This is a genomic window from Rhizobium sp. 05N430 (genome assembly GCF_056396985.1).
This window is the reverse complement of the sequence record NZ_JBFTMO010000012.1, coordinates 1-112,403: the sequence shown is the minus strand read 5'-3', so window position 1 is coordinate 112,403 and position 112,403 is coordinate 1. Positions and strand designations below refer to the sequence as shown.

The 112,403-nt window shown below is 61.3% G+C and carries 110 protein-coding genes, 1 tRNA gene, 3 pseudogenes and 1 riboswitch (1 of these 115 running past the window's edge); of the genes and pseudogenes, 63 read left to right on the top strand and 51 right to left on the bottom strand.

What is annotated here, in order from left to right:
* From AC1DJO_RS22155 to AC1DJO_RS22135, 5 genes are all read left to right on the top strand, one after another.
* Positions 1–562: the 3' end of a VWA domain-containing protein gene (locus AC1DJO_RS22155; protein WP_112389981.1), read on the top strand. The gene continues 992 nt to the left of window position 1, outside the view; 562 of the gene's 1,554 nt are visible here — the last part of the coding sequence; its start codon lies off the left edge, out of view; the stop codon is at positions 560–562.
* A complete protein-coding gene (locus tag AC1DJO_RS22150; RefSeq protein ID WP_112389982.1) occupies positions 559–1,884 on the top strand; it encodes a BatD family protein in 1,326 nt (441 codons plus the stop codon). Before AC1DJO_RS22155 ends, AC1DJO_RS22150 begins: the two co-directional genes overlap by 4 nt.
* Positions 1,885–1,964: 80 nt before the next feature.
* A complete protein-coding gene (locus tag AC1DJO_RS22145; protein ID WP_112390084.1) occupies positions 1,965–2,918 on the top strand; it encodes a formylglycine-generating enzyme family protein in 954 nt (317 codons plus the stop codon).
* A gap of 11 nt (positions 2,919–2,929) precedes the next feature.
* A complete protein-coding gene (locus tag AC1DJO_RS22140) occupies positions 2,930–3,940 on the top strand; it encodes an HAD family hydrolase (RefSeq protein WP_112389983.1) in 1,011 nt (336 codons plus the stop codon).
* Positions 3,941–4,053: 113 nt separating this feature from the next.
* Positions 4,054–4,317 (top strand): DUF982 domain-containing protein, encoded by a 264-nt coding sequence (locus AC1DJO_RS22135; RefSeq protein ID WP_162698768.1) that lies wholly within the window; start codon positions 4,054–4,056, stop codon positions 4,315–4,317.
* Positions 4,318–4,342: 25 nt separating this feature from the next.
* Here the strand turns inward: AC1DJO_RS22135 and AC1DJO_RS22130 are convergent, their stop codons facing one another.
* Entirely contained in the window at positions 4,343–6,082 is a 1,740-nt protein-coding gene (locus tag AC1DJO_RS22130) for a tetratricopeptide repeat protein (protein ID WP_112389985.1), read from the bottom strand.
* A gap of 127 nt (positions 6,083–6,209) precedes the next feature.
* On the bottom strand, positions 6,210–6,509 hold the full coding sequence (locus tag AC1DJO_RS22125; protein ID WP_112389986.1) for a hypothetical protein: 300 nt from the start codon (positions 6,507–6,509) through the stop codon (positions 6,210–6,212).
* A gap of 305 nt (positions 6,510–6,814) precedes the next feature.
* Between AC1DJO_RS22125 and AC1DJO_RS22120 the strand changes: the two genes are divergently transcribed.
* The 4 genes from AC1DJO_RS22120 to AC1DJO_RS22105 all read left to right on the top strand — a co-directional run bounded on the left by AC1DJO_RS22120 (position 6,815) and on the right by AC1DJO_RS22105 (position 10,992).
* Positions 6,815–8,743 (top strand): mechanosensitive ion channel family protein, encoded by a 1,929-nt coding sequence (locus AC1DJO_RS22120; protein WP_405049672.1) that lies wholly within the window; start codon positions 6,815–6,817, stop codon positions 8,741–8,743.
* 27 nt (positions 8,744–8,770) lie between these two features.
* Entirely contained in the window at positions 8,771–9,559 is a 789-nt protein-coding gene (locus tag AC1DJO_RS22115) for a hypothetical protein (protein WP_112389987.1), read from the top strand.
* 40 nt (positions 9,560–9,599) lie between these two features.
* On the top strand, positions 9,600–10,394 hold the full coding sequence (locus tag AC1DJO_RS22110) for a transporter (RefSeq protein ID WP_112389988.1): 795 nt from the start codon (positions 9,600–9,602) through the stop codon (positions 10,392–10,394).
* Positions 10,395–10,500: 106 nt separating this feature from the next.
* Positions 10,501–10,992: a hypothetical protein gene (locus tag AC1DJO_RS22105; protein ID WP_112389989.1), complete on the top strand. Its 492-nt coding sequence runs from the start codon at positions 10,501–10,503 to the stop codon at positions 10,990–10,992.
* Positions 10,993–11,050: 58 nt separating this feature from the next.
* On the opposite strand, the gene AC1DJO_RS22100 is transcribed toward AC1DJO_RS22105, so the two are convergent.
* The 5 genes from AC1DJO_RS22100 to AC1DJO_RS22080 all read right to left on the bottom strand — a co-directional run bounded on the left by AC1DJO_RS22100 (position 11,051) and on the right by AC1DJO_RS22080 (position 17,428).
* The gene (locus tag AC1DJO_RS22100) at positions 11,051–13,117 is read right to left on the bottom strand and encodes a carboxy terminal-processing peptidase (protein WP_112389990.1); all 2,067 of its coding nucleotides are present in this window, start codon (positions 13,115–13,117) and stop codon (positions 11,051–11,053) included.
* A gap of 132 nt (positions 13,118–13,249) precedes the next feature.
* Positions 13,250–14,527, bottom strand: a complete 1,278-nt coding sequence (locus AC1DJO_RS22095; RefSeq protein ID WP_310301312.1) for an MFS transporter — start codon at positions 14,525–14,527, stop codon at positions 13,250–13,252.
* The gene (locus AC1DJO_RS22090) at positions 14,505–15,017 is read right to left on the bottom strand and encodes a flavin reductase (RefSeq protein ID WP_112389991.1); all 513 of its coding nucleotides are present in this window, start codon (positions 15,015–15,017) and stop codon (positions 14,505–14,507) included. Before AC1DJO_RS22090 ends, AC1DJO_RS22095 begins: the two co-directional genes overlap by 23 nt.
* 31 nt (positions 15,018–15,048) lie before the next feature.
* Entirely contained in the window at positions 15,049–16,419 is a 1,371-nt protein-coding gene (locus AC1DJO_RS22085; RefSeq protein ID WP_112389992.1) for an LLM class flavin-dependent oxidoreductase, read from the bottom strand.
* Between the two features lie 205 nt (positions 16,420–16,624).
* The gene (locus AC1DJO_RS22080) at positions 16,625–17,428 is read right to left on the bottom strand and encodes a helix-turn-helix domain-containing protein (protein WP_477972847.1); all 804 of its coding nucleotides are present in this window, start codon (positions 17,426–17,428) and stop codon (positions 16,625–16,627) included.
* On the opposite strand from AC1DJO_RS22080, the gene bioB reads away from it, so the two are divergent.
* Genes bioB through AC1DJO_RS22055 form a run of 5 tightly spaced genes read left to right on the top strand, consistent with a single transcriptional unit; the run spans position 17,378 to position 22,410 of the window.
* Positions 17,378–18,379: a biotin synthase BioB gene (gene bioB / locus AC1DJO_RS22075; protein ID WP_112389994.1), complete on the top strand. Its 1,002-nt coding sequence runs from the start codon at positions 17,378–17,380 to the stop codon at positions 18,377–18,379. The genes AC1DJO_RS22080 and bioB overlap by 51 nt on opposite strands.
* A complete protein-coding gene (locus AC1DJO_RS22070) occupies positions 18,376–19,521 on the top strand; it encodes an 8-amino-7-oxononanoate synthase (protein WP_112389995.1) in 1,146 nt (381 codons plus the stop codon). Before bioB ends, AC1DJO_RS22070 begins: the two co-directional genes overlap by 4 nt.
* Positions 19,518–20,156: a dethiobiotin synthase gene (gene bioD, locus AC1DJO_RS22065; RefSeq protein WP_112389996.1), complete on the top strand. Its 639-nt coding sequence runs from the start codon at positions 19,518–19,520 to the stop codon at positions 20,154–20,156. Before AC1DJO_RS22070 ends, bioD begins: the two co-directional genes overlap by 4 nt.
* Positions 20,153–21,424, top strand: a complete 1,272-nt coding sequence (locus tag AC1DJO_RS22060; RefSeq protein WP_112389997.1) for an adenosylmethionine--8-amino-7-oxononanoate transaminase — start codon at positions 20,153–20,155, stop codon at positions 21,422–21,424. The genes bioD and AC1DJO_RS22060 overlap by 4 nt, the downstream gene beginning before the upstream one ends.
* Complete coding sequence (locus tag AC1DJO_RS22055; protein WP_112389998.1) at positions 21,421–22,410, top strand: beta-ketoacyl-ACP synthase III; 990 nt, start codon at positions 21,421–21,423, stop codon at positions 22,408–22,410. The genes AC1DJO_RS22060 and AC1DJO_RS22055 overlap by 4 nt, the downstream gene beginning before the upstream one ends.
* Before the next feature lie 21 nt (positions 22,411–22,431).
* Here AC1DJO_RS22055 and AC1DJO_RS22050 read toward each other — a convergent pair whose 3' ends face one another.
* Positions 22,432–22,644 carry a hypothetical protein gene (locus AC1DJO_RS22050; protein ID WP_112389999.1) on the bottom strand — a complete coding sequence of 71 codons (213 nt, stop codon included), beginning with the start codon at positions 22,642–22,644 and terminating at the stop codon, positions 22,432–22,434.
* Between the two features lie 177 nt (positions 22,645–22,821).
* Between AC1DJO_RS22050 and AC1DJO_RS22045 the strand changes: the two genes are divergently transcribed.
* The 4 genes from AC1DJO_RS22045 to AC1DJO_RS22030 all read left to right on the top strand — a co-directional run bounded on the left by AC1DJO_RS22045 (position 22,822) and on the right by AC1DJO_RS22030 (position 25,337).
* On the top strand, positions 22,822–23,481 hold the full coding sequence (locus AC1DJO_RS22045; RefSeq protein ID WP_112390000.1) for a DUF1007 family protein: 660 nt from the start codon (positions 22,822–22,824) through the stop codon (positions 23,479–23,481).
* Between the two features lie 134 nt (positions 23,482–23,615).
* Positions 23,616–24,566, top strand: a complete 951-nt coding sequence (locus AC1DJO_RS22040) for a hypothetical protein (RefSeq protein ID WP_112390001.1) — start codon at positions 23,616–23,618, stop codon at positions 24,564–24,566.
* A gap of 124 nt (positions 24,567–24,690) precedes the next feature.
* Complete coding sequence (locus tag AC1DJO_RS22035) at positions 24,691–24,867, top strand: hypothetical protein (RefSeq protein ID WP_162706067.1); 177 nt, start codon at positions 24,691–24,693, stop codon at positions 24,865–24,867.
* A gap of 200 nt (positions 24,868–25,067) precedes the next feature.
* Positions 25,068–25,337: a hypothetical protein gene (locus AC1DJO_RS22030; RefSeq protein ID WP_112390002.1), complete on the top strand. Its 270-nt coding sequence runs from the start codon at positions 25,068–25,070 to the stop codon at positions 25,335–25,337.
* A gap of 25 nt (positions 25,338–25,362) precedes the next feature.
* Here the strand turns inward: AC1DJO_RS22030 and AC1DJO_RS22025 are convergent, their stop codons facing one another.
* Both AC1DJO_RS22025 and AC1DJO_RS22020 read right to left on the bottom strand, forming a co-directional pair.
* Complete coding sequence (locus tag AC1DJO_RS22025; RefSeq protein ID WP_112539102.1) at positions 25,363–25,713, bottom strand: hypothetical protein; 351 nt, start codon at positions 25,711–25,713, stop codon at positions 25,363–25,365.
* Entirely contained in the window at positions 25,703–25,915 is a 213-nt protein-coding gene (locus tag AC1DJO_RS22020; protein WP_112390004.1) for a hypothetical protein, read from the bottom strand. The genes AC1DJO_RS22025 and AC1DJO_RS22020 overlap by 11 nt, the downstream gene beginning before the upstream one ends.
* A gap of 271 nt (positions 25,916–26,186) precedes the next feature.
* On the opposite strand from AC1DJO_RS22020, the gene AC1DJO_RS22015 reads away from it, so the two are divergent.
* From AC1DJO_RS22015 to AC1DJO_RS22000, 4 genes are all read left to right on the top strand, one after another.
* A complete protein-coding gene (locus tag AC1DJO_RS22015; protein ID WP_112390087.1) occupies positions 26,187–26,801 on the top strand; it encodes an HAD-IA family hydrolase in 615 nt (204 codons plus the stop codon).
* Between the two features lie 96 nt (positions 26,802–26,897).
* Positions 26,898–27,206 carry a BA14K family protein gene (locus AC1DJO_RS22010; RefSeq protein ID WP_162698767.1) on the top strand — a complete coding sequence of 103 codons (309 nt, stop codon included), beginning with the start codon at positions 26,898–26,900 and terminating at the stop codon, positions 27,204–27,206.
* A 181-nt stretch (positions 27,207–27,387) separates the two neighbouring features.
* Positions 27,388–28,236: a serine O-acetyltransferase gene (gene cysE / locus AC1DJO_RS22005; RefSeq protein WP_112390006.1), complete on the top strand. Its 849-nt coding sequence runs from the start codon at positions 27,388–27,390 to the stop codon at positions 28,234–28,236.
* A gap of 342 nt (positions 28,237–28,578) precedes the next feature.
* Complete coding sequence (locus AC1DJO_RS22000) at positions 28,579–29,793, top strand: SfnB family sulfur acquisition oxidoreductase (protein ID WP_112390007.1); 1,215 nt, start codon at positions 28,579–28,581, stop codon at positions 29,791–29,793.
* Positions 29,794–29,855: 62 nt separating this feature from the next.
* Here AC1DJO_RS22000 and AC1DJO_RS21995 read toward each other — a convergent pair whose 3' ends face one another.
* Positions 29,856–31,064, bottom strand: a complete 1,209-nt coding sequence (locus AC1DJO_RS21995) for an acyl-CoA dehydrogenase family protein (RefSeq protein WP_112390008.1) — start codon at positions 31,062–31,064, stop codon at positions 29,856–29,858.
* A gap of 75 nt (positions 31,065–31,139) precedes the next feature.
* The gene (locus AC1DJO_RS21990) at positions 31,140–32,186 is read right to left on the bottom strand and encodes a substrate-binding domain-containing protein (RefSeq protein WP_112539101.1); all 1,047 of its coding nucleotides are present in this window, start codon (positions 32,184–32,186) and stop codon (positions 31,140–31,142) included.
* Between the two features lie 231 nt (positions 32,187–32,417).
* On the opposite strand from AC1DJO_RS21990, the gene AC1DJO_RS21985 reads away from it, so the two are divergent.
* The 7 genes from AC1DJO_RS21985 to AC1DJO_RS21955 all read left to right on the top strand — a co-directional run bounded on the left by AC1DJO_RS21985 (position 32,418) and on the right by AC1DJO_RS21955 (position 41,088).
* Positions 32,418–33,890: a sugar ABC transporter ATP-binding protein gene (locus AC1DJO_RS21985; RefSeq protein ID WP_112390010.1), complete on the top strand. Its 1,473-nt coding sequence runs from the start codon at positions 32,418–32,420 to the stop codon at positions 33,888–33,890.
* The gene (locus AC1DJO_RS21980; protein WP_112390011.1) at positions 33,887–34,945 is read left to right on the top strand and encodes an ABC transporter permease; all 1,059 of its coding nucleotides are present in this window, start codon (positions 33,887–33,889) and stop codon (positions 34,943–34,945) included. Before AC1DJO_RS21985 ends, AC1DJO_RS21980 begins: the two co-directional genes overlap by 4 nt.
* Before the next feature lie 116 nt (positions 34,946–35,061).
* Positions 35,062–36,072 carry a sugar ABC transporter substrate-binding protein gene (locus AC1DJO_RS21975; RefSeq protein ID WP_477831555.1) on the top strand — a complete coding sequence of 337 codons (1,011 nt, stop codon included), beginning with the start codon at positions 35,062–35,064 and terminating at the stop codon, positions 36,070–36,072.
* A gap of 62 nt (positions 36,073–36,134) precedes the next feature.
* Entirely contained in the window at positions 36,135–37,685 is a 1,551-nt protein-coding gene (locus AC1DJO_RS21970) for a sugar ABC transporter ATP-binding protein (RefSeq protein WP_112390013.1), read from the top strand.
* Positions 37,675–38,691: an ABC transporter permease gene (locus AC1DJO_RS21965; protein ID WP_112390014.1), complete on the top strand. Its 1,017-nt coding sequence runs from the start codon at positions 37,675–37,677 to the stop codon at positions 38,689–38,691. Before AC1DJO_RS21970 ends, AC1DJO_RS21965 begins: the two co-directional genes overlap by 11 nt.
* A gap of 1 nt (position 38,692) precedes the next feature.
* Positions 38,693–39,670, top strand: a complete 978-nt coding sequence (locus AC1DJO_RS21960; protein WP_112390015.1) for an ABC transporter permease — start codon at positions 38,693–38,695, stop codon at positions 39,668–39,670.
* A 32-nt stretch (positions 39,671–39,702) separates the two neighbouring features.
* Entirely contained in the window at positions 39,703–41,088 is a 1,386-nt protein-coding gene (locus AC1DJO_RS21955; RefSeq protein ID WP_112446062.1) for an LLM class flavin-dependent oxidoreductase, read from the top strand.
* 93 nt (positions 41,089–41,181) lie between these two features.
* Here AC1DJO_RS21955 and AC1DJO_RS21950 read toward each other — a convergent pair whose 3' ends face one another.
* The gene (locus tag AC1DJO_RS21950; RefSeq protein ID WP_112390017.1) at positions 41,182–41,610 is read right to left on the bottom strand and encodes a MarR family winged helix-turn-helix transcriptional regulator; all 429 of its coding nucleotides are present in this window, start codon (positions 41,608–41,610) and stop codon (positions 41,182–41,184) included.
* Between the two features lie 279 nt (positions 41,611–41,889).
* Between AC1DJO_RS21950 and AC1DJO_RS21945 the strand changes: the two genes are divergently transcribed.
* The 4 genes from AC1DJO_RS21945 to AC1DJO_RS21930 all read left to right on the top strand — a co-directional run bounded on the left by AC1DJO_RS21945 (position 41,890) and on the right by AC1DJO_RS21930 (position 47,598).
* Complete coding sequence (locus AC1DJO_RS21945) at positions 41,890–42,723, top strand: alpha/beta fold hydrolase (protein WP_310301395.1); 834 nt, start codon at positions 41,890–41,892, stop codon at positions 42,721–42,723.
* A gap of 236 nt (positions 42,724–42,959) precedes the next feature.
* Complete coding sequence (yghU, locus tag AC1DJO_RS21940) at positions 42,960–43,853, top strand: glutathione-dependent disulfide-bond oxidoreductase (RefSeq protein ID WP_112390018.1); 894 nt, start codon at positions 42,960–42,962, stop codon at positions 43,851–43,853.
* Positions 43,854–44,045: 192 nt separating this feature from the next.
* Positions 44,046–45,554: an ATPase domain-containing protein gene (locus AC1DJO_RS21935; protein ID WP_112390019.1), complete on the top strand. Its 1,509-nt coding sequence runs from the start codon at positions 44,046–44,048 to the stop codon at positions 45,552–45,554.
* Positions 45,532–47,598 carry a hybrid sensor histidine kinase/response regulator gene (locus AC1DJO_RS21930; protein WP_112390020.1) on the top strand — a complete coding sequence of 689 codons (2,067 nt, stop codon included), beginning with the start codon at positions 45,532–45,534 and terminating at the stop codon, positions 47,596–47,598. The genes AC1DJO_RS21935 and AC1DJO_RS21930 overlap by 23 nt, the downstream gene beginning before the upstream one ends.
* 33 nt (positions 47,599–47,631) lie before the next feature.
* Here the strand turns inward: AC1DJO_RS21930 and AC1DJO_RS21925 are convergent, their stop codons facing one another.
* Positions 47,632–47,979: a RidA family protein gene (locus AC1DJO_RS21925; RefSeq protein ID WP_112390021.1), complete on the bottom strand. Its 348-nt coding sequence runs from the start codon at positions 47,977–47,979 to the stop codon at positions 47,632–47,634.
* 197 nt (positions 47,980–48,176) lie between these two features.
* Here AC1DJO_RS21925 and AC1DJO_RS21920 point away from each other — a divergent pair, with 197 nt between their 5' ends.
* Positions 48,177–48,482 carry a hypothetical protein gene (locus AC1DJO_RS21920; RefSeq protein WP_477972845.1) on the top strand — a complete coding sequence of 102 codons (306 nt, stop codon included), beginning with the start codon at positions 48,177–48,179 and terminating at the stop codon, positions 48,480–48,482.
* Between the two features lie 36 nt (positions 48,483–48,518).
* Here the strand turns inward: AC1DJO_RS21920 and AC1DJO_RS21915 are convergent, their stop codons facing one another.
* The 5 genes and pseudogenes from AC1DJO_RS21915 to AC1DJO_RS21895 all read right to left on the bottom strand — a co-directional run bounded on the left by AC1DJO_RS21915 (position 48,519) and on the right by AC1DJO_RS21895 (position 53,260).
* Positions 48,519–49,559, bottom strand: a complete 1,041-nt coding sequence (locus AC1DJO_RS21915) for an isopenicillin N synthase family dioxygenase (RefSeq protein WP_112390023.1) — start codon at positions 49,557–49,559, stop codon at positions 48,519–48,521.
* Positions 49,560–49,746: 187 nt separating this feature from the next.
* A pseudogene (locus AC1DJO_RS21910) lies at positions 49,747–50,310 on the bottom strand (hypothetical protein).
* A 135-nt stretch (positions 50,311–50,445) separates the two neighbouring features.
* Positions 50,446–51,210 carry an ABC transporter ATP-binding protein gene (locus AC1DJO_RS21905; protein ID WP_112390026.1) on the bottom strand — a complete coding sequence of 255 codons (765 nt, stop codon included), beginning with the start codon at positions 51,208–51,210 and terminating at the stop codon, positions 50,446–50,448.
* Positions 51,207–52,247, bottom strand: coding sequence for a FecCD family ABC transporter permease (locus AC1DJO_RS21900; RefSeq protein WP_310301273.1), 1,041 nt, complete (start codon positions 52,245–52,247; stop codon positions 51,207–51,209). The genes AC1DJO_RS21905 and AC1DJO_RS21900 overlap by 4 nt, the downstream gene beginning before the upstream one ends.
* Complete coding sequence (locus AC1DJO_RS21895) at positions 52,244–53,260, bottom strand: ABC transporter substrate-binding protein (RefSeq protein WP_112390027.1); 1,017 nt, start codon at positions 53,258–53,260, stop codon at positions 52,244–52,246. The genes AC1DJO_RS21900 and AC1DJO_RS21895 overlap by 4 nt, the downstream gene beginning before the upstream one ends.
* Before the next feature lie 165 nt (positions 53,261–53,425).
* Positions 53,426–53,681: riboswitch (cobalamin riboswitch) on the bottom strand.
* Between the two features lie 160 nt (positions 53,682–53,841).
* Between AC1DJO_RS21895 and AC1DJO_RS21890 the strand changes: the two genes are divergently transcribed.
* Positions 53,842–54,528, top strand: coding sequence for a GntR family transcriptional regulator (locus AC1DJO_RS21890; RefSeq protein WP_112390028.1), 687 nt, complete (start codon positions 53,842–53,844; stop codon positions 54,526–54,528).
* Between the two features lie 39 nt (positions 54,529–54,567).
* Positions 54,568–55,242 (top strand): GntR family transcriptional regulator, encoded by a 675-nt coding sequence (locus tag AC1DJO_RS21885; protein WP_112390029.1) that lies wholly within the window; start codon positions 54,568–54,570, stop codon positions 55,240–55,242.
* A 9-nt stretch (positions 55,243–55,251) separates the two neighbouring features.
* Here AC1DJO_RS21885 and AC1DJO_RS21880 read toward each other — a convergent pair whose 3' ends face one another.
* Complete coding sequence (locus tag AC1DJO_RS21880; protein WP_477972843.1) at positions 55,252–57,138, bottom strand: bifunctional sugar phosphate isomerase/epimerase/4-hydroxyphenylpyruvate dioxygenase family protein; 1,887 nt, start codon at positions 57,136–57,138, stop codon at positions 55,252–55,254.
* 242 nt (positions 57,139–57,380) lie between these two features.
* Here AC1DJO_RS21880 and AC1DJO_RS21875 point away from each other — a divergent pair, with 242 nt between their 5' ends.
* The 7 genes from AC1DJO_RS21875 (at position 57,381) to AC1DJO_RS21845 (ending at position 62,781) form a co-directional block, all read left to right on the top strand.
* Complete coding sequence (locus AC1DJO_RS21875; RefSeq protein ID WP_112390031.1) at positions 57,381–58,211, top strand: transporter substrate-binding domain-containing protein; 831 nt, start codon at positions 57,381–57,383, stop codon at positions 58,209–58,211.
* A gap of 96 nt (positions 58,212–58,307) precedes the next feature.
* Positions 58,308–58,757, top strand: coding sequence for a type II 3-dehydroquinate dehydratase (aroQ, locus tag AC1DJO_RS21870; RefSeq protein WP_112390090.1), 450 nt, complete (start codon positions 58,308–58,310; stop codon positions 58,755–58,757).
* Positions 58,754–59,422 carry an amino acid ABC transporter permease gene (locus tag AC1DJO_RS21865; RefSeq protein ID WP_112390032.1) on the top strand — a complete coding sequence of 223 codons (669 nt, stop codon included), beginning with the start codon at positions 58,754–58,756 and terminating at the stop codon, positions 59,420–59,422. Before aroQ ends, AC1DJO_RS21865 begins: the two co-directional genes overlap by 4 nt.
* Before the next feature lie 9 nt (positions 59,423–59,431).
* Complete coding sequence (locus AC1DJO_RS21860) at positions 59,432–60,076, top strand: amino acid ABC transporter permease (protein WP_112390033.1); 645 nt, start codon at positions 59,432–59,434, stop codon at positions 60,074–60,076.
* A gap of 55 nt (positions 60,077–60,131) precedes the next feature.
* Positions 60,132–60,860, top strand: a complete 729-nt coding sequence (locus AC1DJO_RS21855) for an amino acid ABC transporter ATP-binding protein (protein ID WP_112390091.1) — start codon at positions 60,132–60,134, stop codon at positions 60,858–60,860.
* An 11-nt stretch (positions 60,861–60,871) separates the two neighbouring features.
* Entirely contained in the window at positions 60,872–61,957 is a 1,086-nt protein-coding gene (locus tag AC1DJO_RS21850) for a Gfo/Idh/MocA family protein (RefSeq protein ID WP_310301265.1), read from the top strand.
* A complete protein-coding gene (locus tag AC1DJO_RS21845) occupies positions 61,954–62,781 on the top strand; it encodes a shikimate dehydrogenase family protein (RefSeq protein WP_112390034.1) in 828 nt (275 codons plus the stop codon). The genes AC1DJO_RS21850 and AC1DJO_RS21845 overlap by 4 nt, the downstream gene beginning before the upstream one ends.
* Before the next feature lie 30 nt (positions 62,782–62,811).
* Here AC1DJO_RS21845 and AC1DJO_RS21840 read toward each other — a convergent pair whose 3' ends face one another.
* Complete coding sequence (locus AC1DJO_RS21840; protein ID WP_112390035.1) at positions 62,812–63,126, bottom strand: IclR family transcriptional regulator domain-containing protein; 315 nt, start codon at positions 63,124–63,126, stop codon at positions 62,812–62,814.
* A gap of 268 nt (positions 63,127–63,394) precedes the next feature.
* Between AC1DJO_RS21840 and AC1DJO_RS21835 the strand changes: the two genes are divergently transcribed.
* Positions 63,395–63,910: a PAS domain-containing protein gene (locus tag AC1DJO_RS21835; RefSeq protein WP_112390036.1), complete on the top strand. Its 516-nt coding sequence runs from the start codon at positions 63,395–63,397 to the stop codon at positions 63,908–63,910.
* A 63-nt stretch (positions 63,911–63,973) separates the two neighbouring features.
* On the opposite strand, the gene AC1DJO_RS21830 is transcribed toward AC1DJO_RS21835, so the two are convergent.
* From AC1DJO_RS21830 to AC1DJO_RS21760, 15 genes are all read right to left on the bottom strand, one after another.
* Positions 63,974–65,329: an LLM class flavin-dependent oxidoreductase gene (locus tag AC1DJO_RS21830; protein WP_112390037.1), complete on the bottom strand. Its 1,356-nt coding sequence runs from the start codon at positions 65,327–65,329 to the stop codon at positions 63,974–63,976.
* 35 nt (positions 65,330–65,364) lie between these two features.
* Entirely contained in the window at positions 65,365–66,135 is a 771-nt protein-coding gene (locus AC1DJO_RS21825) for an ABC transporter ATP-binding protein (protein ID WP_112390038.1), read from the bottom strand.
* A gap of 11 nt (positions 66,136–66,146) precedes the next feature.
* Positions 66,147–67,151, bottom strand: coding sequence for an ABC transporter substrate-binding protein (locus tag AC1DJO_RS21820; RefSeq protein WP_112390039.1), 1,005 nt, complete (start codon positions 67,149–67,151; stop codon positions 66,147–66,149).
* 56 nt (positions 67,152–67,207) lie between these two features.
* Positions 67,208–68,053: an ABC transporter permease gene (locus AC1DJO_RS21815; RefSeq protein WP_112390040.1), complete on the bottom strand. Its 846-nt coding sequence runs from the start codon at positions 68,051–68,053 to the stop codon at positions 67,208–67,210.
* A 26-nt stretch (positions 68,054–68,079) separates the two neighbouring features.
* Entirely contained in the window at positions 68,080–69,426 is a 1,347-nt protein-coding gene (locus AC1DJO_RS21810) for an LLM class flavin-dependent oxidoreductase (protein WP_477972841.1), read from the bottom strand.
* 361 nt (positions 69,427–69,787) lie between these two features.
* Positions 69,788–71,401, bottom strand: a complete 1,614-nt coding sequence (locus AC1DJO_RS21805) for a GMC family oxidoreductase (protein ID WP_112390042.1) — start codon at positions 71,399–71,401, stop codon at positions 69,788–69,790.
* Between the two features lie 2 nt (positions 71,402–71,403).
* Positions 71,404–72,933, bottom strand: a complete 1,530-nt coding sequence (locus AC1DJO_RS21800) for an FGGY-family carbohydrate kinase (RefSeq protein ID WP_477972839.1) — start codon at positions 72,931–72,933, stop codon at positions 71,404–71,406.
* A 31-nt stretch (positions 72,934–72,964) separates the two neighbouring features.
* Complete coding sequence (locus tag AC1DJO_RS21795) at positions 72,965–73,807, bottom strand: class I fructose-bisphosphate aldolase (protein WP_477831556.1); 843 nt, start codon at positions 73,805–73,807, stop codon at positions 72,965–72,967.
* On the bottom strand, positions 73,780–75,525 hold the full coding sequence (locus tag AC1DJO_RS21790) for a glycerol-3-phosphate dehydrogenase/oxidase (protein WP_112390045.1): 1,746 nt from the start codon (positions 75,523–75,525) through the stop codon (positions 73,780–73,782). Before AC1DJO_RS21790 ends, AC1DJO_RS21795 begins: the two co-directional genes overlap by 28 nt.
* 12 nt (positions 75,526–75,537) lie before the next feature.
* A complete protein-coding gene (locus AC1DJO_RS21785; RefSeq protein WP_112390046.1) occupies positions 75,538–76,533 on the bottom strand; it encodes an aldo/keto reductase in 996 nt (331 codons plus the stop codon).
* The gene (locus AC1DJO_RS21780; protein WP_112390047.1) at positions 76,530–77,534 is read right to left on the bottom strand and encodes a sugar-binding transcriptional regulator; all 1,005 of its coding nucleotides are present in this window, start codon (positions 77,532–77,534) and stop codon (positions 76,530–76,532) included. Before AC1DJO_RS21780 ends, AC1DJO_RS21785 begins: the two co-directional genes overlap by 4 nt.
* Before the next feature lies 1 nt (position 77,535).
* Entirely contained in the window at positions 77,536–78,525 is a 990-nt protein-coding gene (locus AC1DJO_RS21775; protein ID WP_112390048.1) for an ABC transporter permease, read from the bottom strand.
* 28 nt (positions 78,526–78,553) lie between these two features.
* Positions 78,554–80,098, bottom strand: coding sequence for a sugar ABC transporter ATP-binding protein (locus AC1DJO_RS21770; RefSeq protein WP_112390049.1), 1,545 nt, complete (start codon positions 80,096–80,098; stop codon positions 78,554–78,556).
* Between the two features lie 71 nt (positions 80,099–80,169).
* Positions 80,170–81,201, bottom strand: a complete 1,032-nt coding sequence (locus AC1DJO_RS21765) for a substrate-binding domain-containing protein (protein WP_112390050.1) — start codon at positions 81,199–81,201, stop codon at positions 80,170–80,172.
* Between the two features lie 235 nt (positions 81,202–81,436).
* Complete coding sequence (locus tag AC1DJO_RS21760; protein WP_112390051.1) at positions 81,437–82,972, bottom strand: DHA2 family efflux MFS transporter permease subunit; 1,536 nt, start codon at positions 82,970–82,972, stop codon at positions 81,437–81,439.
* 241 nt (positions 82,973–83,213) lie between these two features.
* Between AC1DJO_RS21760 and AC1DJO_RS21755 the strand changes: the two genes are divergently transcribed.
* Positions 83,214–83,684: a hypothetical protein gene (locus tag AC1DJO_RS21755; RefSeq protein ID WP_112390052.1), complete on the top strand. Its 471-nt coding sequence runs from the start codon at positions 83,214–83,216 to the stop codon at positions 83,682–83,684.
* A 43-nt stretch (positions 83,685–83,727) separates the two neighbouring features.
* On the opposite strand, the gene AC1DJO_RS21750 is transcribed toward AC1DJO_RS21755, so the two are convergent.
* Positions 83,728–84,090 (bottom strand): serine hydrolase family protein, encoded by a 363-nt coding sequence (locus tag AC1DJO_RS21750; RefSeq protein ID WP_405049671.1) that lies wholly within the window; start codon positions 84,088–84,090, stop codon positions 83,728–83,730.
* Between AC1DJO_RS21750 and AC1DJO_RS21745 the strand changes: the two genes are divergently transcribed.
* From AC1DJO_RS21745 to AC1DJO_RS21685, 13 genes and pseudogenes are all read left to right on the top strand, one after another.
* The gene (locus AC1DJO_RS21745; protein WP_310301249.1) at positions 83,971–84,252 is read left to right on the top strand and encodes a hypothetical protein; all 282 of its coding nucleotides are present in this window, start codon (positions 83,971–83,973) and stop codon (positions 84,250–84,252) included. The genes AC1DJO_RS21750 and AC1DJO_RS21745 overlap by 120 nt on opposite strands.
* Positions 84,227–84,313, top strand: a pseudogene (locus AC1DJO_RS21740) (ion channel); the annotation flags it as partial. The gene AC1DJO_RS21745 and the pseudogene AC1DJO_RS21740, both read left to right, overlap by 26 nt.
* A 122-nt stretch (positions 84,314–84,435) precedes the next feature.
* The gene (gene ehuR, locus AC1DJO_RS21735; RefSeq protein WP_112390054.1) at positions 84,436–85,884 is read left to right on the top strand and encodes a MocR-like ectoine utilization transcription factor EhuR; all 1,449 of its coding nucleotides are present in this window, start codon (positions 84,436–84,438) and stop codon (positions 85,882–85,884) included.
* A 71-nt stretch (positions 85,885–85,955) separates the two neighbouring features.
* Positions 85,956–86,975 (top strand): hydroxyectoine utilization dehydratase EutB, encoded by a 1,020-nt coding sequence (eutB, locus tag AC1DJO_RS21730; RefSeq protein ID WP_162698764.1) that lies wholly within the window; start codon positions 85,956–85,958, stop codon positions 86,973–86,975.
* Positions 86,972–87,985 (top strand): ectoine utilization protein EutC, encoded by a 1,014-nt coding sequence (gene eutC / locus AC1DJO_RS21725; protein ID WP_112390056.1) that lies wholly within the window; start codon positions 86,972–86,974, stop codon positions 87,983–87,985. Before eutB ends, eutC begins: the two co-directional genes overlap by 4 nt.
* On the top strand, positions 87,982–89,160 hold the full coding sequence (doeA, locus tag AC1DJO_RS21720; RefSeq protein ID WP_112390057.1) for an ectoine hydrolase DoeA: 1,179 nt from the start codon (positions 87,982–87,984) through the stop codon (positions 89,158–89,160). Before eutC ends, doeA begins: the two co-directional genes overlap by 4 nt.
* 4 nt (positions 89,161–89,164) lie before the next feature.
* The gene (gene doeB / locus AC1DJO_RS21715; protein ID WP_112390058.1) at positions 89,165–90,181 is read left to right on the top strand and encodes a N(2)-acetyl-L-2,4-diaminobutanoate deacetylase DoeB; all 1,017 of its coding nucleotides are present in this window, start codon (positions 89,165–89,167) and stop codon (positions 90,179–90,181) included.
* Between the two features lie 62 nt (positions 90,182–90,243).
* Positions 90,244–91,095 (top strand): ectoine/hydroxyectoine ABC transporter substrate-binding protein EhuB, encoded by an 852-nt coding sequence (gene ehuB, locus AC1DJO_RS21710; RefSeq protein ID WP_112390059.1) that lies wholly within the window; start codon positions 90,244–90,246, stop codon positions 91,093–91,095.
* A gap of 62 nt (positions 91,096–91,157) precedes the next feature.
* Positions 91,158–91,823: an ectoine/hydroxyectoine ABC transporter permease subunit EhuC gene (gene ehuC / locus AC1DJO_RS21705; protein ID WP_112539097.1), complete on the top strand. Its 666-nt coding sequence runs from the start codon at positions 91,158–91,160 to the stop codon at positions 91,821–91,823.
* A gap of 12 nt (positions 91,824–91,835) precedes the next feature.
* On the top strand, positions 91,836–92,528 hold the full coding sequence (ehuD, locus tag AC1DJO_RS21700; RefSeq protein ID WP_112390061.1) for an ectoine/hydroxyectoine ABC transporter permease subunit EhuD: 693 nt from the start codon (positions 91,836–91,838) through the stop codon (positions 92,526–92,528).
* Entirely contained in the window at positions 92,525–93,304 is a 780-nt protein-coding gene (gene ehuA / locus AC1DJO_RS21695) for an ectoine/hydroxyectoine ABC transporter ATP-binding protein EhuA (RefSeq protein ID WP_112390062.1), read from the top strand. Before ehuD ends, ehuA begins: the two co-directional genes overlap by 4 nt.
* Positions 93,305–93,365: 61 nt before the next feature.
* A pseudogene (locus AC1DJO_RS21690) lies at positions 93,366–93,515 on the top strand (two-component sensor histidine kinase); the annotation flags it as partial.
* Positions 93,516–93,615: 100 nt separating this feature from the next.
* Positions 93,616–94,185 carry a dual specificity protein phosphatase family protein gene (locus AC1DJO_RS21685; RefSeq protein WP_112390063.1) on the top strand — a complete coding sequence of 190 codons (570 nt, stop codon included), beginning with the start codon at positions 93,616–93,618 and terminating at the stop codon, positions 94,183–94,185.
* A gap of 72 nt (positions 94,186–94,257) precedes the next feature.
* On the opposite strand, the gene AC1DJO_RS21680 is transcribed toward AC1DJO_RS21685, so the two are convergent.
* Together AC1DJO_RS21680 and AC1DJO_RS21675 are read right to left on the bottom strand one after the other, a co-directional pair.
* On the bottom strand, positions 94,258–95,628 hold the full coding sequence (locus AC1DJO_RS21680; protein ID WP_112390064.1) for a sensor histidine kinase: 1,371 nt from the start codon (positions 95,626–95,628) through the stop codon (positions 94,258–94,260).
* Positions 95,625–96,287: a response regulator transcription factor gene (locus AC1DJO_RS21675; protein WP_477972863.1), complete on the bottom strand. Its 663-nt coding sequence runs from the start codon at positions 96,285–96,287 to the stop codon at positions 95,625–95,627. Before AC1DJO_RS21675 ends, AC1DJO_RS21680 begins: the two co-directional genes overlap by 4 nt.
* Positions 96,288–96,429: 142 nt before the next feature.
* Between AC1DJO_RS21675 and AC1DJO_RS21670 the strand changes: the two genes are divergently transcribed.
* The 3 genes from AC1DJO_RS21670 to AC1DJO_RS21660 all read left to right on the top strand — a co-directional run bounded on the left by AC1DJO_RS21670 (position 96,430) and on the right by AC1DJO_RS21660 (position 98,003).
* Positions 96,430–96,930: a hypothetical protein gene (locus tag AC1DJO_RS21670; protein WP_405049670.1), complete on the top strand. Its 501-nt coding sequence runs from the start codon at positions 96,430–96,432 to the stop codon at positions 96,928–96,930.
* Between the two features lie 131 nt (positions 96,931–97,061).
* Positions 97,062–97,394: a DUF6665 family protein gene (locus tag AC1DJO_RS21665; protein WP_112390067.1), complete on the top strand. Its 333-nt coding sequence runs from the start codon at positions 97,062–97,064 to the stop codon at positions 97,392–97,394.
* Between the two features lie 51 nt (positions 97,395–97,445).
* Positions 97,446–98,003, top strand: coding sequence for a DsbA family protein (locus AC1DJO_RS21660; protein ID WP_112390068.1), 558 nt, complete (start codon positions 97,446–97,448; stop codon positions 98,001–98,003).
* A gap of 186 nt (positions 98,004–98,189) precedes the next feature.
* On the opposite strand, the gene AC1DJO_RS21655 is transcribed toward AC1DJO_RS21660, so the two are convergent.
* The 3 genes from AC1DJO_RS21655 to AC1DJO_RS21645 all read right to left on the bottom strand — a co-directional run bounded on the left by AC1DJO_RS21655 (position 98,190) and on the right by AC1DJO_RS21645 (position 101,837).
* Positions 98,190–99,191 (bottom strand): ABC transporter permease, encoded by a 1,002-nt coding sequence (locus AC1DJO_RS21655; RefSeq protein WP_112390093.1) that lies wholly within the window; start codon positions 99,189–99,191, stop codon positions 98,190–98,192.
* A 34-nt stretch (positions 99,192–99,225) separates the two neighbouring features.
* The gene (locus AC1DJO_RS21650) at positions 99,226–100,764 is read right to left on the bottom strand and encodes a sugar ABC transporter ATP-binding protein (protein WP_477972835.1); all 1,539 of its coding nucleotides are present in this window, start codon (positions 100,762–100,764) and stop codon (positions 99,226–99,228) included.
* Positions 100,765–100,874: 110 nt separating this feature from the next.
* Positions 100,875–101,837 carry a sugar-binding protein gene (locus AC1DJO_RS21645; protein WP_477972833.1) on the bottom strand — a complete coding sequence of 321 codons (963 nt, stop codon included), beginning with the start codon at positions 101,835–101,837 and terminating at the stop codon, positions 100,875–100,877.
* A gap of 464 nt (positions 101,838–102,301) precedes the next feature.
* Here AC1DJO_RS21645 and AC1DJO_RS21640 point away from each other — a divergent pair, with 464 nt between their 5' ends.
* Complete coding sequence (locus tag AC1DJO_RS21640; RefSeq protein ID WP_477831559.1) at positions 102,302–103,351, top strand: LacI family DNA-binding transcriptional regulator; 1,050 nt, start codon at positions 102,302–102,304, stop codon at positions 103,349–103,351.
* Positions 103,352–103,393: 42 nt separating this feature from the next.
* Here the strand turns inward: AC1DJO_RS21640 and AC1DJO_RS21635 are convergent, their stop codons facing one another.
* The 7 genes from AC1DJO_RS21635 to AC1DJO_RS21605 form a co-directional block, all read right to left on the bottom strand.
* Positions 103,394–103,720: a cupin domain-containing protein gene (locus AC1DJO_RS21635; protein ID WP_112390072.1), complete on the bottom strand. Its 327-nt coding sequence runs from the start codon at positions 103,718–103,720 to the stop codon at positions 103,394–103,396.
* Positions 103,721–103,728: 8 nt separating this feature from the next.
* Positions 103,729–104,484 carry a 2-dehydro-3-deoxy-D-gluconate 5-dehydrogenase KduD gene (gene kduD / locus AC1DJO_RS21630; RefSeq protein WP_112390073.1) on the bottom strand — a complete coding sequence of 252 codons (756 nt, stop codon included), beginning with the start codon at positions 104,482–104,484 and terminating at the stop codon, positions 103,729–103,731.
* The gene (gene kduI, locus AC1DJO_RS21625; RefSeq protein WP_477972831.1) at positions 104,481–105,323 is read right to left on the bottom strand and encodes a 5-dehydro-4-deoxy-D-glucuronate isomerase; all 843 of its coding nucleotides are present in this window, start codon (positions 105,321–105,323) and stop codon (positions 104,481–104,483) included. Before kduI ends, kduD begins: the two co-directional genes overlap by 4 nt.
* 27 nt (positions 105,324–105,350) lie before the next feature.
* Positions 105,351–106,088, bottom strand: a complete 738-nt coding sequence (locus tag AC1DJO_RS21620; protein WP_112390075.1) for an ATP-binding cassette domain-containing protein — start codon at positions 106,086–106,088, stop codon at positions 105,351–105,353.
* A complete protein-coding gene (locus AC1DJO_RS21615; protein WP_310301216.1) occupies positions 106,088–107,107 on the bottom strand; it encodes an ABC transporter permease in 1,020 nt (339 codons plus the stop codon). Before AC1DJO_RS21615 ends, AC1DJO_RS21620 begins: the two co-directional genes overlap by 1 nt.
* A 67-nt stretch (positions 107,108–107,174) precedes the next feature.
* A complete protein-coding gene (locus tag AC1DJO_RS21610; RefSeq protein ID WP_112390077.1) occupies positions 107,175–108,125 on the bottom strand; it encodes a sugar ABC transporter substrate-binding protein in 951 nt (316 codons plus the stop codon).
* Between the two features lie 140 nt (positions 108,126–108,265).
* Complete coding sequence (locus AC1DJO_RS21605; protein ID WP_477972861.1) at positions 108,266–109,714, bottom strand: aldehyde dehydrogenase family protein; 1,449 nt, start codon at positions 109,712–109,714, stop codon at positions 108,266–108,268.
* A gap of 199 nt (positions 109,715–109,913) precedes the next feature.
* Between AC1DJO_RS21605 and AC1DJO_RS21600 the strand changes: the two genes are divergently transcribed.
* On the top strand, positions 109,914–110,615 hold the full coding sequence (locus AC1DJO_RS21600) for a GntR family transcriptional regulator (RefSeq protein ID WP_162698762.1): 702 nt from the start codon (positions 109,914–109,916) through the stop codon (positions 110,613–110,615).
* Between the two features lie 150 nt (positions 110,616–110,765).
* Here the strand turns inward: AC1DJO_RS21600 and AC1DJO_RS21595 are convergent, their stop codons facing one another.
* Positions 110,766–111,947 (bottom strand): adenylate/guanylate cyclase domain-containing protein, encoded by a 1,182-nt coding sequence (locus AC1DJO_RS21595; protein ID WP_112390079.1) that lies wholly within the window; start codon positions 111,945–111,947, stop codon positions 110,766–110,768.
* A gap of 307 nt (positions 111,948–112,254) precedes the next feature.
* Positions 112,255–112,331: transfer RNA gene (locus tag AC1DJO_RS21590), tRNA-Met, on the bottom strand.
* Positions 112,332–112,403: the final 72 nt, after the last annotated feature.

The following is a 112,403-nucleotide window of genomic DNA, read 5'->3' as shown; positions in this document are numbered from 1 at the left end:
GAAGCTTGCAGCGCCCGCGAGCGCGGAAGCGGCAGGTCTTGCAGATATGTGGCTGACGTCTGATCAGCAGGGCCAGCTCGCGTTCGAACGCGGCGACTTCGCGTCGGCATCGGCACATTTCCAGGACCCCATGTGGAAGGGTACGGCCCTCTACCGCGCCGGACGGTTCCAGGATGCGGTCGATGCCTTTGCTTCTGACGGCAGCGCCGCTAGCTGGTTCAATCAGGGAAATGCGCTGCTGCATCTCGGCAAGCTGGAGGAGGCGGTCGCCGCCTACGGCAAGGCGCTTGAAAAGCGGCCCAATTGGCCGGAAGCGGATGCCGATCTGGCCATCGCTCGACGGCTGCTCAAGCTGAAGCAGGACGAACAGGCTGACCAGCCGCAGGATCCCAGCGAGAAGCCGGATAGCGTCCAGTTCGACGACAAGGGCAAACAGGGCAAGGCCGGGACCGTCGCTGTAGCCGAACAGACTTCGGAAATGTGGATGAAGAACATCGAGGTCAGCCCTGCAGACCTGATGGCCCGGAAATTTGCAATGGAGCTTCAGGAGAAGAAGCCGTGAGATACCTTTGGCTCATCATGCTGATGCTCTGCCCGCTGCAGGCATTCGCAGCCGGGCCTTATGCCAGGGCCTCCGTGGAGGATGACGGCAAGATCGTACCCGGGCAGCAGGTCTATGTGACGGTGGATGTCTTCGTGCCCGATTTCTTCACCTCGCCACCGCAATTCCCGCTGTTCGGCATTCCGGATGCCCTTGTCACATTGCCCGGCGAGCGGTCTCAACACCTGACCGAGACGGCCGACGGAATTCAGTATGCTGGCATTCGCACGCGCTATGCCATCGTTCCGGAGGTGCCGGGCACTTATGCAGTGCCCGCAATCGATATCGAGCTCGGCTACGCGGTCGATGGGAAACCGCTTCGCGTAACGGTGCAAACCAATCCGCTGAGTTTCGAGACCCACGGGAACGCGACCGCGGGAGCAGGTTTTGCCGCCCGGGGCCTGACGATCGCGCAGGCCTTTGACCGGGATCCTGCGGCGCTGAAGGCGGGTGATGCCCTGACGCGCACGATCACCATTACCGCCGGGGATACCCAGGCCATCATGATCCCGCCGGTCGAGGCCGGTGCCGCTCCTGGGCTGACTCAATATGCGAAACCGGCGAAGACGGAAGACGGCATTGCGATCGGCCGCGATACCGCAAGCCGGAGGACCGAAACCCTCGTCTACACGACTACGGCCGAGGGCCGGTTCGCGATACCTCCGATCGACTATTCCTGGTTCGATCTGGACAGTGGCGGGATAACGGTCGCTCGTCTGCCTTCGACTACAGTCCTTGTCGCAGCAGCGCCTGCGAGGACCGGGATTGCGCCCGACGTGCAGGCACCGAGGATGGCTGCTCCCTTCGAACAGCGGCAGCATCTGATGCTTGTTATCCTGCTTGGGCTGGCCGCTGGAGCCGCAGCATGGGCAATGCGACGCCTGCCGCGCGCGCTCGTGCGATATCTGTCGGCTGCCGAACTGCGGTTCAAGACATCGCGCCGCTACCTGCTGCGCGGTCTGCAAAAATCCATCCTGTCCGCAGACCCCGCCGGGGTCTATGCCGCCCTTCAGGCATGGAGCCGTGAGGAAGGCTTTCGCACGTTGCATGATTGGGCGGCAAGCGGTCATCCCGATCTGGCAGATGAGGTCACCGGTCTTGAGAGCACGCTTTATGGAGGCCGCAGCAGCGCGTTCGACCGGCAGCGGCTGGCGCGGCTCGTGACATCGGCCGGCGATCACCGGGCGGGCACACACCCACGGATGGCATTGCCCGCGCTCAACCCGGGCGCGGACACCCTGGCAGCACCGCAAAGGTCAGCATTTACGCTGCACCGGACGTAAATGCGGCGGCATTTACCGTTGCGTACTTACGCCGGGCCAAGCCGCGCGCAAACATGCAGCCAATGAAAGCGGAGGCGATGATGGCTTTGGCATTCGACGGCCTTGCGGCACCAGAGGGCATGACCTGGATTCCCGGCGGAACCTTCACCATGGGTTCCAACGACCACTATCCCGAGGAGGCACCCGCGCACCCGGTCAGGGTCGATGGTTTCTGGATCGACGACACACCGGTGACGAACCGGAAGTTCATGGCATTCGTCAGGGCGACGGGCCATGTGACGATGGCCGAGAAAGCACCTGATCCAAAGGATTATCCGGGCGCCCTTCCGGAGATGCTGCGGCCCGGCTCGCTGCTTTTTGTTCAGCCGAAAGGCGTTAGTGGTCCCGATATCTCGCAGTGGTGGACGTTCAAGTTCGGCGCCGACTGGCGGCGTCCGCTCGGCGGGCTCAGCGATCTGCGCGGCAAGCTAGATCACCCCGTTGTCCACGTCTCCTGGTCTGATGCCAAGGCCTATGCGGACTGGGCCGGGCTCGACCTGCCGACAGAGGCAGAATGGGAATTTGCCGCGCGCGGCGGCCTCGACGACGTGGAATTTGCCTGGGGCGACGAGCTGATGCCCGGCGGAAAACCAATGGCCAACACCTGGCAGGGAACGTTTCCGACGCAATCGAACAAGCGGAAGGGCGAGGAGCGGACCTCGCGCGTGCGGTCCTTTCCGGCAAACGGCTACGGCGTTTACGACATGATCGGCAATGTCTGGGAATGGACTGCAGATTACTGGAGCACACGGCATCCGGAGCCCGCTGCCAAGACCTGCTGCATTCCGAAGAACCCGAGGGGCGGCGAGGCCGAGGCAAGCTATGACCCGCGGCTTCCGGCAATCCGCATAGCCCGGCGAGTCCTCAAGGGCGGGTCGCATCTCTGCGCGCCAAACTACTGCCGGCGCTACCGGCCCGCGGCCCGCCATGCCGAACCCGAGGATACGTCCACCAGCCATGTCGGCTTTCGCTGCATCAAGAGAGTTCACATGTGAGGAGAAGCCGCATGAGCCGCACGCGTCACGCCGATACCACCCTCTTTTCCCTGCTAGCCGCATTCATTCTGACGATCGCCGGCGTTCTGCCTGTTTTCGCGCAGGAGCCACTTGCCTCATGGAATGATACGGCAGCCAAGAACCGCATCATGAGTTTCGTGAAGGCAACGGTGACGGAAGGCGGCGATGGCTACGTCGCGCCGGATGACCGCATCGCGGTGTTCGACAATGACGGCACGCTATGGTCTGAGCAGCCCTATTATATCCAGCTCGGCTTTGCGCTCGACCGCGTGAAGACCCTCGCGCCGCAGCACCCCGAATGGAAAACCAAGGAACCCTTCAAGAGCGTGCTCGATGGCGATTTGAAAGGCATCGCTAAAGGCGGCGAACTCGGCCTCGTCGAGCTTGTGATGGCAACGCATGCCGGCATGACGACAGATCAGTTCAACAAGATCGTTACCGACTGGTTTGCGACCGCGAAGCACCCGAAAACCGGCAAGCTCTATACCGATATGACCTTCCTGCCGATGCGCGAACTTTTGGACTACCTGCGCAGCAATGGTTTTACGACCTACATCGTCTCGGGCGGCGGGGTCGAATTCATGCGGCCGGTCACGGAGAAGCTCTATGGCATACCGCCACAGCAGGTGGTCGGCAGCACCATCTCCACGGAATATGCGATCGTCGGCGACGTGCCTGTCCTCAAGCGGCTTCCGAAGATCGATTTTGTCGATGACGGCGCGGGCAAGCCGGCCGGCATCAACAAGTTCATCGGCCGCAAGCCAATCTTCGTTGCAGGCAATTCGGATGGCGACTACGAGATGATGCGCTGGACGACCGCTGCCAAAGGCCCGGGCTTCGCGATGATCGTCCACCACACCGACGCCGACCGCGAATATGCCTATGACCGGCAATCACCCTTCGGCAAGCTGGACAAGGCGCTCGATGAGGCAGAGCGGCGCAACTGGCTCGTCGTCGATATGAAAGCCGATTGGAAGACAGTCTTTAGATCCGCACCTTAACAATCCGATTGGCCATGCCTTTGCTGTGTGGCCAATCGCCGAATTTTGATCCGGCGACTAATCCGAGTGCTGCATCCTCTCGTAAAGCTTGCTCAGCCGGAGAGGACGAGCCCATGTACAACGCTCCCTGGAAACAGCCGATCGCGATCGAGATGCCGCGGCCACATGGCCTGCAGGTCGTGCGGACCACGCAAGAAGCCGCCGACTGCCTGATCGACAAATGGCCGGAACCGGATTTCGGGCCGGAGCGCGACGAAGCCTTGCGCCTCTGTCTGGAAGTCTACGAAAATGGCGAGGAGCCGGAGAAGGCGCGAGATGCGTTTCTACGCGCAGCGCATGCAGCCGATCTTTTCGTTCATGAACGTGTGTCCAGCTAGCGAACGGCAATGCCGATGGCCCTGCTTAGGGCTTGGCGACACTCGCCACGGCATTCGGATCGACATCGGCGCCCGCCTTCACGAGACCGGCCTCAAGTTCCGCTGCAATGTCCGGTGGAAGGCGCCAGACGGCAACCCTGTCAGCGAAGTTCCGCTCGAAATCAGGATCCTTCCCCCTGATCTCCGCCATGCGCTCGCGAGCCTCCGGTGACTGAAGCTGGCCGAGGGCAGCGGTCCGGAGCGCTGAGACCAGGAAGTCGGTGCAGTTGATCTGCTCGGACAAAAGCGACGCCTCCGAATAGCGCCCGGTCTTGTAGGCATCGAGCGCCAGCACCAGGGTGGCGTCGCGCGGGGCTGCATCGACGCCGTGGCTGGCATCATGCGCCATCGCCACACCTGCGTCCTTGAAACCCGAGAGATAGAGGACAAGCGCCAGCTTTGCCGCCGCATCGCCATTGTTCGGGTTGAGCTCCACCGCACGGTTTCCGGCCCGGACGGCCGCCTCGGTCCGGCCCGCGGCGAACTGCGCCGTCATCAGAGCCACCTGCGCCCTGTCCGATAGCGGCGCCGAGGAGACTGCACCCTTCGCCAGCTCCAGCGCGCGCAATCGGACGGACGGGTCGGACGCGGCACCCCTGCCTGCAAGCAGAATCCGCGCCAGCAGCGCTGTCGCATCCGGGTCGGCGGGAGCTGCAGACAGGCTGCTTTCCAGGCAGTCACGGCTGCGCAACACGCGGTCTGCGCCGCCTTCATCAAGCGCATATTCCGCCCGCAGCACGCAGGCATTGCCAAGGGCATCATCGGGCGTTTCATGGATTTCGATATTGTTGATCACGCCGCGCGTTGCCGCAAAACGCTGCGCCAGCGCGCCCGCCATCTCCTCTCGGACGGCAGCCGGGCTCTTGCCGCTGATATCCACCCGTTCGAGGCCGGAGCGGAGCAGGTCGCCCGTGGCGCTGTCGGCGATCTGCCACCAGACGCTGCGATCATCCGCATCGCCGTAATACTTGATGTCGATCTCGTAATTCCGGCCGGCGCGGCCCGCCGACCGCACGTCGGAATAGCTGGCTTTGGCGACGGTCAGCGTCGTAAACTGGGTCAGCGCGGTCATCAGCGTGTCGCGCGTCTGGCTGGCCTCGCCCTGCATGCGGCCTTCGGCGGCCTCCATCAGGATATAGACGGTCGGCTTTGCCGTCATCGCAGGCTGCCCGGCCAGCAGCTCGAAGCTCGCCGCACCACCAAGCGCCGCGACAATTACCGCGACAGCTGCGGCTCCTCCGAGACGCACCGACCTGCGGGAGCGTACTGCCTGCACCATAGCCTCGGAAATCGTCGCCGCCGGTTCACTTTCGCCGGCTGGCTCGAACCCCGGATGCAGCTCGTCATCCGGCTCGTGCGGCACGAGTGTCGCCGGGAAAAGGGCAATATACATGCCCTTTGGAATATGGATCGTGGCGCCACTGGCGGTGCCGAAGGCCTGATAATAGGCGTCGAGCGCCGATCTCAGACGGCTGATCTCGATGCGCACAATCGGATCGGTCGAGGCGTCGAAACCGCTCGGCCGCCCTAGAACGTCAAGCGCCACCGAATAGGCCTTGACCCCTTCGTCGCAATCGTTGAAGCGGCGCTCCGCCAGATATCTGAGAATGTCTTTCTGACGCTCGGTGACCCGGAAGCGCTGGTCGGCGAGCAGACGCTCGAGTTCGACCTTTGCTTCGTCCTTGGAAACCTCGCAAGCCTTCAAGTCGTGTACTTCAGCATTCATGGCAGCCCCTCGCACACCTTGTCAAAGCTAAAGTAGAACAGAGTAATTTATCGCCGAGATGGCAAGAAGTTGCAAGGCCGAACGCTAATGAAACCGAAACTTGATCGATTTTGACGCGAACCCTGTGTCAGTCCGACACGCCGGAAGGGTGCCCGAGAACATAATGGATCACATCGGATTCGATCTCAGCGCACACGGTTTCGTATTCTTCCCGGAGGGGACATTGCGATCGGGGCCGGTCTTTCGACATCCGTTCCAGGGTGAGGCTGGCCTCTTCGTAGGCCTCGAACAGGTCGGTGATGGACGGTGACGTCGCAGCGAGAATCTGGAGCCTTCCGCGCATCGCAGGCAGCTTCAGCATCAGCCGCCACAGACCCCTCTGGGCGGTTCCGGAACCGTTGACGCCGGTGCCGCTGCTCTTGTCCATCACACCATCCAGCCTCCGGGCCAACCTTGACGGGAGGATTATGCGCCGTCTGAGAAGCCGGGGAAGTACGTTACCGTAAACCGATCCGCGTTTACGCCCGGATCGCGGAATTTACGCCCGCATTTACAGTAACGTACTTCCGCGCCGGAGAACCGGCTGGCTAGATGCACGTCTTGTTCAAGGAGAGTGCAGATGCGGTTCACGGATGCCAGCTCAGCTTCCCTGATTCGACCAGAGTGCGGCAGACTTTCCCGGCCGCCTACCGGCTACATTTTCCGCGTCTGCTTTGGGACGTCGGCAGCATGATCAAATGCCTGGCAGGGTTGCTTGTATTCCTGATCCTTTCCGTGACCGCGCAGGCACAAACGCCCATTCCGGCGAGCGAAAAGAAGATCAACGATCTGGTCGCACTTCTCCAGGATCCCGATATCCAGGCCTGGCTCGAAAGCCGCAAGACGGCCGCAGCCCCGCCGGCGCCATCCGCAACTGCAGCCTCCCCCATCACAAGCTGGGAATCCGAGACGCGGGCGCGGATCGATACGGTCATCGCCGCCGTCCCGCGTATTCCGTCTGAAATTGCCGCAACGGCTGCCAGGACGCGTGCCGATGCGATCTCGCACGGATACGCCCCCGTCTTCGTTATTTTCGGTGGTCTCATCGCCATTGGCCTTGCCGCCGAATGGCTCTATCGCAGGATGCGCGGACAGCGGGAGGGAGCGGCTGCCGCGCTGATCCCGATCGCAGTCTTTGCCGGCGCCATGGCCGTGATCTTCTTTGCAATCGAGTGGCCGCCGCTTGCCCGCATCACCCTGCTTGTCTATCTCAGCGCGTTCGTCGTCTATCGCACCGGATCGGTGCTGATCACGCTCGCGGCGCCGGAAGGGCTGCGGCAGCGCGCCAGGATCCTTCTCGGCATCACCGTGCTCGCCATCGCCACGGCAGCGCTCGGCCCGCCGCTCGGCACGGATCCCGCCGTCACGGACGCGATCTCCTATGTGTTTTCGATCATCGTTCTCGCGCTCGGAATTGAGGCCGTCTGGTCCACATGGAGCCGGCCGAAACCCGCAAAGGCGATCGTCACCGGTGTGATGGTGGCGATGTGGATCCTCTGGTGCCTCGATCTGAAAGGCCTGTTCTGGCTCGGCCTCTACGCTCTCATCCTGCCCGGCATCCTGCGGGGTGCAGGAAATGTCGCCGAACACTTCACCTCGGCCGGGGCTGGTCTGCGAAATGTGCTGGTCGTCCGCGGAGCCCGGGCGATCGTCATCGCAATCGCCGCCGGCTGGCTGGCAATCGTCTGGCAGATGAACCCGGAAACCATTGGCCACCGCGATCCGATCGTATCGGCGATCTTCTATGGCCTGCTGCGCAGCGTCGTCGTTCTGCTTGCCGCCGATCTGATCTGGCATCTGGCCAAGAGCTGGATCGACGGAAACCTTGTGGCATCCGCGCCCGCTACATCCACGCCAGCCGACACAGCGCGGCGCGCCCGCTTCCGGACGCTGCTGCCGATCCTGCGCAATGCGCTTGCCGTCATGATTGCCGTCATGGCGGCGTTGATCATCCTCGCCCAGCTTGGCGTGGAGATCGGGCCGCTGATCGCCGGTGCCGGCATCTTCGGCGTGGCACTCGGCTTCGGATCGCAGACGCTGGTCAAGGACATCATCAGCGGCGTCTTCTACATGCTCGACGATGCTTTCCGTGTCGGCGAGTATATCCAGGCCAAGAATTACAAGGGAACGGTCGAGGGCTTCAGCCTGCGATCGGTCCGGCTCAGGCACCATCGTGGCCCCGTGTTCACCGTCCCGTTCGGCGAGCTCGGCGCGGTCGAAAACATGAGCCGGGACTGGGTGATCGACAAGTTCCGGATTTCCGTCGGCTTCGACACCGATGTCGAAAAGGCCCGCAAGCTGACCAAGAAGATCGGCGCCGAACTGCTCGAAGATCCCGAACTCGGGCCTCTCTTCATCGAACCCCTGAAGATGAAGGGCGTCGAGGAATTCGGCGACTACGGCATCGTGCTGGGCTTCGGCATGACCACGGTACCCGGCATGCAGACCTACATACGCCGCAAGGCACAGCTGCGGATCCGGGAAGCCTTCAGGGCAAATGGCATCGAATTCGCGCAGCCGACCGTCAATGTCGGTGGCGACGAGCGGGAGGGTGGAGCGGCCGCAGCCGCCGCCACCATCAAGGCGCAGCAGGCGAAAGCAGCTGCGGCAGCAGAAGTGTGACAAGGGCCAAGGCCGAGGGGACGACACATGCACAGCAAGATTCGATTTGTCATTGGTGTTGCGGCACTGGCCGCCTTCGCCGCGCCTGCGGGTGCTGCCGATCTGCTGCCGGTAACAGCGCCGCAACCATCACCCGAGCGGCCCGACGGCTGGAGTTTCTCGTTCTCTCCCTATTTCTGGATTGCCGGTCTCGATGGCGAGAGCCAAGTGTTCGGCTTGCCGACCGTGGATGTCAGCCAGGATTTCGGCGCCATCATCTCGACCCTGGATTTCGCGTTCATGGGAGCGGGCGATGCCCGCTACGACCGTTTCAGCATCTTCACCGATATCAGCTATGCGAGGGTAACCACCGACTCCGCCACGCCGCGCGGCATCATTGCCGACGACGTTGACCTGAAGACTGTGACCTTCACGGCGCTGTTGGGTGCCGCCTACACGATCTACGAGGACCCGCAGGCGCGCCTCGACATTCTCGCGGGTGCCCGTTTCTGGCATGCCGAAACCACTATCCGCCTGAGTGGCGGCCTGATCGGTAATCTCGAGGGAACCGACAGCGCCAACTGGGTCGATGGTCTTGTTGGTTTCAAGGGCAGCTATTCCTTCACCGACAATGTCTACATGACCGGCTGGGCGATGATTGGTGCGGGCGGCGCCGACCTCGACTGGGATGTGCTGGCCGGCCTCGGCTACAAGTTCAACGACACCATGTCAGCCGTGCTCGGATACCGTGCCCAGGGCGTCGATTACAGCAGTGACGGCTTCACCTACGACATGATCCAGCACGGCCCGATCATCGGCATGACGATCCGGTTCTGAAACTTGCGGCGAAGTGCAGATCCCAATCGGAGACCAACGCATGAAGCCAGGAATTCTCTTTGCCGCAGCGGCCGCTGCGGCGGCCCTCCCGCTACCGGCTGTGGCGCAGGATGCCGATCTCGCCAAGAAGCTTTCCAATCCGGTCGCCTCGCTGATCAGCGTGCCGTTTCAATTCAACTATGACAGCGGTTACGGCCCGCTCGACGGCGACAGGGCCGTGCTGAACATCCAGCCGGTCATTCCCATTTCGATCAACGACGACTGGAACGTCATTTCCCGAACCATCCTGCCGTTCATCTGGCAGAACGACATCGCCGGCAATTCCGGTAGCCAGTTCGGCCTTGGCGACATCACCCAAAGCTTCTTCTTTTCGCCGAAGGAACCGGGACCGGGCGGCATCGTCTGGGGCGCCGGCCCGGTCTTCCTGCTGCCGACCGCAACGGACAAGATGCTCGGCAGCGGCAAGTGGGGGCTCGGCCCGACCGCCGTCGTCCTGAAGCAGGATGGCCCCTGGACCTACGGCGCGCTCGCCAATCACATCTGGTCCGTCACAGGCAACAGCGATCGGCCTGATATCAGCTCCACCTTCCTGCAACCCTTCATATCCTACACCACCCCTGATGCCTGGACTTTCTCGCTTAACACCGAAAGCACCTATGACTGGAAGAACGACCAGTGGGCCGTGCCGATCAATTTTTCGGTGGCAAAGCTCCTGAAGTTCGGCGAACAACCGGTGAGCTTCCAGGTCGGTGCCCGCTACTGGGCCGAAGCGCCCGAGAACGGACCGAACGGCTGGGGCTTCCGCGCCGGGATAACGTTCCTGTTCCCGCAATAGGCTGGCGTCGGGAGAAGCGGTCTGTCACCTGCCTGATCGACATCGCCTATTGCATGCCTGATGGCGCTCTGCGATTGCGCGGTCAGATATCGAAGGCGGACGACCCATGACAGCATCGCGATACACCGATTACATCCAGGATCTGAAGGCAGCCCTGGACGATCTGCACGGCAATAGCGACCGGTACCAGACCTTCGATCTCCACGCCGAACTGGCGATGGGGGCGAACCTTCTGGTTTACGAGACGCGCAAGCGCAAGGGCCAGATCGACACCATGGCCTATGCCCGAGCGCCGACAGGCAACAAGCCGATTGCGCCTGACATGGCCAGGGATCGTGTCCTGTCATTCCTGGCGATGCAGGAACACATCGCGCTGACGGGCGATCCGATGATCAGCCTCAACGAGGAATATCCGCATGCGGTGATCAGCTTCGAGCACCGGGCGAAAGGTGCTGCCTCCAATAAATCGATGAAGATGATCTTTGCCGGCGTCAACGATGCCGAAGACGCTGCCCGCTATGTCACGGCCGTCGGCAATCCTGCCGCGATCGTTTCGACGCGCCCGCACGTTTCGAAGAAGCTGTGGGAGTGGAAATAACAGACGCGGGCAGCGGCTTTCACCGCGCCCGCGATTGTTTCTTCTGCTCCTGAAAGGCCTATTTCAGGGTCGTCTCGTCGGCAAGAATAGCGCCGGCTTCGTCGAGCAGCACGTCCTTCGCCTTCTTGCGGGCATTCTCGATCGCAATATCCGCACTGAGGCTGCGCTCGTTTGACTGCAGGCCGTCATCCGGACCCGTGTCTTCGCCGCTGACATCGGCGCGCGCCTTCAGGCGCGCCTCGCGGGCGGCCTGTTCCTTGCGGCGCTCGGCCTCATTGAGGGAGATAAGCCCCTTGTCGCGCTGCGCCTTCAGGTCGGCAATGTCCTCAATCAGGCTCTGATAGCCCGGATCGGTCTTGACGCGCGCATCATGGCGGCTCTGCAACTGTGGCAGCACGCTCTTGATGTCGCCGAAAGGCTTATATTTTGCAGGCTTGATTTCCGTCCATGGCAGGGCGTTATCATAGCTCGTCTCGCCGAAGGTTTTCGGGTCGGAAAGACCCGGGAAGGCGATATCCGGGGTCACGCCGCGCAGCTGCGTCGTCCCGCCGTTGACGCGGAAGAACTGGGCGATCGTCACCTTGAGCTCGCCGAATTTGGGCTTGCTGTTATGCGCCATCTCGTCGAGATCGACGACGGTCTGCACGGTGCCCTTGCCGAAGCTCGGCTCTCCGATGATCACGCCACGTCCGTAATCCTGGATCGCCGCAGCGAAAATCTCCGATGCCGAAGCCGAGCCGCGGTTGATGAGCACACCCACCGGACCAGTCCACAGGGGCTCCTGGAAGTCAGCGCTCTGGACCACGACCTTGCCATCCGTGCCGCGCTGCTGAACGACCGGACCATTGCCGATGAACAGGCCGGTCAGGTCAATCGCCTCGGAGAGCGAGCCGCCGCCATTGTTGCGGATATCGATCAGAACGCTGTCGACATTGTCCTGCTTCAGTTCCTCGAGCAGCTTGGCGACATCGCGGCTGGCGCTCTTGTAGTCCTGGTCGCCCTTCCGACGCGCCTCGAAATCCTCGTAGAATGCCGGCAGCGTAATCACGCCGATCTTGCGCGTGGCATCGCCGTCCTTGACCGACAGGATATCCTTGCGGGCGGCCTGTTTTTCGAGGCTGATCTTGTCGCGCACCAGGCTGATGATGTGATGGCTGCCGTCGGCACTGGCTTCTGCGGGCAGAATGTCGAGACGCACGACGGAGTCCTTCTCACCGCGGATCATCTGCACGACTTCGTCGAGACGGGTGCCGAGCACTTCCTTGATCGCGCCATTCTCGCCCTGGCCGACGCCGATGATGCGGTCGCCGACGGCAAGCTTGCCGGAGAGCTGCGCCGGGCCACCGGGCACGAGTTCGCGGATCGTCGTGTAGTCGTCGCGTTCCTGCAGGACCGCGCCGATGCCGACCAGCGACAGCTTCATCGAAATGTCGAAATCGGCAGAGGCCGAGGCGCCGAAATAGTCCGTGTGCGGATCGACGGAATTGGTATAGGCGTCCATGAACGACTGGAAGACGTCGTCGCTCTTGTACTTGTAGGCGCGCTCCAGAGCGTTTTCGTAGCGCTTCTCGAGCGTATCGCGAATGGCATCGTCCGCCTTGCCGCCAAGCTTCAGCCGCAGCCAGTCGCTCTTGACGCGCTTGCGCCAGAGATCGTCGGACTCGGCTTCGGACTGCGGCCACGGGGCGTTGTCGCGCAGCACGGAATAGTCTTCCTTTACGCTGAAATCGAATCCCTGCTTCAGCAGGCCGCGCGAATAATTCATGCGATCGACGACGCGCTGCTCATAGACGTTGAAGATCGTGAACGGGATCTGCAGGTTCTGCTTCTCGATGGCGTCGTCGATCTTGCTCTTGTCGGCCATGAACTTGTCGATGTCTGCCTTCAGGAAGATCATCCGGTCCGGATCCAGCGACTTGATGAAGTGATCCATGATCTTGGCCGACAGCGCATCATCGAGTGCGACGGGCCTGTAGCTGTAACGGGTCAGAAATTGCGCGCTCATTTGCGCAGCCTGGGCCTGCTGCTTCAGCGGCTCCAATACAGGCGGCGATGCAGCTTCCAGGGCATATGCGGACGGCGCGATTGCAAGGAATAATCCGAATAAACCGTATTGTATGCGCATTCAGCTCTGTTCCAATTCTTGGTGCCGCGTATCAATGACCGATGTAGGTGGAACAATTATGGCTTTTTGGCAACCGGGCGGATCGTCTCTGCGGATGTTTCCAATCGAAAACGGCTGCGGCTTGCAGCCCGGCTAACGCCTGCCGCCGGCCAGAAGCCGTGCTTCCGGGTCGCGCCGCAACCTCAACATCGCGGCACATCCCGCGAAGGGACCCAGCGCAAGCATCGTGAAGGCGCCCGGCCAGCCGAGCAGCGCCCGGACCTCGGGAACGAGGTGAATGCTGACCATCGTGAGCAGAAAGCCCGCGCATGTCTGCGCCGTCAGCAATGTCCCGACTGAGCCGGGCTCCGCAAGCTCCGCGACCGAGGCCGAAAACTGGGCGGAGTCGGCAATCACGGTGATGCCCCAGATGATGGCCACGGGCACCAGCAAGCACAGCGGCGCGGAATAGAGCCAGCCGATCAGCAGCGCGCATATGCCGCTGGCACTCATCGCAGTTGTGGTCACAAAGGTCCGGCCTCGCCTGTCGGCGACGATCCCGCCGAGCCAGGAGCCGGCCGCCCCGGCAGCGATGGTGGCAAAGGTCAGCCAGGCCGCCTTGGTGTCGGCGTTCTGAAGACCGCGCGCCGCAAACGACTGATGCAGGAAGACCGGCAGCCAGGCCCACATGGCGTAGAGCTCCCACATATGTCCGAGATAGCCGAGATTCACGCGCCGCAACGACGTCCGGCGCCAGCTTTCGGCAATCTTCGATAGATCGACCGATGGCGCACGGCGGATGTTGGGGCCAAGCTTGGCGAAGGTGATGAGCACGGCAGCGGCCGCCGCCGATCCCGAAGCCACGCCGTAGATTGCACGCCATTCGACATCGCCGACCGCCGCCAGAAGATGCGGGCTGGCCGAGCCGAGCGTCAGGGCGCCGACCAGAAGACCGATCAGAAGGCCGAGATCGCGGCTTGCCCAGGTCGCGGCCATGCGCATGCCGACCGGATAGACGCCCGCCATGCAGATGCCGGTCAGGAAACGCAGCGCGATCGCACCGGGGCCGACAGGCGCCATGAAGACGAGACATCCCGTGGCAATGGCGGCAATCGCGGCGCACAGCGCAAACAGCCGCCGCGGATCGAAACGGTCCGCCAGCGACAGATGCGCCGAGACGACCGCTCCGGCCACGAAGCCGATCTGCACGGCCGTGGTCAGCATCGCCTCCTGCGAAGCGCCGATTGCATATTGCTGCTTGATGCTGGCGATTGCCGCGCTCGACGAGAACCACACGCTCATCGCCGCCACCTGCGCCGCGAGGATGATCGCCAGCGAAACGGCCTTTCGGCCGGCTGGCTTGGCCGGCGGATCGCCCGCGGCAGATGTCGCTAGGCCGCGCATCGTGTCAGGCCGCAGGTCCGGCCGCATTGACCGGCCTGGTCGCCACCCGATGAAAATCGCGTCCGAAATAGATCAATCCATCGCGGCCCGGCTGATTGCGGACCGCCTTCACACGGCAATAGAAAACCGTATGCGTGCCGACCTCTGACACGGAATCGACCTCGCAATCGATGGCGGAGACTGCGCCATCAAGCACCAGCGCTCCGGTTTCAAGTGTGCTCCAGTTGGCACTGGCAAGGCGCTCGCTGACCGATAATCCCTTCGTCGCGAATTGCATCGCGATCTCTTTCTGCTCGGCGCAGACAATATTGACGCAGAGATTGCCGTTCCGGCGGATGATCTCGTTATTGGCGCTGGAGCGATTGATGCAGACCAGCAGCGTCGGCGGCTCGTCTGTCACCGAACAGACCGCCGAAACCGTGCAGCCGGCAGGGCCTGCGGCTCCATCCGAGGTGATGATATTCACCGCAGCCGCAAGCCCGGCCATGGCATCGCGATACGCAGTTTTATCGACCACGTTCAATCCTTCCTGATGATGCTGAGAGCTGCTACCGGGAGCCGGCTCCGCCGCGATATTGCGCGGCCGAATGGGTCGATGGCAGGCGTGCCGTGCCGAACAGCTTCTCGCGGTAGGTTCCTTCTGCGTATGACGTCTTGTAGACCCCCTTCTCCTGAAGAACAGGGATCAGCAGATCGATGACATCCTCGATGCTCTCAGGCGCAATGGTACGCGACAGATTGAAGCCCGCCACGCCGGTCTCGCCGCTCCAGCCGATCAGCATATCGGCAATCTCTTCGGCCGAGCCCACCCATGGGGTCTGGCGGCTGCCCAGCACCATCTGCTCGAGAAGTTTGCGGCGCGTCCATTGCGGACCCGCCGCCTTATTGATGATCTCGACATTGGAGACGATCGCCTGGCTCTTGCCCGTCTCAATCGGCTCATCGATATCGTATTTCGAAAAATCGATACCAAGCGATGCGGCCGCATGCACCAGCGCCGCTTCGGAACTGACGTAGCGCTTGTATTCCTCGAACTTTTCCTGCGCTTCGGCATTGGTTTTGCCGAGAACGAGGCTGGCGCCAAGGAACACCTTGACGTCCTCAGCCGAGCGGCCTTTCGCTTGCGCCCGCGCCTTGATGTCGGCGGTGATACTGCGGACATCCTCCTTCTTCTGGCCGTTGACGAAGACGCATTCCGCATGGGTCGCTGCAAATTCGCGCCCGCGCGGCGAAGAACCCGCCTGATAAAGCACCGGCGTGCGCTGTGGCGACGGCGAGCAGAGATGCATCGCATCGACCTTGTATTGCGGTCCTTCGTGGTGGATCACGCGAACCTTTGACGGATCGGCAAACATCGCATTCCGGCGATCGGCAATAACGGCGTCGTCGTCCCAGGATCCTTCCCAAAGCTTGTAGACCAGCGACATATATTCGTCGGCGAGATCGTAACGGTCGTCATGCGCGGTCTGACCCTTGAGGCCGATGGCGCGGGCGGCGCTGTCGAGATAACCGGTGACGATATTCCAGCCGATGCGGCCGCCGGTAATGTGATCGAGCGTCGACATCCGCCGGGCAAACAGAAACGGCTGCTCATAGGTGAGATTGCAGGTAACGCCGAAACCGAGATGCTTGGTGACCGCCGCCATCGCTGGGATGACGATCGTCGGATCATTGGCGGGGATCTGCACCCCGCCGCGCACCGCCGCATCCGGACTGCCGCCATAGACGTCATACACACCAAGGACATCGGCAAAGAAGATGCCGTCGAACAGACCGGATTCGAGCTTCTTCGCGTATTCCATCCAATATTGCAGATCGTTGACGCGGTCAGACTGGTCCCGCGGATGCGTCCACATGCCCTGCTGGATGTGGCCCGGGCAGACCATATCGAAGGCATTCAGATGGATCTGGCGAGGCATCATCGATTCCCCTATCTTGGCCAAGGCTCACAGTCGTCCACCATCGTGGATTATCTATGCCAATATGATGGACATTCGATCTGTGTCAAGGCGGCATTTCCGTCCATACGGGACTGCAGGAAGCCGGCGCGGCAAGCGGTCCAGCGCAGCAGGCTTCAGTTTCCGCCATGCTGATCATACCACTATAGTAGCATGATCGACTCCGTCAGGCCTCACGAAGAACGATCACCGCATAACGGCAGGGTTCGGCCGTTTCATTCCGGAAGATGCAATCGTTGGGAGGGCCGAGTTCGAGGCAATCCCCTTCCCGCATCTCATGGCGGACGCCGCCTTCGATGAAGACAAGTTCGCCCGCCAGCACCCAGACGAGGTGCTTGCGATTGGCATAGGACGAGGCGGGAAAGCCCGATTCCTTGCCCGGCGGGAAATCGACATCGATCACATCGATCGGCGTCACCGATCGCGGCGAGACATGGCGGCGCGCATAACCGGTAACGGGATCGATCCAGACCGGCTGGTCGTCCTTGCGCAGCAACATCCCTTCCTGCATCTCGGCACGCACCATCAGTGTCGACATGCTGATCTCGAAAGCGCCTGACAAACGGGCCAAAAGCATTGCCGTCGGGCTTGCCTCGCCGCGCTCGACCTTGTGGATCATCGCGCGGGAAACACCTGAGCGTTCCGCGAGCTCGGTCAGCGACCAGCCGCGAATTTCCCGTTCAATACGCACCCGCGCGCCGAGGCGCTCATCGATTTTATCCAGCATGACGACATCACTAACGCGTGCCACCGGCCGCCGCAACTCGGGTTCCGCGGGCTGCAGCCGCACTAAAGACAGTAAAGCCAGCGGGCGAGCTTCCGCCTCAACCGGCCAGAAATCGCACTCCGGAATTACGGCTTGCCAAATTATCGATAAAATATATTTTCTATCCATAATTTTAATCTTGAGGCGACAAGAATGCCAGAAATCGTTCGGAATACCGAGTTTGAAGCACGTCACGCTCCGCACAAACCGACCAAAACGTTAGACAACGCAAAACTTATCTATAATTTACCGTTTAATGATCTACTCTTCCGGGCGCAAACCGTTCATCGCGCCAATTTCGATCCCAATGCCGTGCAGATGAGCCGGCTCCTCTCGATCAAGACGGGGGGATGTGCGGAAGATTGCGGATACTGCAGCCAGTCGGCGCACAATCCGACCGGGCTAAAGGCGTCGAAGCTGATGGAGGTCGAGCGCGTTCTCGCGGAGGCGCGCAAGGCAAGGGATGCCGGGGCGACTCGCTATTGCATGGGGGCCGCCTGGCGCAGCCCGAAGGATCGCGATCTGGACACGCTGACCGCCATGGTCGAGGGCGTGAAGGCGCTTGGCATGGAAAGCTGCATGACGCTCGGCATGCTCTCGGCCACGCAGGCAGACAGGCTCGCAGAAGCGGGCCTCGACTACTACAATCACAACATCGATACGTCCGAGCGCTTCTACTCCGAAATCATCACCACACGGAGCTTCGAAGACCGGCTCGATACGCTGGAGACTGTGCGGGCTGCCGGCATCAAGGTCTGTGCTGGAGGCATCCTGGGGATGGGCGAAACGGTCGATGACCGGATCTCCATGCTGCTGACGCTCGCAAACCTGCCGGTGGCGCCGGAGAGCGTTCCGATCAATCAGCTGATCGCGATCCCCGGCTCGAAGCTGGAACATGCCGCCCCTGTCGACCCGATCGATTTCATCCGCACGATAGCACTCGCGCGCATTCTGATGCCGACATCCCACCTGCGGCTCTCGGCCGGACGGACGGAGATGAGCGACGAAATGCAGGCACTCTGTTTCTTCGCCGGCGCCAATTCGATCTTCGTCGGCGATACGCTGCTGACGACGGATAATCCCGGCGAAGACCACGACACGTCGCTCTTCCGACGCCTCGGCCTGTCGCCAATGCAACTGGAGCCGGCGCTGTGACCGCAGCGATACTCGCCGGCTATATTGTGACACTGGATGGCCTGCAGCGAAAGACACGCCTGCGCCATCTGGCCCCGCAGCGCGGCGCCGATTTCACCTCCAACGACTTTCTCGCTCTGGCCGGTGCGCCACGTCTCAAGGCGGCGATCGCTGCGGCCATGGAGCGGGGCATTCCCGTTGGCGCAGGGGGATCTCGGCTGCTACGCGGCAATCATCCCGAACACGAGGCGCTGGAGACCGAAGCAGCAGCCTTCTTCGGGGCGGAGCGCGTGCTCTATTTTGGCAGCGGCTATGCCGCCAATTCCGCGCTTTTCTCGACGCTTCCGAAGCGTGAGGATCTGATCGTCCATGATGCGCTGATCCATGCGAGCGCGCATGAAGGCATCGAAGCCAGCAAGGCGGCCTCGACCGCCGTCGCTCACAACGATGCCGATGCTTTCGACGACGCGATCGGGAAATGGCGCAAGCAGGGTGGCCGGGGCCATCCCTGGGTTGCCGTCGAAAGCCTCTACTCCATGGATGGCGACCGCGCACCGCTCGCGGCATTTGCTGACATTGCCGAACGTCACGACGGCTTTCTGGTCATCGACGAGGCGCACGCGACCGGCGTGCTCGGCCCAGGCGGACGGGGGCTGGCGGCCGGGCTTGAGGGCCGGGAGAATGTGCTGGCGCTTCATACTTGCGGCAAGGCGCTCGGCGTTTCCGGCGCTTTGCTTGCCGCTCCCCGGGCGCTTGCCGACTACCTCGTCAACCGCGCCCGCGCCTTCATTTATTCGACGGCGCCCTCGCCGCTCATGGCGGCCGGCGTGCGCGAGGCGCTGCGGATGGTCGAGGATGAACCGGAGCGGCGCATCAGCCTTCAGCAACTGGTTTCGTTCGCCGGCGACGAACTGAAGAGTCGGCTTGGCGTCCAGCCGAGCGGATCGCAGATCCAGCCGGTGATCATCGGTGGCAATGCGCAGGCGGTCCGAATTGCGGACCGTCTGCAGGATCATGGTTTCGACATCCGCGCCATTCGCCCGCCCACGGTACCCGATGGCACCGCGCGGCTGCGCCTGTCGATCACACTCAATACAGACCGCGACCGGATCGCCAGCATGATCGATTGCCTCGCCGCCGTCATGGAGGAAAACAATAGATGACACCGCGTTTCGTGGTCTCCGGCACGGATACCGGCATCGGCAAGACCGTCTTTGCGGCGGGCCTAGCCGGTGCGCTCGGCGCCCATTACTGGAAGCCGGTGCAATCCGGCCTCGAGGATGAGACTGATAGCCAGACCGTCGCCCGGCTCAGCGGATTGCCATCAGGCCATATCGTGCCTGAAGCCTATCGTCTCACAGCGCCCTTATCGCCGCATCTTTCCGCGCGGATTGATGGGATCGAGATCGATATAGGCAAGCTTCTGCCACCCGAATGCAAAGGGCCGCTGGTCATCGAGGGCGCGGGCGGTCTGCTGGTGCCGCTGACGGCTACCACCGTCTTTGCCGATGTCTTCGCGCCGTGGCGCATTCCCGTCATTCTCTGCGCACGAACGGCACTTGGCACGATCAATCACACGCTGCTCTCCCTCGAGGCGCTGCGCCATCGCGCCATCCCGATTTGCGGCGTTGCCTTCATCGGGCCCGAGAACGCGGACACACAGGCGACGATCGCCACCATCGGACAGGTCGATATTCTGGGGCGACTGCCGATGCTGGACAATCTGACGCGTGAAAGCCTCGCCCAGGCATTTCGCGAGAATTTCGATACGCGGCTGATGCTGGAGAACTGCGCATGAGCCGCTCTCCCGTCTGGCACCCGTTCACCCAGCACGCCCTCGAACCGGCGATGAGGCGCATCGTAAAGACAGAAGGCAGTTCTCTTTTCGACGAGGATGGCAATCGTATTCTGGATGCGATCTCTTCCTGGTGGGTCATCACCCATGGCCATCGCCACCCGGCCATCATGGCCGCGATCCGCGAGGCGACAGAGGTCTACGACCAGGTGATCTTTGCTGAATTCACGCATGAGCCAGCCGAAGCGCTGGCGGAAGGCTTGCTCGCCTTCGCTCCACCCGGTTTGCAGCACGTCTTCTATTCCGACAGCGGCTCGACCGCCGTGGAAGTCGCGATCAAGATGGCGCTCGGCACCTTTCACAATCGCGGTATCGCGCGCGACCGCATCGTGGTGATGGAACACGCCTATCACGGCGACACGATCGGCACGATGTCGGCGGGAGAACGCGGCGTCTTCAACGCGCCGTTCGAACCCCTGCTCTTCGGCGTCGATCGCCTGCCTTTTCCCGAAGCCGGCCGCGAGCAGGAAACGCTTGATGCTTTCGAACGCTTCTGCCGCGCCGAAAGGACCGCCGCCATTCTCATCGAGCCGCTGGTGCTTGGCGCAGGCGGCATGAAATTCTATGCAAGCGGCGTTCTCGCCTCTCTGAAGGAAATCGCCGGGCGGTATGGCGTGCTGTTTATCGCCGACGAGGTGATGACCGGCTGGGGCCGGACTGGAACCCGCTTCGCCTGCGAGCAGGCGGGCGTCAACCCCGATATCCTCTGCACCTCGAAGGGCCTGACCGGTGGCGCCCTGCCGCTGGCGGCAACGCTCTGCACGCCGGATATTTTCGAGGCGCATCTGTCCTCAGATCGGCGCAAGACCTTTTTTCACTCGAGCTCCTACACGGCGAACCCCATCGCCTGTGCCGCGGCTGTGGCCAACCTGAAGATCTGGCGCGACGAGCCTGTCGACGCAAGGATCGATGCGCTGGCCGCGCAGCATTCGGCCCACCTGAAACGCTTCGAAAACGACCCGCGATTTACGGGCGTMAGGCAATGCGGAACGATCGCTGCCCTGGATCTCGTGGTCCCTGCGGGCGGCTATCTCGCCGAGGCCGGCCCGCATCTACGGCGGCTGTTCCGCGAGCGCGGGTTGCTCGTGCGACCGCTTGGCAATGTCATCTACCTGATGCCGCCCTATTGCACGACTGGGGCGGACCTTGCCGCCGCCTATGACGCCATCGACGAGGTGGCTTCGCTCGCCCTGGCAAAGGTGGGGTCGTGACGGCGCTTCTTTCCTCCAGGCTCGCAGGCTTCGGCCACGCCGTCCCGTCGCGTATTGTCCACAATGCGGAGATTGAAAACCGGCTGTGCCTGGAGGATGGCTGGATCGAACGGCGCACCGGCATCCGATCGCGCTACTGGGCAAGCGAGGGTGACACGCTGACTGGCCTTGCCACGGCAGCCGGCCGGATGGCGATCAGTAATTCCGGTCTTGCAGCTGACGATGTGGCCCTCACCCTTCTTGCGACCTCGACGCCCGATCATCTGTTGCCGCCGTCTGCGCCGCTTCTGGCCCACAAGCTCGGGCTCAGGAATTCCGGCGCGATCGACCTTGCCGGGGCCTGTTCCGGCTTTCTCTATGCGCTGACGCTGGCGGATGGTTTCGTGCGCGCCCAGGGGCGGCCGGTGCTGGTCGTCGCTGCCAACATTCTCAGCCGCCGGATCAATCCTGCCGAACGCGCCAGCGCCGTGCTTTTCGCCGACGGCGCGGGAGCCGTCGTGCTCGCGCCCTGCAGCGATGGGAGAAGCGGCCTCAAGGCCGCCGCGCTGGCGTCCGATGGTAGCGGCTATGATCTGATCGGCATTCCGGCGGGCGGGAGCTCCAAACCGTTCACGCGGCAGACGCCGGGCGATGAAATGCTGATGTCGATGCGCGACGGGCGCGAGGTCTTCTCCCGTGCCGTCGAACTGATGACAAGGACGTCGCTTCAGGCCGTCGCCCAGTCCACCGGGACCATTTCGGCCATAGACCGTTTCATTCCGCATCAGGCGAATGCACGTCTTTCCGATGCCATCCGCCGCAATCTGGCGATCGAGGAAAGCAAGGCCGTCAGCACGATCGCCGAATATGGCAATTCTTCCGCTGCAACCATACCGCTTTCACTCTCGGTCGAGAACAGCAGACGGCCGTTCGCGCCAGGAGAGAACCTTCTGATGACCGCGGCAGGCGCGGGTCTGGCTGGCGGGGCAGTCGTCTTTGCGATGTGACCGGCCGTACAGCCGCCCTCATCAAACCTGCGTGTTCTTGGAGATCAGCCACTCGCCGTTTTCATCCATCTCGACGCGCTTGTTGCCGCGATAGAAAATCGGCCTCCCGGTCTTCTTGTCCATGGAAAAGCGGCTGGGGGTGTATTTCTGCTTCTCGCCGCCTTCGATCGCCAGCGCCAGCGCTTCCTTGAACTTTCCGCCCTTGCACAGTGAAAGGAATTTGTTTTCGTCCATGATAGCACCTGATTGAGCCGGCTGAATGATATAGGGCGCCTCATTACCAAGACTCATGGCAATGGAACAGTGTTTCCTGAAGCGCGTCCGCAATCCGTTAGCGTGGCGAGAAAAAACGGACCGTTATCGGGATCGGTTCAACTTAAATCGGGCACAATCTCCGCGCAGTCACGTCCTATGAGCTCCCGATCGTTTCGACGCCGAATTGCTGCTGCAACCCTGCTTTTCATGGGCGGGGTGCCGACGGGCGCGCTTGCCCATCCACACATCTTCGTCGATGCCAAGTTCGAAGCAGTAGCGGGCGCCGATGGCAGCCTCGGCGAATTGCGCGATACCTGGCGCTTCGACGAGGTCTTCTCGTCCTCGGTGTTGCTGGATTTCGACAAGAACGGCAATTCGAAGCTTGAACCTGCCGAACTGACGGCTGTCGCAAAGACGGTGCGCAAGTCACTGGCGCAATACGACTATTACACCAAGATTACCATCAACGGCAAAGCCATCAAGCTTGCCGAGCCCGATGTGATGCACGCGGCCTATGAGGACGGATCGCTGATCCTGTCGTTCACGCAGAAGCCCGTGGAGCGGACACCGCTGAAGGGACTGATGGTATTCGGCGTTTACGATCCGTCGCTCTACACGGCGCTCGATTTCGGAAGCGATGCGGATCTGAAAACATCCGGCGACGGTTTCAACCGCTGCACGCGAAAGGTCGTCCGGCCGGATTCAAAGCAGATTCTGGCCGAAAACCAGGCAATGCTGACCACGCTGTTCTTCAACGATCCGATGGGCAGCGACTACTCTCAGATCGTCGCGACAAGACTGGAAGTGCGGTGTTAAGACTTCTTCAACGCTGATGGATGAGCGTGGGTCAGATCTATCAAACCGTTCGGCGGCCGAATGCGCCGAGAGACTATCCGGGAGAATGCGCCGTGCCTAAAAGATCCCTGCTCCTTGGCTTTGCGAGCCTGCTCATGTCGGCCACGACGGCAGTACAGGCATCCGGGGCCGACGGGCGTCTGCCGATCCCGGACTGGCTCATGACCTATGTCGGCGAGGCCAATGGCCAGATCGCCCTGCCGGTGCTGGAACGGGCACGCCGCCTCTATCTCTCAAAAGTCGCCGAAGGCAAGGTTCGAAACGAGTGCTATTTCGCCATGGACGCGACCCGGCCGAATGACCCGGGTGACCTGTCGGATGGCCGGTTTTATGTGATCTGCGAGGCCGACAGATCGTTTCGCGTCATTTCCGCAGGACATGGCGGTGGCCGCAACCTCCAGGGCGTGGCAAACTTTTCCAACGGCCGGGAATGCGCCAAAAACTTTGGCAACGCCCTCGATTCCAATCTGACCGCCGGCGGCGCCTATCTGACCAGCGAGATCAAGACTTCCTTTAAGGGCTATTACCGCACGAGTGCCGATCGCGAAGCCGCCTTCATCCGCTCCTTCGTGCAGTTCGACGGCATCGGAGAGACGGCCAATGCAAGGCAACGCGCCATCGGCGGCCATGCGGCGGCCCTCGTCTCGGGGATCTGCATGCAGAAGAAGCCTGAGAGCACCTATGCGAACAGCACCGGCTATGTTCCGCTCGGAAAGCTCGTCACCTATGCAGGCGGGCGGAGCGACGGATGCACCAGCTGGTCGCCATCGGACGCGCCGAAGGTGCTTTCGATGATCGATGGCAATCCGACGACGCTCTATATCTACCCGGAATCCAAGGATATCAAAGCGGTCGCGCAGTCCGTCGCCGGTGGACGCGCGCTGGCGCCGAATGGCCCCTACTGGAACGCCTCCTGCCTCAAGGCGATCGGCACGCCGGCGTTCTGGCCAAAGGAAAAACTCGAGCCGGTCATCGCCCAGTACAAGGCGGACCATCCCCCTCAGCCGGCGCGGCCGGTGCCGATGTGCGAAGGCAACGTGAACTGACGGTGGGGGGAGGCCCTCAGGCTCCCGCCACCATGTCACGCCGGCGTCACGCGACTATTCAAGCGTTTGGTGATTAAGTTAGCCCTCAAGCTTTTGATCCTCCTTGTTCCGCGTGAGGCAGCAGATGGCAAACAGACGCGCAAATACAGTCCGGGTTCCCCGGGCGACCTTCCGGCAACGGGCCAAGGCGCCCGTCAAGAACGTTCCGCCGACGAAACGTCCTGAGACCGAGGACGAGATGGAGGTACTCTACGATCTGCTGGACTATCTGGCAGATGATGAGGATGCGCTGGCCGCCTAACGCCAGCGTATCGGGAAGACGGACGGACATAGCTGATCGATTCGCCCGAACGGCAGCGCTGATCGCCCCTGCATCCCGGCTTGCATATCCCCGGTAGCCGCCAGGCTCCGTCCGGCCGCTCAGCGAAGACCTTTGGTGGTGTCACGCTGGCGTCACGGGCCATAGTGATAGGACGTTGCTCCTTATTGAAGGAGCACACTGTGAATCGCTTTTTAGTCTATCTTCCCGAACTTCAGGACTGGGTGAAAGTGTTGCCCCAGCTCAAGGCCCTCGGCACAGCCGAGACCGACAGGGCCCATATCGTCACGCTCGTCAGCGATGCCGAAACGGATGCCGTCGATGCCAAATTGAAGGCGGTGCGGGTGTTTTACGTTCTCATCAAGGCCGAAGGTGATATCGGCTACAATGTCAGGGATGCACTGGCAGCGACCGTCCTGACCATCAATCCTGAATCCCGCGGCGGGCATTGAGCCCGCTGCCGTAGCGGTGGATCCCTTATCTGCGAAGAAGCGCGAGCGCCGATCGCGCCACGCCCACGATGGCTTCCAGCAACTCGCTTTCGCTCGACTGGATCATGCCCAGCGAAAGGGCCGCCTCTTCGAAGGCGGCAGAGGCGCCCGGATCGCGATCGTCTATCCAGCTGGAAAGCACCGTCGCCAATTCCCCGATCCTGACCAGCTCGTTGCGCTTGGCGATATCGGTCATCTCAGGCAATGACACGGCAAGGCGCTCCAGCTGGGTAATGAAAGCCGTGGTCTTCGCCGGCAGTTCGGCTGCTTGTATCTGCTGCGCTTCGGCCCGAATGCGCGCAAGCGAGGTGCGGAGCACCGCGGCGTCAGCTCGCATGTCCGGCTCCATCCAGGCTTTCGCGGGCGAGATTGTCGTTTGACGAACTGATGCCCATGCAGTCTTCGATCATCGCGCGCAGCATGGCGAACCGGAGTTCGAGGGCCGTCACTTCGACCGATTTCGCAAGGCCGGAAAGCTCCGACGCGAACTGGTCGAGCTCGCGCAGAAGCGATTGAACGTCGAATGTCAGATAGCTCATCACGTTCCTATTCTTGAGGCGACTCGGGATCGAGTTTCAGGAAACACTTAACCGGCATTCGGGGTCTGCGAAGGCAGATGCGGCGGTCATGGTGAACCAGCCGTAAATACGCAACGCGGCTGGTTCACTCTGGTGCAGCGGAAGATTCTCCGATCCTGCGCTGTTCAATACACCTTCGGCGGGCGATAAGGTGGAACGCCCGAAACCGATCCTGGAGGGTCTGCACGTGCCTCTCGACAGCAAAAGATGCTTTTCCGGTTTTCTCTTCGATATGGACGGAACCATCCTCAGCTCGACGGCTGCCGCCGAAAGGGTCTGGGGTGCCTGGGCCGAACGTCACGGGCTGGATCCCGTCGAATTCTTGCCGACCATGCACGGCAAGCGGGGCGTCGACACGATCCGGCAATTGAATCTTCCGGGGGTCGATCCCGAGGTTGAGGCCGCAAAGATCACTCAGGCCGAAATCGAGGATGTCGATGGTATCGTCGCCATTCCGGGCGCTGCTGAATTTCTGGCGGCGCTGCCGCCGCAACGCTGGGCGATCGTTACCTCGTCCACGAAGGCGCTGGCGATCCGCAGGCTGGAAGCCGCCGGGCTGCCTGTCCCGCAGCAGATCGTGACCGGCGATGACGTGACCTCCGGAAAACCCGATCCGCAATGCTATCTTCTTGGCGCCAGGAAGCTCGGCGTGCCGCCGGAAAGCTGCCTCGTGTTCGAAGATGTCGAAGCCGGGGTGAAGGCTGGAGAGGCTGCCGGAGCCGAAGTCATGGTGATCACCGCCGCCGGCCACAAGGCGCTGTTTCCAGATCATCCCTCGATCGGGGACTATACCGGCGTGTTCCCGCTGATTTCCGAAGACGGCAAGATCTCGGTCGTCGAAAAGTAACATCCCTGCCCGGCCCCGTTTGCCTGCCCAGCAGCACTTCCGGAACAAAAACGCTGTCTCTCCGTTGATATGCAGATCGACGATTGGAGTTGGCAAATGTCTACGGTGGCGAAATCTCTGGCAGCATACGCGGTAACCGCCGCGATTGTGATGTCCGGCGCATCATCCGCCTTTGCCTTCCGCATTGATCCCCCGGCCGTCGCCGGCAATTCCGAAACCAACGCATCCGTTGCCGCCTATTCCGCCGAAGCCGGTAAGGCGGCGGCAGCTGAAAACTGGCTTTTGTCTCCCGCGGAGATTGCCCACATCAAGTGGTGCGCCAAGAAATTCCCGTCCTACAATCCGACCGACAACACCTACGCCACTGGCAAGGGTGGGCAGGCGGAGTGCCGTTCACCGCGTTAAGCGTGAAGACGCTACCGCCCGCTGTCGACAAGGCGGCGATATCGGGATTGTTTTTTGCGCGCTTCGCACCAATCCGGGAGGAAAATTATCCTCTGGTCTGCAATGAGCGAACTCTATGCGTTCTGTCCCCGGCGCGGCGGCCCTAATCTGAAGTCCTGAGTGGCCGGCTGGAGGAAAAGGCATGGCAGGTCCGCATGCCATGTTGAACGAGCTTTCGAATTTTGCGCCCTTGTCGCTCGCAAGAGCCGAGATCTGGAGCGCGCTGTGCCGGGAGGCAACCGACGCGGCGGCGAAGGACCGGGCGCTCGTACGCCCGATGAATGCGGCGATCCTCTATCATTCCAGTTTTGCCGAGGCGCTTGCAAACCGCATCGCTCACAAACTTGCCGATCACGATCTGGATCAGCACGAACTTCTGGCCGCGGTCGCGCAAGCCTTCGTCTCGAAGCCGGATATCATCGAGCAAGCTGTTGCCGACCTGATCGCCGTGCGCGAGCGCGATCCATCAAATGCCGAGATCCTGACACCATTTCTGTATTTCAAGGGTTTCGCCGCCCTGCAGGCGCATCGCGTCGCCCACTGGCTTTGGCACGAGAAGCGGTTGCATATGGCAAGGCATCTGCAGAGCCGGGTTTCGGAAATTTTCGGCGTCGATATCCACCCGGCAGCACAGATGGGCAAGAGCATCATGCTCGACCACGGCAGTGGGCTGGTTATCGGCGAGACCGCCGTGGTGGAAGATGAGGTTTCCATTCTCCAGAACGTCACGCTCGGCGGAACCGGCAAGCAGGATGGCGATCGGCATCCGAAAGTCCGAAGGGGTGCCTTGATCGGCGCGGGTGCCAAGATTCTCGGCAATATCGAGATCGGGATGGGTGCAAAGGTCGGCGCAGGCAGCGTCGTCATCGCATCCGTCGCTCCCTATACATCCGTTGCCGGTGTCCCCGCACGCGTGGTCGGCAAGCCCCATTCCGGCCTGCCCGGCGTCACGATGGACCAGAGCCTTTCCGAACCGGATTACGTGATCTGACGGCGCTTCGTTAGCCAAAGGCCAGAAACAGCGAGGCCACGGTTCCGGCGCAGAGCAGCAGGACGATCGTCTTTTCCGTCTTTGCGCCCATCATATCCGTCATGGCCTCCAAAGCGCCCGGCTAGAACACCACCGGTCCCGTCTTGTCTCGACCGGCGCCAGCCTGCAATCGATAGAGACTATGCTGCAACCAAGCTGGCGTGGAGAAATGGAGTTCTATTCTCCATAATTTTTATGGAATTTATATTGTTGTGAGGCCGTGTGCTTTGGTGCCTAGATGCGCGGGACAATCAACCCCGGCCACCACGCTCGGTGCTACGGCTTATTCCACAGGAAGCGACCATGAACGCGCCCTTTTCACCTCCCGCAGCCAGACCTGCCGCGCACCGCATTGCGACGGAAGACGAGGCCATCCGGACCGCCCGTGAGCTTGCAGAGCGCTTCGCGCAAACTGCGTCGCAGCGGGATGCCGAAAGGATATTGCCCTTCGAAGAGCTCGACCGGCTTTCTTCTTCCGGTCTTTTGACAATTACCGTGCCGAAAGACTTCGGCGGTCTTGGCATTTCCAACGCGGCGCTTGCCGAGATCACCGCCATCATTTCGGAAGCAGACGGTTCGCTCGGCCAGATCCCCCAGAACCATTTCTACATTCTGGAGGCGCTGCGGACCGACGGCAGCGAAGACCAGAAGAAAACCTTCTTCGCCGAAGCCCTGGCCGGGCGCCGGTTCGGCAACGCGCTGTCCGAACGCGGCACCAAGACGGTTGGACATTATGAGACCCGCATAACCGGTGATGGCAGCGGCTACCGGATCAATGGCACGAAATACTATTCGACCGGCGTGATCTTTGCGGACTGGATCACCGTGTTCGCACTGGATGAGGAGGATCATCTGGTGATGGCCTTTCTGCCCAAGGGAACCGAGGGTATCGAAATCGTCGATGACTGGGATGGGTTCGGCCAGCGCACCACGGGCAGCGGCACCACAATCCTGAACAACGTCTTCGTCGAGCGCGGCGCGGTCGTATCGCATCACCGGGGCTTCGAGCGGCCCTCGACCATCGGCTCCGTCGGGCAGATCATTCACGCCGGCGTCGATCTCGGCATCGCCCGGGCGGCGTTCAGGGAGATGGTCGATTTCGTCACGCACAAGGCGCGGCCCTGGATGAACAGCGGCGCCGAGCGCGCCAGCGACGATCCGCTGACGATCGCCAAGGCCGGCCAGATCGCTATCAGGCTGGAAGCCGCCAGCGCGCTTCTCGAACGTGCCGGGCGCAAGGTCGATGCCGCGCAGGCCGACACAAGCGAAGAGAAGGTCGTCGAGGCGAGCCTCGCTGTCGCAGCGGCAAAAGTGCTGACCACGGAGATCGCGCTTGAAGCAAGCACGACGCTGTTCGAACTGGCAGGAACGGGTTCGGTGAAGACCGGGCTGAATCTCGACCGGCACTGGCGCAACGCCCGCACCCACACGCTTCATGACCCCGTCCGCTGGAAATATCACGTCGTCGGCAATTACCATCTGAACGGCGTCATTCCACCGAAGAACGGCGCGCTCTGACGAATAAAACGAAACCCCTCCGCGCGGCCGCGAAGGGGTTTCTTGTTTTCACAACAATGACCTCAGCTATAGAGGCTGACGTCGGGTATTCGGCCGTTCAGCACGAACTCTCCGACTTCCTTGGCCTTATAGAACACCGGGTCGTGCAACGTGTGCGTTCGCACATTGCGCCAGAAGCGGTCGAAACGGTATTTTTCCGCCGTCGCGCGGGCGCCCATCAGCTCGAAGACCCGCGAGGTGACATCCAGCGACACATGGGTCGCATGCACCTTGGCGGCATAGGCTTCGGCGGCAGCCTCGCCGCGCTCGCGCGCCGTCACCGCATGCCCCTTCGCCAGCCCCTCCTGCACCACCGCGGCTGCGACATCGGCAAGTGCTGCCGATGCCTTGACCGCCGCTGTGAGCTCGCCGACCCTTTCAAGAATATAGGGATCGTCGGCAGCGCGGGCCGCATTCGACGTCACCCAGGGGCGGGTCGTCGTGCGGACATAGTCGACGGCAGCGTTCAGCGCGCCCTCTGCCGTTCCCAGATAGAAATTGACGAAGACCAGCTGGATCAGCGGCGTGTTGAAGGTCGAGAGCACCGGCGGAGCCTCATCTGCCGGCGCGGGTGCGGCGACGAAATCGTCTTCATAGACGGGGAAATCATGAAACTCGACGCTGCCGCTGTCGGAAAGACGCTGGCCGAAATTGTCCCAGTCGTCATTCGCCTTGTATCCCGGCCGGTTCGTCGGCACCGCAAAACCGGCGATCTTGTCGTCAAGCGCGGCATTGGCATTGATATAGTCGGACACGTGCGCTGCCGTGGAGAAGGACTTGCGACCGTTCAGCACATAGCCGTTGCCGCGCCGCGTCAGCACGAGGCCTGGGTCGCGCGGATTGACCGCTGCACCCCAATAGAGGCTCTTTGCCACTGTCTCGGAACTCAGTGCCTGCGCCCGGGCCTCATCGAATGCCCAGTTGATATATTGGCTATTGACGTAGTGATAGCCGAGCAGCTGGCCGACGGAGCTTTCGCCGCGTGCAAGAATACGCACCAGCCGCAAACCGTCCACCCAATCGAGCCCGCCTCCGCCGGTCTTGACATCGTGGAGTGCGTTCAGGAGGCCGGCGTTCTTCAGCTTGACGATCTCGCCGATCGGCGGACGGCCGTCGCGGTCAAGTTCGCCTGCGCGGGCGGAAAGATCGGCCGAGATCTCCTCCGCACGGGTAAAAAGGTCCTCGCGCGTCGTGCTGCGGTTGGCCGCAAAGACGACATTGGACTGGCTCATGATGAAAACTCCGGTTCTATGAAATTGGAGCCGGCGGGGCCTCGTAGTCCCCGCCGGGAGATCGAGAATGTCAGCCTAGAAAAGCTTGGCCGGGATCCAGTTCGCGGTCACCGCATCGCTGGCGCTGAATTCCGGGATCTTCTGGGCGAGGTCCTCGATCGTCTTGACACCGGCGGCGCGCAGGCCCTCCTGCGTCAGGAGCACAGGCTTGACGGTGATCTGGTGGGGAACGTCCTGCCCGGCGATCTGCAGGGCTGCAGCGCGAACCGATACGGCACCGACGACGGCCGGATTGGTCGCAACCGTTGCGACCCACGGGCTGCCCTCTTCGGTGATTTCCTGGATGTCGGCGGTCGAAACGTCGGCCGAATAGATCTTCAGCTTGCCGGAGATGCCGAGGTCACCGGCCGCAAGCTTCACGCCGCGGGCGAACTCATCATAGGGTGCGAAGACGACATTGATGTCGGGATTGGCGGTCAGCGCCGCCTTTGCCTGGTCGGCCGTCGAGGTCGCCGTTGTGTCGCTGACATTGCCGAACCGGGCCTTCTCGGTGACGCCTGAATTCTCGGCCTTGAACTTGTCCCAAACCTCGTTGCGGCGGTCGAGCGGCGCGAAGCCCGCGACGTAGACATAGCCCGCCTTGAAGCTGGTGCCGTTGTCCTTGACTGCCTGTTTCAGGGCAAGTTGGGCAAGCTCATGGTCGCTTTGTTCGACCTGCGGGATCTTTGGGTTGTTGAGATTGACGTCGAAGGCAACGACCTTGATGCCCTTGTCCACTGCCTGCTGGACGACGTCGCTCAGCGATTCCGGCAAGCCGTGATCGACGACGATACCGGCCACGCCGAGATTGATCGCCTGCAGAATCTGCTCGCGCTGCTGGGCTGCGTCCTGCCTCCCCGGGAAGACGCGAAGATCGATATCGAGTGCCTTCGCCTGCGCCTCGGCACCGGCCTGATAGGCCTGGAAGAAATCGCCAGCGGAGATGTAGCTGATCAGCGCCACCTTGACCCCGCCCTTGTCGAAGGGAGCCGGGGCGCCGCTCAGGCCACCGGCAAAGGCTGCGGAGGAGAGAGATGCGGAGAGGGCGGCTGCAGAAAAAGCAAGCCGTGCAAGAGATTTCATCGTCGCGGTCCTTGTGATCGATGGCAGGCACCGTCTGACGGGCAGAACGATCCCGGCGGCGCATGAAATTATTAGATATAAACTCTATGTTTTTAGTAGATTAAATCATCCGATTTTCGGAGCCCCGGGAGATTCTTTGTTTCGCAACACAGCCCGCACGGGCAATCGCTTGCCTGGAACGGGACGCCCCCGGCGGTCCAATATGCCGGCCCGAAAGCCCGGATATGATTGATGCCGCTTCTTCACGTCGAAAACATCACCCACAGATTTGGATCCACAGTCGCGCTCGCCGACGCGAGCCTGTCGATCGAGCGCGGCGAGATCATTGCGCTGATGGGCGCCAATGGCGCGGGCAAATCGACCCTGGTGAAAATCCTCTCCGGCGTATTTCCTGCAGACAGCGGCCTGATTGAACTGAACGGCCGGCCGTTCGCCCCGAAGACGCCATCGGAAGCGGCGCGAGCCGGGGTGGTGACCGTGCATCAATCGACCGATCTCGCCGGAGCGGCCGGGCTGACGGTCGCAGATACCCTGCTTCTGAACCGTTTCGCCGAGGGCTCGGCGCCGTTCTTCATCTCGCGGCGGAGCGTGCGCAGGCAGGCGCGCGCCATTCTCGATACTGCCGGCTTCGACCTCCCGCTCGACCGGGACTTCGCCGATCTCAGCACCGCCGACCGTCAGCTTGCCGCTATCGCACGCGCGCTTGCAAACAATGCCGAACTGCTGATCCTCGACGAGCCGACCGCAAGTCTTTCGGGAGACGAAAGCCAGCGCCTGTTCGATGTCCTGCGCGGCTTGCGCGCAAAGGGTCTGGCGATCCTCTATATCTCTCATAGAACCGCCGACCTGAGGGCGATTGCCGACCGCGCCGTCATCATGCGCGGCGGGCGGGTCGTCGAGGGTTTCTCGCAGCCGATCGACTTCTCCCGTGCGCTTGAGACCATGATCGGCCGCAAGCTCGAACTGGCACGGCCCGCGGCGCGAGACGCTGTTGGCCCAGCCGTTCTGGCGATGCGCGATATCAGGCTGCTGCCGTCGAGCGTACCGTTCGATCTCGAGATCGCCGAAGGCGAGGTCGTGGCTCTTACCGGCGTGCTCGGCGCCGGCAAGAGCCGGCTTCTGTCGGCGATCTTCGGCGCGGCCTCCTTTGCAGGCGGCACAATGGAGCTCGATGGCAAAGCCTATCACCCGAGGTCACCGGCGGATGGGATTGCGGCAGGCGTTGCGATGGCGGGTGAAGACCGGCATCGCGCGTCTCTCATGCCTGCCGCCTGGCCGGGAAACTCGCTGGCCGCCACCATCAGTCTTCCCCATCTGAAGAAATGGTATCCGTTCGGCCTGATCGCGGGCGGGCGCGAAGCGCGGGAAGCGACGCTCGCCATTTCCCGGATCGGCATCAAGGCTGCCGGTCCCTTTGCCTCGGTCTGGACCCTTTCCGGCGGCAACCAGCAAAAGGCGGTTCTTGCCCGCTGGGAGGCCGAGCCGAGCCGGCTGCTGCTGCTCGACGAGCCCTTCCAGGGCGTCGATGTCGGCGCACGGCACGACATCATCAAGGCGATCCGCTCGCGCAGGGACCGCGCCACTTTGATTGCCACATCGGATCCGGAAGAAGCTCTCGAGGTGGCCGATCGCATTGTGACGATCGACAGCCATACACTCCTTCCGGTCAGTGAAACCCTCACCACGCATGGACCAATGATATGACCAGCATCGACGATGACGCCTTTGCAACGCAGAGCAAGGAGCGTGCGCGGCAAAGTATTGCCGGCCGTGCCACGGCGCTTGGCCGCTCGCTGCGAGCCGGTGCCGTCTTCATCTTGCTTGGCCTGATGGTGATCGGCTTCGGCATCGCCGAACCGGCCTTTGTGAACGTCGCCAATCTGATGAGCATCCTCCAAGCCGTCTCGGTCGTCGCGATTCTCGGCGCGGGCGTTACGGTGACGCTGGCCGTCGGCGGCTTCGACCTCTCGATCGGCGCCATCGCCGCCTCCAGCGTCATGGCGGCAAGCTACGCGATGATCGTCTGGCAGCTCGATGCCTTCATCACCGTGCCGCTGGTGCTGGCATTTGGGGCAACGGTCGGGCTGATCAACGCCTTGCTGATCGTCAGATTGCGGGTGCCTGATCTCCTGGCGACGCTCGCCATGATGTTTCTGCTGTCTGGCCTGCAGCTTATTCCGACTGCTGGCCGCTCGATTTCTCCCGGGCTCATCCTGCCCGACGGATCGAAGGCATCGGGCGCCTTCGATCCGGCATTCCTGATGATCGGCCGATACAGCCTTTTCGCCACATTGCCTGTCTCGGTCGTGCTGATGGCAGCCGTAGCCGTCACATTATACGTGCTGACCGAACACACGCGCATAGGCCGCCTGCTTTTTGCCACCGGTGGCAATGAACTGGCGACGCGGCTTGCCGGTGCTTCAACGATACGGCTGAAGACGCTTGCCTACGTCATATCGGGAGCACTCGCCGCATTGGGCGGCATCGTCATTGCCGCACGTGTCGGGCGCGGCGATGTTTCATCAGGCGGTTCATTGCTGATGGATGCCGTTGCCGCGTCGCTGATCGGCTTTGCCGTTCTTAACCTGCGCCGGCCGAATGTGCTTGGAACCATTGCGGGTGCCGTCTTCGTCGGCGTCCTGCTCAACGGGCTGACGATGCTCAATGCGCCCTACTATACGCAGGACTTCGTCAAGGGCGCCGTGCTGGTCGGCGCACTGGCTTTGACCTTCGGCTTGGGCCGCAATGCTGATCGCTAACGGCCCTGCCCGGCCCGCCAAATTTTCGCCAACACTCTGAACTTTTGGAATAACGTACCTCCTTTGTCGTTTCTTTCCATATATTTTGTAGACTATTGAAATTGAGGGATATGAGCATGACTAAGGAAATTGGGGACGGCCTTGGACGCCGTGAAATCTTGAAGTTTGCAGCGGTCGCAGGAGCGACCTTTGCAGGTACCAGCCTGCTGACGGCGCCGGTAGCGCGCGCCGATGATGCAGCGCTCTCGCTGAAGGGCAAGCGGGTCGCCATCAGCGCGACGGGCACCGACCACTACTTCGATCTGCAGGTCTACAATGCCCAGATCGAAGAGGTGAAGCGTCTCGGCGGCGAGCCGATCGCCGTCGACGCCGGCCGCAACGACGGCAAGCTGATCGCCCAGCTGCAGACGCTTGTTGCTCAGAAGCCAGACGCGCTCGTGCAGATCCTGGGGACGTTGAGCGTCATCGATCCGTGGCTTAAGAAGGCGCGCGATGCCGGGATCCCCGTCCTGACCGTCGATGTCGGCTCGACGAATTCGCTGAACAACACGACTTCGGATAACTGGGGTATCGGCAAAGACCTGGCGCTGCAGCTGGTTTCTGATATCGGCGGCGAAGGCAATATCGTCGTCTTCAACGGCTTCTACGGCGTGACGCCCTGCGCCATCCGCTACGACCAGCTCGTCAACGTCGTCAAGTATTTCCCGAAGGTAAAGATCATCCAGCCCGAACTGCGGGACGTCATCCCCAACACCGTGCAGGACGCCTTCACGCAGATCACCGCGATTCTGAACAAGTATCCGGAGAAGGGCTCGATCAAGGCCGTCTGGTCTGCCTGGGATATCCCGCAGCTTGGCGCCACCCAGGCGATCGCAGCCGCCGGACGCAATGAAATCCGCACCTACGGTGTCGATGGCAGCCCCGAGGTTCTGCAGCTCGTTGCCGATCCGAAGTCGCCCGCCGGCGCCGACGCGGCGCAGCAACCGGCCGAGATCGGCCGCGTCGCCATTCGCAACGTCGCCAAGCTGTTGTCGGGCCAGACGCTGCCGCGCGAAAGCTATGTCCCGGCGCTGCTCGCCAACAAGGAGAATGTCTCCGACATCATCAAGAAGCTCGGCATCGGCTGATCTTGAGGCGGACCCTTTCGATTGCGGGAGGGTCCGCGCTCCGAATTCTGGAACAATCCAACATGAGTGCATCCGCAGTGGCGCCCACAGCTGAAACCGGCGATATCATCATTCGCTTCGACCGGGTCGTGAAACGCTTCGGCGGTGCGCAGGCGCTGGCCGGAACATCGCTCGCCGTCCGGCGCGGCACGGTACACGGCCTTGTCGGCCAGAACGGGGCCGGAAAATCGACGCTGATCAAGCTCCTTGCCGGCTTCCACGTGCCGGACGGCGGTTCGATCGAGGTCGATGGCAAGCCATACGAGAGGCTGACGCCGCATCTCTGCGACGAACTCGGCATCCATTTCATCCACCAGGACCGGCTGCTGGTTCCAACCTTCACGGTCGGCGAGGCGTTGTTTCTCGGTCACGAGAGGCGCATCGCGCGAACTCCGTTTCTCAATCGCCGGGCGATGCAGAAGCGCGCCGAGGAACTGCTTGCGAATTATTTCGGCATCAATCTGCCAAGAAATGCGCTGATCAGCCAGTTATCGACGGCCGAACGGCAGATCGTGCAGATCACGCGGGCGCTGCTCCACAAGCCGAAGGTTCTCGTCTTCGATGAGCCGACTGCTGCCCTCATCCGGCGCGAAGCTGATATCCTCTTCCGGCTGATCCGCCGCCTTCGCGACGAAGGTGTGACCGTCATCTACATCTCCCACTATCTGAACGAGATCGAAGACCTCTGCGATCATGTGACGGTGCTGCGCAACGGGCTCAGCGTCGCCTCCCTACCGATTAGTGAGGCACCTGCCACGACGATCGCAGGCTTGATGATCGAACGCGATATCGGCGAGATGTTCCCCAAGCGCAAGGTCGAAGTCGGAGACGCAATTCTGGACGTTCGAGGCCTGTCGGCGCCCGGCCGCTTCGACAATGTCAGCTTCACCCTGCGCCGCGGCGAGGTGCTCGGCATCACCGGGCTTCTCGGCTCCGGCGCCAAGGATCTCATCCGGTCGCTCTTCGGCCTCCAGCGCGCCGCAGACGGCACGATCAAGACGGGCAGACGGACCATCGACCCGAAGAGCCCTTCGGCAGCGGTCGAGAGCCATATCGCGCTCGTTCCCGAGGACCGGCGCGGAAACGGCGTCAGCCTCGACCTCAGCGTCACAGAAAACATCACGCTTCCGAGCCTGTCGCGCTACAGCCGCTTCGGTTTCCTCAAGCTGGCCGGCGAGCGGCGCGACACGGATGACCTGATCCGGCGCCTGCAGATCAAGACGGTCGGCGGGAATGCGCTGGTACGCACCCTGTCGGGCGGAAACCAACAGAAGGTAGCGATCGCAAAATGGCTGAGCCGCCATTCCGAAGTCTATCTGCTCGACGAGCCGACAGTCGGTGTGGACATCGGCTCGAAGGTCGAGATCTACACGCTGATCGGCGAGCTTGCGGCGCGCGGCGCGGGCGTCATCGTGCTGTCTTCCGACCTGCCCGAGCTCGTCGGCATCACCGATCGCATTCTGGTGTTCTTCCGCGGACGGCTGATCCGTGAACTCGCCTCAGCAGAAACCACAACCGATGAAGTGCTCGCGATCTCGACGGGCGCTTCGGAAGGATTGCATCATGTCGGCTGATATCCAGCTCGCTCCCTCCCCGGATTATCTCGCCGATGTACCGCGCACCGGCGGCACCTCGGCGGCGGCGATCCTCCGTTTCGGCTCGCTGCTCGTCTTCGCAGTCATACTGGCCGCATTTGCACTCACCGCACCTTATTTCCTCTCTGTCGGCAATATTGGCAATGTGCTCGGCCAATCGGCAATTTCGGGGATATTGGCAATCGGCCTGACGGTGGTGCTGATCGCCGGCGGCTCCAATGTCGTCACCGGCGGCATCGACCTTTCTCTTGCCGCCAATATGGGCCTCAGCGCCGCAGTCTACGCGACATTGATCCAGCTGGGTTTCAGCGACCCGGCTGCTGCCGGCGCAGCACTGTTGACCGGCCTTTCGATTGGTGCGGTCAACGCAGCCGCGGTGGTGCTCGCAGGCATCGTGCCGCTGCTCGCGACACTCGCCGTGATGAATATAGCCGCCGGTCTGGAGCTCGTGCTGACGCAAAATACCGTCGTTCCGGCATCGACCGATTTCCTGACGGCGATCTCCTCGTCAGACAGCTTCGGCATCCCGTTCCTTGCCTATATCTTGCTCGGGTTTGCCGCCCTTGCCGGGGCGATCATCCAATACACGCCGGCTGGCCTGCGGCTCTATGCAGTCGGCGAGTTTCCGGATGCTGCGCGGGCCGCCGGCTTGCCGGTCAAGCGCCTGCTCGCAGGCGCCTTCATTGCCAGCGGGTTGTGCGGCGGGGTGGCAGGCATTCTCTCGGTCTCCTATCTCAGCGGCAGCACTACCGGTTCCGGCGAAGCGCTGCTCCCCGTCGTCGTCATCGCACTTCTCGGCTCGGTGTTCTCGCGCCGTCTGGTTCCAACAATTCCGGGCACATTGATCTCGGCGCTGTTCGTTGGCTTCCTGACTAACGGCTTCCAGCTTCTCAACCTCCCGAGCACACTGGTCAGCGGCGTCCAGGGTCTTCTCATCCTCATCGTGGTCTCGGCCACAACCCTGCTGCGCAAACGGGAGGCTTGATATGTCCGGCTTGAAACTCGCCGAAGGGTCGATCGCTAACCTTGCCCGCTATGGACTGATCGCGGCTCTGGTTGGGGTCTTCGCGCTGTTCTCGATCCTCGCGCCGGCATTTCTGACCGTCGGCAACTTGCAGAGCATCCTGGTCAATAACTTCACGCTGCTGGCGATCGTCTCGATCGCCATGACATTCGCCGTCACGGCCGGAGGTATAGATCTTTCGGTCGGCACGGCGGTCGATTTCGCAAGCTTCGCCTTCGTCTCCCTCGTGCTCGCTGGCGAGCCTGTGTCGCTGGCCGCCCTTGCCGGGCTCGCCGCGGGCGCACTCGTCGGCGCTGTGAATGCGGTACTGGTTTCCGTCATCGGCGTGGCACCTTTCCTCGCCACACTCGGCACTCTGTTCATCGGCCGCAGCATCCAGCAGCTGCTGACCAACGGCGGCAATCCGGTCTATCTTCCGCCATCAGGGATCCCTGATGCGTTCCGGTTTCTCGGGCACGGGACGATCGCCAGCGTACCGGTGCCGCTGGTGATCGCCGCAGCTGTCATCGCCGCATCGGCCGCGATCCTGGCCTGGACGCGTTTCGGACGCGTAGTGCTGTCGATCGGCATCCAGCCAAGCGTGGTTCGCTATTCCGGGATCAACCTTGGCATACCCGTCGGTGCGACCTTCATCCTGGCAGGCGTGATCGCCGCGATCGCCGGCCTTGTGCTGACGGCGACGGTCACCGTCTACATCCCCTCCTCGGGCAATGCCTTTCTTCTGAATGCCATCGGCGCAACCTTCATCGGCACGACACTTTCGCCGCTCGGCCGCCCCAACATTCCCGGCACCGTCCTTGGCGTCTTGCTTCTCAGCGTCGTCGCCAACGGCCTGCTCCTGACCGGCCTCAATTTCTACTGGCAGCAGGTCGCGACAGGAACGCTGATCTTTGCGGTGCTGGCCTTCAGCTTCATCAACCGGAAAACCGCCGCGGCCTGACATCGATCGGCCGCCGCTTCAGGAACAATCGTATGACACGTGAAATCAGGCTGAACGCCTTCGATATGAATTGCGTCGGACATCAGTCGCCAGGTCTCTGGCGGCATCCACGCGACAAATCCGCCAACTACAAGGATCTCGATTACTGGGTGCATCTGGCAAAGACCCTGGAGCGCGGCAAATTCGACGGGTTGTTCATTGCTGATGTGCTCGGCGTCTACGACGTGCTGAACGGCAATGTCGATGCAGCCCTTCGCCATTCCGCACAGGTTCCGGTCAACGATCCGCTGCAGATCATTCCAACCATGGCCTACGCCACCGAGCATCTGGGTTTCGGCCTGACGGCCTCGCTGTCGTTCGAGCACCCCTATACGTTCGCCCGCCGGATCTCGACACTGGACCACCTGACGAAGGGCCGGGTCGGATGGAACATCGTCACCTCCTATCTTAACAGCGGCGCGCTGAATATCGGCCAGCCGGCGCAGACGAACCACGACGACCGTTATGATCTCGCCGATGAATATCTCGACGTCTGCTACAAGCTTTGGGAGGGGAGCTGGGAAGATGACGCCGTGGTGCGCGACCGGGATGCCGGCATTTTCACCCATCCTGAAAAGGTCCATCCGATCAATCATGCCGGCAAGCATTTCACGGTGCCCGGAATCCATCTTAGCGAACCATCGCCGCAGCGCACGCCGGTTCTCTACCAGGCGGGTGCCTCCAGCCGCGGCAAGGACTTTGCCGGTGCACACGCGGAATGCATCTTCGTTGCTGCCCCCTCCAAGCCTGTCCTGAAGCGCTATGTCGCGAATGTCCGCGAGGCGGCCGAACGCGCCGGACGCAATCCGCGCGAGATTCTCGCCTTCAACCTGCAGACCGTGATCCTCGGCGAGACAGACGCGGAGGCACAACGCAAGTTCAACGAATACCGGAAGTATGCCTCGCTCGAAGGCGCCCTTACCCTGATCTCGGGATGGACCGGCATCGATTTCGGCCAGTTCGGCCCGGACGAAGTTCTGCGCCATCGCCATACGAACGCGGTGCAGTCAGCAGTCGAGACCTTCACCACCATCGATCCGAACAAGGAGTGGACAGTGCGCGAGATGGCCGACTGGGTCGGCATCGGCGGGTTCGGTCCGGTCTTCGTCGGCTCGCCATCGACGGTCGCCGACCTGATGCAGGAATGGGTCGAGGATACCGACGTCGACGGTTTCAACCTCGCCTACGCGGTGACCCCCGAGAGCTTCGAGGATGCCGTCGATCTTCTCGTCCCCGAGCTTCAGCGGCGCGGCGTCTACAAGACCGATTACCGCAAGGGCACGCTTCGCGAAAAGCTGGGGGGCCAGGGGCCGACGCTCGTGGCCCCGCATCCGGGCGCAACCTACCGGCGGACCGGCGCGCGGCTGGCGGCGGAGTAGCGCCGGCTACCGTGACGACAAACAATTGTCGAGACTCGCTTGGGCTGCCTCGCATTGCGTAGGCGGCTCAAGCCCCAGCTGTTCTCGATGCCGCTATTCTTCGCTCGTCAGCGCGGCGCGAAGCCGCTTGACGTCCTCGTTCAGCGCTCCAATGCCTTCCATCGATAGGCCTGAACGGGCCAGCAGCGTCTCGCCGAGACAATTGCTCTGCTGCAGCAGAGCCTTTCCGGCATCCGTCAACCAGACATGGACTTGCCGTTCGTCTTCCTTGCTGCGCCGCCGCGCGACAAGGCCAGCCTGCTCCATCCGCTTGACCGGTGGCGTGACGGTGCTCGATTCCAGCGACAGCCGCTCGGCGATGGCGCCGATCGTCATGCCGTCATCCTCGCCCAGTGCATTCAGCACCAGGTACTGGGGATAGGTGATGCCCATCGCGTCGAGCATCGGCTTGTAGGTGCGGTTGATGGCGATGCTGGTGGCATAGAGCGAAAAGCAAAGCTGGTTATCGAGAGGCAGTGGCATAGGCAATCTCCAGTCGTCCTCGCTCCATATACCGCAAAAAATATTATCGCGATAATTATTTCTCTGGACAAGCGCGGAGTGAGGCGTTAGCTTTTGTTTATCGCGATAATAAATATTGCGAAACATATAATACGGAGATCCGAGATGAGCCAGTTTGACATTCAAGCAACCCGCCGCGGCGTGATGGCCGCCGGACTGGGCCTCGCCGCCGCGGCCGCCATTCCGCTTGCCCAAAACGCAGAAGCCAAGACCAAGCAATCGCCAAAGGAGAACAGTACGATGAGCAGCAATACCTTCATCACCAAGGACGGCACGCAGATCTTCTACAAGGACTGGGGCAAGGGCCAGCCGGTCGTCTTCCACCATGGATGGCCGCTGAGTGCAGACGACTGGGATGCCCAGATGCTGTTCTTCCTCGACAAGGGCTACCGTGTCATCGCCCATGACCGCCGGGGTCACGGCCGCTCCAGCCAGACGGCAACCGGCAACGATATGGACACCTATGCATCCGACGTCGCCGAACTCGCCAAGCATCTCGATCTGAAGGATGCCATCCATGTCGGCCATTCGACGGGTGGCGGTGAGGTTGCGCGCTATGTCGCCAAGCATGGCGGTGGCGGCCGCGTTGCCAAGGCGGCGCTGCTCGGCGCCGTTCCTCCGATCATGCTGAAATCGGACAAGAACCCGGGCGGCCTGCCGATCGAGGTGTTCGACGGCTTCCGCGCCGCGCTGGTCGCCAACCGCGCGCAGTTCTTCCACGATATTCCTGCCGGTCCCTTCTATGGCTTCAACCGGCCGGGCGCGAAGGTTTCCGAAGGGGTCATCGACAATTGGTGGCGCCAGGGCATGATGGGCGGCGCCAAGGCCCATTACGATTGCATTAAGGCATTCTCCGAGACCGACTTCACCGACGACCTCAAGACGATCGACGTACCCGTCCTTGTCATGCATGGCGACGACGATCAGATCGTACCGATCGCCGATTCCGCCTTGCTTTCGGCGAAGCTTCTGAAGAAGGGCGAGCTGAAGGTCTACAAGGGATTGCCGCACGGCATGGCAACCACCCATGCCGACGTTATCAACGCCGACCTCCTGGCTTTCTTCAAGGCCTGAGTTTCAGATGAAAACCGATGTGCCCGCCCTGCGGGCACATCTTCCGTCGCGCGAATGGTGCCGCTGCATGGTCTCCCAGGCAGGGCTGCACGGACGCCCTTCCCTCTCCTGTTCTCTTCGCCAGCGCCCATTTGCCGCTTTGCAGCAATATCCGTCGTTAAGCAGTTGAAAGCGTGACATTTGTCGTTAGGTTCTTAAGCCGAACCAGAATGCGCCGATTGAAAAGGACCGATAAAATGGCAGAGAAGAACCCCGCCGACAATTTTCCGGCAGGATACGAAGTCCCCAAGGTGTGGACCTGGGACAAGGGCAATGGAGGCCAGTTCGCCAATATCAACCGGCCGATTGCCGGGCCAACCCATGACAAGGTTCTACCGGTCGGCAAGCATCCGCTGCAGCTCTATTCGCTCGCCACGCCGAACGGCGTCAAAGTCACCATCATGCTTGAGGAATTGCTGGCGCTCGGCCACCAAGGCGCGGAATACGATGCCTGGCTGATCAGGATCGGTGACGGCGACCAGTTCGGCTCCGGCTTTGTCGACGTCAATCCGAACTCGAAAATCCCTGCTCTTTTCGACCATTCGACCCCCGAGCCGACCCGGGTATTCGAAAGCGGATCGATCCTGCTCTATCTGGCGAAGAAGTTCGGCGCCTTCCTTCCGGCAGATCACAAGGCCCAGACGGAGACCATGAACTGGCTCTTCTGGCAGATGGCCTCCGCGCCCTATCTCGGCGGCGGCTTCGGTCACTTCTATGCCTATGCACCGATCCACATCAAATATGCCATCGACCGCTTCTCGATGGAGGTCAAACGCCAGCTTGATGTGCTCGACCGCCAGCTCGCCGAAAACAAATACATGGCTGGCGACGAATATTCGATCGCCGACATCGCGATCTGGCCGTGGTACGGCAATCTTGCGCAGGGCAAGGCCTATGGCGAGGCCGGCGAGTTCCTCGACGTCGCAAGCTACAAGCATCTGCAGCGCTGGACGCAGGAGATCGCCGAACGCCCCGCCGTCAAGCGCGGCCGGATGGTCAACCGCGTCCATGGCGACCCGTCCGAACAGCTGCACGAGCGGCACGATGCCTCGGACTTCGAGACCAAGACCCAGGACAAGATCGCCAAGTAAACGGACGCTAGCCGCCGCAGCCCTGAAACGGGCATGCGGCGGCCGGCCAAACGTCTCGACGCTCGCGGCACCCGCTAGTGCTGCCCGAAATCAGTAGCGCCTGCGCCTCGATGACACCCGGTTTCGTGCGCGGCTACCGCCTTGTTTCCATGTGCTATCCGCCCTAACTATTTTAGCGAATTCGGAGGAAGCATGGATAAGGTATTGATGAGCAAGGCAGAGACTGGCGTCCAGGGCCTCGACGATGTGCTTGCCGGCGGGTTTACCCGCAAACATGTATTTCTGCTCGAAGGATCTCCCGGCACGGGGAAAACGACGATCGCGCTGCAGTTCCTTCTCGAGGGTGCCGCACTCGGCGAGCGTTGTCTCTACATCAGCCTCTCCGAAACCGATGAGGAGCTTCGTGATTGCGCCAGGTCGCACGGTATGGAGATCGACTCGCGGGTCGAGATTTTCGAACTCGTGCCGCCGGAAAGTCTGCTCGACGCCGACCAGCAGCAAAGCCTGCTCTATTCGTCGGACCTGGAACTTGGAGAAACGACCAAGCTGATCTTCGAGGCCTTCGAGCGGATCAAGCCTCAGCGTGTCGTCATCGACAGCCTGTCGGAAATCCGCCTGCTGGCGCAGAGTTCGCTCCGCTACCGCCGGCAGATTCTGGCGCTGAAGCACTTTTTCTCGCGATCGGATGCGACCGTCCTGCTGCTCGACGACATGACGTCCGATAGCCTCGACAAGACCGTGCACAGCGTCGTCCACGGCGTCATCCATCTTGAGCAGCTGGCGCCCAACTATGGGTCGGAGCGCCGCCGCCTCAGGGTCATCAAGTACCGCGGCCAGTCGTTCCGCGGCGGCTACCACGACTTCGTCATCAAAACCGGTGGGGTCGCAGTCTTCCCGCGCCTGCGCGCTGTCGAGCACAAGACCGGGTTCGAGCGGACCACTCTCTCCAGCGGGCTGCGCGAATTCGATCGTCTTCTGGGCGGCGGCATCGAGCGAGGATCCAGCACCTTGCTGATCGGCCCGGCTGGTACCGGCAAAAGCCTGTTTACCCTGCAATTCGTCAATGCGGCGGTGCAGCGGGGCGAGAGGGCCGCGATCTTCATTTTCGATGAAGAGCTGGGACTCCTCTTCGCACGAACAAAGTCGATGGGCATCGATCTTGAAAAGATGCGCGACGATGGGTCTATCCATATCGAGCAGCTGGATGCGGCCGAACTTTCACCGGGAGAGTTTACGCAGCGTGTCAGAGACAGGGTTGCGAGCTATGACGCAAAAACGGTCATTATCGACAGCATCAACGGCTATCAGGCCGCGATGCCGGAGGAAAACGCCCTCATTCTGCATATGCATGAGCTGCTTCAATATCTGAACCGGCAAGGCGCCAATACGTTCCTGACCGTCGCCCAGCATGGTCTTGTCGGCGACATGAAGTCGCCCGTCGATGTCACCTATCTCGCCGACAGCGTCATCCTGCTCCGGTATTTCGAGGCCTTGGGCAAGGTGCGCCGCGCGGTCTCCGTGATCAAGAAGCGAACCGGACCGCACGAGGATACCATCCGCGAATTTCGAATTTCCAATGCCGGACTGTCGCTTGGCGAACCACTTTCGGGGTTCCAGGGCGTACTACGCGGCGTCCCGAATTTTGTTGGAGAAAGACAGCCGCTCCTTCCATTGTCAGATGAGGACGGCACCGATTCCTAACAGCGATACCATCGGCCTGATCTACGCTCCAGTCGGCCGGGATTCGAAAATTGCAGCGTCGCTCCTGCAGGAGGCAGGCATCAAGGCAAGGATCGTGTTCGATCTGCCGTCCTTTGCCGCCAACCTTGGCGACGCTGTCGCCTTTGCCGTTATCACCGAGGAAGCATTTCGTTCCGCCGATCTGCGCGCCGTTTCCGCCTGGATCGAAGTGCAGCCGAGCTGGTCCGACCTTCCCTTCATCATCCTCACCAATCGCGGTGGCGGCCCCGAACGCAATCCGGCTGCCGCCCGGCTCTCGGAAGTGCTCGGAAATGTCAGCTTCGTTGAGCGCCCGTTCCATGCGACCACTTTCATCAGCGTGGCGCGTTCCGCCATGCGCGGGCGCCGGCGGCAATATGAGGCACGATCGCGGATCGAGGCTCTTGATGAGGGTGAACGCCGACTGCAGACCGCTCTTGGCGCCGGCCGGCTCGGCGCCTGGGAGCTCGATCTCACCACCAACGAGTTGACCACATCGGCGACCTGCAAAGCGATTTTCGGACGCAGCCCGGACGATGCGTTTTCGTATACCGATCTGCTCGCTATCATTCACCCAGAGGATGTCGGCCGGATGCAGACCGCCGTCCGGGCGACGATCGAAAGCGGAGCGGATTATTCGATCGAGTACCGGACAATCTGGAAAGACGGCTCGGTGCATTGGGCCGAAATCCGGGCGCAGCTCTACAAGGACCGGTGGGGCAAGGCGATCAAACTTGTCGGCGTTTCGGCTGACATTACCGACCGCCTCAAGGCGGAGGAACACCAGCGGCAGCTGAACGAGCTGCTAGAAGAGCGTGTCGCCGAGCGCACCCGCGAGCTGGAACAGGCGCACGCGGTCGTCATGGCAGAGGTGAGCCAGCGCGAGCGCGCCGAAGAACAGTTGCGGCAGGCTCAAAAGATGGAGGCGATCGGCCAGCTGACCGGCGGGGTCGCGCATGATTTCAACAATCTTCTCATGGCAGTTCTCGGCAATCTTGAACTTCTGCGCAAACATGCGGGAGACGACGCCAAGGCGCTGCGCCTGATCGATGGCGCCCAGCAGGGCGCCAGGAGAGGCGCGTCGCTGACTCAGCGTCTGCTGGCCTTTTCCAGGCGGCAGGATCTTCGCATCGACCCGGTCGATATGCGGGCGCTGGTGTTTGGCATGGAAGACCTTCTCAAGCGCTCCGTCGGCTCGACTATCGTTGTCGAAACCGTGGTGCCGGATGATCTTCCCCTCGTCTCCGCAGACGCAAACCAGGTCGAACTGGCGCTGCTCAATCTCGCCGTCAATGCCCGTGACGCTATGCCGGACGGCGGCACCATTCGTATCGAACTTAGACAATCCGAGCAGATATCCGGGACGGCAGAGCTCGCGGCTGGCAGCTATGTCATCCTTTCCGTCGCCGACCAGGGCCACGGAATGGACGAGGAGACCCTGAAAAAGGCAATCGAGCCGTTCTTCTCTACCAAGGAGCTCGGCAAGGGAACCGGTCTCGGCCTGTCGATGATCCATGGCCTTGCATCCCAGCTGAAGGGCGACCTCAAACTGACCAGCGAAGTTCGCAAGGGCACGACGGCCGAGTTGTGGATACCTGTATCGATCTCCAGCGCTGCACAGCCCGAATTGATCGTCATCCCGCCACAGGCCGCCAGCAATGCGTCAGGGCCGAAGCGGATATTGCTTGTCGATGACGACCTTCTCATCGCGATGAGCTCTGCCGACATGCTGATGGATCTCGGACATGACGTCGTCGAAGCCCATTCCGGAACGGAGGCGCTGGAATTTTTCGGTGACGGATCGGCCTTCGATCTTGTCATCACCGACTATTCCATGCCCGGCATGACCGGCGGCGATCTGGCGAGAGCTGTGCGCGCCATCGCGCCGGCCCTGCCGATCCTCATCGCGTCCGGCTACGCGGAACTTCCCCCAGGGGTCGATCTGGACGTCGCAAGGCTTGGAAAGCCCTACACACAGGACCAGCTGGCCAATGAGATCGCCAAGGTCGCCTTCAGTGCCCGCTGATCGCGCATCTGATTTGCAAGACTGACGGGGCGATTACTTCGCCGCGATCGCCGTCATTTCAACGAAGAGGTCAGGCGAAGCCAGCCTGGCCTCGACCGTTGCACGAGCCGGCGCATGTCCCACCGGCACCCACGCATCCCAAGCCGCATTCATCTCGTCAAACCCCGAAATGTCGGAGAGGTAGATGGTGACGCTGACGAGATTTTCCTTGCTGACGCCCGCCTGCGCCAGCGTATCGTCGAGGCTGGCCAGAACATCTTCGGTCTGCAGCCGCACCGGCTGGCCACGGGTGGTTTCAGCCGTATGGCCGGCGAGGAAGATCAGGTTTCCGACGACCACTGCGTCGCTCCAGCGCGCCGCCAAGCCAATTCTCTCGACCATTCAAATGCCCTTTCATGCTCGATCTCGTCTGAGCCACAGCGCTAGCGCCTGAAATACGAAAAGGCCAGCATCTTCTGGGGCGCGCGGCCTATCCCTGGAAGTTGGCATCGGTTCGCCGGTTTTGCTGAAAGTTTAAGTTGACCGTTCCCGATGTCAGGACGACATTTACAAGCGTATCAAGGCAGGAGGAGAAAACGGTGGAAGAGTTGGACCGCTGGCGCCAGATGGCAAGAGCGCCGAGAGACGGCAGCCGGATTCTGGTGACGATCCGTCCGTCCGAACAGGGATCGGCGGAAGTCGATCTCGCCTATTGGTCGAATGGCGATCAGTTTGGCGGCGAAGGCTGGCGCGCGTCGGATTCCTCGCCCGGGCAGATCATCGAATATGCCGAACCGGAATTGAAGTGCTGGATGCCGATGCCTTCCGCAAATCTCGGACGCAGCTCGATGCCGGCGCCCTGGGCGGGCGACGACCATCAGAACCTCGATGGTTCCGGCATCTAGGAAACTGGAAGTGTTGCCAGCCCGGCTTCGGGCGGGCTACGATCCGAGAATTGATTTCGCCAGATCGGCATGGTGGGTCTGAGCGACATCAGGATGAGATCGCAGGCGGCTCTTCAGCTGATTGATCCCGACTTCGCGAAAGATCGGGTTCAGCGGATCCGCGGTCACGCCACGCTCATTGCTGCGAAGCGCTTCGGGAAGCTCGATCACCGGTATCGTCGCATCGGGACGCGAGCCCAGGAAGAACGCCACGGAGAACCGCTCGACGCCACGGGGTGGTGCGACGACGTCGTGAACGTCTGCACGGACGAAACCGTTTGTCGCCAGTTCAAGGAGTTCGCCCGTGTTGATGACGAAGGTGCCGGGAACCGGCGGGGCGCTGATCCAATCACCGGCCTCTGTGCGGACGCGCAGGCCGGGCGTCTTGTCCTGGAGAAGAACGGTGACGAAGCCGCCATCCTTGTGTGCCCCGACGCCCTGATCGGTCTCGGCGACATCCCGGCCCGGATACCGGATGATCTTCAGAAGCTGCGACGGCTGCGGATCGTAGATACCGGCGAAGACATCTTCCGGCTGGTCGAGCGCAACAGCGATGGCCTTCAAAATATCGATGCCGATCCTTGTCACTTCCGCTTGATAGGCGAGAAGAAGCGGTTTCAGTTCAGGAAGGGCTTCCGGCCACTGGTTCGGGCCCTGAAGCCATTTCCATGGCGGCGTGGCGGGACCGATCTTCGCAGCCGTACCTTCGGTGTTGATGTCGAGCTGCTCGCGCCAATCCTGTTCGCCGCGCGTGCGTTCCTGCCCGGCGCGATTGTATCCTCTAAAATGCGGTGACTTGATCATCTCGATCTTCAGCTTCTCGTCCATCGGAAGCGCAAAGAACCTTTTGGACGCGGCAATGACATCGTCGATGAAAGCCTGCTCGACCCCGTGCCCGGTGAGATAGAAGAAGCCGTGATCATGAAGCACATGGCGAAGCTCTGCGACGAAAGCCTCGCGTTCCCGGCCGTGAAACCGCGAGATATCAAGCACAGGCAGCGCACTGCCGGATGGGTTGGCGTCGTTCAGGGCCGTCATGAAAGTCCTCGTATTCTGGGGCGCGTCGAAGAGCCCAGCATAGAGACGATCGAACGGACTGAAACACAGATCCGTTCAAGGTCGCGGTTCAGATTGAAAAACCGTTGCCCGCCACGACCGGACGGAAGAACAAATCACCGGAAGAGACACGCCGACACCACATATGCCCGTTGCCGATGAAAGCGCTCTATCGCAGCATCGGTGCGTCTGCCGTGACAAACAGCAGCCGCAAGGCCGCGGCGAGAAAATGGGCGAGCGCAAGAGCGGCAGCAGCGGCAGCGTTGATCACCAGCACCTGCGAAATGACGGCAATAGAAAACGCGCCTTGGCCCGATGGCAGGACGGACGTCGCTGCGAAGAGGACGCCTTCATACACCACGAAGGCAGCCAGAAACGTGCCGGCAGCCATAGCAAAGATGCCGGTCTGAAGCCTGATAACAACAAATGCCGCCAGGAGAGAGGTAGCAGCAGCCACGCCGATGGCGAGACCCCAGGCTTAGCTGTCCCAGGCCTGCGGGTAGCCGAGAATGAGATAACCCACCACCTGGTTGCCCAGCCATGCGAGCAGAACCGCATAGATCGCCATTTGCCGCGGAAGCGCCATGGCGGAAACCGCCGACAGCGCAACGAAGGGCGTGACGCATGCGAAATAGAGACTAAGGACGACGCTGGAGCCCGCTGTCATGGCAATCCAGGCTGCCGCGGCACCCGTTGAGACGGGATGCAGAGGAAGCTGACGACGTTCGGTCATGACCATGCTCCAGTTCATCGGGATCTACTGTAGCGAACTTCCAGTGAAATGCCATCCCGGCAAACTGGCGCAACACTCCCAATTGCGCGCGCCGGCAATTCTCCATGAACCTCAGGCAGCGGCTCAAGGCCATCTTCAGTCTATCGCATATTGAATGTTGTAGCGGCCGTGCACCGCCGATTGCTCGACATACGCCCGGACGCCAAAGACGCGGGCAATCAGATCTTCGTTCAAAACCTCCCATGTGGTTCCTAATGCAACCACTTTACCCTTCTGCAGCACGGCGAGGCTGTCGCAGAACATCGCTGCGAGATTGAGATCATGCATGGCAATGATGCAGGTCGTCCCGAGTTTCGACACGAGGGATAGAATTTCGAGCTGGTGCTGGATATCGAGGTGGTTTGTCGGTTCGTCGAGCAGGAGCTCGGTCGGCGTCTGAGCCAGAGCTCTCGCGATATGGACGCGCTGACGCTCCCCGCCGGAAAGTGTCTGCCATATCTGTCCGGCGCGGTGTTTCATGTCGACCCGCTCCAGGGCCATGTCGACGGCCGCATCATCTCCCGCATCCCAGGCAGAAAGCAGGCCGCGATGCGGCGTGCGCCCGAGCTGGACGACGTCACGCACGGTCAGCGGCGTATCGGTTGCCGATTGCTGCTCGACGAGAGCAACGCGCCGGGCGAGACTGGCTCTAGAGAGGATGGCGACGTCGTCCTCGCCGAGACGGATAACGCCGCTATCGACGCGGCGCAGGCGGCAGATTAGCCGCAGCAGGCTGGACTTTCCCGAGCCGTTCGGGCCCAGCAGACCAAGCACCTTACCTGGGGTCACCGATAGCGTGATGCCATCGATGATTAAGGTGTCGCCGGCCGAATAGGACACGGTATCGATGGAGATGCTCATGCACTTCTCCCGACGCGATAGAGGATGATCGCGAAAGCTGGGGCGCCGAAAAGCGCGGTGACCACACCGATCGGCAAGATCTGTTGCGTGATGATGATCCGGGAAACGATATCGGCCCCGACCATGAAGATCGCACCGCCGAGCGCCGTGGCCGGTAGGAGACGGCTGTGGGACGGGCCAACGATGAAGCGGGCGGCATGCGGGATGACGAGGCCGACAAACCCGATAGAACCGACCATGCTGACGACGGCCGCAGTCATGATCGCGGTGATGCCGAAAAGAACGATCTGCACCCGCCGCACGGCAACGCCGAGCGATGCGGCGGCATCCGAACCGAAGGCAAATGCATCGAGCGCGCGGGCGTGGAACTGGCAGGCGGCGAAGCCGGCGATCGCGATCGGCACCGACAGATAGACATCGGGCCAGCGGACGCCGCTCATCGACCCCAGGAGCCAGAACAGCACGCCGCGCGCCTGTTCCGCATTTGCGGATGTCGTGACGATATAGGAGGTGAGCGCATTGAAGAGCTGCGAGCCGGCAACCCCGCAGAGAATGATCCGTTCGCTGGAGCCCCCGGTGCCTGTCGCAAGAATGCCGACAAGCAGGAAGGCCACCACCGCACCGATAAAGGCACCACCCGACAACGAAAGAACGCCATAGCCGAGTCCGAGGATCATGACACAGACGGCCCCGGTCGAGGCGCCGGCGGAAATGCCGAGCACGTAAGGTTCGGCGAGCGGGTTGCGAAGAAGCGCCTGGAGGATGGCACCGCAGAGGGCGAGAGAAGCGCCCGCACTGGCCGCCGCCAAAGCGCGGCTGAGCCGGTAGTCCCAGATGACGCCTTCGTGGATGCGGCTGAGTTCGAACGCCGTTCCAAACAGCCGGTTCGAAACCGCCTTGGCGGTTGTCGCAACTGGGATCGCAATCTCGCCGATCGAGACGGCAAGGCTGATCATGACGCCAAGGAGGAGAACGGCGGCGGCGGTGAGCGCAACGAGCGCCCACCACCGGCGTTGCCAGGAAGCGGCAACTTTCACTGCGTAAGGCCGAAGGTCTTGATGCCGTTTGCCAGCGTTTCGATGCCGTCGATCGTGCGGATCGTCGGGTTCATCGACTGGGCGTCCATCATCACGAAATGCTTGTTCTTGACGGCCTCGAGTTCCTTGGTAACCGGATCACTCTCCAGGAAATCGATCTTTACCTTCGGATCATCGGCGGCATAGCGGCGGCGGTCCATGGTCGCGAGGACGATGACGGCAGGATTTGCCTGGGCAATCGTTTCCCAGCCGACCAACGGCCATTCCTCTTCGGTCGTGACGACATTCTTCGCGCCGACCGTCTTGAGAATATAGGCCGGAGCGCTGTTCTTGCCGGCGATGAAGGCGTCGCCCTTGACCTCTTTGCTGGAGAACCAGAAGACAACGGGCAGGTTCTTGCCCGAGGCACCCGAGATCGAGGCAACGGCTGCAGCCTCACGCTTCTTCAGATCGGCGATCAGGGCATCGCCGCGATCCTTGACGTCGAAAATTTCGGAGAGCTCCGCGATCTCCTGATAGATCAGGTCCATCGTGAACAGCTCCTTGCGAACGCCATCACCGCCATCGGCATTGATCTTGGCGACGCAGTCGGCAGGCGCGATGTAGGTATTGATGCCGAGATCGGCGAATTGCTCGCGCTTGCCGACAGAGCCTTGCGCACCGACATGCCATTCGAATTCGGCGGCGACCAGATCGGGTTCCTGACCGACGACGGCCTCGAAGCTTGGATCGTTGTCGGCGAGCCTTTTGATCTTGCTATTTGCATCGGCATATTGCGGCAGGACCGGCCCGACCCAGACGGCGGTACCGGCGACCTTGCCGGCAAGACCAAGCGAGAACAGGACTTCGGTCATCCCCTGGCCGATCGAGACGATCTTCTCAGGCGCCTTCTTGAACGTGACCTGCTGCCCGCAGTTGTTGAGGGTCAGAGGATACTGCGTGGCGGCAAGGCTTGTACCGGCGAAGCCGGTCAGGCCGAGGGCAAATGTGAGCGTGGCGATAATCTGGCGCATGGGACCTCGATTTAGGAGAAGCGGGCAGCACGACGCCGCGGAACACGGCGTGACTGCTCACGCAGCGCGGACGCGGAAAGCCCAATCGAGGCGGATGGAGGCCATGTATCGGCGAAGGGTCAGGTCAAACATGTCTGTTCCTTTCCAGGCATCCCCGCCCGGCTGATTGGATCGTGTTTGACGGCAGGTCTCCTGGCTCGCGAATATTCGCCTCTCATCTGCCTTCCCGCGATAACATCGCAGTGGCATGGCCTTGCGGCCCAAGGGAGACATCCAGCAGGCTGGTCTCCCGTGATGATCGGCAATCCGCTTACAGTTGCGGGGGCAGCCACGGTCTTGGTCCCTTTTGGGTCGTCCGCACCGTGTTCCCTATTAATCCCGTCGGAGACTTCCTCCGGGAACCGTCGGATGCAGTTACGACGCTAATATCCCGGCCGTCAAGACGCGCAGCGCGCCACCCTGGTTCGGCAATCAGGGTTCAGTACCCGCAGAACGGCCGCCAATCGCGTTTTCGCTTGTTGAATACGGCATACTTATTCCGTTATATATGAAGAAAATGGGAATATCAGAGGTAATGGCCGTTGAACGAAATCTCAAACGAGACCGTCGCAGAGAGCGGCTATCGGCAAATAAGGGCGGATATCATTTTCGGGCGGCTTTCTCCGGGGCAGAAGCTCAAGCTTGAAAATCTGAGAATCGCCTACCAAACCAGCGTCAGCACACTGAGAGAGATTCTCAACCGCCTGACATCGGAAGGCCTCGTCGTTGCCGAGGGGCAGCGCGGCTTCGAAGTCGCGCGTGTTTCGGTCGCCGACCTGAGAGAGACCGCAGCGCTGCGTCTGCTTCTCGAGGAGCACGCGCTGGAGCAGGCCTTCGAACAGGGCGATGTCGAATGGGAAGCGCGGCTGGTCTCGGCCCATTACAAGCTGGCGCGCATGGAAGAGGTGATGGCCTCGGGCGATACCAGTAGGGCGGAAGACTGGAAGCGCTACGACTGGGAGTTTCACCAGGCTCTGATCTCGGCCTGCGGATCGCGCCTGCTGATGGAAACACATTCGGCGGTGTTCGACAAATATCTGCGATATCAGATGGTGGCATTGTCCTATCGCGGCGGCGTTGCGGAAGAAGAGCACAAGCAACTGCTGGAGGCCGCTCTTCAGCGCGACATCACGACGGCGAAGAGAATATTGCAGCGGCATATTCAGCAGGGCGTCGAGCATGCGCTGAGCAAGGGTTCACTGGCGACCATTCGCCTATCGGCAGGATAATGTATTCCACGCACGATGGTGCGGGACGTAGAGGAATCAATGCTCAAAGTGACCGGTGAACATTCCGAGACTGTCAGCGACGTCGTCTCCCGGCAAATTCGTCAGGATATCATCTCCGGGACATTGGCGCCGGGTGCGAAGATCAAGCTGGAGCAGGCCAAGGAGCACTATTCGATCAGTGTGTCGTCGCTGCGCGAGATCCTGAGCCGCCTGACCACCGAAAACCTGGTGCTCGCCGAAGGCCAGCGCGGCTTCGAAGTCAGCCCCGCTTCGCTCAAGGAGTTGGAGGAACTCGCCGATCTTCGCACTGTGCTGGAGACCCATGCCATCGGCCTGTCATTTGCCGCGGGGAATCTCGAATGGGAAGGGCGCATCGTCGCCGCGCACCACAAGCTTGCGGCCGCCGAAAAGAGGCTGCTTGCCGGCGACGCCTCGCGCACGATCGACTGGGTCCGCTACGATTGGGAGTTTCATCAGGCGATCGTCTCCGCCTGTAATTCGGCGACGCTGATGGAGACGCTGTCCTCCGTCTTCGACCGTTTCCTGCGCTATCATATGCTGGCTCAGAGTTTTCGCGGCAAAGCGGTTGTCGACGATCACAGGCTCCTCTTCGAACTCGCGCTGAAGCGGGACGTCGAGGGCGCCCGCGCCGTTATCCGCCGCCACATATTGAGCGGCGTTGAACATGTGGTGAAAAGCGGCCGCATCGCCTAGCGATGGCAGTCAGAAGGCGTCCTTCGGGATGCCGTCCGGCCGCATCTGCTTCTTCAGCGCCGCAATCCGGAAGATCGCGTTCGGCGCGCCGTAGCCGCGATAGCCACGGCGCTCGACGATCTCGAAGAAGAACCCCTCCCCGTAGGTCCCGCTGTAGAGCTGGAAATACTCACCCTCGTCGTCGCGATCATAAAGGATGTTTTCTGCCTTCAGCCGTTCGCTGAGATCGGGATCGAGCCCGAAGCGGGCCTCGACGTCATCGTAGTAGTTGGGCGAGATGTGCAAGGCTTTGAAGCCCTTTTCACGCAGGGCTTTGGCGGTGGCGAAGATATCGGCTGTCGAGAAGGCCAGATGCTGGATGCCTGAGCCGAATTTCTCCGCGATGAAGTGACCGGCAAGCGTTCTGCGATTTTCAGCGCCGTTCATGGTGATGCGAAGCGATCCGCTGGCATTTTCGATGACCTGGCTGCGCACCACGCCGCCGGGATCGATGATATCGACCATCGGCGTTTTCCGGGTCTCGAAGATCGAGGTGTAGAACAGCATCCAGGTCAGCATCTCGTCGTAGGAAACGGTCTGCGCAATGTGATCGACATCGAGAAGCCCTGCATCCGCATTGCCATCGTCCTCCACCGGTTCGAAATCGATTTCGGAAAAATGGCCGAGCGGACTCTTGCCGTCGATCAGATAGATCAGCCCCCCACCGACACCGCGAATGGCTGGGATTTCCAGCTCGCCTCCGGCAACGGTCTGGCGGAAAGGCTCGGCATCCAGCGCCAGCGCCCGCCTGTAGGCCGCGTCGGCATCATCGACAACCAGTGCCATTGCGTAAGCAAAAGTGCCATGCACAGCATAGGCGGCGTTGGCGAAACCGGCCGGATCGACATTCACGAGAATGCGGATCGCGCCCTGCTGGTAAAGGCTTACCCTCTTGGAGCGATGCACGCCCGCCTTGCGGAAACCAAGCGCCTTGAGCAGGTCCTCGAGTTCGCCGGCCTCGTCCTCGTCGGTCGCGAACTCGATGAAACCGATCCCTTCGGCGGGGGCACGCGGCGGCATGGAGGCCCCGATTGCTGTCTTGGTGCTCCGGCTGACCTGGTCACCGAGATAGATCAGCGAGCGGTGGCCATCGGCCGCGATTTCGCGCGTCGAACCGCCACGGAACTGGTCGTTGAAGATCTCCAGCGAAAAATAGCCATCATAGCCGGTTGCGGCGACCGCCTCGGCAAAGGCCGAGACCGGCAGATCGCCCTCTCCCGGCATGTTGCGGAAATGACGGCTCCAATAGAGCAGATCCATGTCGATCAGCGGTGCATCGGCGAGCTGGACGATGAATATCTTTTCCGGCGGGATGGAACGGATCGAATTGACATCGATCTTGCGCGACAGCGAGTGGAAGCTGTCCAGGATCAACCCGATATTGGGATGATTGGCGCGGCGCACGATTTCCCAGGCGTCGCGATGGTCGTTGATGAAGCGGCCCCAGGCAAGTGCTTCGTAGCCGACCTTCAGCCCTCTTCGCGCCGCGCGCTCTCCGAGCTCATGGAAATCGGCGGCGGCACGGTCGATGCCGCCAAGGGCTACGGACGACACATTGGAGCAGACGAGCACGAGGTCTGTTCCGAGTTCCTGCATCACATCGAACTTGCGCTCGGCGCGATCGAATGTCCGGCCGCGCAGTGGCTCCGGCATGCCCTCGAAGTCGCGGAAAGGCTGAAACAGCGTGATCTCCAGACCGAGGTCTCTCGCCATGCGGCCGACCTCGGCAGGGCTGCTGTCATAGGCCAGAAAGTCGTTCTCAAAAATCTCCACGCCGTCGAAACCAGCCTTGGCGATGGCCTCGAGCTTTTCGGGCAACTCGCCGCTGATGCTCACGGTGGCACTCGAGGTCTTCATATCTGGAATCCTTTCATGCTGTGCCGCCGGATGGGCGGCTACGCAGGTATCCGCGGAAATCGGCTATAGGCATTATGCAGAATGTCGTGAGGATTTCAATTCAGTTGGTGAATTATGAATCATCATAGGTTTTATGAAAAATAGGTTGATTTGAAATCGCGCCTCTGGCAATTATGGCGGCATACGGTCGGGGAGAGGATGACTGCTGCAGTCGGACGGCCGGCTAACGGAGGAGGAAACACATGTTCAAATCGATGCTGACACGCCGTAATGCGATGCTGGGAGCAGCGGCTCTCGTGACCGCGATCGGGCTCGCGAACCCGGCAGCCGCCATCACACCGGACGAAATCAAGGCGCGCGGAAAGCTGATCGTCGGCATTCAGGGCGACAATCCGCCCTGGGGCTTCGTCACCAGCGCCGGCAAGCAGGATGGTCTCGACGCCGACATCGCCGCGCTCTATGCCAAGGAACTCGGCGTCGAGGTCGAATTCGTGCCGCTCGAGGTCAATAACCGCATTCCGGCCCTGACGACCGGCCGCGTGGACGTGCTGTTCGCCACCATGGCAATGCTGCCGGACCGCGCCAAGGCCGTCCAGTTCTCCAAGCCCTATGTCGCCAATGCCATCGTTCTGATCGCGCCGAAAACGATGTCGATCAAAACCAACGACGACATGGCAAACCTGACGATCGGCGTAGCCAAAGGCGCTGCACAGGACACGCAGGTGACCAAGAACGCCCCGACGACGGCAACCATCCGCCGCTTCGATGGCGATGCACCGAGCGTCCAGGCGCTGGTCTCCGGCCAGGTGCAGGCCCTCGGCGGCAACATCTTCTACATGGATCGCGTCGAGAAGGCCCGCCCGGGCGAATTCGAGAACAAGCTTGAATTCCAGAAGCTCTACAACGGCGCCTGCACCCGCCTTGGCGAGAAGGAAATCAACGCCTCGATCAACGCCTTCGTCGACAAGATCAAGGCCAATGGCGAGCTGAAGAAAATCTACGACAAGTGGATGAAGGTGCCGGTACCGGAATTCCCGGAGAAGCTCGAAGGCATTCCGTTCGCCGTCAACTGAGCCAAAAGCTCGCAACTATCCAAACCCAAGGCGGGCATCGCGATGCCCGCCAATCCGGCCCTGCGCCCGAAATCTATCCCGTTTGAGATTCGCGACATGACCAAGACCATCTTCGTCCTCAACGGACCGAACTTGAACCTGCTCGGTGAACGCGAGCCCAGCATTTATGGCTCAACAACGCTCGCCGATATCCGGCAGATGTGCCTCTCCAAGGCAACGAGCCTGGGTTTCGAGGTCGATTTCCGCCAGACCAATTTCGAAGGGGAACTGGTGGAAAGCATCCATCAGGCCCGCAAGGAAGCCTGCGGTATCATTATCAATCCGGCGGCCTATACATTCACCTCGATCGCACTTCTCGACGCCTTGAAAACCTTCGATCCGCCGAAGATCGAGCTGCATATTTCCAATGTCCATGCCCGCGAGGAAATCTACCACAAGTCCCTCGTGTCGCGCATCGCCACCGCCATCATGATCGGTTTCGGCGCCCGCGGCTATGAACTCGCCATCGATGCTATGGCAGGTATGGTGGGAGCGGCGAAAACATGAACTACCAGCTGGATTTTACGCCTGTCATCGATGGACTTCCGAGCCTCCTGCTTGGCTGCCTCGGCACGTTTCTCCTGGCGATCTGCGGCATGCTGCTCGCAATCGTCATCGGCATTGGCGGCGTGGCACTGAGGGATTCCCCGCTGAAACCGGTCCGCTGGCTGATCATTGGTTTTGTCGAGCTGATCCGCAACACGCCGTTTCTGGTGCAGATCTTCTTCCTCTATTTCGCCCTGCCGCTTGCCGGCATCCGGCTCGATCCGACGCCGACGGCGATCATTGCGCTCGGCATCAATGGCGGCGCCTACGCGATCGAGATCATCAGGGGCGGCGTGCAATCGGTGCCCAAGGGCCAGATGGAGGCCGGGCTGGCGCTTGGCCTGCATAAGGCACAGGTCTTCCGTCTTATCATCCTGAAGCCGGCATTGCGGGCGATTTTCCCGTCGCTGACCAGCCAGTTCGTGCTACTGACGCTCTCGACCAGCATCGTTTCGGCGATCTCGGCCTATGAACTGACATCCGTCGCCCAGCGCATCGAGTCGGACAGCTTCCGAAGCTTCGAGGTCTATTTCACGGTGACGCTTTTCTACCTCGTCATCTCCTGGCTGATGATGCGCCTCTTCGCGCTGTTTTCGGCCCGCTATTTCACCTATCCGGTCAAGTAGGAGGCAACCATGGGCAGAGAAGAATTCGTCTTCCTCCTGATCGGCCTGAAATGGACCGTTCTTCTTTCGGCCATCGGCTTCGTCTGCGGCGGCATCGCCGGGCTCGGCGTGGCGCTGGCGCGCACGTCGCAGATCCCGCTGCTGGAACGGGCGACGGCCGGTTATATCGCCGTTTTCCAGGGCACCCCCCTGCTGATGCAGCTTTTCGTCGTCTATTACGGCCTCGCCCTTATCGGGCTGAAGCTCGACGCCTGGCTGGCGGTCGCCATCGGCCTGACGCTCCATGCCAGTGCTTATCTCGGCGAAATCTGGCGCGGCTCCATCGATGCCGTACCGCGCGGCCAGACCGAGGCGGCAAAGGCCCTCAGCCTCAAATATATGTCGCGGATGAAGGACGTGATCCTGCCGCAGGCGATCCGTATCTCGCTCCCCGCCACCGTCGGCTTCCTCGTACAGCTGATCAAGGGAACGTCGCTCGCCTCGATCGTCGGTTTCACCGAGCTCACCCGCGCCGGCAACATGATCTCCAACCAGATCTTTGAGCCGCTGACCGTCTTCGGCATCGTCGGCGCGCTGTATTTCCTGATGTGCTGCCCGCTGACGATCCTTGGTGCGCGGCTTGAAAGGCGCTTCGCCGCCTCTGCCGCCCGCTGACCGCCGCGATGGGAACCAGACCATGACCAGCCTTTCCACATCATCGACCGAAACCATGATCACCATGAGCCACGTGGAGAAATGGTACGGCGCATTTCAGGCGCTGCACGACATCAACATGTCGGTACGCACCGGCGAGCGGATCGTGCTCTGCGGCCCCTCGGGTAGCGGCAAATCGACCTTGATCCGCTGCATCAACCATCTGGAGAGCTACGAAAAAGGCGAGATCCGCGTTGGCGGCATCCTGCTTGGCAACCAGGCCAAGGCGATCGATGCGATCCGCCGCGAAGTCGGCATGGTTTTCCAGCAGTTCAATCTCTTCCCGCATCTGACGGTGCTCGAAAACTGCATGCTGGCACCGATGCGGGCGCTTGGCGCAGGAAAGGCCGAAGCCGAGGAACGCGCCCGCTCGCTGCTCGCCAGAGTGAAGATCCTCGAGCAGGCCAACAAATATCCGGTCCAGCTTTCCGGCGGCCAGCAGCAGCGTGTGGCGATCGCCCGGGCGCTGTGCATGCGCCCGAAGGTGATGCTGTTCGACGAGCCAACCTCGGCGCTTGACCCGGAAATGGTCAAGGAAGTGCTCGATACGATGATCAGTCTCGCCGAAGAGGGCATGACGATGATCTGCGTGACCCATGAAATGGGCTTCGCGCGGCAGGTCGCCGACCGGGTCATCTTCATGGCCAGCGGCGCGATCGTCGAGGAGGCGCACCCGGCCGAGTTCTTCACCAATCCGCGCCACGAGCGCACCCGCCAGTTTCTTGGCGAAATCCTGCGTAACTAGGTTCGAGTGCAATGGCGACCCACCAGCAGACGGCATCCCTGAAAATCGCGGTCATGGGCGCGGGCCTGATCGGCAAGCGCCATATCGAGGCGATCGGCGCCGAACGGCGCACGGCACTTGCCGCGATCATCGATCCAACGGACGCGGCCCGCGAATATGCGGCAGGGAAGAAGGCGCCATGGTTTCCTTCGCTTGCCGCAGCGCTCGCAGGCGGCTCGCTCGACGGCGTTGTTATCGCGACACCGAACCAGTTGCATGTCGAAAATACCCTTGAAGCGGTTCGAGCAGGACTGCCGGCGCTCATCGAAAAGCCTATCGCCGACGATGCCGCTGGCGCCGAAATCATCGTTACCTCGGCGGAGGCCGCAGGTGTGCCGATCCTCGTCGGTCATCACCGCCGCCATAACCCCATGGTTCAAGCCGTCAAAGCCGCTCTGGAGACGGGACGGCTCGGCAAGGTGCTGACGGCGCAGGGCACCTTCTGGGTTGCCAAGCCGGAAGACTACTTCACCGTTCAGTGGCGGCGCGAAGAAGGCGGCGGCCCGATCCTCATCAACATGATCCATGACGTCGATCTCTTCCGGTACTTCTTCGGGAATGTCGAAAGTGTACACGCCATGCAGTCAAGTTCGGCACGTGGGTATCCGGTCGAAGACACGGCTGTCGTGGTGATGCGCTTCGAAAGCGGCGTCCTCGCCACGTTCAACGTGTCGGACGCTGCAGCATCACCCTGGAGTTGGGAAATGACGGCGGGTGAGAACCCGTCTTATCCCCGGCAGGATCAGATATGCTATCAGATCGGCGGCACCGCCGGCTCGCTCTCCATTCCGCAAATGACGCTCTGGACAAACGCCGGGGCCGCGAACTGGCTGGAACGCCTCGTCAAGGAGCGCCTGCCCTTCGATGCCGTCGAGCCACTTGCCGCTCAGCTCAATCACTTCTGCGACGTCATCTGTGGCAACGCCAATCCACTCGTCAGCGGACGGGAAGGTCTGGAGACACTGCGCGTCATCGAAGCGATCAAGGCATCGGCGCGTTCAGGGATGACCGTTCACCTCAAGGCCGATGCACGGCGCGAGAAGGAACGGTTGTCATGATCAGCGGCACGACCCGATTGATTGCCCATCTCGGCTACCCCACGGAAACCTTCAAGGCGCCGCTGATTTACAATCCTTATTTCGACAAGCACGGCATCGATGCCGTCGTCGTGCCGATGGGCTGCAAGGCGCAGGACTATCCCGATTTTCTGAAGCTGGTCTTCCGCCTCTCCAATATCCATGGCGCCCTCGTCACCATGCCGCACAAGACCACGACGATGGGCCTGCTCGACGAGATCTCGACAAATGCGAAGGTGGCCGGATCCTGCAATGCGGTGAAGCTCGGCGCTGACGGCCAGCTGATCGGCGACATGTTCGATGGTGAAGGTTTCGTCCGTGGATTGGTCCGCAAGGGCCAGCGGGTCAAAGGCACAAGCGTCCTGATCGTCGGTACCGGCGGCGTCGGATCGGCGATTGCCGCGTCCCTTGCCGCCGCGGGTGTAAAGCACATTGCGCTTCACGACGCCAGCGAGACAGCGTTGAATGGATTGAAGGCCCGGTTGAACGCACACTATCCGCAAACGGCGGTAACGTCAGGATCGAATGATCCCGATGGTTTCGACATCGTCGTCAACGCGACGCCGCTTGGCATGCGCAAGGGCGATCCGCTGCCCGTCGATGTCTCGCGTCTATCGCCGGAAACCTTCGTCGGCGAAGTCGTGATGAAAGCCGAGATCACGCCGTTCCTTGACGCCGCGCGCGACAGAGGCTGCAAATTCCAGGTCGGCACCGACATGCTCTTCGAGCAGATTCCGGCCTATCTCGAATTCTTCGGCTTTCCCGTCACGACCGCCGAAGAGCTGCGTGCCGTCGCGCGGATCTGACCATGAGATCGAGAACGGGGCGAGCTGCCCTCAGTCGCTGAAAACGTCGTTGAATTCGGAATGGCCGCGATTGCCCTGATCGGGAGAGCGCCAGCCCAGCCGATGGGAAATATCGGTTGCAACCTTGGAAAGCTCCGGCCCAAGAAACGCGATGCGCTCGGGCGTCATCCGCAGTTCCACCGCCGAGGCGGAAATCGCGCCGGCGACATCGCCTGACCGGCCGCGAATGGGAGCCGCAACACAGCAGACGCCGTTCTCTAGCTCCTGCAGATCTGTTGCATAGCCGCGCTTTCGCACGGTCTCGGCTGCAGGAGCCGTTCCGAAGCTGTACCAGATCAGTGGCATCTCTGCTGCGTGGCGGCTGCCCTGATGTGGAAGAACGCCCCTTTTGACCGGAAACCGTATCCCGAACGCCGGAGGACGCCGACAATGTGCAGTTTAATGCACCAATTGTGTGAAGGCCGAACTCCGAACAGGCGTCGCAATGCCGATCAATGTTAGAAAGCTAACGCTTTGAAATATTTGCCCGCATCCCGATTTCTCGGGATAGCAAAACGATTCCGCAGATGAGATTAAAGGACCGTAAAATGTTTCAGTTTGGGGCGGCGGCCGGATGAACGACTATATGACCGAAGACACTGCAGCGCGGTCCGCCGATGCCGGGATATTCATGTGGCAGCTGAGCGACGACACTGTCTATGCAGATGCCGCGTTGGCCGATCTCTTTGGGCTGGATTCGCGCGAAGCCGAGCGTGGTCTGCCGATCGTCCGGTTTCTCGACCGCATCCGCGAGGACGACAGACCAGATGTTGCCAAGGCCATTCACGAAGCGATCGTCACGGGCGAAGCTTACCAGCGCGACTACCGGATCGTGCGGCCGGATGCCACGGAGGTCGGCGTCTCGGCATTCGGGCGATGCTTTCGAGACGCGAACGGCACGCCCTCGCACTATGCGGGCATTGTCTACCCGTCAATCGGCCAGCCGATGCCATCGGAGAGGCTCTTCTGGCATTGCCTGCAGGCGCATGATCTGGCGCGGCAATGCGGCGAAATGGAAATGGTGGAGCTTTTAGGCCAAGCTCTGCGCCGTTACGGCCGGCGTTCCGAGCACGATACGTCCATTCACTGAGAACGGGCGCCGCGTTTCCCGCACGGCATCCGAAGCGATCGCCGTAGCGCGCGGGCCCTCACATCACTCGGCCGCCACCTTCGGAAGTGCGCCCTGCTGCAAGCCTGGCCGGGAAAGACCGAGATGATCCCTCAACGTATGCCCCTGATATTCCTGCCTGAAGAGGCCGCGGCGGCGCAGTTCCGGGACGACGAGCCCCACGAAGTCCGACAGGCCCCAGGGCAGCGCCGGTGACATGATATTGAAACCGTCGGCCCCATGGTTGACGAAACGCTCCTCCAATTCGTCGGCGATTTCCTTGGCGGAACCGACAATCTGCCAGTGGCCGCGGGCGCCCGCCACGCGCTCGTAAAGCTGACGAAGCGTCAGGTTCTCGCGAGCCGCAAGCTCGAGGAAAAGCGCCCTCCGGCTCTTCCCGCCCTCGGTCTCCGGCAGATCCGATATCAACAGATCGACCGGCATCGTCCTTATGTCCTCCACGCCCGCAAGATCGGCGAGCATGTCCAGCCCGACAGACGGCTCAAGAAGGCTTTGCAACTGCTCGAACTTGTCGCTCGCTTCCTGCCTGGTCTTTCCGACGACGGGGAAAACTCCGGGCAGAATCTTGAGGTCATCCGCGGAGCGCCCGTATTTCGAGAGACGCCCCTTCAGATCGCTATAGAAGGCAACCGAGCCCGCCAATGTCTGCTGTGCTGTAAAAACCGCTTCTGCCGTTCGTGCCGCAAGCTCTTTGCCCGGCTCGGAGGAGCCCGCCTGGATGACGACAGGCCGTCCCTGAGGAGGTCGGGGAATATTCAGCGGTCCGCGCACCTGGAAGAAGGTGCCGCGGTGGTCAAGCGCGCGGACTTTGCCGGGATCGAAATAGATCCCGTTCTCCCGGTCGCGGCTGAAGGCGTCATCATCGGTACTATCCCACAGGCCGGTCACGACATCGACGAACTCTTCAGCTCGCCGATAACGATCGGCATGTGCAATGATGGCGTCGCGGCTGAAGTTGAAGGCGGCGCCCTGATCCGCAGAGGTGACGAGGTTCCACCCTGCCCGGCCATCCGAAAGATGATCGAGCGACGCAAACTGCCGCGCAAGGTTGTAGGGATCGGAGAAAGAGGTGGATGCCGTCGCCACCAAGCCGATCCGGCTCGTGACCGCCGACAAGGCCGATAGCAACGTGACGGGTTCGAAGGGATAGAACCCGGAATGAGCCTTGCGGCTCGCGGCCGCCGCATCGTTGATACGGGCGCTGACGCCATCTGCAAGGAAGACAGCATCGAACTTGGCATCTTCGGCGATGCGTGCGAATTGCGCAAAGTCCCGGAAGCGGGTGCTGTCGGATGCGCCTGGGTGGCGCCATGCGGCAACATGATGTCCCGTATACAGCAGGAAAGCACCGAGGCTCATTTGGCGGTCACGTCTAGGCATAAAAGTCTCCCTTCAAACGCGCTTGCGGCGCGCCATCAATGCAGGCCAAATTCATTCAGCAATTGTTCGCGCAGCCGCACGAAGCGCGGCTCGCTGCGGTTTCGCGGCCTTGGAAGATCGACCTCGATCTCGCGCGTCCGCCCGCCTTTGTCCTTGGGCAGGATCAGCACCCTGTCGGCCAAATAGACGGCTTCCTCGAGATCATGCGTAACGAGGATCATCGTCACCCGCTCTTCGCGCCAGATGCGCGCCAGCTCCTCCTGCATGGTGATTTTCGTCATCGCATCGAGCGCTCCGAACGGCTCGTCCAGCAGCAGGATCTCGGGCTTGACGGCAAGCGCCCGCGCGATGCCGACGCGTTGCGCCATGCCGCCCGAAAGCTGCGATGGCAGGGCATCGGCAAAGTCGCTGAGGCCGACAAGCTTGATGTAATGCCTGGCGCTTGCACGGGCTTCCGACTTGCCTAGCCCACGATTTTCCAGCGGAAAGGCGACATTGTCGAGCACGCTCAGCCAAGGCAGCAGCCGCGGTTCCTGAAAGATAACCGCCCGGTCGCGGCCAACACCGCGAACCGGCTGCCTGTCTATCAGAACCTCGCCGCGATCGGCATCCTCAAGCCCCGCAAGCACCCGAAGCAGCGTTGTCTTGCCCGACCCTGATGCACCGACGATCGCAAGACTTTCCCCAGCGCGAATGTGATTGCTGACGCCCTGAAGCACGTCGAGACGACGGCCCTTGATCGAATAGGATTTCGAGAGGTTTCGGATCGTGACTTCGCCACGGACTGCCGGTTCGGCGATGCTCATCGCTTATCTCCTCAGTTCGCGACTGCGAAGTTGGCAGGATTGTAGAGAATATCCCCGGCCTTGAGCTGGCCCGGCTGAAGAACGCCGCCGCGTGCCAGGATGTCGATCCAGAACTGCAGATCGCGGGTCACCGCCTTGCCACCTTCGCGCACACCGTAGCCGGTGAAATACTGGGCGATATCGGCATTCTCACCGCGCGAAGCGAGCACCTTTGCGATGACGGCTTTCGTCTCTTCGGGATGCAGGCGCGCATATTCGAGGGCCGCTTCGGATTTTTCGACGAAGACCTTGGCAGCCTGCGGATGCTCCTTGATCCAATCGCGGCGCAGAACGACGAAGCCGCCGGCGATTTCGCCGAGAACGTCGGTATCCCCGAAGACCTTCTGCAGCGGGCCATTCTTCAGGGCAGCGCCTTCGAAGGTCTTCTGCCAATAGCCGAACGCGGAGATATCAACCTGCTTCGAGCGAAGGACCTGCTCGAGCTGCGGGCCCGGCACGACGACGAGCTTTGCGGCATTCTCGGGAAGGCCGACCGAATGGAGCGCCTCACGGACCGTGTAGTCCAGATGCGCACCAAGCGTGTTGACGGCGATCGTCTTGCCGGCAAGATCCTTGATCGAATGGATCGGGCTTCCCTCAAGCGTGTAGAAAATGCTTTCAGTCGTCTTGTTGATGCCGTTCGAAGCATAGGCCGCGATGAAATCATTGCCGCTGGCGACCGAATTCAAAACGGCTGCCGTCGCAGCGCTGCCGAGCTCGACATCGCCGGAGGCGAGTGCAAAGAGCGATGCCGGACCGCCCTGCGCGTAACCGACATTCTTGAGCGTGATGCCGGTGCCGTTGAAGTAGCCCAGCGCATCCGCCAGCTCGTGGGCAGCAAGGCCACCCTGGCTGGCAAGGAACCGGATCGTCACCTGCTCCGGTTCGGCAGCAGCAGCGAAACTGGTGGAAGCGGCAAGAAAGAGGCCGGCGGTGAGCGCGAGGGCGTGACCGCCGGAACGGCGCAGAATGTGCATTACAATCTCCTGAGTTTTGGTGGATCAGCGCTTTGTCGGGCTGAGAAGCATGCGTTTCAGTTCTTGACCCTGGTCCAACGGCAAAGCCGGGCCTGCAGGCGTTCGAGGACGAAGTTCGCGGATAGCCCGAGCAGTGCCAGAAGCAGGATCGCGGCAAACATCATCGGGATCTGGAAGTTGTATTGCGCATTCATGACCTGGAAACCGACGCCGGAATTCGCGCCGATCATCTCCGCAGCAATCAAGAGCAGGAGGGCCGTCGTGGCGGAAAGGCGCAGCCCGACGAAAATCTGGGGCAATGCAGCCGGCAGCACGACGCGGCGGAAGATGGTCAACCGGCCGGCGCCATAAACGCGTGCCATTTCGAGGAGCTTGGGATCAACCTGCTTCACCCCGCCGATCGTCGACAGGAGGATCGGGAACAGCGTCGCCCAGAAAATGACGAAGATCTTCGACGCTTCGCCAAGCCCGAGCAGCAGAATGAAGACAGGATAGAGCGCAAGCGCAGAGGTCTGGCGAAAAAGCTGGAGGATCGGGTCGAGAGCGCGCTCGATGACGCGGATCTGCCCCATGAACAGCCCGAGCGGGATACCGACGGCAGCCGCCGCTCCGAAGGCGATACCGGCCCGTTGCAGGCTGATCAGGATATCATTCGAGAAGGTACCAGCGGCAATTCCGTTCCAGAGCGCCTGGACAATGATGCTGAGCGGCGGCAGGACGGCCTTGTTGGTCCAGCCCATTGACGGTGCGATCTGCCAGAAGACGGCGAATGCGATGAGAAGCCCCCAGCGTGAGAAGATGTTTCCGGTGAAAGACAGAAACTCTCTGCCTGCCCCTTCCCGCCAGAAAGCTCCGGCCTGAAAGCCCTGCAATACGGCTGGCTGGTCATCATTGATTGCCATCTGCATATCTCCTTGTTGGCTTTTTGCTATTCTGCGGCTTCAGACGCTGCGCTTGCCCAGCGGGTATGCGGGAAAGGAAGGCCAAGATTGCCGCGGAGCGTGTTTCCCTCGTAGGCGGTGCGGAACAGGCCTCTGCGCTGCAGCTCCGGGATCACCAGATCGACGAAGTCTGTCAGGCCAGTGGGCAGCCACGGCGGCAGGATGTTGAAGCCGTCCGCGCCTTCATTTTCGAACCATTCCTGAAGCGTGTCGGCAATCTGCACGGCCGAGCCGACGATCGTGTAGTGTCCCCTTGCCGAGGCGATCCACTGGTAAAGTTGCCGGATCGAGAAGTTGTTTTCGTCGGCGATGCGGCGGATCAAGTCCTGGCGGCTTTTCATCCCTTCCGTCGGCGGCGCTGGCGGGAGTGGGCCATCGAGATCGGCGCCGGCAAGATCAAGCTCGCCGCCACTCAAGGCGTTGATGAGCGCAAGACCGTCTTCCTCGATGATCAAGCTCGTCAGACGTTCGTATTTTTCGCGCGCTTCGGCTTCCGTCCGGCCGACAAATGGCGAGACGCCCGGCATGACCAGAACATGAGCTGGATTGCGTCCATGCGCCCGGGCACGGGCCTTGATGTCGCGATAGAACTCTTGCGCGGTATCGAGCTTCTGGTGGGCGGTGAAAATCACCTCGGCGGTAGCCGCGGCAAGGTCGCGGCCGTCGTCGGACTGGCCCGCCTGAACGATGACCGGGTGACCCTGCGAGGAGCGGCTGACATTCAGCGGTCCCTCGACCTTGAAATGCTCGCCGCGGTGATCTGTGCGATGCACCTTGTTCACGTCGAAATAGACACCGCTTTCGCGATCGCGGATGAAGGCATCGTCCTCGAAGCTTTCCCAGAGCTTCTTGACGACACTCACGTGCTCGGCTGCGCGGCGGTAGCGTGCGGCATGGGGAAGCTGCTGGTCCCGGTTGAAATTCCGGGCTGCTGCTTCCGTCGCTGTCGTGACGACGTTCCATCCCGCTCGTCCGCCGGAAATCAGATCAAGCGAGGCGAACTTGCGGGCCACCGAATATGGCTCTTCATAGGTCGTCGAAGCCGTGGCGATGAAGCCCAGATGCTTGGTAAACGGCGCAAGAGCGGAGAAAAGTGTCACGGGTTCAAATCCGACGACCCTTGCGTTTCCGCCTTCGATGCCGCCGCCAAAGGCAACCGCGAGCCCGTCAGCCAGGAAATAGGCATCGAACAGACCGCGCTCGGCTTCTTGCGCGAGCTTGATATGAAACTGGAAGTTGGTTGCGCCATCGACCGGCTGATCCGGGTGCCGCCACGAAGCAATATGCTGGCCACCGCCAGGTAGAAACGCGCCCAATCTGATCTGTCGTGCCACCGAATTCCTCCTCGGTTCCATTTGCGATGGCTAAGGATCGGCCGTCGGAAGCATCGGAACGCGACATAAAATTCGATGAAATCTAGAAATTTGATAGGCTATTAATTCCTTCGCGTTCCCACCCGCTAAATTATTTTTCTAATTTGCCGGACATATCGGTAAAGGCGGCGAGCCGAATAGCTTCGCGGAAGGCGCAGTTCTCCCGAAGCTATCTCTATCGGGTGCTGCCTCGGACGATCAATTCAGGCTCCAGGGCGATGTCCGATACATTCGGCAAACCATCGTTGATGGCAAGAAGCACGCGTGATGTTTGCCTGGCGTGGCTCAATGTCTCGGGCGGTGCCGAAACACGCCAGCCCGGCTAATTGGCAATCATGTCGGCGGCCTTCTCGGCGATCATAATGACAGGTGAATTGGTATTGCCCGACACAATCGTCGGCATGACAGACGCATCAACGACCCTCAGCCCCACAATCCCTCTGACACGCAATTCCTGATCCACGACTGCATGCTCATCGCTTCCCATCCTGCACGTTCCAACCGGATGAAAAATCGTCGTCGCTATATCGCCCGCTCTCTGGATCAGGTCTTCGTCACTCTGAAACTCTGCGCCCGGCAGCATCTCCTTGGGCGCGAAGCGCGACACTGCCTTGGCCTGCATCAGACTGCGGGCATGACGGATCGATCTCGCCGCAACGATACGGTCGCCGGCGGTCGAGAGATAGTTTGGCCTTATATCCGGAACTGCCGACGTGTCTGGCCTTGAGATATGGACCGTGCCGCGGCTTTCGGGGCGGAGGTTACACACAGAGACCGTGACGGCAGGGAAGCGATGCAGCGGCTCGCCGAGCCTGTCGGTGCTGAGCGGCTGAACGTGATACTCAAGATCCGCGGTTGCCAGCGACGGATCGCTTTTTGCGAAGATGCCGAGCTGGCTCGGGGCCATGGAAAGAGGGCCGGAGCGGCGCAGTGCATATTCCAACCCCATTCCCGCGCGGGAAAGAAGGTTGTGATAGAGCTGGTTCAGCGTTCTTGCGCCTTCGATACGGAAGACCGTGCGGATTTGCAGGTGGTCCTGCAGGTTTTCGCCGACGCCATCAAGCGGGTGAACCACATCGATTCCGGCCGATTGAAGAACACCGGGTCTGCCGATCCCGGAGAGCTCCAATATCTTCGGCGAGTTGATCGCGCCGGCGGAAAGGATGACCTCGCGGCAAGCTTGCGCATGATGCATTTTACCGTTCGACCGGAAGCGGACGCCGGTGACCCGCCGGCCGTCGAACTGGAGTTTTTCCGTTTCCGCCGCGGTCAGGACGCGGAGATTGGGGCGTCTCATGGCGGGCCGGAGGAAGGCCTTTGTGGTGTTCCAGCGCATCCCACCCCGCTGGTTGACCTCGAAATAACCGGAGCCCTCGTTGTCGCCCCCATTGAAATCATCCGTCTTTGGAATGCCGAGTTCCTCGGCCGCATCCCGAAAGGCATCGAGAACGGGCCATGAGAGGCGCTGACGCTCCACCCGCCATTCACCGCCCGCGCCGTGGATTTCGGAACTTCCCCGGTAGTTGTCTTCCGACTTGCGGAAATATGGAAGGACGTCGTCCCAGCCCCAACCGGCATTGCCCGCCTGACGCCACCCATCATAGTCGGCGGCCTGGCCGCGCATGTAGATCATTCCGTTGATCGAGGAGCAGCCGCCGAGAAGCTTGCCGCGCGGATAGGGAAGCGAACGCCCGTTGAGGCCAGTCTCCGGCATCGTCGTCATCATCCAATCCGTCCGCGGATTACCCATGCAGAAGAGGTATCCGATCGGAATATGGACCCAGTGGTAACGGTCACTTCCGCCCGCTTCCAGAAGCAGAACGCGATTGTTTGGATTGGCCGACAGCCGGTTTGCCAAGACACACCCTGCCGATCCAGCGCCAACAATTATGAAGTCATAGGTTCCTGCATCAACCGGCGTCTCATCTCTGTGCATGGTCAAGCCGCGGCCTCCGCCGAAGCAGGAGGGACTGCCGTCAGCCGCCGCCAAAGGGGCGCCATCGCCTCGGCGATGTCGGTGTAGAGCGCGTAGCGTCGTGCATAATGCGCTTCCAGCGTGGTGTCCGGCCGGTAGTGCCGCTCAACGCGGACCATTACTTCGGCACCTGCTTCAAAGTCTGCGAAAAGACCGACGCCGGTGCCGGCCGCGATCGCAGCGCCAAGTGCGCCGGTCTCACGCGAGCGGGCAACGGTGACGGGAACGCCAAGCACATCGGCGAAGATCTGTGGCCAGATGAGGCTTCGCGATCCACCCCCTGACAGCACCGCTTCGTTGAAGACTGCGCCTGCCTTCCGGATCGTCTCGATATGCTGACGGTGACCGAACGCGACACCTTCGAGCACGGCGCGCACCAGATGGCCTTTGCTATGCCAACCCGCAATGCCGTAGAATCCGGCGCGCGCATGGCCGTCCTGCTGAGCACCATAGAGATAGGGGTGGTAGAGCGGATCGTCTGCGGCCGGATCGATCGCCCCAGCCAGCGCGCAGCATGCGTCAAATGGCGAACTGGCCGCTGAGTGATCGCCCTCGAAGAACTCCTTGACCAGCCATTCGAGATTGGCAGCTGAGGTAGCACTGTTCTCCATCGCCATGTAGCGGGTGCGATCGAAGGTCGATGACATGAAGACCGGCCCGTCGAGGTCAGGACCGCCAATGATAACCTGATTGATACTCCAGGTACCTGCGATGATCGACGCACTGCCGGTGCGCGACACGCCAGAACCGAGGGCCGACGCGACCACATCGAACAGCCCGCCGACCACAGGCGTGCCCGTGGCAAGTCCCGTTTGCCGGGAGACTTCTTCAGTCACCGTACCGGCGATATCCGCACTTTCGATCAGCGGCGGCAGGAGATCCATGTGGTCACCAAGACCGTAGGCCTCCATTAGTGCGGCGTCATAGCGACGCTCGGCAAGATTGAGCAGGCCAGCTCCGGACATATCGGACACATCGCTGACACGACGGCCGGTCAGCCGGTTGACGACGAAATCCTTGGAGAGGAAAACCGTGCCGATACGATTGAACAGGTCCGGCCGGTGACGCTTCAGCCAGGCCAGCAAGGTTGGCGTCTGCGATGGCCAGGGACTCTGCCGGGCGATCGGATGTGTCCGATCGCCGACGCCTTGCGACTGCCATTCCTCCACTAGAGCAGCGGCTCGCGTATCGAGCGATTGGATGCCGAGCAGCGGCTCTCCGCCCCGATCCAGTGCATAGAGGCCGTTTCCATGACCGGCACAGCCGACGCCGGCAATATCCCCGGGTTCGATGGCGGCCTGCTCAATGCAGCGGCGAATGACCTTGCGGGCATTCGACCAGAGTTCGTCGAGCCCACGCTCTACGTGGCCGGGATGGGGCATGCGGCTGTGTCCCTCCGCGGATGCGGCGGCAATTTCATTGCCCTCCGTGTCGAAAATCACGGCCTTGATGACCGTGTTGCCGGCGTCCAGCCCCAGTAGATAACGTGCCATGCGGAACCCCTCCCAAGGTTCTTGTTCACTCTTAGCCGCGCTGATAAAGCTCGAAGGCATCTTCGCCGCCAGCATCGTCATGCACGATCGCCATCAATCCTCGAACAACCGCGCTGGGGTTGGCGTGCTGATAGATGTTGCGCCCATAGACCATGCCGACCGCGCCCTGCCGCATCAAGGCCGCCGATTTGCCAAAGACGGCACGAAGGTCTTCCTTGCCGCCGCCACGCACCAGCACCGGGCACCGCGCCGCCTCGACAACCCGGTGATAATCCTCGGCATTGGTCGTCGGGTCTGCCTTGACGATATCGGCTCCCATCTCACGGGCAAGGCGGGTCAGGGTGACGATCTTGTCGGCGTCACCGTCCACCATATAGCCGCCGGCCTTGTCGACCGGCTGCATCACCAGCGGTTCGATCATCAGCGGCATGCCGTATTTGTCGCAATCCGCACGGATGCGGGCGATGTTCTGGACACATTGGCGGAACAGATCCGGCTCATCCGGCAGCATGAACAGATTGACGACGACACAGGCCGCGTCCATCTCGATGGCGCCGATCAGAGGTTCCGCCTCGTTCTGCAGCACGGCCCACATGTGGCGGTGGCGCGTGCTGTTGTACGGATTGCCCATATCGACGCGCATGACCAGCGCCGGCTTGTCCTTGCCCGCAACATCCTGCAGCAGGTCGGCCTGGCCGTAATTCATCTGGATTGCATCGGGTGCCGCATCGACCAGAGCCTTGACCACCGTTTGCATGTCTTCCAAGCCGCTCAGAAACGACGGCTCGTTGCACACTCCATGATCGATCGCCACGTCCAGGCAACGGCCACCACCGAACAGTCTGTTCATCCGGACTTTGCTGTTGTTTCGCATTCCATGCTCCTTTGTTCATTCCGTTCGAAAAGTGTGCTTTCGGCAACGCCGTGACGTTCGCGCAAGAGGGTGAGAAAGCGGGCGCGTTCGGCCTCGCGCTGCGCCGGTGTCCAGGATCTCTCGGTTGCAAGAAGATCGAGCACGGCATCCACCATTTGCAGGGACAGGTTGCCGCTTATGGCAAGCGTCGTTCGCCTGAGAAGCACATCGTCCAGCCGTTCGACCGCTTCGTTGCGGATAAGGAAAAGCAGTTCGCGCGCCGAGTAGTCTGCATGCGGCATGCTTGCATCGGGTGCGGCTGCGATGAAGCTCGCGATCGCCTCCGCCTCTGTGCCGTAGCGAGAAAAAAGCGCTGCCATGCGCGCCGCGGGGAGCCCTTTTCCCGCCGCGGCTTCAGCGATCCAGGCTGCACGATCGAGTGGAAATCTCCGCCCGCCGCCGATTGCCCGGTCAGCGGTCGAGATCTGCCGCTGCCTGCCCAGCCGTTCCAGCGCGATGTCTGCTGCCAGTTCGCCGAAGGACCGGAACGTCGTCCATTTGCCGCCGATCATGCACACCACCGCCGCACCACCGTCATCGGCGTCGATGACCGTGCAGAAATGATCGCGTGGGATTCGGCCGGTGAAACTGTCCGTGCTCGCCGGCAGCGGCCGCACGCCGGAGAACTGAAAGCTGATCTCTTCCAGCCGGATCTCGATCCCCGGCAGGACGAAGGCAAGCGACTGGAGGATATAGTCGCGCTCGTCGGCCTCGCAGCGCACCGGTTCCGGGTCTTCGACGCGAATATCAGTGGAGCCGACCAGCACCTTGCCCAGATAGGGAAACAGGATGCAAATCCGGCCATCCTCGTTTTCGTAGTAGATCATGTGGCCGGCAAGCGCATCGTAGAGAGCCGTATTGTCGATGATGAGATGCGAGCCCTTGGTTCCTCCCATCAGAGGTGCCGGGCGGGCATCCGGCGTAAGGAGCGTGTTGTTGGTAATGTCGATCCATCCGCCCGTTGCGTTGATGATGAGTGACGGCTCGATCGCCACCGACCTGCCGTCGATACTGTCGCGGAGGGCATAGCCGCCGTCTTTCCCGGTGATCTCCGCGTAGTTCAATGCACGCGCCTGTGGTTGCGCCGACAATCCGTCTTCCAGCAGTTCGATGCCAAGCCGCTCCGGGTGGCTCACCCAGGCGTCGTAGTAAGTTGCGGAGCTTCGGATATCAGGATTGAGCGCCGGCCACCGGGCGAGAGTGGCCCGCCGGCTGCGAAACTGGTGGAACGGCATCATGGCCCGCTCGCGGATCAGGAAGTCATAGATGCTGAGCCCCGCCTTGATCGCAACAGCGCCGCGGCGGCTTGGCCGGCGGGTCAATCCCAGGAAGCGGACGATGCCGTTGCCGAGCCCCGAGAAGATATCGAAAACCGGCACGGTCGTCGGCAGAGGGGCAACATAGTGCGGGGCGTTGCGCAGCAGCCGGTCACGCTCCATCAGCGATTCCTGCACCAGCTTGAATTCGCCATTCTCCAGGTAGCGAAGGCCGCCATGCACCATGCGTGACAACGCCGCGCTCGCACCCGAGCAGTAGTCGTGCCTCTCGACGAGAAGCACATTGACGCCCTGCAGCGCCAACTCCCGGAAGACGCTGATGCCGTTGATACCGCCGCCAATGACACACACGTCCACTTTCGGGCTTTGGCGAAGCCCGTCCAACGTCTCTTCACGATTCATGATGGCGATCCGTTACCTGTCCATATCGGTCAGTTTCGCTGAGATGGCTGCGTCGATGGCCGACTGATCTTCCGCGTCCAGCCGTATGGTTCCGGCCCGGGCATTGTCGATCGCCTGTGCCGGATTGCGGGCGCCGCAAAGCGCGAAAGTGACGCCGGGCTGGGCAAGCGTCCAGGCGATGACCGTCTGCGCGATGCTGGCCCTGTGCTTGTCGGCGACCGGCCGGATGGCCGTGGCAAAAGCCAGCGCCTTCTCGCGGTTAGCCACAGAGAAACGCGGATTGTCCCGCCGTTGGTCATCCCCGGAAAAGACCCGCTCAGGCCCAATCGCGCCGGACAGTAGGCCAAGCGCCAGAGAAGAATAGCTCAGCGTCGCGATGCCGTTTGCGCCGGTCAGCGGCAACAGATCGGCCTCGATCTCCCTGTCGATGATGCTGAAACGCTCCTGGATGGCATCCAGGCCACCGGCGGAGATGTAAGCCTTGAGTTCGTCGGCGCTGACGTTGCTGGCGCCGATCGCGCGGATCTTGCCCGATGTTTTCAGGTCTTCGAGCGCCCGCATCGTTTCTTCGATCGGCGTCGTCGGGTCCTGCCAATGGGTGATGTAGAGGTCGATATAGTTGGTGCCGAGGCGGCGCAGGCTCTCTTCGACTTCATGGAAAATCGCATCCCGGCCGAGATAGCGGTGAACAGGCTTGCCGTCCTGATCGAAGAAATGCTTTCCCTTGTCCGTATGCCAGACCAGGCCGCACTTCGTTGCGATGACCGCCTTGTCGCGGCGGCCGGCGAGCGCCTTGCCAACGATTTCTTCCGACCGGCCGAGACCATAGGCCGGCGCCGTGTCAATCAAGGTCACACCGGCGTCGAGCGAGGCCTGGATCGCGGAGATCGATTCCGCCTCGTCCGTGCCGCCCCACATCCAGCCACCGATAGCCCAGGTGCCAAGGCCGACCGCCGAGGCGGCGACGCCCGAAGATCCGATTTCGCGTATCAATTGCTGCCCGCTCATGCGCGTCGTCCTTCCGAGCTTGCAAGCGCCAGAACGCGTGCACCGGTTGCCTCGTCGGTGACCAGCGTATCGAGATGGTGGCCGCGCATGACGCTGAGGATAGGACCCGCCTTGTTCGGCCCGCTTGCCACGCCGATCTTCGTCGGGATCGACGCGAATTCCGGCAGCGTCAGCGACACGAGAGAACGGTTGAGGCTGTAGTCGCAGATATCGCCTGCGTCATCGAGCAAGTGAGCAAGCAGTTCGCATGAGGCACCCGAGCGCTCGATCGCGGCGCGGTCGGTGCTGGAAGACGGATGGAGATCGTAATAGCTGGAGTCGTCGGAGAGGATCGAGCCGATGCCGACGATCGCCACCTTGGCCTCACGCGCCCTTTTGAAGACATCGGCAACCGAACGCATGTTGATCAGCATGCCGCGCTCGGCTGCGCTATCGGCAAAGAGAGGCGCGTGGATCTGGTATGACCGGCCACCCAGCCTATCCGCCATCATCGTCGAGACGTGGTTCACATCGGTATAGTGCTTGCCCTGCACACATCCCGTTGCCGGAATGACTTCGACGTCGAAACGGCGCGGCGCCTGAAGACCGGCAACGACAGCGCTGACGCCCTTGCCACCGGTGATGCATATCGTGTCCCCGTCGGCAATCTGCTCCAGAAGCAGACGTGCTGCCGCCTCGCCAACCGCCTGCAAAGCCGTCTGCGGATTGTCGGAGACGGTCGGCACCACGATGGCACGGCTGATGCCGCCGAGCGCCAGAAGCTGTTCTTCCATGTCGACCAACGGCTCGACCGGCGATTTGATCTTGATTTCAACGAGGCCGAGCTGGCGCCCGCGCTTGATCAGCCGGTTGACGGTGGCATGCGAGATGCCAAGCCGGTCGGCGATTTGCGCCTGCGTCAGTCCTTCAAGAAAGTGCAGCACAAGAGCTTGATGCATCTGCCGCGCAATGACGATTTCTTCGCGCGGTGCGGCGGGAGATTTCGGTTTTGCAATCCGCATGTCAGATAGCCTTCCGCTTGTGAAGGAAATGGTCGATGGAAACCGCCGCCAGCAGAATGCAGCCCTTGATCATGTCCTGCCAGTAAACCGAGACATCGAGCAGGATCAGCGAGCTGGTGACGACCGAAAGAAGCGCAATGCCGAGGATAGCGCCCAGGATCGTCCCGGAACCGCCGCTGAGAGATGCACCGCCGATAACAGCTGCCGCGATGATGTTAAGCTCCATGCCGACGCCGAAGGTCGGGGTGGCCGCACCAAAGCGCGACATGTAGATGACGCCGGCGACACCTGACAGCGTGGCGCAGAGAACCGTCACCCAGAACTTCACCTGGTCTGTCTTGATCCCGGAATAGAGCGCTGCCTTTTCATTGCTGCCGGTATAGAAAACCTTGCGGAAGGCGGTCGCCCGGCGCAGCAGAAAATCGAAGATGGCAACGACCGCCACGAAGATCAGGATGACGTAAGGCACCCCGTAGAAGGTTCCCTGCCCGATCGCCTTGAACGACGGTGGCAGCGTGAACAGCGAGAGCGGCGTTCCCTTTGTGATGATCAGGCAGACCCCACGCACGATGACCATCGCCGCGAGTGATGTGATGAAATGGTTGAGCCCGATGATCGTGACAAAGAAACCCATCGCGCAACCGATCAGCGCGCTCGCGAGAATTCCGATCAGCGACGCGCTCCACGGATCGAGGCCCATGAGAAACAATGAGCCCGACAGCACCATCGAGAAACAGACGACGGACCCGACGGAAAGATCGATACCGCCGACGATCAGAAGGATGGTCATGCCGACCACAACGATGCCTTCCACCGAGAAGGACATCAGCATGGCCCTGAAATTGCCGAGCGTCAGAAAGTGTGGAGAGGCGAAACTCATGAGTACGCACAGTGCGAGAATGATGGCGATCAGCCCCGCCTCCCGCATCGTTCCGAATCTCTTCCAGGAAGAGGGCCGCTCCTTCGCCGCCGCCAATGCGTGATCTGTCATTGTTTGGTCTCCTGCCCCTGCTTTTTCTTCAGACGGCATGCTCTGATGCCCTTGTTGTGAAGTGTTGCCGCGTGCCGACACCGGAGGCCAGCCGCATGATCGCCTCTTCGGTCATCGCCTCGCCTTCGAGTTCGCCGGCAACCCGGCCTTCGTGGATGACGACCGCCCGGTCGCAAAGACCGAGCAGCTCGGGCAGCTCCGAGGTGATGACGACGATGCCGATCCCGGACCGCGCGAGATCGCGAAGCAGCCGGTGAATCTCGGACTTGGCGCCGACGTCGATACCGCGGGTCGGCTCATCCATGAGGATAACTTTCGGATCGACTGCCAGCTGCTTGGCGATCGCCACCTTCTGCTGGTTGCCGCCGGAAAGCGATGAGACCGGCATGTCGATGCCACCCATGCGGACGCCCAGGCGGCGCGCGAGATCCGTTGCCCGTTCTGCCTCCGCCTTCGTGTTCAGGAGCCCGAACCGCCCGGTCAGCGATTTCAGATCGAGAGCGGCGATATTCTGCGCGATCGACAGATCGAGGAAGACGCCAGAACCCTTGCGATCCTCCGACAGATAGACCACGCCCGCCCGAACCGCATCTGCATAGGATGCCGTCCGCAATGCCTTGCCTTCCAGCTTGACGTCGCCTTCGGTTACTGTGCGCAGGCCACAGATTCCTTCCGCGATCTCCGTCCGGCCGGAGCCGATCAGACCGCCGATCCCCAGGATTTCCCCCTTCCGCAGCTCGAAGCTGACATCATGGAAGCGCTTGCCGTCGCCGAGATCGCGGATGGACAAAATGGGCTCTCCCCCGCGCTCGGAAACAGGCTGCTTTTCGGGATAGAGCTGCGTGATTTCGCGGCCGACCATACGGCGTACAATGTCTTCCGACGTGATTTCGGACACGTTCTCCGTCGAAACATAACGTCCGTCGCGAAAGACGGTGACCCGGTCGCAGAGACTGAAGATCTCGGCCATGCGATGGCTGATATAGACGATCGATATGCCCTGGGCTTTCAGATCGTTGATGATGCCAAACAATACTTGCGCTTCAGCCTCGGTCAACGCCGCCGTCGGCTCGTCGAAGATCAGGACGCGGCAGTCGAGCGTCAGCGCCTTGGCGATCTCGACCAGCTGCTGGCTCGAGATCGGCAGATCGCAGACCTTCTGGCGGACGTCGATCGGAGCAAGGCGGTTCATCACCGCCTGCGCCTCGCGCTCCAGCCTGGCGAAATTCATGAAGGGCGAGCGGCGGCGGTTGGTTGCCGCCATGAACATGTTCTCGGCAACCGTCGCATCCGGGCAGAGCGCGATTTCCTGGTGAACGAGGCCGATACCCAGCGACTGGGCAAAGGCAGGGGAAGCGATCTTGACCGCTGCGCCATCGACAAGGATTTCTCCCTCATTCGGCTGCAATACGCCGGCGATGATGTTCATCAACGTCGATTTTCCCGCGCCATTCTCACCGCAGAGAGCATGAACCTCGCCCTTTTCAAGGGAAAACGTCACCTCTGTCAGGGCCTTGATCACGCCAAAGCGTTTGCTGACATTGCGTATCTCCAAGACCGGCGCGTGAACCATGACAATCTCCCTCCTTCCTGCTTTGCGTGGCTGCCCGGAATCTCCTCATCCCGGGCAGCCTTGCTGAAAGCTTATTCCTCGATACCCTTGGTACCACGGCGCTTCAGATACTTGTCCCAATAGAAATCATCGGCATTGGCAGCCGTCACGATCGACAGGCCGTTGTCGACGAAGGGAATGCTCATCGGGTTGAAGCCCGAACGCTTGGCATCGTTCATCGGATCGATCAGTTCGGGATGCTTGGCAAGCCAAAGCATCATGAAGCCCATGTAGCCCTGCATGCCCTGGTTCGGATTGATCGAACCGAACACTTCGCCTGCCTTGATCATGTCGAGAATATTGGCGTTGACGTCGGCGCACATCACCAGGATCTTGCCGCCGCTTTCCTTGTTGGCCTGAGCCGCACCGATTGCAGAGTTCGCTTCCGGCATGAAGACGGCGTTGAGGTTCGGATGTGCCTGAACCAGGCTCATCAGGCCCTGGTAGGCCTTGTTCGGATCCTGGTTCGAAGCAGCCCGGCCGACGAGCTTCATGTCCGGATATTTTTCATCCATGCGGGCGATGAAGGCGGCAATGCGCTTGTCGTGGTTGTCCTGCCCGGGATTTTCCAGAACCGCATACTCGCCCTTGCCACCCAGTTTCTCGGCAATCGCATCGGCGGCATAGGTGCCTTCGCGCGTGTTGTCCGAGGTGATGAAGGAAATGCGCTTGGAAAGCGGTGAATCCGCCGCGAAGGTGACAACGGCCGTGCCCTGGTCGATCGCCCGGTTGATCGGCTCGATGAAGGGGTCGGAATTCATCGGGTGAACGAGAATTCCGGCTGGGTTCTGAGCCAGAGCCTGATCGAAGGTCGCGATCTGCTTGTTGACGTCATATTCCGGTGTGCCGGTATAGGCGGTCTCGCAACCAAGCTGCTGACCTGCCTGCTTGAACATTTCATAGACCGGAAACCAGTATTCGACGCCCGAAACCATAACGTTCATGACGTATTTTTCGCCCGGCTTGCAACGAAACGGGTTATCCGTTTCCGCTGCCGATGCCGCAGTGCTCAATGTCGCGGCAGCCAAAAGGGCTATCGCAGTCGTTCCTAGAAAATTGCGCAAAGTTCCTCCTCGAGGCCGAAGCCCCTCCCAAAAAGCCGATGGCGCGCTTGCGCCTTTTTAGTGAAACCGGATTTCCTCCTCGAACGCCGGTAATGTCAGTTAGCTTGAGGCAATGAGTACTGTCAATATAATTCACGCAATGAAATATATTTCATAAAGAAGCCGAGAAGTGAGGCCTTAAACCGTGGAATGTTTTGGTGGACAAGTATTCCGCGCTTGATCACAGCTTGCCGCATCAGCCGGCCGAAGCAACTCTTCGGGCAAAGGGCAGACACAGCATCGCGCACGCCGTAAGAACGGCCATGACCATCCATGCCTCGTTGAGGGCCAGAACGGTTGCCGCGGTTTGCACAAGCGGGTCGATCGCCGCCATCGTCTCCTCGCTCAGCGGTCCTTTTTGATCGGCGATCATTTGCATTGGAATTCCGGCGAATGCCGCGGCCTTTACATCCCCAGCCTGCAGCCGCACCAAAAGCGCCTGCCCCAGCGGATCCGACCGGGTATAGATGATCGTGTCGGTTAGGGCGATGCCGATGGCACCGCCGAGGTTGCGCATCAGGTTGAAGAGCCCGCTCGCATCCGGGACCCGGTCTGGTGGCAGCGTTCCGAGCGCCAGGCGCGTTGGCGGCAGAAGGCAAAACATGATCGCGGCGCCGCGGACAACCTGCGGCCAGAACATCGCATCGTAATCGGAACGTGGATCCTGGAAGGCACTCATGGCGATACCCGCCGCAAACAGCGCAAAGCCGAAGGCAGATAACAGCCTGGCATCCACGCGCTTTTCCAGCGCCACGGCGATCGGTGCCGTCGCAAGCTGGGTTATCCCGGTGACAAGCATGGCCATGCCGATCTCCAGGGCGTTATGTCCGCGGACAAAAGCCAGAAAGACCGGCATCAGATAGACCGATCCGAACAGGCCGATGCCGAGGATGAAGCTGAGGATCGATCCCGCCAGGAAGTTCCGGTCGCGGAAATTGTTGAGGTTCACCAGCGGCCGCGACCGGCGCAACGTCCGCGCGGCGAAGGCAAATCCCGATCCGATCGACAAGATGAGAAGCGAGATGACGTAGAGCGACCCCCAGCCGCTGGTCGGAGCCTCCTTCAAGGCGATTTCCAGTGATGCGAGGCTCGCCGCCATCAGCATAAGCGCTGATATGTCAAGGTTTCGGAGCTCGGAAATGTCGCCGGTTTCCCGCGGCAGCGATCGCGCGGCAACCAGTGCCGCGAGGATGCCAGGGATGACGTTGACCAGAAACAGCCAGTGCCACGAATAGGTCTCTGTCAGCCAGCCGCCGACGATAGGCCCGACCGTCGGCGCGAGAACCGCGAGGACGCCGGCAATAGTCGTCGCAATTGTCTGCCGCTCCGCGGGGAAAAGGATGAAGACCGCCGAGAATACCGAGGGGATCAATGTGCCGCCGGAGAAGCCCTGAAGAACGCGCCAGGCAACGAGGCCGTCAAAACTGCCGCTCGTGGCGCAGCCGGCCGACGCGACAACAAAGAGGCTCAGGGAGGCGACGAACAGCCACCGCATGCTGAGGAGGCGCGTCAGAAAACCGGTCAGGGGTATCGCGACCACTTCAGCGATCAGGTAGGCGGTCTGTATCCAGCTCATCTGGTCCGGGTCGATTGCCAACGCTGACTGGATTGTCGGCAGCGAAGTCGCAACGACTTGAACGTCGAGGATGGCCATGAACATGCCTATGCACATCGCCAGAAAGCCGGTCCACACGAGCACGGGCTTCGAACTGGCGTCTGCAACATCAGGCATTGTCTGGCCCTCCAGAGAGCCGCGTTATCGATCCGATTGGCGCACCGTCAGCGTCACGGCATTGGCAATCGAAAACAAGAGGGCATCGAGCCGCAGATCCGAAGGCGAGGACGAACCTCTCCTGCCACAATGGCATGGCCCTATACGCGCCGATAGCTAGCGGATGAAACGATCATCCCAGGCCCCAGCCTTGCATGTCCGGGCCAATGACACTAGGTCATCATCAAAGGGGCATCGCCAGATGATATTGTTGATCGTTGCCGTCGTTGTATTTGTTGTTTTCTTCTTTCTGTTTCCCCGGCCTGCATTATTTGCTCTTGCGGTCTTCATTGTCGCCGGCGGGGGCATTGCCGCATATTTTTACTCCCAACAGTCCGGTCGCGATGACATGGCAAGGCTCGTGGTGGGCAAGAGTTCAACGCGCGGCTGTGAGACAGCGGACAAGCCGGTTTTCGTCGAACTTTCCAACGGATCGGACCGCGCGATCAACACGGTGCGTTTTCGCCTGATCGCCAAACGTCCAGGTTTCAGCATCGAAACCTACTCGGACTACCTGTCCAGCTACAAGATCATCGGACCGCATGAGACCTACGGCACGTGCTGGGCGCTCAATTCGTATCGCGGCCTTCAAACCCTGCCTGGCAACCCGTCGCCGGGCGACCTGGATTGGTCGGTCGAAATCTCATCCGTCGAATTCGCCGGGGACAATTGACGCCGCCGGCGGGCGAGCTTCCGCCGCCTGCGTTACCACCGCCCTATCCAGCGATCTCCGCAATCGCATCGAATAGCGCCATATTCATCTGCTTCAGGCCATCATCCACCGGATTCGGCTGTGACGAGAATTTGACGATCACGAGGTCTGCGCGCGGGTTGACGAAGAGCCATTGGCCGTGGATGCCGAGTGCGAAGAAGGCGCCGTCGGCGTTGCCGGTCTGGTACCATTGGTTCCGGTAGGAGCCGGAGGGGAGCCAGGGGGCGAAGTTGCCGGTTGTCCAGGCATGACGGCTGCCGCCGGTCGTGGTGTAGCGGATCCAGTCCGCGGGAATGATCTGTTTTCCGTCGCGTGCGCCGCCGCGGCGGATCAGATCGCCAAGACGGTCGAAGTCGCGCGCGGACAGGAACAGGCCGCCGCCGGCGCGCGCCGTGCCTTCCAGGTCGACGGTGATCCGGGCATGGGTCCGCTCAGCGGCACCATCGTGTTAGATAGCGAAGCCCTTACCAGGACAGGCTCCGTCATTCAGTCGTTCTTCGATAAGAGCGGGAGGCGAAGGCTTCGTTGATGCGCTCTACTTCACCGTCGTGACCGTGACGGCGGCGGGGTTTGGAGACATCACGACGCCGAAATCATGAATATACCGGACGAAGGGTCGTGAGGAATGCCGCTCACTATGCTCGGCGCTTCATCTTTTTGTTCGGAACGTGCATAATGTCATGAAATACTTTCCGTTAGAACGAGACAATTCATGCGCCGCCAAGCCAATCCGCTCGCCACAAAACCAATTTCCGCGACAAAACCGGTCAATTGGCGCCCGAGCCTAGCAAAGCAAAAGGGCGAGACGAAGCATTCGGCTCTGACCGAGCGTATCATCGCCGATATCGATTCCGGCCTTCTCAAGCCGATGGATCGGATGCCGACACATCGCGATCTGGCGCGCGAAATCGGGCTGTCGGTCCAGACCGTCAGCCTCTCCTACAAGGAAGCAGAAAGGCTCGGCTATCTCAGTGGCGAGATCGGCCGTGGCACCTTCGTCAGGCCGCGCGTGACCGACCGCGCAGGCCGGATGATGCTCGACCACAGCGAAAACGAAGTGCTAGACCTTTCCATCATCCGCGCCGTCTATCTAGACGCGCATGAGGACGCTTCCCGCGAAATCTTCCGCGAGCTCGCAGACAGCGATATCGCCAGCTTCATGCGGCCCTGCCGTCCGATCGCCGGGCTCGACCGCCATCGCGAGACAGCGCAGCTCTGGCTGCGGCCGATGGGCGTCAGCGCCGGCGCCGAGCGCATCCTGGTGACCAACGGAGCGGCGCATAGCATCTTCCTTGCGCTCAGCTGCATCATCCGCTCCGGCGATGTCGTGCTGTGCGAAAATCTCACCGATCACGGCATCATCGGCCTGTCCAATATCCTCGGCTTCAGCCTGAAGGGATTGCCCACCGATGCTGAAGGAATTTTGCCCGATGCCCTGGAAGCCGCCTGCGCCGCGGGTAGCGTACGGGCCTTGGTCCTCATTCCGACGCTTAACAATCCGACCAGCCACGTTGCCGGCGCGGCGCGCAGGCGCGCGATCGCCGAGATCGCCCAGCGTTACGGCGTCTTCGTCGTCGAAGATGAGGTCTACAGGCTGATGATCGAGGAGGACCTGCCCTCGATCAGCGAGCTGCTGCCTGACCTCGGTTTCTTCGCCACAAGCTTCACCAAGACGGTGCTGACGGGCCTCAGGGTCGGATATCTCGTCGTCCCACCCGCCTATTCCATCCGCGCGGCCTCCATTCTGCGCGTGTCGAGCTGGAGCGGCACCTACCTGACCGCCGAAATCGCCACGCGCTGGGTCGAGAACGGCACGGCGCAGCATTTGCTGACAATACAGCGGGAGGAAGCACGCGCGCGCCAAACCATCGCCGCCGAAATCCTCGGCGCCCATTTCGCATCCAGCCACCCGCTGTCACTCTGCGCCTGGCTGAAAGTGCCTGAACATTGGACCGAGGACGGCCTGGTGCGCTCCCTCGCCAACCAGAAGGTCGCTGTCACGCCATCGGAGCCTTTCATTGCAGGCCCCGGCCACGGCGGCGGCATCCGCATCTGCCTTGGCGGACGAATGAGCCACAAGAGCCTCAGGAAGGCGCTGGCGACCGTGCGGCAGGCCTTCGAGCAGCTGCCGCCCGTCTATGACGTTGGTTCCATCGGCTGACGTCCGGCTCTTGGCACAATCATTGAATCATTACAATATAATAATTGACATGATTTTACTTCGCTCTCAACATGACAATCATGAAGAGCGAGACACTGCCGAGATCAACAGACGACGAGACGCTGCCGGTTAGCCTGGCTGATATCGAGCGCGCTGCCGCCCGCATCCGGGACCGCGTGACGCGCACGCCGCTCGTTCACTCCGCTGCACTCTCCAGGCATGCCGGGCAACCCGTTCATCTGAAGCTCGAGACACGCCAGCCGATCGGCGCCTTCAAGCTGCGCGGCGCGACGAACGCCATCCTCTCGCTCGATCTGGCCGCACGCGAGCGTGGTCTCGTCACCGCCTCGACCGGCAATCACGGCCGGGCAGTCGCCTTTGCAGCGCGCGCGCTTGGCATCCCGGCAACGATCTGCATGTCGTCGCTGGTGCCCGCCAACAAGGTCGAAGCCATAAAGGCGCTGGGTGCGGACATCCGCATTGTCGGCGTCTCGCAGGACGATGCGCAGGACGAGGTCGAGCGGCTCATCGCAAGCCATGGACTGACGCCGATCCCGCCGTTCGACCATGCCGACGTCGTTGCCGGCCAAGGCACGATCGGCCTCGAGATCGTCGAGGACCTGCCGGATCTCTCGACCATTCTCATCCCTCTTTCCGGCGGCGGGCTGGCGGCTGGCATTTCTGTCGCGGTCAAGTCGCTGAAGCCTCGGGTGCGGATCATCGGCATCTCGATGGAGCGCGGCGCGGCGATGCATGCATCGATCGCCGCCGGCAGACCTGTTGCCGTGCGCGAGGAAGAGACGCTGGCGGATTCGCTGGGTGGCGGTATCGGCCTCTCGAACCGCGTGACCTTCCAGCTGTGCCGCGACCTGCTCGACGAGGTCGTACTGCTGACCGAAGACGAGATCGCAATGGGCATTCGCCATGCCGCGCGCGAAGAAGGCGAGACGGTCGAGGGTGCCGGTGCCATTGGCATCGCCGCCATCCTTGCAGGCAAGGTCGCGCTCTCCGGCACCACGGCCCTGATCATCTCTGGCGGCAATATCGACGCCGGGGTTCACCAGAAGATCATCGCGGGAGGCGCCGCATGAGCCGTATTCGGATCCTGACGGAAAGAGACCTGCGTGCCGTCGTCAGCCTCGATCTTTCCGCTGTCGACTGCGTCGAGCAGGCGTTTCTGGCGCTGGCGACCCAGCCGGTTGCGATGCCGCCGATTCTGCGTCTCGACATTCCCGAGTTCCGCGGCGAAGTGGACGTCAAGACGGCCTATGTGCCAGGCTTTGACGGCTTCGCGATCAAGGTGAGCCCCGGCTTCTTCGACAATCCGAAGCTTGGCCTTCCCAGCCTCAACGGCTTGATGATCCTGTTCAGCGCCAAGACGGGCTTGGTGGAAGCACTTCTTCTCGACAATGGCTACCTGACCGATGTGCGCACCGCGGCGGCCGGTGCCGTTTCCGCCCGCCATCTGGCGCGAGACGATGCCTCCGTCGCCACGATCTTCGGCGCCGGCATGCAGGCGCAGTTGCAGCTTGCGGCGCTGATGCTGGTGCGGCCCATCAGATCGGCGCGCATCTGGGCGCGTGATCACGCAAAAGCAGAGAAGCTGGCCGCAGACTGCGCACGGCAATACGGGATCGACGTTGCCGCCGTTGCCGATCCGCGCGAGGCCATACGCGGCAGCGACATCATCGTCACCACGACGCCCGCCGAGAAGCCCGTCCTGATGGCCGAGTGGCTCGAACCCGGCCAGCATCTGACGGCGATGGGATCGGATTCCGGACACAAGAACGAGATCGATCCGGCCGTCTTCGCCCGCACCACCTACATTGCTGACCGGCTGTCGCAGACATGCATTCTCGGCGAGTTGCACCACGCCATCAAAGCCGGTTTTGCCACATCGGAACAGCAATTCGCCGAACTCGGAGCTGTGATCGCCGGCAAGGCAAAGGGCCGCGTAAGTGCCGAAGGCATAACCTTCGCCGACCTGACGGGGACCGGCGTGCAGGACACCGCGATCGCCAATCTGGCCGTCAGCCGCGCCGTCGCGGCAGATAGCGGCCAGACAATCGAAAACAAAAGAGAAATGGGAGATGCCGCGTGAGTGTGACGCTGAACTTTACGCGTGCGGAATATGCCGAGCGCCTGTCCAAGACCCGTAATGCGATGGAAAAGGCCGGGATCGATATGCTTGTCGTTACCGACCCGTCGAACATGCACTGGCTCACCGGCTACGACGGCTGGTCCTTCTATGTGCATCAATGCGTTCTCGTGCCGCCATCAGGCGAGCCGATCTGGTACGGCCGCAAGCAGGACGCCAACGGCGCCAAGCGCACCGCTTACCTCCATCACCACAACATCGTCGGCTATCCCGATCATTATGTGCAGTCGACCGAACGGCACCCGATGGATCTGCTCTCGCAGATCATCGACGAGCGCAAATGGTCGGGCCTCACGGTCGGCGTAGAAATGGACAACTACTACTTCTCTGCGGCTGCCTACGCCTCGCTGCAGAAGAACCTGCCGAATGCCCGCTTCAAGGATGCCGCAGGCATCGTCAACTGGCAGCGCGCCGTCAAGAGCCCGACCGAACTCGACTACATGCGAAAGGCCGGCAAGATTGTCGAACTTATGCACAAGCGCATCGTCGAGGTGGTCGAGCCTGGCATGCGCAAATGCGATCTCGTTGCCGAAATCTATGACGCGGGCATCCGGGGAACGCCGGAGTTCGGCGGCGACTATCCGGCAATCGTGCCGCTTCTGCCATCAGGCGCCGACGCTTCCGCGCCGCACCTGACCTGGGACGACAAGCCGATGCTCTCAGGCGAAGGCACCTTCTTCGAAATCGCAGGCGCATACAGGCGCTATCACTGCCCGTTGTCGCGCACTGTCTTCCTCGGCAAGCCGACGCAAGCCTTTCTCGATGCCGAGAAGGCGACGCTGGAAGGCATGGAAGCTGGTCTTGCGGCTGCCAAGCCTGGCAACACCTGCGAAGATATCGCCAACGCCTTCTTCGCCGTCCTGAAGAAATACGGGATCATCAAGGACAACCGCACCGGCTATCCGATCGGGCTTTCCTACCCGCCAGATTGGGGCGAGCGCACCATGAGCCTGCGCCCCGGCGACCGCACCGAGCTGAAGTCCGGCATGACCTTCCATTTCATGACCGGCCTCTGGCTGGAAGATATGGGGCTTGAGATCACCGAGAGTATAGCGATCACCGAGACCGGCGTGGAATGCCTGTCGAACGTGCCGCGCCAACTGTTCGTGAAGGGCTGAGGCGATGCCGACCAGCGCTGCGCTCCGTCCCTCGCCGATTACGCCCTCCGTCGATTTCGACGCAAAGGGCGTGCAGCACGGACATCTGCGCCTGCCCTATAGCCGTGATGACAGCGCCTGGGGCTCGGTGATGATCCCGATCTGCGTCATCGCCAATGGCAAAGGCCCGACGGCACTTCTGACCGGCGCCAACCATGGCGACGAGTATGAAGGGCCGGCGGCACTCTTCGAACTGGCGCAGACCCTGGATCCTTCCGAAGTGAATGGTCGCATCATCATCGTTCCGGCGCTCAACTATCCAGCCTTTCGCGCCGGAACGCGGACGTCGCCCATCGATCGGGGAAACCTGAACCGCAGCTTTCCAGGCCGCCCAGATGGCACGGTGACCGAGAAGATCGCCGATTACGTCACGCGACATCTGCTCCCGCTCGCCGATATCGTTCTCGATTTCCACTCGGGCGGCAGGACATTGGACTTCCTGCCCTATACCGCCGCGCACGAACTCCCGGACAAGGATCAGGAGGCGCGCTGCTTTAATGCCGTCGCCGCCTTCGCTGCCCCCTTCTCCATGAGGATGCTGGAGATCGACGCTGTCGGCATGCTCGACACAACGGTCGAAGAGATGGGCAAGACCTTCGTTACCACCGAACTCGGCGGCGCCGGGACGGCCACGGCACGCTCGATCGGGATTGCGCGCCGGGGCAGCCTCAATCTTTTGCGGCATGCCGGGATCCTTTCGGGTGAACCGAATGTCACGCCCACTCGTTGGTTGGATATGCCATCGAGCGATTGCTTCACCTTTGCCGAGGATGAGGGACTGATCGCCTTCGCTGTAGATCTCGGTGATCCCGTGAGAAACGGCGAGGTCATTGCCCGCGTCTATCCGGCCGGCAAGACCGGCCTCGCACCGATCGAGTACCGCGCCGCCATGGATGGCGTGCTCGCGGCTCGCCACGTACCCGGCCTGATAAAGGCCGGCGACTGCCTTTCCGTGATCGCCACGGTCACGGGAGAGACATAACCAAGAGAAACCGACGCGAGATCCGAAAACGGACCGCAAACCATAACCAGAGGAGAATTCGCATGCCTATCAAGACGATCGCCGGCCTTTCCGCCCTTGCCCTGATCCTGGGCGTAACATCTGCCAGCGCCCTGACGCTCGCAGAGGTCAAGGAGCAGGGCTATATCCGCGCTGCCACGGCCAACGAAGTGCCCTATTCCTACATGCAGCCCGACGGCACCTCTGCCGGTATCGGCCCGGATGTCGCCAGCGCCGTGCTGAAATCCATGGGGATTGCCGAGATCAACTGGACGGTGACGCCGTTCGGTACGCTGATCCCCGGCCTCAAGGCCAAGCGCTTCGATTTTGCCGCCGCCGAGCAGAATATCTCGCCGGAACGCTGCAAGCAGGTTGCCTTCACCGAGCCGAACTCCTCCTATGGCGAAGGCCTGCTCGTCAAGAAGGGCAATCCAAAGGGCTTGAAGACCTATGCCGATATCGCCAAAGACCCGTCGCTGACGGTTGCCGTCGTTTCGGGCGCCAACAATGTCGACTTCCTGCGCGCCGTCGGCGTCAAGGATGAGCAGATCGTCTTCATTCCGGCCAATGCCGACGCGATCCCGACCGTTCAAAGCCGCACCGACGCCTATGCAGCGACGGAATTGACTGTCGCGGCACTGGCAAAGGGCCAGGCACAGGTCGAGCAGGCCGCGCCGTTCGAGGATCCGATCGTCAAGGAGGCGCCGGTCCGCAATTATGGCGGCTTTGCCTTCCGCCCCGAGGACAAGGAACTGCGCGATGCCTTCAACGCCGCTCTTGTCGAGTTCCGCAAGACGGATGAGTACAAGGCGATCCTGACCAAGTACGGTGTATCCGAACAGAGCATCGCTGCGGCGGCGGGCAAGAAGGTCGAAGACCTCTGCGCCGGCAAGTAACGGCAAAAGGCGCTCGATCACCGCTGATCGGGCGCCACTCCTAAGGACCAGGAGACTTCCGCATGAACTGGACAGCCTACCTGCCGATGATCTGGCACGGTGCGATGATCACGATGACGATCACGCTGGCCTCGATCGCCGTCGGCGCGGTGCTTGCCTTCGTTTTCGGCATCCTGCGCGTCGAGGGCGGACCGGTGCTGAGGACCGTCGCGCTCTGCTACACCGAGCTTTTTCGCGGCACCTCGCTCTTCGTCCAGCTTTTCTGGTTCTATTACGCATTGCCGCTTGTCGGGCTGAGCTTCGATCCGATCACCACCGGAATTTTAGTGCTGGCGGCACATGCCGGCGGCTACGGTGCCGAGATCGTCCGCGGCGCGCTGACATCCGTGTCGGTGCAACAGCAGGAGGCCGCCCGCGCCCTGAATTTCAGCCGTTTCCAGACGCTGTTTCGCATCTCGCTGCCGCAGGCGATCGTCGAGATGATGCCGGCTTTCGGCAATCTGGCGATCGAGACGCTGAAGCTCTCCTCGCTCGTATCGCTGATCTCGATTGCCGATCTCACCTTCGCGGCACAATCGATCCGCAACATCACGCTGGATAGCGCCAGCATCTATTCGATCACGCTGGTCTGCTACTTCGCCATGTCATTGGTGTTGATGGTGGCGATCCGCGTGATCGAGCGTTTCGTGCGGCGCGGCCATGCCTTCCCGCCGATGCCCCGCCCGTGAGGATTTGATCACATGATGTACGGATATGAATGGGATACGACGACGTGGCTCACCTTTACGAGCTCGATCCTGCCCATCATCCTGATCGGCCTGACGGTCACGTTGAAGGCGGCGGCCGCCGGCTTTGCCATCGCGCTCGTGCTTGGTCTCGTCTTCGCGCTGCTGCGCCGCAGCCGCGTGGTGGCGATCTCCTGGACAACGGCCTTCATCGTCGAGTTCCTGCGCGACACGCCGCTGCTCGTGCAGCTGTTCTTTCTCTATTACGTGCTGCCCGATTTCGGCGTCGTACTACCCGCCTTTCTCACCGGCGCGCTGGCGCTCGGTCTGCAATATGCGGCCTATACCTCGGAGGTCTATCGAGGCGGGATCGAGGCTGTACCCCGCGGCCAGTGGGAAGCGGCAACGGCGCTCAATCTGACGCGCATGCAGGCCTATCGAGACATCATCATCCCGCAGGCCATCCCGCGCATTGTTCCTGCGATGGGCAACTATCTCGTTGCCATGATCAAGGAAACGCCGGTTCTGTCTGTTGTCACCGTTATGGAAATGATGGGCCTCGCCAACATGATCGGCGAGCGCACCTTCGAATATCTCGTCCCGCTGACCCTTGTCGGCCTGATCTTCCTTCTCCTGACGCTGATCTGCTCGGCCGGTCTCCACCGATTACAGAAAGCTCTTCCGAAAGCAGGAATCCCCTTGCGATGACCGAAAACAACAATCCGCCCATCATCGAATTTTCCAATGTCGCGAAGCGCTTCGGTCCCCTGACGGTCCTCGACGGCTTCAACTTCAGCGTCATGCAGGGCGAGAAGGTGACACTGATCGGCCCATCCGGTTCGGGCAAATCGACCGTGCTGCGCATCCTCATGACACTCGAGCCCTTTCAGGACGGCAAGCTGACGTTACAGGGCCTGTCCTATCACGAACCGCACGGCAAGGGTCCATTCAAGGCCTCAGAAAGCCATCTGCGCCAGATCCGGAACCATGTCGGCATGGTGTTCCAGAGCTTCAACCTGTTTCCCCACATGACCGTTCTGCGCAATGTCGTCGAGGCGCCCCTCCGGGTACTCGGCATCGCGCGGGCCGAGGCCGAGGCGCGTGCGCTCAAGCTGCTCGATATGGTGGGGCTGGCCGACAAGAAGGATTTCTATCCCTCCCAGCTCTCCGGCGGCCAGCAGCAGCGCGTGGCAATCGCCCGTGCGCTGGCGATGCGCCCACGGGTGCTTCTCTTCGATGAGCCGACCTCGGCGCTCGATCCTCAGCTGGTCGGCGAAGTGCTTTCGGTGATCCGCGGCCTGGCGCACGAGCATGACCTGACCATGCTGCTCGTCACCCACGAGATGCGCTTCGCCCGGGAAGTCTCGGACCGCGTCTGCTTCTTCGACAAGGGACGTATCTGCGAACAGGGCGCACCCGACGAGATATTCGGCACGCCACGCGAAGAGCGCACGCGGGAGTTTCTCTCGTCGGTTTTGGCGTAGATCCCGCTTCCGACGCTTGCTCCGCTTCAGGAAACGAATAACGGAAGCGGAGCACAGCGCTTCCAAGAGCCGCACCACGCCGGGCAACGGACTGGGTCTCAGCCTCGTAAGAGCCATCGCCGATCTGCATTCTGCCCATATAGACCTCGCAGATGACGCACCTGGATTGGCGGTCAACGTCTGCTTTGATGCCGCGGCATGGGCAGCCTGATTGCGCTGCGTTCTTCTGCAAATAGTCATGAAACCGACATTCAGGTGTCCGTCAGGAAATCACTCCATCTGCCTCGTAGCGAGCGATTTGCGAGGCAAAAATGAAGAACCGGACCAAACTCTCCATTGCATTCGGGATGGCTTTCTCGGTCGCGGGAGCTCTGGGCGGCTACGCGGTCTACCTCCAGGTCGTCGGCAACTTTCACACTGTCATCGAGGGGCAGCTCTACCGCTCTGCACAGCCGACGCCTTCGCAGCTTGATACCTATGTGAAGGAACACGGCATCAAGACCATTATCAATTTGCGTGGAGAGAAGCAGAACGCGGCCTGGTATCAGGCGGAAATCCAAACAGCCCAGGAACTCGGCGTCGAACATGTCGATTTCGGAATGTCGGCTTCGAAAAAACTTGCGCCGACACGCGCCGACGAGATCGTGGCAATTATGGCTGCCGCGCCGAAACCGATCCTGATTCACTGCCAATCGGGATCCGATCGAACCGGATTGATCTCCGCGATCTATACGAGCCGGATCGCTGGCGAAGGCGAAAGCAAGGCCGAGGGCCAACTTTCATTTTATTACGGTCACGTCGCCATTCCGTTGATCTCGGCGGCCTGGCCAATGGACGTCAGCTGGGAAGATTTGGAAGAGCACTTCGAACAGAAGGGCTGATCAGGCCCCGATGGCTCCCGGGAGGGGCGCCAATGCATCCTAAAACGTCTGCGCGACATAGCCAGCGGTCGCCTAGGGCAGGGTAATCGACAGCGGGAATGCAACGGTTGCTGCCAGTCCTCCACCTTCTCTCTGCTTGAGATGAAGCTTGCCGCCGAAGAGCCCGACGAGCTCCTGTGCTATCGAGAGGCCGAAACCGTGTCCGGGCACAGTCTCATCCAGCCGCACGCCAGGTGAGACCGCCTCGGCCAGACGGCCAGCGTCGATGCCCGGCCCATCATCCTCGACAGTCAAGAGCAGCATTTTCCCTTCGCGCACGCCCTTCACAACGATGGATGTCGCCGCCCATTTGAAGGCATTGTCGATGATGGCACCCATCACCTCGTCGACGTCCTCTGGCGAGCAGTTGACGACAACGTCGTCGATGACGCCATTGGCGACCGCGAGTTTGCGATCGACGTAGATCGCCGACATGACCTGAAGCAGGTCATTCACCCTGGGCCGCACCTCGGTTTCAAAGCCCAAACCACCTCCGGCGGCAACGGCTCTGGCACTTCCGAGATGATGCCGAATCTTCCGGTCGATACGCTCGACAAGCTGACGCGCCTCTCGGCCTGGATCGTTCTTGTCATCAAGTGCGAGGTAAAGGCTGGCCACAGGTGTCTTCAGTCCGTGTGCCAGGTTCGCGAACTGCAGCCTTGTTTCCTGCAACCGCGCCCTGTTGTCGTCGAGCAATCGATTGATGTCGTTGACGACAGGATCAAGATCCTCGACTTCTGCAGGCGAAAGGTCTCGGCGGCGCCCTGCCGAAATCTCAGAGAGCTGCCCAGACAACGTGCGCAAGGGTGCAAGACCGTAGCGAACCTGCAGAACTATCCCCACGACCAGGCAACAGCCGAGAACCACCATGGCAGGGATCAGGTAGGACAGCGCGCGCAACGCGGGCGCGGTCAGGGCATGGCGCGGCGCGGCCGCCAGGACTTCAACCGAAACACCTCCAACGAACACCTGGCCGACGCGAAAATGCAGAGCCTGACCCCGGTCACTGGAGCCTTCGGCAGGCTGCGGATCCCCCGTCAGGATCCGGCGCCAATCGAACGGGCGCGGCGGGTCCGAGACGCTGCCATCGGCCAGAGATCTTGAAGCAATGCGGTGCTCGCCCACGCGCGCCTGCCAGTACCATCCCGAACCCAGGCGATCGAACGGCGGCCCGTCGAGATTACCTGCCAGAGCAAGACTTCCATCCGCGTTTACTGATAATGCGCTTTTGACCGCGTCGATCTGCATGTCGAGCCGCTGATCAACCTGCTCCCGGACCACGGCGGCAACGATGAACCACAAGACCAGCGAGGCGATGAGCAGTGCTGCGGCGGCGTAGAGGACGGAGAAGGCGATCAGGCGGCCTGCGATCGTGCGGCGCGAAGACAGCAACGGTACTCTCATCGAATATCCGTCAGCCTGTAGCCGCGCCCCCTCTCCGTTTCGATCCTGTCGCTGCCGATTTTGCGCCGGAGCCTGGCGATGATCACCTCGATGGAATTCGAATCCACGTTGGCATCGCCCTCGTAGACCCGTTCGATGAGTTCTCGCCTGTCGACGATCGCGTCCTTGCGAAGGATCAGGCAGGACAGGACCCGCCATTCGAATGCGGTCAGCTTCAGGGGAAGACCAGCCAGATCAAATGTACCGAGCTGCGCGTCGAATGTAAGATCGCCGCACGATATCTGCGACGAAGCATGGCCCGTCGAGCGCCGGACCAGCGCCCGAAGACGCAGGATGAGCTCCTCCACCCTGAAGGGTTTGGTCAGGTAATCGTCCGCCCCCGCTTTGAAAGCCGCCACCTTGTCGGGCCAGCCGTCGCGGGCCGTCAGCACGAGGACAGGAAGCGACCTGCCCGCACTTCGCCAGGATTTGAGAACCGCAACGCCGTCGATCTTCGGGAGGCCAAGGTCAAGAACGGCGACGTCGAAGATCTCCGTCAGGCCAGCGTGCTCGGCATCCTCTCCGTTCCTGGCGACATCCACCACGAAGTTTTCCGTCCGCAGGCTGGCGGCAATCCGCCTGGAAAGATCGTCGTCGTCTTCGACCAGCAATACGCGCATCGTGAACCCAGTTTCTCTGATGTCTTCGTGAGAACTAGGGCGCGTTTGCTTAACTGAAACTGAACCGCGACGTTCAGCCTGCGTCGATCCGGACACGCCTATCATCCTCCAGTCACAACGAACTGGAGACAGCATCATGTCCATGGAAAACGACGCTCCCGACACCTCGCCTGAGCGACCGGCCCGCAGGCGCGGCTCGCGCCGACCGGCAACGCATCTGGCGGCTTTCGGAATTGCGGCCTTTGCGGTTCTTGCAATCGGTGCGGCCGGCGGTGCCGCGGCAATGAAATTCACCCGGCCCGGCATCGAGCTTGCGCCCTTGACGCCCACCTCGATCTCCAGCCTTAAGGACGATTGGGGCATGGTGACGCTCAAAGGCAAGGTCACGGAGATCTACGGCAACAAGTTCATCGTTCAAGACGAAACCGGCAAGGCCTTGATCGAGACCGGTCCGGCCGGCGATGACGGCAAGCTCGTTGCTGTCGGCGAACCCATCAGTGTCCAGGGCCGCTTCGACGACGGGTTCCTGCATGCGAGCTACGTCGTTCATCAGGATGGCAAGACCGACGCCCTTCGCCCGCCGCCTGGACCTCCCCCGCATGGCGGGCCAATCGCCGACATGTTGCGCAAGATGAAGCCCTGACCGCTCGGCAAAACTGCATCAGGCGCGCCGTTGAAGCAATTCGCCGGCGCGCGTCCGTCACGCCCGAGAAGGGGTTCCGGACCTGGCCACAGATCGTGTAGGATCACGAACATGATGTTTTATCGAACCGGCTGACTATGCGCCCACCCCGCAGCTTGAATGCGTCGAACCTGGTCGAAACCGGTTTTGGCGCCCTTGAATATGAACTGGCGGCCGAGCGCGCAAGTTCACTTGGCCGGCAAGGCCGATCGGTCGAGCAGGCGCTTTCCGCCTTGAAGACGGCAGAAGAGGGCGGCGTGCAGCCGGTTGAGCGCGAGCGGTTGGTCGATGCGGCTGCGCAGGCGGTCTGGGCGCTTTTCGTGCAACGGGATATCTGCGGTTTGCGCAACACGCGCGAGGTTATCCAGCGCTACGGTATTCCGGACAACGTTCTCGCGCGCCTCGGCGCAACACCGCGGCGATGACATCGCAGCCGTCCACCCATCATCAGACTTCAAACCGAAGGACTTCAGGGCATGAGCATAACGAACTGGAAAGCCGACCCGCTGGAATGGGGCAGTGGCCCGCAGACCTTCGAGGTCTTCCTGGAGCCGACCTGCCCCTATTCCGTCAAGGCGTTCCGTAAACTGGACGGGCTTCTTTCGCATGCCGGACACGACCGGTTGACTGTCAAGATCCGGCTCCAGTCGCAACCCTGGCATATGTTTTCGGGCGTCATTGTCAGAGCTATCCTGGCTGCCTCGACACTTGAGGGCGGAAAGGAAAGCGCGAGAAAGGTGCTTGCAGCAGTGGGCGATCATCGCGAGGAGTTCGAATTCGCACATCATGCCGGCGGGCCCAACATGGACGCCACGCCGAACGGCATTATCAGGCGGATCGAAGACTATAGCGGCATCCGGGTTTCGGAAGCATTCGCCATCCCCGATCTCGACCGCGAGGTCAAATGGCACGCCAAATATGCCCGCCAGAACGGCATCCATGTCTCGCCGACTTTTATGGTCAACGGCCTGGTACAGCCAGATCTCGGCAGCGGGGACGAGATTGAGGTCTGGGCAAGGAAACTTGGAAGCTGAGCAGACTGTCCAGTTCCCGGGGCAGCGGGTAGCTGAAGCCTTACGCTTTACGCCTTACGCCTACCCGGCGGCCAGAAATCTGGTGCGCCGGTGAGGTCCCTGAGCGATACCGTACCTACCCTTTCGCCTAACGGCGCCGGTACAAGGCGTGTTCCAGCTCCGTACCAAGCAGCGCCAGAAAGGAACTCACGTCACAGGTGCCGATTGGCGCGTCTCCGCCTGGCGGGCGGCGGAAACGAGCCGTCTTTGCGCGCGGATCGCACTCCATTGCTGATCGATCAGCACCCCGATCAGAATGACGCCGCCCATGACCGCGAAATTCAGCGACGACGGTATTCCAAGCAGGTTGACGAGGTTCTGCAGCTCCTGGAGCAGAATAGTGCCAAGGATGACCCCGATCAGAGAGCCCTCGCCGCCCCGCAGGGAAAATCCGCCAAGCACCGCGGCAGCAATCGCATAGAGCTCATAGAACTGGCCGTGGCTCGCCGGCGATATCGAGCGGGTGTACATCGCGAAATAGATCGCCGAAAGCGCTGTCAGCACGCCGCAGATGACATAGGCGATCATCACCATCCTGCCGGTGTGGATGCCGGAATATCTGGCGGCTTCCTCGTTCTTGCCGATGGCGTAGAGATACCGGCCAAAGACCGAGCGGTGCAGGACCACCCACATGATAACAGCGATGACGACAAGGGCGATGAATGTGTTCGGAACGCCGTAGAACCGGCCGGCTGTCAGGAACTCAAGGGTCGGGAAGTTCTGGCCGAAGCCGAAACCCGCAGTGCCGTCTCCGGTATAGAAGCGGGCCGCACCACGATAGATCAGCAACCCGCACAGCGTCACGACGAAGGGCTGAAGGTTAAGCTTGGTGATCAGCCAGCCGTGGATGGCGCCAAGAACACCGCCCAGAACGAGGATAAGCGGCAGCGCAATCGTCCATGGCATGTTCTGCACGGCGACGAAATCGATAAACAGCACGCCAAGCAGCGCAACCAGCGATCCGACCGAGAGCTCGATGCCGCCCGTGATGATGACAAAGGCCTGCCCGATCGACAGGATTCCGAAAAGACCGATGAGGTTCGACGTGTTGGCAAGGTTGATCGGCAGCAGGAAGCGCGGGTTGATCAGCGTCACGACGATGCCGACAACGACGATCAACAGAAGCAGCCCCAGATCTTTCTTACTCATCATGGCGTTTCCCTATTGGCGATAGCCGCGGCCATCAGTGTATCGCTTTGCCGACAGCCAGCAGAAGGACATTTTCCTGCGTGAAGTCTTGTTTTTCGAGAATGCCCGAAATCTGGCCCTCATGCATGACAGCGATGCGATCGGACACGCCGATCACCTCCTCCATGTCGCTTGATATCATCAGGATCGCGACGCCGGCGTCGGCCAGCTTGCGCATCAGCATATAAATCTCGTTCTTGGCGCCGATGTCGATACCGCGGGTCGGCTCGTCGAAGATCATCACCTTGGGATTCATTGCCAGCCACTTTGCAAGGACAACCTTCTGCTGGTTGCCTCCAGACAATGTGCCCGTCCGGGTCGAGACCGATGGCGCCTTAATTCCGAGACGCTTGCGCTGGACTTCCGCGCCCGTTGTCTCCCGCCTCGAGGAGACCATGAAGTTTTGCGAGTACGCGGGAAGGTTAGGCAGCGATATGTTCTGCGCAATGGGCAGATCCAGAAGGATCCCGCTCAGCTTGCGATCCTCGGGAACCAGGAAGATGCCGGCCTCGACGGCTTTCGTGGCTGAGGTCAGCCTGATCTCGCGGCCATCCATTTCGGTGGTGCCGCCGTAGCTGCGGTCAATCCCGAAGAGAATGCGGGCAAGCTCGGTGCGGCCGGAGCCAACAAGGCCGGCAAGGCCTAGGATCTCGCCATAACGGATGTCGAGATTGACGGTTCTGGCAGGATAGGCGGCAGAACGAATGTCTGTAGTCTTCAGGGCGACCTTACCTGGCGCCCGTTGCGGTTCGGCGTCCCTCGCCGTGAGCGCGCGCCCGATCATCAGCTTGACCATCTGATCGTGGTTGATCTCGCCTTTGGCGAGTGTGCCGGCCAGCGTCCCATCCCTGAGAACGACCACCCGGTCTGCAACGCGCTCGACCTCGTGCAGGCGATGGGAAATGAAAATGACGCTGATTCCGTCAGCCTTCAGCGCCGATATCACGGAAAGCAGCTTCTCGGTTTCAGCCAGCGGCAGGCTGGAGGTTGGCTCGTCGAGGATCACCAGCCGTGCGTTGATCGACAGCGCCTTGGCGATCTCCACCATCTGCTGCTGGGCGAGTGAAAGAGAGGCGACGGGCGTATCGGCGGAAAAATTCGCTCCTACGCGCTTCAAAAGCGGCGCAACCATTGCTCTCAGACGCCGCCGGTCGACCAGCTTCAATGGCCCTCCCCGCAGCGGCTCCCGGCCGAGAAAGATATTGGCTGCAACGTCAAGATTATCGAAGAGGTTGAGCTCCTGATGAACGAAGGCGATGCCTGATCCGAGGCTGCTATCGACAGAAAGGGCAGACCTTTCCTCCGCGTCGATCAGGATCGTGCCGCGATCCGGCTTCACGACACCACCGAGAATTTTCATCAGCGTCGATTTGCCGGCACCGTTTTCGCCAACGAGACCGATCACTTCGCCGGGGCTCACATGCATCGAGAAACCGTCCAGGGCGAAGACGCCCGGATAGGTTTTGCCGATCCCCAGCAAGCTCAAAAATGGCGGCGCTTCGCGTGACGGCGCGGTCTCAGTCAAATCGTTCATGTCGATCCACAGGCTGTGTGCTCTTCAGTACTGCCCGCTACCCTTTTCCGGCTGCGGGCAATGGGCACGCAGCGGCACCGGCTTGCGCCGGCGCCGCTGTCAGATCGTCATCAGTTACCGGCCATCGCCTTGAGGTTCGCGGCATAGGCGTCAACGTCGTCCTTGCCGATCACCTTTGTCGGGACGATGATGAGCTTGTTGTCGGGAACGCCCGACTTGTAACCGTTGACGTAGGCGGCCATCAGCTTCATGCCCTGATAGGCCCAGATGTAAGGTTGCTGCACGACCGTGCCGGCAATCGTTCCTTCCTTCACACCGCCGAGCGTGATCGGGTCATCATCGAAGCCGACAACGGTGATCTGGCCAAGCTTGCCCGCCTCGCGGAGTGCCTCGTAAATTCTCGGCGTGTTGTAGGAGTAGAAACCGACCATGCAGGTCACGTCGGGGCTCGCGACGAGGGCATCCTCGACGTTCTTCTTGGCACGGGTCTGATCGATATCGTCACCACGCACGTCGGTCAGCTCGATCTTCGTGCCGGCAAGGCCGTCCTTCATGCCCTGGATACGTTCCTTGGCGTTATCGGCACCCAGCAGACCGACGAAGCCGATGCACTTGCCGCCATCCGGCATCGCTTTCTTGGCGATTTCGGCGGCCTGCTTGCCGGCATCGATATTTGATGAGCCGATATAGGCAACGCGATTTGTATTCGGCGCGTCACTGTCCGTGGTAAAGAGGGCCGTCTGCGATCCGATCTTGTTCAGACCGTCTGTCGATGTCTTGGGATCGACGGCGGAGACCATGATCCCCTTGACCCCGGCGGTCACCAGATCTTCCATCAGGCGCTGCTGAATTGCGACGGAGGATTGCTCCGGATATTTCAGCTCCATGTTGAAGTCGGGAAGCTCGGCCTGCGCCTTCTTGACGCCCGCTTCGGCAGCCTTCCAGAAGTCAGAGGCGCCGTTGACGACGAAAGCGAGTGTCGGCTTGTCGGCGGCAAAGGCCGCTGTCGTCAAGACGGAGCTCAGCATGAGCCCGGCTGCAAAAGCTGCCGCACCACGTGTCAGGTATGTCATGATAATCCTCCCATTGGCCCACCTCCGAGCCTGGTTCCAACCCGCAGCAGTCCATCGCGCAACCCCCTCCAGGGCCTCTCGCATGTGAGAAAACGCTCCGTCCAACCACAGACGCGAAGGTATATGAGTAATGCCAGTTCGTAAATAGTATTATCATTAATTATTAGCAATGCGCGTTTCCAATCATGACTGATACAGTCGATTTTAGCCAAAATAAGCCTGATTTTATATTGCATCGCACAATCGGGCTAATTCTCTAAGCGCCAGTTGCCGAGTTGCGTTGCTTGATGCTAATAAAAATTAGCGTGTGGGCGAGCTGCATTTTCAAAGCTCGTGCCGATACATTGCGCAAACGGGATCGAGGCATCGCTATGAAGAGGACAGGCGCGGCAGATGGTCAGCTCCGATCCGCCGCGGACAAGGCGGCGAAACGCAGGGGCCGGCGCCAAGGTGCCAGGGTCACGATGACCGACATAGCCAAAGCGGCGGGATGTTCCCAGGCGACCGTCTCTCTCGTCCTCAACAACACGGCCGGGACGCGGCTGTCTCAGCAGACCCGCGACCGGGTGATCGAAGCGGCCCGTGAACTTGGCTACGTGGCGCCGACATTTTCCGTATCTTCGGGATCCGCATCCCTCTCCAAACTGGATGGCGTTATCGGCTTCGTCGTTGACCAGCTGGGAACCAGTCCGGAGGCCGTCGTTGCGATTGAAGGAGCGCGTCAGGCATCCTGGAACGCAGGCAATGTGCTTCTCGTCGCCCAGACGCTCGGCGATCCGGCCATGGAGCCGCGAGCGATCAAGGCTCTGACGGATAGCGGCATTTCAGCCCTTATCTACATGACGATCTTCACGCGGGAAGTGGAGATGCCGGCCTATTACTACGGCCTCGACATCCCTATCGTCCTGCTCAACTGCTATACGTCCGACTATGCTTTTCCCGCCGTCGTGCCGAGCGAAATCGCCGGTGGCCAGACAGCGACCAAGCATTTGATCGCGCATGGTCACCATCGCATCGCGACGATCACCGGGGAGCCCTGGATGCAAGCGGCCCAGGATCGCCTGACGGGCTATCGCCGCGCGCTCGCCACGGCCGACATTCCGTTCGATCCGGACCTTGTCATCGAGGGCGACTGGTCTGCGAGCGCCGGTTATTCCGGGACGATGCGGCTTCTGTCCCTTCCCGAGCCCCCGACAGCAATCTTCTGCCAGAACGATCGAACGGCGGTCGGTTGCTACGAGGCCCTCAAGGAGAAGCGTCTGCGCATTCCCGAGGACATATCCGTCATCGGCTATGACGACGAGGACATCTGCCGCCACCTCATACCGCCGCTGACCACATCGGTTCTCCCCCATATGGCTATGGGTGAATGGGCGATCGAGCATCTCGATACAGCGGTCCCGCCGCGCGAGCGGCGTCATGAGATCACGAAGCTCGAATGCTCCCTTGTCAAACGTTCGTCTGTATCTTCGCCCGGAGGCAGCAAGGCCGATCTCAAGGTGCAGACGGCCTGACACCGCGATCGGCGATTTCGCGCAACGACTGCTCGGCGATGGTCATAGAAAGTCCTCGCGGCACGGCGTGAATGTGTCGATCAGCAGGCCCTTGCTGCGTGCCACCACGCCATGGACCAGATTGGGCGCGACGATAAAGCTGCTTCCCTGTCCCAATCGGTTTGTCACGCCATCAATCGTGACGTCGAAGGTTCCTTCGGCGATGTAGCTTACCTGGGTATGCGGATGTGAATGCAAGGCGCCAACCGCGCCTTCATCGAAGCTGAAGGCAACCAGCATCAGTTCGGGACGAGTGCTGAGAACGGCGCGGCGGTTGCCGGGCGCGACCTCGGTCCAGGATACGTCATCAGGCGTCGTATAATACTTCATGGTTCCTCTCATCTGGCCAGCCATCCACCGTCCACCGGCAGGATTGTGCCATGCACGTAATCGGAAGCCGAAGCGGCGAGGAAAATCGCCGCCCCGACCATATCATCCGGCTTGGCCCAGCGGCCAGCCGGAATGCGTTTCAGAAGCTCGGCGCTCCGTTCGGGGTCGGCCCGCAGAGCTTCCGTGTTGTTCGTCTCCACATAGCCCGGCGCAATGGCGTTGACGTTGATACCCTTTGCGGCCCACTCGTTTGCCATCAGCCGCGTCAGACCCGCAAGGCCACTCTTGGCGGCCGTGTAGGATGAGACGCGGATGCCGCCCTGGAAGGACAGCAGAGACGCGATGTTGATGATCTTTGCCTTGCGGCTTGCGGCGATCGCAGAGCGGGCGAATGACTGGCAGAGGAAAAACACAGACTTCAGGTTCGTGTCCAGCACGTTGTCCCAATCGGCCTCCGAGAAGTCGAGAGCGTCTGCCCGGCGGATGATGCCGGCATTGTTGACGAGGATATCCGGTCTGGCGCCAAGCGCGACCGATTTTTCCATGACTTCAGCGGCCGCGCCCGCTGCCGACAGATCGGCATGGACTGTGAGGCAGTCGCGTCCCGCCGAGCGGACAACTCCCTCGGTCTCGGCCATGGATGATCGTCCAACCGCGACGATATCGGCGCCGGCCCTTGCCAGTCCCACGGCAATCGCCTGGCCAATGCCTGTGTTCGCGCCGGTTATGATGGCACAACGGCCGCTGAGATCGAAGGCCGTCACCGCAGCGCTTCCATCGGAACCTTGTCCATGTCGGTGAAGCTCATGTTGTCACCGGCCATCGCCCAGATGAAGGCATAGCGGCCGGTGCCGGCGCCGGAATGGATCGACCATCCAGGGGACAGGACCGCCTCGTGGTTCTTCAGGACGACGTGCCGCGTCTCATCGGGCTCTCCCATGAAGTGAAAGACCCGCGTCTGTTCGGCCATGCCGAAGTAGAGATAGACTTCCATCCGTCTGTCGTGCACGTGGGCCGGCATGGTGTTCCACACCGATCCCGGCTCGAACATCGTCAGCCCGACAAGAAGCTGGCAGCTCTCGCAGACGTCCGGATGTACATATTGATTGATCGTGCGCGCGTTGGATTCCTCGGCCGAGCCGACTGCCACCTTGCGTGCGAGATCCCGGGTAATGTGTGTGGTCGCGCAGGCACGATGGGCAGGCGCGCTCAGGAGGTAGAAGAGCGCGGGATGAGCCGCGTCCTCGCTCGTGAAGGACAACGGCCCCTCGCCCATCCCGACGTAAAGCGCTTCCTGAAACTCCAGCGGATATGGCGTGCCGCCAACGGTGACCGTCCCGCGCCCGCCTATATTGACGATGGCTGCCTCGCGGCGCTCGAGGAACGCGGCGGTCCCGGTTTCCGCGACCTGATCGATAACCAGCGAACCTGCGACCGGAGATATTCCGCCGACGATCATCCTGTCGAGGTGGCTGTAAGTGAGGCTGATGGCGCCTGGTTGGAAGAGATCATCGATGACGAAACCGTCCCGGAGCTCCTGCGTGTTGCGCCGCGCCGTATCCTGCGGGCCAACGACCTGACGTACTCTGGCATTTAGGGTCACGTTTCTGCCTTTCGGTGCAATCGCCGCTCAATTGAGCACGACATATTCGGTGAGTTGCCCGACGGTTGTTTCCGACTTCGGGACATCGAAGACCTTCGTGCCATGGCTCATGATCACGAACCGGTCGCAGACCTGGAAGGCGTGATAGAGATTATGGGTGACGAGCACGCTGGAAACGTTCTCGGCCTTGAGCTTCAAGACCTGATTAAGGAGCGCTTCCGTTTCCCGCACTGAAAGTGCGGAGGTCGGCTCGTCGAGCAGCAGGACGCGCTTCTTGAAATGGACCGCGCGGGCAATGGCCACCGCCTGCTTCTGTCCACCGGAAAGATTACCGACGAGGGTGTCGGGTGAATCGATACCCGAAATATGAACGGCGTTCGTAAGAACCTCCATCGCGATGTCGCGCATCTCTGCTTGCCGCAGGAAGCCGAACCGATCGGTCAGTTCGCGGCCCATGAAGATGTTGCGGGTGATGGAGAGGGAATCGACCAGTGCCGTATGCTGGTAGATAGTCTCGATACCCGCCTCCGCAGAATCGGACCGGCATGTGAACAGCGTGCGCTTTCCGTCGACGCTGATATAGCCATCCGTCGGCTTGTGGATGCCGGAGATCAGATTGACGGCGGTCGATTTTCCGGCGCCGTTGTCGCCGAGCAGACCCACCACCTCCCCTTCGCCGATATGGAAGCTCAGGTTGCTCAAGGCCGTCAGCGCACCGAAGCTTTTCGAGATATTGTGGAGTTCAAGAAGATTTTCTTTCGACATCAGACGCCCGCCCGCCGCTCGATGAGTTGATTGAAGATCGCCGCCAGTACGATGAGCGTGGCGATGAACATGTCGAGATAGAAACCCGGGGCTCTCAGAAGCAGCAGCACGTCGGTCATCGTGTGGATCAGCAGGACGCCGAGGAAAATGCCGGCGATCGAGCCGCGCCCGCCCCGCAACGAGAGCCCGCCTATGACGCAGGCGGCAATCGCCTGCAGTTCGAGCCCGGCGCCCTGCCCCGGCTGCACGCTGCCAACACGGGCGGTGGCTAGGATGCCCGCCATCGCAGCCATGGCGCCGGCAATCGCGAACGCGATGAGCTTGACGCGGCTGGTGTTGATGCCGATGGCCTCGGCTGCTGCACGATTGCCGCCCGTTGCGAAGACATGGTTGCCGAAGCGGTGGCGGTGCGTCAGGAAATGAAAGCCGATAACGAACAGCACGATCCAGATGAACGCCGCATTGATCCCGAGAAACGTTCCCGAGAAGAGTGCGGAAAAGACCGCGTCAGGGTCGAAACGAACCTGCACGGCACCATTGTAGAGCAGTACCGCGCCGCGCCAGAACAGCAGGCCACCAAGGGTGACGATGAAAGACGGAAGGCCGAAGCGTAAGGTGATGTGGCCATTGAGGAGCCCGATCATCATGCCGGCGGCAATGCCGGCCGGGGCGGCGATGAAGGCGCTGACGCCGGCGCCGACCAATGTCGCCATCAGGATTGCGGTGAACGTGTAGACCGAACCGATCGAGAGGTCGAATTCCCCGGCGATCATCAGCACGCCGGCGCCGAGCGCCAGGCAGCCGAGAACGGGCACCGCCTTCATCAGGATGGTCAGGTTCTGTGGCGAGAGATAGCGAAAGTCATCCGGATAGAGCAGCGCTCCGAGAATGCAGGCGATCTGCAGTGCGACGAAAACGAGAAGGATCGCTCCCGCCGGCATCGCCATGATCTGCTTGAGAACGGATTGCTTTTGGGTCCGCGAGCGTGGCGCGGCACTGTCTGCGATAATAGGTGTCACGGTTTTTGACTCGATCTTTTGGTAAAGCTGGAGCCTGCCGGTCTGCCGGCAGGCTCGTCGGATCGGATTACCGGTAGGTTCCGATCAGAGGCTTGACGGATCCAATCCGCGACTTGTCGAGGAAGGCGCCCTGCCCGGTGTCGATGTCCGTCGGCGTCAGACCATATTTCTTCGCCAGAGCAATCTGGGCGATCGGGTGATAGCCCTGCAGATAGGGCTGCTGATCCATGGTGGCGAACATCGCGCCGCTTTCGACCGCATTGACGATCTCAACCGCAAGGTCGAACCCGCCAAAGGGTATCTTGACCCCTGCATCCTTGATGGCGCCTGCACCGACCGTGGAGGTCACCGAACCCGTGCCGAACAATGCCTTGACGTTCGGGTTGGCGATCAGGAACTGGGCGATGATATTCTGGGCTTCGGCCGGGTCGAGGCCGGCGCGAACCGTTTCGACCTTGATGCCTGCCTCGGTCATCGCCTTTTCGATGCCGCCCCCACGGGCCACCGCAAAGCTGGCTTCCGGGATTTCCCGCGGGTTGAAGACCACATCGCCCGACTTCAGACCAAACTCCTTGATCATGCGGTTGCCGAGTTCATAGCCGGACGCAAATTCATCCATGCCGACATAGGCCTGGCGGCAATTTCCCTTGGCGCCTTCGAGGTCATCGTTGTTGAAACCTATGACGATGATGCCTGCCTTGACCGCCGAGCAAATGCTGCTGTCGAATGCATCCGACGATGAAATCGCAACTGCGATCCCATCGACACCGCTTGCCGTCGCGCTCTCGATCAGATCGTTCTGGCGTACCGGGTCGTTGTTGGCATATTGGACGTCGAGATCGACACCGAACTGAGCCGCCGCGTCTTGTGCACCCTTCACCACCGGGTTAAAGAACTGGACGCTCGGATCGAGGTAGATGATCATCGTCGCCTTGACGTCGGCTGCAAGTGCAGTCGTCGAGCACAAGGCTACCCATGCCGCGGCAAGTGCCGCGGATTTCAGTCTGGTCAATTTCATTTGCGTATCCTCCCTTTGGATGTGCAATGCGGGTCGAAAGACCCAATTCCCGGCTGGCGAGCTCCGACCAAAGATCGCGCCAGCCGGGATTTCCCCCAAGTGTTGCAGCCCTCCTCCTGTGTCAGGCTTCGTTCACGTGCCTAGCTGAACCATGGCGCCGGGCGACCCAGCGTCACGTGAATTCCCTTGAATTGCGAATATTCGTCGAAGCCGTAGCGGCCAAGTTCGCGCCCCAGGCCGCTCTTCTTGTAGCCGCCGATCGGCATTTCCGGTGTTCCGTCGATGACGCTATTGATCCAGCAGCGTCCGGCGCGAATGCGGCGGATACTCTGCAGCGCGGTCTCCAGATTGGTGGACCACACGGAAGCCGAGAGCCCGTATTCGCTGGCATTGGCGATCGACACCGCCTCATCCGCTGTCTTGAACGTCAGCGTCGACAGCACAGGACCGAATATCTCCTCGCGAGCGATCGACATGTCGGGCGTGACGCCTGCAAAGACGGTCGGCGCGTAGTAGAGGCCCGCCCCCTCGCCCGCCCGCGTTCCGCCGAGCAGCAGTTCTGCACCCGCCTCGACGCCCGCTTCGACATAGGAGTGAACCTTCTGCGCATGAGCCTCGGAGATCATCGCCCCGATCTTGGTGCGCTCATTCAAGGGATCGCCAAACGTAACCTTGCGCGAGATGTCGAGGAGCCACTCCATCAGGGCATCGCGGATACCCTCCTGCACAAGCAGGCGGCTGCCGGAAATGCAGCATTGGCCGGCATTGTGGTAGACACCATAGGCGATACCATCGGCAGCCGCTTCCAGATCGGCATCGGCAAAGACGATCTGCGGCCCCTTGCCGCCGAGCTCTAGACCGACCCGCTTGACGCTCCGCGCCGCGATTTCTCCGAGCTTCGTGCCAACGCGCACCGAGCCGGTGAATGCGACCATATCCGTACCGGGGTCTTCAGCGAGAACCTGGCCGGCCGGATCGCCGTAACCGGTGACGACATTGAAAACGCCGTCCGGGATGCCTGCCTCGCGTGCGAGTTCGGCCATGCGGATGGAGGTGCCCGATGTAAATTCCGAAGGCTTGAGCACCACGGTGCAGCCCGCGCCGATCGCCCAGGGAACGCGCTCCGAGGCAATGATGAAGGGGAAATTCCACGGCGTGATGATACCGACGACGCCGACCGGCTCCCGCAGCACCAGCCCAAGCCGATCGTCGCCGATGTTGTTGTGGGACTGCCCCTCGAGCGCACGAGCCTGCCCCGCTGCATAGGACCAGAGATCGGCGCAGAACCCGATTTCGCCACGCGCCTGAGCGATCGGCTTGCCGACCTCGAGGCTTTCGATCAGCGTCAGCTCCTCCTGCTTCTGCAGGATGAGATCGGCGACCTTGAACATGAGCCGCGAACGCTCGGCGCCCGACATGCGGGGCCACGGCCCGGTATCGAAGGCCCGCCGCGCCGCCGCGATCGCCGCCTTCACGTCATCGGCCGATGCATCCGGCCAGGTGCCCACCACCACGCCGGAATGGCCAGGGCTGACGCGGTCTATCGTCTTGCCGGAAGAGGCCTCGATCGACTTGCCATCGACAAGCATCTGATAGCGGGATTTAATGCGAAGACGCGGGTCGCTGGAGTCGGGCGCGATGAAGTTGGACAGATTGGATAGCACTGCTTTTCAAAGGCCGGACATGCGGCGCCGGCCCCTCCCTGTTTGCCCGGCTTCGAGATTGCCGGATTTATGTTGCGTTTGAATTGTATGGTACTGTATGGTGGTTTTAGATGGATGTCAACGCATGACGGCGGCCAAGAATATGAACGTGGAATCCCTGAAAGTCGAAACGGGTGAGACAGCCGCTGCCCAGGTCGAGCGCGACCTACGCGAATTGATTATCCAGCTGGAATTGGCGCCAGGCACGCGGCTGTCCGAACAGGATCTCGCCACCCGCATGGGCGTGTCGCGCCAGCCGGTGCGCGAGGCGCTCATCGCGCTCGGGAAATCAAAGCTTGTCGAGATCCGTCCGAACCGCGGCACCGTCGTCGTGCGCATCTCCGCGCGCCAGATGATGGAAGCGCGCTTTGTCCGCGAGGCACTCGAGACTGCCGTCGCCCGCAGGGCCAGCGAGAGCTTCGACACATGGACGCGGCGGCGTATCGACACGATTATCGCCAGGCAGACGTCGGCCATGCAAGCCGAGGATCACAACGCGTTTCGCCGGGAAGATGAACAGTTCCATATCGCGATCGCCGAAGGTGCCGGCTGCAGCCTTGCATGGAACGCGATTTCGGACATCAAGGCCCATATGGACCGTGTCTGCAATCTGCAGCTCCGCCATCCGGATTCGATGATGCGGCTGATTGCCGAACACCAGGCCATTATTGAAGCCATCGATACGCGTGACGCCGAGGCGGCGGCCTCAGCGATGAGAGCGCATCTGAACGGCATCCTGTCAGACCTGCCACAGATCGAAGCCGATCATCCTGACCTGTTCGAATGAGTCTCAGGTCTTGTTGATTTCAGCCTGACGCCTGCGATCTGATCATTGGACAGACAGAAGCGTACGCTGGACCGCGGCGCAGCGTTGAGCTGGACCAGATCGACGTCAATACAGCTGCGCTTGTGCGCCACCGCTTCGGACGGCGAGTGTCTACTGTTCGCCCTTCCAGGTAAATATCTCAACCGGAAGCTCTACACCCTTCAGCTTGAAATGGCCGGCGGGCCTGAAGGCATTGCCGGTTTGAGAGGCAAAGAGTGCCGAAGCGAGCAGGTTGCATTCGAGACTATCAGCCAATTTTTCGATCCGCGCCACCTCGTTGACAGCTCTGCCGATGACCGTGAAATCGAGCCTGCGATCTGTCCCGACATTGCCGTAGAAGATCTCGCCGAGATGAAGCGCAATATCGACGGGAATCTCGGGTTCGCCGCGCGCTCGTCTGCGGTCATTCAGCTTTTCGTTCAATCGTATTGCACCTTGCGCGGCCGCTAGAGCCATTGCGCATGCTGACCTCGTGTCGCCTGCTTGCGCCGGAAAAATGGCCAGAAGGCTGTCACCCATGAACTTCAAAATCTCGCCGCCCTCATCAATGACCGGCCGTCCGATCGCTTCGAAGTGTTCGTTTAGCCAATCGACGATGAGGTTCGGCTCGTACTGTTCGTTCAAGGAGGTAAAATTCTTCAGGTCGGCAAGAAGGATCGCGGCGAAGATCGCCGTTCCGCCCCCGCGCTGGGTCTGGCCAGTCAGAATGAGCTCGCTTGTTCTCTCCCCGGTATAGGCGGCAAGCACATCCTTTGCCACGCGAGTGGTGGCAATCCGGCAGCAGGCGAGCGCCATCGCAGGCATGATGCTTTCAAACCCGGCAATCTGGCTTTCGGAAAAGCCACCGGCCTGGTCGGTCGCCAACGAAAAGCTTGCTCCCGCCAGGGCGGTCCCCCCGGGGAAGGGAGCGATCTTCATGACAAACTCGGTCGCACCTTGATCACTGAGCTCCATCAGAACTGGAAACGGCGGTGTATCGGCGTTCGCGGGCAGCGCCCACCGAACAAACTCGAGCTGGTTTTGCAGCAGATAGGAGATTGGCGATCGTTGGAAGAGCGCATCCCCCTCCTCGCCGTGCTCTTGGATTTCCTTCGAAATGCCCGACGAGCGATACCAGGCAACCGAAAAGCCTCGTTGCTTCGGGTCGATCGACGGCATTGCGATCGACGCGCGGATAAGCGGATAGCCCGCTTCGATCAAACGCGATGCAACACCGTCGAGCAATGCGTCGATATCATCGGTGGCAAGTCCTGTCGCGATGATCCAGGTTATGAGACCGCCCAGCCTTGGCATGCATTCTCCTCCATGGGGATGGATAGAAGATCCTGCCGGATGCACAGGTCTTTGTCGAACTTTTGCTGACGAAAATGTCGGCGAGAAAGCCGATGGCGCCGTTTGGTAAAAGGCCAGAAAGCCGCCCTGGCCTCCGCGTAATCTAGGATGCGATCTTGATTGGAATCCTGCGAATACCGTCCATTTGGTTGCGGGGCAGGTGAGCTTCAGGGCACGTGGAGCTAGCATCGCGAGGGAAAGCGAAGCTTTTCCGCCAGCGATAAGACGTGTTCAGGTTGGCTTTTGGAGAGTTGGGGGACCGGAATAATGGTTGCGGGGGCAGGATTTGAACCTGCGGCCTTCAGGTTATGAGCCTGACGAGCTACCGGGCTGCTCCACCCCGCGTTACCAGGTTTTTGCCGAAAGGCAAAATACCGTCCAGGTAAACCGCGACGCGGTTTATCCTGACATCGACGA

Coding starts and splice junctions, on each gene's coding strand:
- AC1DJO_RS22145 (WP_112390084.1), top strand. CDS start 1,965: ATGGCTTTGGCATTCGACGGCCTTGCGGCACCAGAGGGCATGACCTGG.
- AC1DJO_RS22140 (WP_112389983.1), top strand. CDS start 2,930: ATGAGCCGCACGCGTCACGCCGATACCACCCTCTTTTCCCTGCTAGCC.
- AC1DJO_RS22135 (WP_162698768.1), top strand. CDS start 4,054: ATGTACAACGCTCCCTGGAAACAGCCGATCGCGATCGAGATGCCGCGG.
- AC1DJO_RS22130 (WP_112389985.1), bottom strand. CDS start 6,082: ATGAATGCTGAAGTACACGACTTGAAGGCTTGCGAGGTTTCCAAGGAC.
- AC1DJO_RS22125 (WP_112389986.1), bottom strand. CDS start 6,509: ATGGACAAGAGCAGCGGCACCGGCGTCAACGGTTCCGGAACCGCCCAG.
- AC1DJO_RS22115 (WP_112389987.1), top strand. CDS start 8,771: ATGCACAGCAAGATTCGATTTGTCATTGGTGTTGCGGCACTGGCCGCC.
- AC1DJO_RS22110 (WP_112389988.1), top strand. CDS start 9,600: ATGAAGCCAGGAATTCTCTTTGCCGCAGCGGCCGCTGCGGCGGCCCTC.
- AC1DJO_RS22105 (WP_112389989.1), top strand. CDS start 10,501: ATGACAGCATCGCGATACACCGATTACATCCAGGATCTGAAGGCAGCC.
- AC1DJO_RS22100 (WP_112389990.1), bottom strand. CDS start 13,117: ATGCGCATACAATACGGTTTATTCGGATTATTCCTTGCAATCGCGCCG.
- AC1DJO_RS22095 (WP_310301312.1), bottom strand. CDS start 14,527: ATGCGGCCGGACCTGCGGCCTGACACGATGCGCGGCCTAGCGACATCT.
- AC1DJO_RS22085 (WP_112389992.1), bottom strand. CDS start 16,419: ATGCCTCGCCAGATCCATCTGAATGCCTTCGATATGGTCTGCCCGGGC.
- bioB (WP_112389994.1), top strand. CDS start 17,378: ATGCCAGAAATCGTTCGGAATACCGAGTTTGAAGCACGTCACGCTCCG.
- bioD (WP_112389996.1), top strand. CDS start 19,518: ATGACACCGCGTTTCGTGGTCTCCGGCACGGATACCGGCATCGGCAAG.
- AC1DJO_RS22050 (WP_112389999.1), bottom strand. CDS start 22,644: ATGGACGAAAACAAATTCCTTTCACTGTGCAAGGGCGGAAAGTTCAAG.
- AC1DJO_RS22045 (WP_112390000.1), top strand. CDS start 22,822: ATGAGCTCCCGATCGTTTCGACGCCGAATTGCTGCTGCAACCCTGCTT.
- AC1DJO_RS22040 (WP_112390001.1), top strand. CDS start 23,616: ATGTCGGCCACGACGGCAGTACAGGCATCCGGGGCCGACGGGCGTCTG.
- AC1DJO_RS22035 (WP_162706067.1), top strand. CDS start 24,691: ATGGCAAACAGACGCGCAAATACAGTCCGGGTTCCCCGGGCGACCTTC.
- AC1DJO_RS22025 (WP_112539102.1), bottom strand. CDS start 25,713: ATGCGAGCTGACGCCGCGGTGCTCCGCACCTCGCTTGCGCGCATTCGG.
- AC1DJO_RS22020 (WP_112390004.1), bottom strand. CDS start 25,915: ATGAGCTATCTGACATTCGACGTTCAATCGCTTCTGCGCGAGCTCGAC.
- AC1DJO_RS22015 (WP_112390087.1), top strand. CDS start 26,187: ATGGACGGAACCATCCTCAGCTCGACGGCTGCCGCCGAAAGGGTCTGG.
- AC1DJO_RS22010 (WP_162698767.1), top strand. CDS start 26,898: ATGTCTACGGTGGCGAAATCTCTGGCAGCATACGCGGTAACCGCCGCG.
- cysE (WP_112390006.1), top strand. CDS start 27,388: ATGGCAGGTCCGCATGCCATGTTGAACGAGCTTTCGAATTTTGCGCCC.
- AC1DJO_RS22000 (WP_112390007.1), top strand. CDS start 28,579: ATGAACGCGCCCTTTTCACCTCCCGCAGCCAGACCTGCCGCGCACCGC.
- AC1DJO_RS21995 (WP_112390008.1), bottom strand. CDS start 31,064: ATGAGCCAGTCCAATGTCGTCTTTGCGGCCAACCGCAGCACGACGCGC.
- AC1DJO_RS21990 (WP_112539101.1), bottom strand. CDS start 32,186: ATGAAATCTCTTGCACGGCTTGCTTTTTCTGCAGCCGCCCTCTCCGCA.
- AC1DJO_RS21985 (WP_112390010.1), top strand. CDS start 32,418: ATGCCGCTTCTTCACGTCGAAAACATCACCCACAGATTTGGATCCACA.
- AC1DJO_RS21980 (WP_112390011.1), top strand. CDS start 33,887: ATGACCAGCATCGACGATGACGCCTTTGCAACGCAGAGCAAGGAGCGT.
- AC1DJO_RS21975 (WP_477831555.1), top strand. CDS start 35,062: ATGACTAAGGAAATTGGGGACGGCCTTGGACGCCGTGAAATCTTGAAG.
- AC1DJO_RS21970 (WP_112390013.1), top strand. CDS start 36,135: ATGAGTGCATCCGCAGTGGCGCCCACAGCTGAAACCGGCGATATCATC.
- AC1DJO_RS21965 (WP_112390014.1), top strand. CDS start 37,675: ATGTCGGCTGATATCCAGCTCGCTCCCTCCCCGGATTATCTCGCCGAT.
- AC1DJO_RS21960 (WP_112390015.1), top strand. CDS start 38,693: ATGTCCGGCTTGAAACTCGCCGAAGGGTCGATCGCTAACCTTGCCCGC.
- AC1DJO_RS21955 (WP_112446062.1), top strand. CDS start 39,703: ATGACACGTGAAATCAGGCTGAACGCCTTCGATATGAATTGCGTCGGA.
- AC1DJO_RS21950 (WP_112390017.1), bottom strand. CDS start 41,610: ATGCCACTGCCTCTCGATAACCAGCTTTGCTTTTCGCTCTATGCCACC.
- AC1DJO_RS21945 (WP_310301395.1), top strand. CDS start 41,890: ATGAGCAGCAATACCTTCATCACCAAGGACGGCACGCAGATCTTCTAC.
- yghU (WP_112390018.1), top strand. CDS start 42,960: ATGGCAGAGAAGAACCCCGCCGACAATTTTCCGGCAGGATACGAAGTC.
- AC1DJO_RS21935 (WP_112390019.1), top strand. CDS start 44,046: ATGGATAAGGTATTGATGAGCAAGGCAGAGACTGGCGTCCAGGGCCTC.
- AC1DJO_RS21930 (WP_112390020.1), top strand. CDS start 45,532: ATGAGGACGGCACCGATTCCTAACAGCGATACCATCGGCCTGATCTAC.
- AC1DJO_RS21925 (WP_112390021.1), bottom strand. CDS start 47,979: ATGGTCGAGAGAATTGGCTTGGCGGCGCGCTGGAGCGACGCAGTGGTC.
- AC1DJO_RS21915 (WP_112390023.1), bottom strand. CDS start 49,559: ATGACGGCCCTGAACGACGCCAACCCATCCGGCAGTGCGCTGCCTGTG.
- AC1DJO_RS21905 (WP_112390026.1), bottom strand. CDS start 51,210: ATGAGCATCTCCATCGATACCGTGTCCTATTCGGCCGGCGACACCTTA.
- AC1DJO_RS21895 (WP_112390027.1), bottom strand. CDS start 53,260: ATGCGCCAGATTATCGCCACGCTCACATTTGCCCTCGGCCTGACCGGC.
- AC1DJO_RS21885 (WP_112390029.1), top strand. CDS start 54,568: ATGCTCAAAGTGACCGGTGAACATTCCGAGACTGTCAGCGACGTCGTC.
- AC1DJO_RS21880 (WP_477972843.1), bottom strand. CDS start 57,138: ATGAAGACCTCGAGTGCCACCGTGAGCATCAGCGGCGAGTTGCCCGAA.
- AC1DJO_RS21875 (WP_112390031.1), top strand. CDS start 57,381: ATGTTCAAATCGATGCTGACACGCCGTAATGCGATGCTGGGAGCAGCG.
- aroQ (WP_112390090.1), top strand. CDS start 58,308: ATGACCAAGACCATCTTCGTCCTCAACGGACCGAACTTGAACCTGCTC.
- AC1DJO_RS21865 (WP_112390032.1), top strand. CDS start 58,754: ATGAACTACCAGCTGGATTTTACGCCTGTCATCGATGGACTTCCGAGC.
- AC1DJO_RS21860 (WP_112390033.1), top strand. CDS start 59,432: ATGGGCAGAGAAGAATTCGTCTTCCTCCTGATCGGCCTGAAATGGACC.
- AC1DJO_RS21855 (WP_112390091.1), top strand. CDS start 60,132: ATGATCACCATGAGCCACGTGGAGAAATGGTACGGCGCATTTCAGGCG.
- AC1DJO_RS21850 (WP_310301265.1), top strand. CDS start 60,872: ATGGCGACCCACCAGCAGACGGCATCCCTGAAAATCGCGGTCATGGGC.
- AC1DJO_RS21845 (WP_112390034.1), top strand. CDS start 61,954: ATGATCAGCGGCACGACCCGATTGATTGCCCATCTCGGCTACCCCACG.
- AC1DJO_RS21840 (WP_112390035.1), bottom strand. CDS start 63,126: ATGCCACTGATCTGGTACAGCTTCGGAACGGCTCCTGCAGCCGAGACC.
- AC1DJO_RS21835 (WP_112390036.1), top strand. CDS start 63,395: ATGAACGACTATATGACCGAAGACACTGCAGCGCGGTCCGCCGATGCC.
- AC1DJO_RS21830 (WP_112390037.1), bottom strand. CDS start 65,329: ATGCCTAGACGTGACCGCCAAATGAGCCTCGGTGCTTTCCTGCTGTAT.
- AC1DJO_RS21825 (WP_112390038.1), bottom strand. CDS start 66,135: ATGAGCATCGCCGAACCGGCAGTCCGTGGCGAAGTCACGATCCGAAAC.
- AC1DJO_RS21820 (WP_112390039.1), bottom strand. CDS start 67,151: ATGCACATTCTGCGCCGTTCCGGCGGTCACGCCCTCGCGCTCACCGCC.
- AC1DJO_RS21815 (WP_112390040.1), bottom strand. CDS start 68,053: ATGGCAATCAATGATGACCAGCCAGCCGTATTGCAGGGCTTTCAGGCC.
- AC1DJO_RS21805 (WP_112390042.1), bottom strand. CDS start 71,401: ATGCACAGAGATGAGACGCCGGTTGATGCAGGAACCTATGACTTCATA.
- AC1DJO_RS21800 (WP_477972839.1), bottom strand. CDS start 72,933: ATGGCACGTTATCTACTGGGGCTGGACGCCGGCAACACGGTCATCAAG.
- AC1DJO_RS21795 (WP_477831556.1), bottom strand. CDS start 73,807: ATGCGAAACAACAGCAAAGTCCGGATGAACAGACTGTTCGGTGGTGGC.
- AC1DJO_RS21790 (WP_112390045.1), bottom strand. CDS start 75,525: ATGAATCGTGAAGAGACGTTGGACGGGCTTCGCCAAAGCCCGAAAGTG.
- AC1DJO_RS21785 (WP_112390046.1), bottom strand. CDS start 76,533: ATGAGCGGGCAGCAATTGATACGCGAAATCGGATCTTCGGGCGTCGCC.
- AC1DJO_RS21780 (WP_112390047.1), bottom strand. CDS start 77,534: ATGCGGATTGCAAAACCGAAATCTCCCGCCGCACCGCGCGAAGAAATC.
- AC1DJO_RS21775 (WP_112390048.1), bottom strand. CDS start 78,525: ATGACAGATCACGCATTGGCGGCGGCGAAGGAGCGGCCCTCTTCCTGG.
- AC1DJO_RS21770 (WP_112390049.1), bottom strand. CDS start 80,098: ATGGTTCACGCGCCGGTCTTGGAGATACGCAATGTCAGCAAACGCTTT.
- AC1DJO_RS21760 (WP_112390051.1), bottom strand. CDS start 82,972: ATGCCTGATGTTGCAGACGCCAGTTCGAAGCCCGTGCTCGTGTGGACC.
- AC1DJO_RS21755 (WP_112390052.1), top strand. CDS start 83,214: ATGATATTGTTGATCGTTGCCGTCGTTGTATTTGTTGTTTTCTTCTTT.
- AC1DJO_RS21745 (WP_310301249.1), top strand. CDS start 83,971: ATGACGGCTGCCGCCGGTCGTGGTGTAGCGGATCCAGTCCGCGGGAAT.
- ehuR (WP_112390054.1), top strand. CDS start 84,436: ATGCGCCGCCAAGCCAATCCGCTCGCCACAAAACCAATTTCCGCGACA.
- eutB (WP_162698764.1), top strand. CDS start 85,956: ATGACAATCATGAAGAGCGAGACACTGCCGAGATCAACAGACGACGAG.
- eutC (WP_112390056.1), top strand. CDS start 86,972: ATGAGCCGTATTCGGATCCTGACGGAAAGAGACCTGCGTGCCGTCGTC.
- doeB (WP_112390058.1), top strand. CDS start 89,165: ATGCCGACCAGCGCTGCGCTCCGTCCCTCGCCGATTACGCCCTCCGTC.
- ehuB (WP_112390059.1), top strand. CDS start 90,244: ATGCCTATCAAGACGATCGCCGGCCTTTCCGCCCTTGCCCTGATCCTG.
- ehuC (WP_112539097.1), top strand. CDS start 91,158: ATGAACTGGACAGCCTACCTGCCGATGATCTGGCACGGTGCGATGATC.
- ehuD (WP_112390061.1), top strand. CDS start 91,836: ATGATGTACGGATATGAATGGGATACGACGACGTGGCTCACCTTTACG.
- ehuA (WP_112390062.1), top strand. CDS start 92,525: ATGACCGAAAACAACAATCCGCCCATCATCGAATTTTCCAATGTCGCG.
- AC1DJO_RS21685 (WP_112390063.1), top strand. CDS start 93,616: ATGAAGAACCGGACCAAACTCTCCATTGCATTCGGGATGGCTTTCTCG.
- AC1DJO_RS21680 (WP_112390064.1), bottom strand. CDS start 95,628: ATGAGAGTACCGTTGCTGTCTTCGCGCCGCACGATCGCAGGCCGCCTG.
- AC1DJO_RS21675 (WP_477972863.1), bottom strand. CDS start 96,287: ATGCGCGTATTGCTGGTCGAAGACGACGACGATCTTTCCAGGCGGATT.
- AC1DJO_RS21670 (WP_405049670.1), top strand. CDS start 96,430: ATGGAAAACGACGCTCCCGACACCTCGCCTGAGCGACCGGCCCGCAGG.
- AC1DJO_RS21660 (WP_112390068.1), top strand. CDS start 97,446: ATGAGCATAACGAACTGGAAAGCCGACCCGCTGGAATGGGGCAGTGGC.
- AC1DJO_RS21655 (WP_112390093.1), bottom strand. CDS start 99,191: ATGAGTAAGAAAGATCTGGGGCTGCTTCTGTTGATCGTCGTTGTCGGC.
- AC1DJO_RS21650 (WP_477972835.1), bottom strand. CDS start 100,764: ATGAACGATTTGACTGAGACCGCGCCGTCACGCGAAGCGCCGCCATTT.
- AC1DJO_RS21645 (WP_477972833.1), bottom strand. CDS start 101,837: ATGACATACCTGACACGTGGTGCGGCAGCTTTTGCAGCCGGGCTCATG.
- AC1DJO_RS21640 (WP_477831559.1), top strand. CDS start 102,302: ATGACCGACATAGCCAAAGCGGCGGGATGTTCCCAGGCGACCGTCTCT.
- AC1DJO_RS21635 (WP_112390072.1), bottom strand. CDS start 103,720: ATGAAGTATTATACGACGCCTGATGACGTATCCTGGACCGAGGTCGCG.
- AC1DJO_RS21620 (WP_112390075.1), bottom strand. CDS start 106,088: ATGTCGAAAGAAAATCTTCTTGAACTCCACAATATCTCGAAAAGCTTC.
- AC1DJO_RS21610 (WP_112390077.1), bottom strand. CDS start 108,125: ATGAAATTGACCAGACTGAAATCCGCGGCACTTGCCGCGGCATGGGTA.
- AC1DJO_RS21605 (WP_477972861.1), bottom strand. CDS start 109,714: ATGCTTGTCGATGGCAAGTCGATCGAGGCCTCTTCCGGCAAGACGATA.
- AC1DJO_RS21600 (WP_162698762.1), top strand. CDS start 109,914: ATGACGGCGGCCAAGAATATGAACGTGGAATCCCTGAAAGTCGAAACG.
- AC1DJO_RS21595 (WP_112390079.1), bottom strand. CDS start 111,947: ATGCCAAGGCTGGGCGGTCTCATAACCTGGATCATCGCGACAGGACTT.